Genomic DNA, 111,750 nt, shown 5'->3' with positions numbered 1-111,750 from the left:
ATGGCCGACCGCATCTGGTCGGGCACCCGCAACCTCGCCCAGCAGCACCTGGACGCCGGCCAGCGGGTCTGGCTGGTCACCGCCACCCCGGTCGAGCTCGCCTCGATCATCGCCCACCGCCTCGGCCTGACCGGCGCGCTGGGCACCGTCTCCGAGATCGTCGACGGCCGCTACACCGGCCGACTGGTCGGCGAGATGATGCACGGGGAGTCCAAGGCGCAGGCCGTCCGGGCGATCGCCGAGCGGGAGGGCCTCGACCTGGCCCGCTGCACCGCCTACAGCGACTCGACCAACGACCTGCCCATGCTGACCCTGGTCGGCACCGCGGTCGCGGTGAACCCGGACTCCGAGCTGCGCGCCGTCGCCCGCTCCCGCGGCTGGACCGTCAAGGACTACCGGACCGGCCGCAAGGCCGCCAAGATCGGCGTCCCCACCGTGGGCGCGGCCGCCCTCTCCGGCGGCGTCGTCGGCGGCTTGCTGGCGCTGCGCCGCCGCAGCCTCTGGCCGTTTTGATGGCGATCCTCCGGATCGCATCGCGGCCAACTGCCGTGCCCGGTCTGCGCTGAGCCGTTTGCCGGCTCACCTCGGGGGGCCCTGCGGGCCCCCGCTCGGTGTGCCCGCGACTTCGTCGCGTCTCCTGCTCCGCCAGTCGGGTGCCGTGCCCGACCGGCGCTGAGCCGCTTCCTGCACTTCCTCTGGGGGCCTTCGGCCCCCGTCGTCGCGCCCGGCTGCGCCGGATGTCGAGTCTGGTCGGCTTTCGGCTGGTCAGCTGGTCAGTTGGTGGTCAGCTGAAGACGCTGCGTCTTTGGAGGAGGAGGCGGTAGAGGGAGTGCTGGATGGTCTCGCGGACCTGGTCGGTCAGGTTGAAGACGACCATCGGGTCGTCGGCGGCCGCGGGCCCGTAGGACGCGGTCTCGATCGGCTCGCCGAAGGCGATGAACCACTTCGACGGCAGCGGGACCGCACCCAGCGGGCCCAGCAGCGGGAAGGTCGGGGTGATCGGGAAGTAGGGCAGGCCGAGCAGTCGGGCGGCGGTGCGGGCGTTGCCGATCATCGGGTAGATCTCCTCGGCCCCCACGATCGCGCACGGCACGATCGGGGTGCCGGTGCGCAGCGCGGCGCTGACGAAGCCGCCGCGACCGAACCGCTGCAGGGTGTACCGCTCGTGGAACGGCTTGCCGACGCCCTTGAAGCCCTCGGGGAAGACCCCGACCAGCTCCCCGCCGGACAGCAGCCGCTCGGCGTCCTCGTTGCAGGCCAGGGTGACGCCCAGCTTCCGTGCCAGGGACCCGATGAAGGGGACCTGGAACACCAGGTCGGCACCGAGCAGCCGGAGCCGGCGGGCCGCCGGGTGCTCGTCGTGCAGCGCCACCGTGGCCATCAGCGCGTCGACCGGCACGGTGCCCGAGTGGTTGGCCACCACCAGGGCGCCCCCGACGTCCGGCACGTTCTCCAGCCCCTGGGTCTCCACCCGGAACCAGCGGTGGAACAACGGCCGGAGCCCCGGGAGCAGGAGGTGGTCGGTGAGGTCGGGGTCGAAGCCGAACTCGTCGGTGTCGTACTCGCCGATCAGCCGGCGGCGCAGGAACTCCAGACCCCCGGCCAGCTGCTCGTCCCAGCCCGGCGGGGTCGCCGGGGGCGGCGGGGGCGGGTCGTCGTCGGGGCGCAGGGGGATCACCCGGGCCTCAGGCATCGCGCACCGCCCGCAGGCCCGGCACCGAGGGCGCAGCGCGGCGGCGTCTTACGGTGACGCTGCCGAGAGCGCCCTGCACGGCGTGCACGCCACCGGCGACGGAGCCGAGCACGGTCCGCGCGGAGGCGGCGACGTCATCGACGAGCTCGGCACGGACGACCGGGGGCAGGCTGCGCCCGTAGTCGGCGAGGGCCTCGGCGGTGCTGTACTGCGGCTCGTAGCCGAACTCCTCGCGCAGCACCTGGGTGTCGATGACCCGGCCGAAGTTCAGGAAGCGCATCTGCTCCGGCGACCAGTCGACCAGGCGGGCCCAGCGGGTCGTCCGGCCGAGGGAGCCCATCGCGGCCTCCGGCAGGGGCAACGCGACACGGCCGAGCCGGCGGATCGCCTGGGAGAGCAGGACCGTGCCGTCGGCACCGACGTTCGCGGTGCCGACGAAGTCGCCGGTGGCGGCGCGCGTGAGCACGGCCACGGCGTCGTCCTCGTGGAGGAGCTGCAGCCGGGCGTCGTGCCCCAGGGCGGTGGGGACGACGGGCATCCGGAGGAACCCGGACAGCAGCGAGTCGATCCGCGGGCCGATGAGGTTGGTGAACCGCAGCAACGCGACACCCACGTCGGGGCGGCGACGGGCGAAGGCGCGGACGTACCCCTCGATGTCGAGGCTGTCCTTGGCGAAGCCGCCACCGGGCACCCGCCGGGCCTGCATGGTCTCGGTGAAGACCGCAGGGTCCCGGGAGCTGGCGCCGTAGACCGCGCTGGTGCTCTTCAGGACCAGTCGGCGGACCGCGGCAGACCGTTGACAGGCAGCCAGCAGCTGCATGGTGCCGATGACGTTGAGCTCCTTCATCGACACCCGCCCCCCGGCACCGGCCGGTGTGGCGCTGATGTTCATGTGCACGACGGTGTCCACCGACGCCGACTCGATCACCTTCCCGATCAACGGGCTGCGGATGTCGGCGCGGACGAACTCGGTGCGACCGAGGCGACGCAGCACCTCGGGGGCCGGGGGGACGGTGTCCACCCCGATGACCCGGGTGATCGCCGGGTCAGCAGCGAGCTCGGCCGCCAGCGCGCCGCCCAGCCACCGGCTGACGCCAGTGACGAGGACGACCGCGGGCGGCACGAGCGTCAGCTCACTTCTTGTTGCGCCGCTGGACGCGGGTCTTCTTGAGCAGCTTGCGGTGCTTCTTCTTCGCCATCCGCTTGCGGCGCTTCTTGATGACAGAACCCATGTCCCGCTCCCGACGTCGTCTTCGCTCGGCGGCCGGGGGTGGTGACCGGGGTGGTCACGCGGATCCGTGGTCCGGGCGCCGGGCGAGGTGATCAGCTCGTGCGCGGCCCGCCCCAGGGGGGTGGCACCGCTCAGCACCCGAGACTACCCGGCGGGTGCCCCCGAGCGGGAACGCCCGCCCGGCGAGGTGCCGGAGAGCCGCCTCACGCGCTCCCACCGCGGACGTGCGAGCGGTGGGTGGCGCGAGGGTCAGGCCTTCGTCCCGGGCCCCGCCTGAGCGGGTGACGTGCTGGAACGGCTCCGCTGCAGGGCCCCGCCACGAGGTGCGAGTAGCGGGGGGCAGCAGGGTCCTTCGCTCAGGCGATGTCGGTGTAGGCGTCGCGCAGGTACTCGTGCACGGCGCGCTCGGGCACCCGGAAGGAACGGCCGACGCGGACGGCGGCGAGCTCCCCGCCGTGGACGAGCCGGTAGACGGTCATCTTGGAGACGCGCATCAGGGCGGCGACCTCGGCGACGGTCAGGAACGAGACGGCGGCGCGGGGCGCCGGCACGGCGGCCGGGCGACCGAGCGGCATCGAGGCCGGGTGGGCGGCGGGGACCGGGCGGGCCATCGAGGCGGCCGAGATGGGCCGGCCCATCTGGCGGGGCATCGGGACACCCGGACGGACGGTCTGGACGGCGGCGCGCTGGGGCATGGTCACGTGGATCATCTCCGGTTCTCAGCTCCATGTGCGGCCACCGGCTTCCCCACCGGCGAACAGAACGCTCATGTGCTGGAACAGAGCGTAAGGGGACCGGAGTGACAGAAGCGATGGGTGAAACGAACAGGCGGACCGGTCCGTCCTGGGCACAAGTGGACAGAAACACCGCGTGACACACCCGTCACGGCGTGTTGTCCCCAAGTCGACAAGCTCCACAGGGGCCGTTCTCCACAGATTTCTGTGGAAAACCACATGCGTGTGATTCAGCCCGGCGTCAGCGGGTCAGGAGGTGCGGCCGAGCTCCACCGAACGCTGGTGCGCCGCCTCGATCGCGGCGATCAGCGCAGCCCGCACGCCGTGCCGCTCCAGTTCCCGGATGGCGGCGATCGTCGTCCCGCCGGGGCTGGTGACCGCCTCGCGCAGCTGGACCGGGTGCTCTCCGGAGTCACGCAGCATGACCGCCGCGCCGTAGGCGGTCTGCACGATCAGGTCGGCGGCGACCGTGCGGGGCAGCCCGAGCAGGATGCCGGCGTCGATCATCGCCTCGACCAGGAAGAAGAAGTAGGCCGGTCCGCTGCCCGACAGCGCGGTCACGGCGTCCTGCTGGCTCTCCGGCACCCGGCGCACCTGCCCCACCGGCAGCAGGAGCGCCTCCGCCTCGTCCAGGTGCGCCTCGGTCGCGTGCGCCCCGGCCGAGAGCACGCTCATCCCGGCGTCGACCAGCGCCGGGGTGTTGGGCATGACCCGCACCACCGGGGTGCCGGCCGGCAGCGCCGCCTCGACCCGGCTGGTGGGCACCCCCGCCGCCACCGAGACCACCAGGTGCTCCTGGGTCACGTGCGGGCCCAGCGCCGCCAGCAGCGTGTCGATGTCCTGCGGCTTCACGGCCAGCAGCAGCACCCTCGCCCGGGCGGCCGCCCCGGCGAGGTCGGTGGTGCCGACGCCGTACCGAGCCGCCAGCTCGGCCGCCCGCTCCGGGCTGCGCTCGACGACCAGGAACTCCCGCCCGTCCCCCGCCTGGCGGACCAGGCCGGCGAGCAGCGCCTCACCGATCTTGCCGCCACCGATGACGGCCAGCCGTGCGTCGGGACCCGCGTGCCCTGCATAGATCATGTCCGCGACCGTAGTGCCCGGGCGTGTGCGTCCGGAGGTGCCGGGGTAGCGGTCCGCCATGTCCGGAGAACTGAACGGCAAGCGAGTGGCCGTGCTCGCCACCGACGGCGTCGAGCAGGCAGAGCTGGACCAGCCGTGGCAGGCGCTGGTGGACGCCGGCGCCCGGCCGGAGCTCATCGGGCTCGAGGCCGGCACCCTCACCGCCTACCAGCACATCGACAAGGGCGACACCAAGGACGTCGACGTCGCGGTGTCCGACGCCGACCCCGGCAGCTACGACGCGCTCGTGCTGCCCGGCGGCGTGATCAACGGCGACTTCGTGCGCGCTGACCAGGGGGCCGTCCGGTTCGTGAAGGCCTTCTTCGACGCCGGCAAGCCGGTGGCTGCCATCTGTCACGCCCCGTGGGTGCTCGCCGAGGCCGACGTCGTCCGCGGCCGCCGGATGACCTCGTGGCCCTCCCTGCAGACCGACTTGCGCAACGCGGGCGCCGAGTGGGTCGACGAGGAGGTCGTCGTCGACGGCAACCTGACCACCAGCCGCAACCCCGACGACCTGCCGGCGTTCGGGCGCACCCTCGTCGAGCAGATCGCCGCTGCGGGCTGACCGGGCAGGTCAGCTGCCGGCGAGGAGGCCCGCGGCCGGGGCGATCACCAGCACCGTCCCGGCCAGCAGCAGCACCGCCAGCAACGGGACCGGCAGCGCACCCTGACCACGGCGCTGCCGGTACGCCGCCACTCCGGCGACCAGACCGGTCACCGTCACCGGGGCCGCGACCAGGGCGACGTAGGGCAGCAGCTCCCACAGCACGGTGAAGGCGAAGTAGACGCCGATGCCGGCGGCCAGCGCGACCACCATCTCGCCGGCGAACCGCGCCCAGGCCAGCACGCTCTCCCGGCCGGTCAGCGGCTCCTCGTCGGCCTTGGCGGCCTCACCCCTGGCCGCCTCGGCCTGCGCCGCGGAGACGACCGGGATCGGGCCGGTGACCGGGTGGTCGGCGCCGCGCCGCCCCGCGCCGGTGGCGCCCCGGGCCGTCGCCCCCGTGGAGCCCGTCGGCGCGGACCTGCTGTGCGTGGAGGTCGGGCTCGACGAGGTCGTCGGGGCCGCCGCCGGGATGGCGGCGGTGGAGGGCCCGGTACCGAAGAGCGGTTCTGCACCCGGTCCGGTCGGGGCGGCATCGGACTTCCGCCGACCGGTGCGTACCGCGGGGGGCGCCTCGTCCGCGCGCCCGGCCGCCGGCCGGGCCGACGCCGGGGCGGCCGGCGGTGTATGGGGGCTCAGCAGCCCGGCTGCCGGCCGCGCCTTCGGCTCGGGAGCCGGGGTCCAGACCGGGACCGACGGCGCGCGCTCCGGGGAGCGGGGCGGGGTGGCGGAGCGGCCGTTCGGCGTGGCCGAGGGCGAGCGCACCGGCGCCTCCGCCCGCGATGACCCCGTGCCGGTGTCCACCCGCGCCGAACGGCCGGTGGACTCGACGTCGCCGTTGGGTTGCCGTCGACGGCCGGGGCGGGTGCCGAGCTCGCTCTCCAGACCGTGCTCGCGCAGGATCTCGGCGAGCGAGCGGACGCTGTACTCCCCTGACGGGTTGGGCTGCGTCATCACGCTCCTTCCAGCTGGTCCAGGCGCCGCAGGATGACGCCCTCACGCAGCGCCCACGGGCAGATCCGCACGAACGGTACGTCCACCGACCGCATCGCGGCCTGCGCCACGACGGCACCGGCCGGGACCTGGTGCGCCCGGGCCGCAGACACCCCCTGCAGCTCGGCCAGCGCCGTGCACTCGATCCGGGAGACGAAGCCGAGCACCTGGGCCAGCCCGGTGGCGGTCAGCTCGCGCGGGGCGCGCAGCCCGGCGGCCGACGGAGCCGCGCCGGCCAGCCGGGCCAGCGTCCGGAAGGTCTTGGACGTGGCGGCCACCAGGTCCGGCGGGCCGGCGTCACGCAGCTTCCTGCCGACCGGGGCCAACACGTCGGTGGCGTGGTCGGCGAGCTCTGCCAGCGCGGACAGGTCGGGCCGGCTCCCGGTCTCGGCGTCGGGCAGGAACCGGCGGGTCATCCGGCCGGCGCCCAGCGGGACCGACAGCGCGACGTCGGGGTCCTCGTCGACACCGGTGGCCAGCTCGAGCGAGCCGCCGCCGATGTCGAGCACCAGCAGCCGCCCGGCGCTCCAGCCGAACCACCGCCGCACGGCGAGGAAGGTCAGCCGGGCCTCGTCCTCGCCGGTGAGCACCTGCAGGTCGACGCCGGTCTGCTCGCGGACCCGGCGGAGGACCGCAGCCCCGTTCTCCGCATCGCGGATCGCCGAGGTGACGAAGGCCAGCAGCTCGTCACAGCGCTGCTCGGCCGCCTGCTGCTTCGCCTTCTGCACCGCGTGCAGCAGGCCCTTCTCCCCCGCCTTGGACAGCTTGCCGTCGGCGCCGACGTGCTCGGCGAGCCGGAGCACGGAGCGGTCGTCGTGCATCGGCGTGGGGTGGGCACCGCGGTGCGCGTCCACCACCAGCAGGTGCACGGTGTTCGAGCCGACGTCCAGCACCCCGAGTCGCATGCCCGAGAGTCTGCCTGGCCCCCTCCGGAGGCTCGCGGCGAGCGGGCGAGGCGTGAGGGGGAGGGGGTCCTTTCACTAGGCTGCACCGGTGGACCCGAGCACAGCCGCCGACAGCCCTCCCGAGGTCGGGCTGGACTTCCCCCGCGAGTGGATCGAGTTCCTGGACCCGGCTGATCCGGAGCACCTCGTGCGGGCCGACCTCACCTGGCTGACCAGCGCCTGGACCTGCGTCTTCGGTCGTGGCTGCGCCGGGGTGGTGGCCGGCCGCGCCGAGGACGGCTGCTGCAACCACGGCGCCTTCTTCACCGACACCGACGACCTCACCCGGGTCGAGGAGTCGGTCGGCGAGCTGACGCCCGCGGACTGGCAGCGGCATCCCGGCACGACCCCCGGCCGGGACGACTGGACCGAACCGGACACCCTGACCGAGCCGGCACCGGGCGAGGACGCCGAGCAGGCGCTGCGCACCCGGGTGGTGGACGGCGCCTGCGTCTTCCTCAACCGGCCGGGGCACCCGGCCGGGGCCGGCTGCGCGCTGCACGCCATGGCACTGCGCCAGGGCCGGCACCCCCTGGAGACCAAGCCCGACGTCTGCTGGCAGCTGCCCGTGCGCCGGGAGCAGGAGTGGGTCGACCGCCCCGACGACAGCCGGGTGCTCGTCTCCACGATCGGCGAGTTCGACCGGCGTGGCTGGGGCCCCGGCGGGCACGACCTGCACTGGTGGTGCACGGGCTCACCGACGGCGCACGTCGCGGCCGAGCCGCTGGTGGAGACCTACGGCCCCGAGCTCGTCGCGCTGCTCGGGCCGGCCGCGTACGCCGAGCTACGCCGGCTGACCGAGGCCCGCCTGGACGCCGGCCTCGTCGCTCCCCACCCCGCCAGCCCCCGGCCAGTGCCGGTGGAGCTGCACCGTCGCCGTCCCGACTGAGCCACCCGGGCGGGCGCCGGCCCGGAAGGTCTGCCGGTAGGCCCGCGGGGAGACCCCGCGGCGCCGGGTGAACTGCTCCCGCAGGCCGGCCGCGGTGCCGAAGCCGACCAGCCGGGCGATCTCCTCGACCGGGGCGTCACTGCCCTCCAGCAGGGCCTCCGCCGCGGCCAGCCGCTGACCGAGCAGCCAGGCGTGCGGCGTCGTCCCGGTGGTGGCCTTGAACCGGCGGGCGAAGCTGCGGGGGCTCATCAGTGCCCGGCGGGCGAGCAGCTCGACGCTGATCTCCTCCGCCAGGTGCGCCCGGGCCCACTCCAGGACGACGCCCAGCAGGTCGTCCTCGCAGCGGGCGACCGGGGTGTCGATGTACTGCGCCTGCCCCCCGTCCCGGTGCGGGGGCACGACCATCTCCCGGGCGAGCGCGTTCGCCGCTGCGGGGCCCCACTCCCGGCGCACCAGGTGCAGCAGGGTGTCGACGCCGGCGGCCGTGCCCGCACCGGTGATCAGCCGACCGCAGTCGACGTAGAGGACGGCGGGGTCCACCGTCACGGCGGGGAACCGCGCGGCCAGCTCGCCGGCGTGGCGCCAGTGCGTGGTGGCGCGGCAGCCGTCCAGCAGCCCGGCGGCGGCGACGACGAAGGCGCCGGTGCACTGGCTGACCACGATCGCACCCCGGGCATGGGCGTCGCGGATCCCGGCGATCAGCGCGGCCGAGGGCTCACGCTCGTACAGCTCCCAGGCGGTGATCAGCACGATGTCCGAGACCGCCAGCCGCTCCAGCCCGTCGTCGACCAGCAGCCGGACACCGGTGTCGGTGCGCACCTCACCGGGCACCTCGGTGACCAGCGCGAAGTCGAACAGCGGCAGGCCCATCGCGGTGCGGTCGTAGCCGAAGACCTCCGACGTCACCCCCAGCCCGAAGCTGCCGACGACGCCATCGGCGACGACGACGCTCACCACGACCGGGGCACCAGGAGTGGTCATGCCGACAGGATGGCAGAACAGACGCGGTCGTGGTCAGTCCTGCCACTCGTCCGGTCGTCCACCGAGCGCGACGCTCTCCACATGTTGCTGATCACCTGCCCCGTCACCCGGACCGACGAGCTGGTCGCCGACCGGCGGATCCGATCGGTCGCCAACCACCCCACGCACATCGCCGTCGCGGTCGAGTGCCCGTCCTGCGGCGGCACCCACGTCTTCCGGACCGGACGACGGTGGGAGGAGCGCCGCACCGACCTCGCCACCCGGACCGCCCAGCAGGCCGCCGTCCAGGCGACGACGGCCGCCGCCGCTCGGGCTGCACGGCTCCGACAGCCCGCGTAGCTTCGAACACATGAGCGAAGCGAACAGCACCGGCCCGGACAGCCCGCAGAGCACCGAGAAGGACCCCGACGACTGGGTCACCGGTGACGAGCCGGCCACCGGCGCACAGAAGAGCTACCTGAACACCCTGGCCCGCGAGGCCGAGGAGGACGTCCCCGACGACATCAGCAAGGCCGACGCCTCCAAGAAGATCGACGAACTCCAGGAAGAGACCGGCCGCGGCCAGTAGCACGCAGGCCGCCGACCACTGCCACCAGTGGTCACGCCGGAGGCGGTGACGTCGGACGGCGGGCCCGCAGGGTCCACCTCCGACGTCACGGGAAACGGCTCATCGCAGGGCAAGCCTGCACCTGGCCGCGGGGTCCGAGACGCCGGAGGCGGTCACGCCGGACGGCGGGCCCGCAGGGTCCACCTCCGGCGTGACGGGAAACGGCTCAGCACGAGGTGACCCGGCACCTGGCCGCGGTGCGATCCGGAGGATCGCAATGAGTCAAGCCTCGAACTTGTACCCCAGCCCCCGGACGGTGACCAGGTAGCGCGGATTGGCCGGGTCGGGCTCGAGCTTGGCGCGCAGCCGCTTGACGTGGACGTCGAGGGTCTTGGTGTCCCCGACGTAGTCGGCGCCCCAGACCCGGTCGATCAGCTGGCCGCGGGTGAGCACCCGGCCGGCGTTGCGCAGCAGCAGCTCCAGCAGGTCGAACTCCTTGAGCGGCAGCGACACCGTCTGGCCGTCGACCGCCACGACGTGCCGGTCGACGTCCAGCCGTACCGGTCCGGCGACGAGGGCGCCCTCGGCCGTGGGCTCGGCCTCGGTGCCGCGGCGCAGCACGGCCCGCATCCGGGCGACCAGCTCCCGGGCGGAGTACGGCTTGGTGACGTAGTCGTCGGCCCCCAGCTCGAGCCCGACGACCTTGTCGATCTCGGCGTCCTTGGCGGTGAGCATGATGATCGGCACGGAGCTCTTGGCGCGCAGCGACCGGCAGACCTCGGTGCCCGACAGGCCGGGCAGCATCAGGTCCAGCAGCACGATGTCGGCCCCGGCCCGGTCGAACTCGACGAGCGCGTCCGTCCCGGTGGAGGCGACGACGGTGTCGTAGCCCTCCCGCCGCAACATGTAGGACAGCGCGTCGGAGAAGGACTCCTCGTCCTCCACCACGAGCACTCGGGTCATGACCGTCCCTTCTGCAGGACCCCGGAGGGTCCATCATCGGCCCCTGAGGGGCCTTGATCGGTTGTCTGGCGGCTGCGCAGTGGTGGTACCGGTGGCCGTTCGGGCGCACCGTCGTCGTCCATCGCCCCGTCGGCGTCTGCCGCGAGGGGGATGCGCAGGGTGAAGGTCGAGCCGAGGCCCTCCTCGCTCCAGACCGCCACCGAGCCACCGTGGTTGGTGGCCACGTGCTTGACGATCGCCAGCCCCAGCCCGGTGCCCCCGGTGGCGCTGGCCCGGGACTGGTCGACCCGGTAGAAGCGCTCGAACACCCGCGAGCGGTCGGAGCGGGGGATGCCGATGCCGGAGTCGGTCACCGCGACCTCGGCGAACCCGGACCGGGCGCGCGCGCCGACCGCGATCGTGGTGCCGCCGGGGCTGTAGGCGACGGCGTTGGCGAGCAGGTTGGTCAGTGCGGTGGCCAGCTGGGCCTCGACCCCGCGGACCACGAGGCCGGGTTGGGCGGCGACGGCCAGCTGGATGTCCTTCGCCGCAGCGGCGGCCCGGGTCCGGTCCACGGCCTCGGAGACGACCGTGCCCACCGCGACCGGCACCAGCTCGGGCAGCGGTTCGGCCCCCTGCAGGCGGGAGAGGTCGATCAGCTCGCGGACCAGCCGGGACAGCCGGTCGGCCTCGTGGCTCATCCGCGCGGCGAACCGCTGGACGGTCTCCGGGTCGTCGGCCGCGTCCTGCACCGCCTCGGCCAGCAGCGCGAGCGCGCCGACCGGGGTCTTGAGCTCGTGCCCGACGTTGGCCACGAAGTCCTTGCGGACCGCCTCGACCCGCCGGGCCTCGGTGACGTCCTGCAGCACCAGCGCGACCGGCCCTGGGGAGGTGGCGGGCCCGGTCCCGAGCCGGATGCCGTGCACGGCCACCATCCGCGGCCCTGCTCCCACCAGGTCACTGGGCAGGGCGACGTCGGCTCGCTGGCTCCCGGTGACCTGCACCTCGCGGGCCACCTCGACCAGCCCGGGGACGAGCAGCCGGTTGCCGCGCAGGACGCCCAGCGCCCGGGCGGAGGCGTTGGCCAGCAGCACCGCCTCGTCACGGCCGAGCAGGACGACGGCGGGGTCCATCAGGTCGACCAGCCGGCGGCTCATCGCGGCGTCGGAGTCCGTGCGGCGCTCGGCGCGATCGGCCGCACCGGCCTGCTGGTCGGCCTGGGCCTGCCGCCGGGCGCGCGAGGACCGCACGACCAGTGCCGCCGACGCCGCCAGCAGCAGGCCGAGCACCAGGCCCACCAGCAGGGCGACGACCGGGTCCACAGGTCCGATGCTAGACAGGACCCGGGCGCGGACCAGCATCCTCGGTGGCTGTCACCCGGTCGGGTCGGAGGAGTTCACCGTCGGGCCCCTGGCCGTTCACCTGGCGGCCTCCTCAGGCGTGGAACCGGGTCTCTACCCTCGAACACACACGTGTCGCGACCGACGAATCCGCCGGCGGCGCACACGCGGGGGGGATCGCGTCGTCCCGGGTCGCCGTCCCCCGGGTGCCGCCTGCGCGCGGCGACGGGACGAGGAGGAACCGTGTTGCGAGAGAGCTACCGCGAGGAACTGGACGACATCAACGCCTGTCTGGTGGAGATGTCGAACTCGGTCGGCTCGGCGATGAGCACGGCCACGACCGCCCTGCTGGACGCCGATGTCGCCCTCGCCGACCTGGTGATCGCCGGCGACGAGCGCATCGACGCCGTCCGCGAGAGCATCGAGGAACGCTGCTTCACCCTGCTGGCCCGCCAGCAGCCGGTCGCCACCGACCTGCGCACCATCACCACGGCCATGCGGATCGTCGGCGACCTCGAGCGGATGGGCGACCTCGCCGAGCACATCGCCAAGGTGGCCCGGATGCGCTTCCCGGAGCACGCGGTGCCGCAGGAGGTCCGGCCGGTCTTCCTGGAGGCCGGGCACATCGCGGAGAGCCTGGTGACCAAGGCCGGCACGGTGATCGCCAAGCGGGACGTCGAGGCGGCCGTCGAGCTCGAGGCGGAGGACGACCTGATGGACCAGCTGCACAAGCAGCTGTTCCGTGAGCTCCTCGCCCCGACCTGGGTGCACGGCATGGAGTCGGCCATCGACGTCACCCTGCTGGGCCGCTACTACGAGCGCTTCGCCGACCACGCGGTCAGCGTCGCCCGCCGGGTGGTCTTCCTGGTCACCGGCGAGAAGCCGACCCTGGCGGTCACCGACCCTCGCTGAGCACCACCCAGCGAACGAGGAGGGGCCCGGGCGATGTGCCCGGGCCCCTCCTCGTCTGCTACTTCTTGCCCTGGTTCTTGACCGCCTCGATCGCGGCGGCGGCTGCATCGGGGTCGAGGTACTGGCCGCCGGGCGTGACCGGCCGCAGGTCGGCGTCCAGGTCGTAGCGCAGCGGGACGCCGGTGGGGATGTTCAGCCCGACGACCTCGTCCTCACCCATGTCGTCCAGGTGCTTCACCAGGGCGCGCAGGCTGTTGCCGTGCGCGGCCACCAGGACGGTCTGACCGCTGCGCAGGTCCGGCACGATCGCGTCGTACCAGTACGGCAGCATCCGGACGACGACGTCGGCCAGGCACTCGGTGGCCGGGCGGGCCTCCGAGGGGAGGAACCGGTAGCGGGGGTCGCCGTCCTGGCTGTACTCGCTGCCGGCCTCGATCGGCGGCGGCGGCGTGGCGTAGCTGCGCCGCCAGGTCATGAACTGCTCCTCGCCGTACTCGGCGAGCGTGGCTGCCTTGTCCTTGCCCTGCAGCGCCCCGTAGTGCCGCTCGTTGAGCCGCCAGGAGCGGCGGACCGGGATCCACTGCCGGTCCGCCGCGGCCAGCGCCAGCTCCGCGGTGGTGATGGCCCGCTTGAGCAGCGAGGTGTGCAGGACGTCGGGCAGCAGCCCCTGCTCGGCGAGCAGGTGCCCGCCGCGGGCGGCCTCGGCACGCCCCTTCTCCGACAGCTCGACGTCCACCCAGCCGGTGAACAGGTTGGCCTTGTTCCACTCGCTCTCGCCGTGGCGGAGCAGGATGAGGGTCCCGGTGCTCGTCGTGTCGCTCACGCGGCCATCCTGCCCGACCGCCACCCGGCCCGTGCACGGCAGCCCGGCGGCCTCACGCCATCGCGCCGGCCATCGCGCCGGTCGGCTCCGGGGAGCGCACCCCGCGGACGGCGGCGGCCACCAGCTCCCCGGCCCGGCGCAGCTGCTCCTCGGTGTGTGTGGCCATGACCGCCAGGCGCAGCACGCCCTGTCCGCGCGGGACGGCCGGGTAACTGACCGCGTTGGTGTAGACCCCGGCCTCGTGGGCGGCGGCCCAGGCGCTGCGGGTGGCCTCGTCCTCGCCGGTGCGGACGGCGATGACGGCGCCCTTGCCGGGCAGGGGCGGGGCACCGCACTCGGTGAGCACCCGGCGCAGCAGGTCCCCGTTGTCCCGCAGGCGCTGCATCCGCTCCGGCTCCCGGCGCAGCACGCGGAGCGCGGCGAGCGCGGCGGCGACCGCTGCCGGGGCGTTCGCGGCGCTGAAGATGTAGGGCATCGCCGAGGCGCGGATGCCGTCGGCGACCGCGCGCGAGGTGAGCACCGCGCCGCCGACGCTGGCCAGCGACTTGCTGAACGCCACGGTGACCGCGTCGACCCGGTCCAGGACACCGGCCGCCTCGGCGGCGCCCCGGCCGTTGGCCCCCAGCACCCCGAGCCCGTGCGCCTCGTCGACCACCAGGCGGGCGGAGAACCGCCCGCAGAGGCCGGCGATCGCCGCCAGCGGCGCCGACTCCCCGCTCATCGAGTAGACGCCGTCGACGACCACGACCGCCCCGGCCTCGGGGTCCAGGCGCCCCAGCCGCCGCTCCAGCGAGGCCACCGAGTTGTGGGTGAAGCGGAGCACGGTGCCCCGGCTGGCGGCCGCCGCGGCGTGCAGGCTGGCGTGGGCGTGGGCGTCGACGAGCAGCGCGTCGCCGGGCGCGCCGATGGTGGAGAGGATGGCGGCGTTGGCGTTGACCCCGGCGGAGGTCAGCACCGCGTCCTCGGTGCCGTGGTGCTCGGCGAGCTCCCGCTCCAGGGTCAGGTGCAGGCGGGTGGTGCCGTTGAGGATGCGGCTGCCGGCCGCACTGGTGCCGTACTGCCGCAGGGCGGCGACCGCGGCCTCGACCACCTGGGGGTCACCGGCCAGGCCGAGGTAGTTGTTCGTGCCCAGGTTGATCCGGGTGCGGCCGTCGTCGAACACCGTGAGCGGCTCGGGTGCCCCGGCGGTGGGCACCGAGTGCGTGGCCATCCCCTCCCGCACGTGCCGCCGCATCATCTCCGCGCGGGTGCTCTCCAGCAGCGGGGCGAAGGGGTCGCGGCGGGTGGGGACGGACCGGGCAGCGTCGAACACGGGCAGCTCCTCGCAGTCGGCGCGGGGATCGCAGCCGTTCACCCCTGACCTTGGCGGCCAACACGCTCCGTGGTCAACGGATACCGCTCAGTCCGGTCGAGGGTCACCCGAGCAGGCGTGGGACGGGTCACTCCTCGACGGAGCGTGTCGGGTCGGGGCAGCCGGCAGGGCCCGGGCGGGTGACACCCGGTCACGCGAGGGGGCGGACGGCTCAGCTGGTCCGGCGCCGGCCGGGGAGCCAGACCAGGACGACGATCGCGGCGACCACCGCGGCGCCCGCGGTGCCGACGGCGGTCAGGTGCATGGCACCGACGAACGCCTCCCGGGCCGGGTCGACGACGGCCGCGGCAGCTGCGGCGGCCTCCCCGCCGGTCGCCTCGGCGTCCTCCACCGCGGCGAGCGTCGCCACGATCGACTCCCCCGCCTGGTCCCGCGCCCCGGCAGGCAGCGCCAGGACGTCGTCCCCGAGCCGGTTGGCGTAGGAGGTGGCCAGCACCGAGCCGAGGATCGCCACGCCGAGCGCGCCGCCGACCTGGCGCACCGCGTTGTTCACGGCCGCCCCGGCACCGGCCTTCTCCCGCGGGACGACGGACATGATCGACTCGGTCGCCGGGGCCATCACCGCCCCCATGCCGATGCCCTGCAGCGCGAGGTCGGCGAGCACCAGCCAGACCGGTGCATCGGCGTCCAGCAGTTGGATGCCGGCGAAGGAGAGCGCGATCAGCGTGAAGCCGGTGGCGCAGACCGCCTTGGCCCCGAACCGTTCGGCCAGCCGCGAGGTGCGCGGCGCGGTCAGCGCGATGCCCAGGGCGACCGGCACCAGCGAGGCCCCGCTCTCCAGCGGGGAGTACCCGCGCACGCCCTGCAGGTAGTAGACGAGGTAGAACGTCGCCCCCTGCAGGGCGAAGAAGTTGAGCGCGAGGGCGCCGGCCGCCGCGGAGAAGGCCGGGTTGCGGAACAGCGAGACGTCCAGCGCCGGGTGCGCCGTGCGCCGCTGCCACCAGATGAAGACGACCAGCAGGACGACGCCGGCGGCCAGCGGTCCCCAGGTCTGCGGCTCGCTCCAGCCCTCGCTGCCGCCGCGGATGATCCCGTAGACCACCCCGACCAGTGCGGCGATGGACAGCAGCACGCCGGGGACGTCGAGCCGGCCCGGGTCGGGGTCCTTGGACTCGGGGACGACGGTCAGGACGCCGACCGCACCGACCGCCGCGACCGGGACGCCGAGCAGGAAGACCGCACCCCACCAGAAGTGCTCCAGCACCAGGCCACCGGCCAGCGGCCCACCGGCGACGGCGAGCCCGGAGGCACCGGCCCACAGGCCGATCGCCCGGCCCCGCTCACCGGAGGGGAAGACGTTGGTGATCACGGCCAGGGTGGCCGGCTGGATCGCCGCGCCGCCGACGCCCATCAGCGCCCGCCAGCCGATCAGCTCGAGCGCCGAGTCGCTGAAGGCGGCCAGCACCGACCCGAGCGCGAAGATCGTCAGCCCGGCCAGCAGCACCTTGCGCCGGCCGATCCGGTCGCCGATGACACCCCAGCTGAACAGCAGCCCGGCGAACACCAGGATGTAGGAGTCGATCGCCCACTGCAGCTCGCCCTGGGTGGCGTCCAGCTCCCGCTGCAGGGTGGGCAGCGCGACGTTCAGGATCGTGTTGCCCATGATCACCATGAGCAGGCAGACGATCATCGTGCCGAGCACCCACCAGCGGCGCTCGTAGCCCGGCGGCAGCTGGTCGGTCGCCGGCGCCGGGCGTTCGGTGGTGCTCACCCCTGCGGGTCCTGGGGCCGCCGGGCGGGGTCGGCGAAGGCGGCGAAGGCCTCCAGGTTGCGCAGCGACTCCCCGCGCTTGACCCGCCAGTCCCACTCGCGGCGGATCGAGGTACCGAAGCCGATCTCCAGCAGGGTGTTGAAGTGGTCGTCGGCGTAGGTGAGCACCGAGCCGAGCAGCCGGTCGATCTCCTCGGGGGTGATCACCGCGTGCGGGAGCCGGCCGGTCAGGTAGACGTCACCGACGCTGTCGATCGAGTAGCTGACCCCGTAGCTGCGCGCGTTGTGCTGCAGCAGCCAGGCCCACACCTGCTCCCGGTTCTCGTCGGGCTGCCGGCAGACGAACGCCTCGATGGTGAGGGCGTGTGCGCCGATGGTCAGCCCGACGACCGTCTTGAGCTTCTTCGTGCCGGGCAGGGTGACGACGAAGCGACCCGACCCCGGGTGTTCGTGCTCCAGCTCGGCCGCGCGCAGCGTCTCCTCGACGACCGCGTCGAGTTCGGGGATGCTGCGCTCGCTCATCGCCGGGCCCGACCCCCGAGGCTGTTCCCGCCGGTCAGCACCCGCACGGCCTCGGCGGCCCGGTGTGCCCTGCGCACCCGGCGCCGGCCCATCTCGCTCATCGCCGCGGCGTAGGCGTCGACCAGCGAGTCGGTGGTGCGGTCCCAGCTGAACGCGGCGGCGTGCCGCCGGGCGCCGGCAGCGAGCAGTTCACGGCGGGCCAGCACCCGGCGGATGGCCGCGGCGTAGGCCTCCGGGTCGCGGCCGGCGACCAGCAGCCCGGAGACCCCGTCGTCGACGGCGGTGGGCAGCCCGCCGACCGCCGCGGCGACCACCGGGGTGCCGCAGGCCTGGGCCTCCAGCGCGACCAGGCCGAAGGACTCGTTGTGGCTGGGCACGACGGCGACGTCGGCGGCCCGGTAGTGGTCGGCGAGCTGCGCGGGCGCCTGCGGCGGCAGGAAACGGACCACGTCGGAGACGCCCAGGGAGACCGCCAGCTCCTGCAGCCGCTGCGGCTCGGCCAGCCCCGACCCGCTGGGCGCACCGACGACCAGCACCTCGAGCCGCTCGCGCAGGGTCGGGTCGGCGGCGAGCATCCGGGCCGCGGCATGCAGCAGCATCTCCGGGGCCTTGAGCGGCTGGATCCGGCCGACGAACAGCAGGACGACGGCGTCCGGGGCCACCCCGATCCGCGCCCGGGCGCCGCGGCGGTCACCGGGCCGGAAGACGTCCAGGTCGACGCCGGGCGGGACGACCAGCGTGCGGCGGGGGTCGGCGTCGTAGAAGTCGACCAGCTGCCGGGCCTCCTCGGCGGTGTTGGCCACCAGCCGGTCGGCCTCCGCGACGACCTGCTGCTCCCCGATCACCCGGGTGCGCGGCTCGGGCTCGTCGCCCTCGGCCAGCGCGGCGTTCTTCACCTTCGCCAGCGTGTGCGCCGAGTGCACCAGCGGCACGCCCCAGCGGTCGCGGGCCAGCCAGCCGACCTGGCCGGAGAGCCAGTAGTGGGAGTGGACGACGTCGAAGTGCCCCGGCTCGTGCTGGGCCTCCTCGCGCAGCACCGCGGCGGTGAAGGCGCACATCTGCGCGGGCAGCTCCTGCTTGCCCAGGCCCTCGAAGGGGCCGGCGCTCACGTGCCGAACGGTCACGCCCGGGCTCATCTCGACCACCGGCGGCTGCTCGCTGGAGGTCGCCCGGGTGAACACGTCGACGGCGATCCCGCGGTCGGCCAGCCGGCGGGACACCTCGACCACGTAGACGTTCATGCCCCCGGCGTCACCGGCGCCCGGCTGCTCCAGCGGACTGGTGTGCACCGACAGGGTCGCGACCCGGCGCGGCAGCACCGGCGCGGCGGGCTCGGGCACGGCGCCGGCCCGCCACGGCGTGGGCTGGCGCGGAGAGCGGCGAGCGGGCACGGAACTCCTCCCGCTCGGACGTCGGGCCTGGTGCCGGCCTGAGTGGTCGTACGGCACCCGGGCGGGCACCCCTGTCGTGCTCTCAGTGTGCAACAGCGCCAGGATGGGCACATGTCCAGCCCCGTCGCCCCGTCGTCCTCCAGCGCCCCCTCCGCCGGGTCGGGCCGCGTCGCCGTCGTCACCGGCGCCTCCAGCGGCATCGGCGCCGCGACCGCCGAACGGCTGGCGGCTGACGGCTTCTCCGTCGTGCTGGCGGCCCGCCGCATCGACCGGCTGACCGAGCTGGCGGAGCGGATCGGCGGCCGGGCGGTGCAGCTGGACGTGACCGATCCCACCTCCGTCGCCGCCCTCGCCGACGGGCTCGACCGGGTCGACGTGTTGGTGAACAACGCCGGCGGCGCCTTCGACAGCAACCCGGTCGCCGACGCCGACCTGGACTCCTGGGAGCGCACCTACGACGTCAACGTGCTGGGGACGGTGCGGGTGACCAAGGCACTGCTGCCGGCTCTGCGGGCCTCGGGCGCCGGCGACCTGGTGTTCGTCGGCTCGACCGCCGGGCTGGTCAGCTACGAGGGCGGGGCGAGCTACACCGCGGCCAAGCACGGCGTGCACACGCTGGCCGAGACGCTGCGGCTGGAGCTCGTGGCCGAGCCGGTGCGGGTGGTCGAGATCGCGCCCGGGATGGTCAAGACCGAGGAGTTCTCGCTCAACCGCACGAAGTCGCAGGAGAAGGCCGACACCGTCTACCGCGGGGTGCGCGAGCCGCTGGTCGCCGCCGACGTCGCCGACTGCATCGCCTGGGCGGTCACCCGGCCGCACCACGTGAACGTCGACCTGCTCGTCGTCCGGCCCCGCGCGCAGGCCGCCCAGCACAAGGTGCACCGCGAGTCCGACTGAGAACCGCCCCGGACGACGTCGAGATCCGGCTGAGCGCTGTCTCCGGGCCCACCGACCCAGCACCCAGCCGGATCTCGACGTCGGCAGCCGATCCCCTTCATCGAGACGTCCCCGTCCGACATGATCTGCCCGTGCAGGGTCTCCCACTGACGATCCGCCCGGCCGTCCCCGCCGACCACGACGCGGTGCAGGCGCTGGCCGGCGAGCTCACTGCCGGGATCGCGACGTGGCGACCCGCGGACGGCGCGGCCGCCGCGGCGGCGAGCTGGGTGGTCGACGCCTGCCGGGCCGCCGCCGATGACGACCACGTGCTGCTGGTCGCCACCAGCGCCGAGGAGGGCGTGCTCGGGTTCGCCGGGGCGAGCGCGCGGCGGCACTTCAGCGGCGAGCGCGAGGTCTACCTGGGTGAGCTGGTGGTCGCGCCCGGCGCCCGCCGCCGCGGCGTCGGCACCCTGCTGGTCGCTGCGGTCGAGGCATGGGCGCGCTCCCGCGGGCTGCACCGGGTCACCCTCGACACCGGCAGCGCCAACCACTCGGCGCGGGAGCTGTACGCCCGGCTCGGCTACGCCGAGGAGCAGGTCACGCTCTCCCGGGCACTGTCCTAGTCCGCGTTGCGGTGCAGGAGGTCGTAGGCGCGGGCCACCCGCGCCGGGTCGGCGGCGGTGCCGCTCTTCTCGAACAGCGCCTGCGCGTCGGCGACCTCGGCCGAGGCGGCGCTGCCGGAGTTGAGCACCCGGGAGATCAACCCGGACAGTGCGGCGTCCGCCTCGACCCGGGCCATCCAGCCGCTGAGCTGGGCGGGGTCGGCCGGCATGGGGGCCGGGGTGCGCAGCGCGTCGTAGAGGGCGCCCAGCTGCAGGGACTCGGCCGGGTTCACGGGCGCACCGCGGTCGGCTCGGGCACCAGGGTGACGCCGAACTGCTCCCGCACCGCAGCGACCACCCGGTCGGCGAAGGCCATCAGCTCGGTGGCGGTGGCGCCGGGCTCGGTGGTCAGCGCCAGGCTGTGCCGCGACGACGTCCCGACCTTCCCGGCGCGGGTGCCCCTCCCGTAGCCGGAGTGCTGCACCAGCCAGGCCGCGCTCAGCTTCACCTGCGCGGCCCCGTCGGCACCGATCCCGGCCGGCCAGGACGGGCACTCGGGCACCGCGGTGCCGACCGGCACGACCGGGTTGGTGAAGAACGACCCGGCGCTGCGCGAGTCGGGGTCGGCCGGGTCCCAGACCATCCCCTTGCCGCGGCGCAGGCCCAGCACGGCGTCCCGCACCGCGGCCAGCGGCGCGGTCTCCCCCAGCTCGACGCCCAGCGCCTTGGCCAGCTCCGCGTAGCTGACCGGGCTCGACTGCTCCGAGGCCCGCAGCAGGAAGGTCACCGAGAGGACGACGTACGCGCCGGGCTGGGACTTGAGCCGGCTGTCCCGGTAGGCGAAGCCCAGCTCGGCGGGGAGGAACACCCGCTCGGCCCCGGCGGACCGGTCGTACACCCGCACCGAGGTGATCAGCGCCGCGACCTCCTGGCCGTAGGCGCCGACGTTCTGCACCGGGGTGGCGCCGGTCGAGCCGGGGATGCCGGACAGCGCCTCCATCCCGGCCAGCTGCTGGGCCACGGTGTGCGCGACCAGGTCGTCCCAGGGCTCACCGGCCTCGACCTCGAGCTCGACGCCGTCGGCGGTGTCGGTGCGGGAGATGCCCCGGGTGCGCACCAGCACCACGTCGCCGGGCCAGCCGGTGTCCGGGGCCACGATGTTCGAGCCGCCGCCGAGCACCAGCAGCGGGCGGGCGGCGTCGTCGGCGTCCCGGACGGCGGCGACCAGCTCGTCGCGGCCGGTGACCTCGACCAACCGCTCGATCGGACCGCCGACCCCGAGGGTCGTCAGGTCCGCCAGCTGGGCGTCATGGCGTACCTGCACGCCACCACGGTAATCGGCGCCACGACTAACCTCGTGCACCGTGAGCGACCACACCCAACGTGCGTCGCTGCCGCCCGTCCGCAAGGCCCCCCGGCTGGCGGCGGGCCGCGCCCGCGCCCTCGGGCTGCCGACCCGGGGCACCACGAACGCCAACCGGCTCCGTCGGGTCGACCGCTGGCTGGTGGCCACCCAGGTGGCCCGGCTGCGCGACGCCGCCCGGCCGCTGGTCGTCGACCTCGGCTACGGGGCGTCGGCGGTCACCACGCTGGAGCTGGTCGACCGGCTCGCCCCGGAGGTCGACCGGCTCGAGGTGGTCGGCCTGGAGATCGACCCCGAGCGGGTGGCCGCCGTGGCCGACGACCGCGACCCGCCGCGAGTGGACTTCCGGCTCGGCGGCTTCGAGCTGGCCGGCCTGCGCCCGGTGCTGGTGCGGGCGTTCAACGTGCTGCGCCAGTACGACGAGGAGTCCGCCGGCCGGGCCTGGGACACGATGCGCGCCGCGCTGGCACCCGGGGGGCTGCTGGTCGAGGGCACCTGCGACGAGTGGGGACGACGAGCGACCTGGGTGGCCCTGGACGAGGACGGCCCGCTCACCCTGACCCTGGCCGCCCGGGTGTCGGACCTGGAGCGCCCCTCCGACCTGGCCGAGCGGCTGCCCAAGGCGCTGATCCACCACAACGTGCCGGGGCAGCCGGTGCACGCCTTCCTCACCGCCTTCGACACCGCCTGGGCCTCCGCGGCCGGGCTGTCGACGTTCGGCCCACGGCAGCGCTGGGCCGCCGCGGTCGAGTCCCTCGCCGACGCCGGCTGGCCGCTGGTCGGACCCACCCGGCGGTGGAAGCACGGCGAGGTCAGCGTCCGCTGGTCGGCGGTCGCGCCGACCTGACCCGCGCCGTGCGGCACGATGACGAGGTGCCCGCCCCCCTGCTCAGCCCCGACGAGCTGCACGACCGGTGCATCGCCGCCGTCGTGGGAGACGGCGAGCGGATCGGGGTGCTCGCCCAGGAGCTGGACGCCGGGCGCACCGCGGCCGCCGGTGGGCTGCAGACCGAGGTGCCCTGGGTGGCCGGCTGGACGGCCCGCGACCTGATCGCCCACCTCGGTGCCGTGCACCGCTGGGTCACCGGGATCCTGCGGGCCGGCTCCACCCGTCCGCCGGGCTCCTACAGCGGCATCGCCCCGCCGCACGACGACCTGCACGGCTGGTACGCCCTGGGCCTCACCGAGCTGGTCGCCACGCTGCGCACCACCGACCCCGATGCGCCCGCCTGGCACATGAGCCCGGCCGCCGGCCGCACCGCCCGCGACTGGGCCCGGCGGCAGGCGCACGAGCACACCGTCCACCGGCAGGACCTGGAGGCGGCCGCGTCCCTGGACCACGCTCCCGTCGACCCGGTGCTGGCCGGTGACGGCGTCGACGAGCTGCTGGCCGTCGTGCTCCCCCGCTGGCAGCACACCGCCCCGCTGCTCACCGCCCGGACGTCGGTCGGCGTCACCGCGACCGACCTCGAGCGCGGCTGGACCGTGGAGGTCGCCGACGGCGCCGTCCGGTGCACCGACGGCGCCACCGCGGACGCCGACGCCCAGCTGTCCGGGACGGCGGCCCGGCTGCTCCTGCACCTGTGGGGCCGCCCGGCCGAGGTGACCGTGCACGGTGACCGGGCCGCCGAGGCCCTGCTGCGGGGCCGCTGACCGTGGGCCGACGCGACCGCGGGCACCTCACCGCACTCCCGGGCGCCACCGAGGTGGGCGGCGGGACGGCGGAGCTGCTGGCCGACGCCGACCGGGACGGCTCCTGGCAGCTGCTGGTCAACGGCACCCCGCAGTCGCACGTCGACCTGACCGACCCCACGTACCTGGAGTTCGAGTACGTGCGGCGGATGGGGCACGTGCTCGACCTGGTCGCCGAACCCGGCCGATCGCTGGACGTGGTGCACCTGGGCGGGGGTGCGCTGACGCTGCCCCGCTACGTGGCGGTGACCCGCCCCGGGTCCGCGCAGCGGGTGATGGAGCTCGACGAGGCGCTCACCGAGCTGGTGCGCCGCGAGCTGCCGCTGCCCCGGAACGCCCGCGTCCGGGTCCGGGGGATCGACGCCCGGGCCGGGCTGGCCGCGCTGCCCGACGCCAGCGCCGACGTCGTCCTGGTCGACGTCTTCGCCGGGGCCCGGACCCCCGCCCACCTGACCACGGTGGAGTTCGCCACCGACGTGGCCCGGGTGCTGCGCCCCGGCGGCACCACGGCCTGGAACGTCTCCGACGGCCCGCCGCTGCGCTTCGCCCGCGCCCAGGCGGCGACCCTGCGGGCCGTCTTCGGCCACGTCGCCCTGCTCGCCGAGCCCGGCACGCTGCGCGGGCGCCGGTTCGGCAACACCGTGGCGGTCGCGTCCGCAGCCGAGCTGCCGATCGCCGGGCTCACCCGCCGGTGCGCCGGTGACCCGATGCCCTCCCGGGTGGTCAGCGGCGCGGAGCTGGACCGCTTCGTGGGGCAGGCCGTGCCGGTGAGCGACGCCGTGGCCGAGCCCTCGCCCCCGCCGCCGGCCGGCATCTTCGACTGAGCACCTGGGGGTGTGCACCTGCCCGGCCCCCGGCCTAGGGTCGGCCCATGAATGCTCCCGCATCCCGACGGCTCACCCGCGACACCCGGCACAAGGTCATCGCGGGGGTGTGCTCCGGTCTGGCCCGCCGTTTCGGCCTGTCCCGCACCGGTCTTCGAGTGGCGTTCGTCGTCTCCTGCGTGCTCCCGGGCCCGCAGTTCATCGCCTACCTCGCACTGTGGGTGGTCATGCCCCGCGACGACCGGTACTGACCCCGCCCCGTCCTGGGGCGGTGAGAGCTCACCAGTTCGAGTTGCCCCGGGGCAGCTCGCGCACCGCAGGCCGCACGTCCACCAGGTAGACGACCGCGGCGATCACGGCCGGCAGGCCGAGGAAGCTCAGCGGCCCCTGCCAGAGGAGCACCAGCGTCGCGATGCCGGTGATCGCCATCCAGCCGGGCTTGCTCAGCTTTCCCGCCGCGACGAACGCGGCGGCCGGTCGGATGATCGCGTCGATGAAGGCCCACACCGCGAGGGCGAGGGTCGCGTAGAAGACGACGAGGTTGATGAGCCCGTCGATGCCAGCCATGTCAGAAGGATAGGCGCGCCGAGCCCCGCGGCGGCGCCTCGACCCTCGCGGCACCCGCCGGCCCTGACCCCTCGCCGGTGACAGCACTGCGCCCCGGCACCCGCAGTGCGGGGGCCGGGGCGCTGTGCTCAGCTCTGTGTCAGCTGGTGGCGTCGGTGCTCTTCGCCGGGACGGCCAGCGGGTCGGGCAGCGTGGTGCCCTCGGACATCACCGGGGCGACGGTCGCCGGGGTGGCCTTGGTGGTGCGCTTGGCGGCCGCCTTCTTGGCCGGGGCCTTCTTCGCCGGGGCGGTGGTCTCCCGAGCGCTGCGCTTGGCCGAGTCGGCGACCTCCTGGGTCTCCTGCTGCGCGGCGTCGACGGCCTTGTCGGTGCGCGACTTGGCCTTCTGCGCCACCGAGGTGACCTCGTCGGAGGCCTTGCCGATCGTCTCGCCGGTCTCCTCGAGCACGTCCTCGACGGTGTCCTCGACGGCGTCGACGGCCTTGTCGGTGCGCGACTTGGCCTTCTGCGCGACCGAGGTGACCTCGTCGGAGGCCTTGCCGATCGTCTCGCCGGTCTCCTCGAGCACGTCCTCGACGGTGTCCTCGACAGCGTCGACGGCCCGCTCGGTACGGGCCACGACCTTGCGGAACGCCGGCTGGGTGCGGAGGTCGTCGACGACCTTCTCGCCGCGACCGGCCAGCTCCTCGATCGCGCCGAGCGTCTGGGTGCGGGCGCTCTCCACGAGGCCGGTGACGGTGCCGAGCACGGTCTCCGGGCGGACGGTGGTGGCGACCCCGCGGGCCTGCTCGGCACGGACCCGGGCCTCGGCCGCGGCCTGGGCGGCGCGGGCGCGGGCGGCCTCGACGCGGCTGCGCGCCTCCTTGCTGGCCAGGTCGGCCTGCACCTGGGCCTCGCCGGGCAGTGCCTCGGCGCGGGAGCGGAAGGTGCCCACGACGGTGCGGGCACGGTCGACCGCGACGTCGCCGGCGCCGAGGGCGGCCAGCAGGCCGGTGCGGACGAAGGTCTCGCCGTGGTGCTTCAGGGTGTCGGTGCGGCTCATGCCGTCTCCTCCTGGGGAGTGGGGGTGGGTGCGGTGGTGGTGGGAGCGGCCGCCTGCTCGCGGGCCAGCTGCGCGGCGTGCTCCCGGGTGTAGGTCTCGTACAGCTCCAGGAGCACGGCCTTGTGCCGCTCGGAGAGCGCCTCGTCGGCGCGCAGGGCGGCCACGGTGCTGGCCGTGCCGGACCGCCGGTCGAGGATCCCGGCCTGCTCGTAGAGCGTCTCCGCGGAGATCTTCAGGCCGCGGGCGATCTGCGCCAGGATCTCGGCGGAGGGCTTGCGCAGCCCGCGCTCGACCTGGGACAGGTAGGGGTTGCTGACACCGGCCCGGCGGGACAGCTCGCGCAGCGACACCTCGGCGGCGTTGCGCTGGGTGCGGATGAACTCACCCACCGAGGAGCTGACGGTGGTGTTCACGGTCGAGGCCTCGGCGGCCGCGGTCGCCACGCTCTCGCGGACCGCGGTCACCTGCTCCCGGACGAACTCCGTGGGTCGCTGCACAGCCCCACGCTAACCCAATGCGCTAGCTCCTGCAAGCAGACTGCTAGCGGCTCGCGCCACTGAGGACCGCGGCCGCCCGGACCTCGCCCACCACGCCCTCGCCGCCGGTCACGGGTGTGACCAGCCACCGGGCCAGCGTCTCCGCCGGCACCCCCAGCCGCCGCAGCCCCGCAGCCAGCGCCGGCGCCCGGCCGCGGTCCCCGCCGTCGTCCAGCTTCAACGCGACCGCCCCGGCCCCCGGCAGCGCCGCGACGTGCACGCCGTCGGCCCCGCCCTTCACCAGCAGACCGTCCACCGCCTGCATCAGCTCGGTGTCCTCCCGGCCGGTGCCGGCCACCAGCCAGGGGTGCGCGCGCATCGCGTCGGCGACCCGACGCCCCGGCGTCCCGGGCTCTCCCTGCACCAGCGACAGGACGCCGCGGGCCAGCCCGGTCAGCGAGATCGCGTGCTGCGGCGCGCCGCACCCGTCGACCACGACCGCCGCGACCGGCTCCCCCGCGGCCTCGCCCAGCCGTGCCTCGATCGCCTGCTGGATCGGGTGCTCGCGGTCCAGGTACCCGGCGGTCGGCCAGCCGGCCGCGGCACAGGCGGCCAGCATCGCCGCGTGCTTGCCCGAGCAGTTCATCGCCAGCCGCTCCGGCGCCCGGCCGGCCACCAGCCACTCCGCGCGGGTCCGCTCGTGCTGCGGCAGCGCCGGCGGGCAGCCCAGGTCGTCGGGGCCCAGCCCGGCGGCGGCGAGCAGCTCGCCGGCCAGCGTGCGGTGCTCGTCCTCACCGTTGTGCGAGGCGGCCGCGATGGCCAGTTCCCGGTCGTCCCGCGGCTGCCAGCCCGCCTGCAGGTACGTGGTGGCCTGCACCGGCTTGTTCGACGAGCGCGGCAGCACCGGCCGGGCGACGTCGCCGACCTCCAGCAGCGGTGCGCCGTCGGCACCGAGCACGACCAGCGCGCCACGGTGCACCGACTCGAGCACGTCGACCCCGAGGCCGGCGCGCCACACCTCGACCAGGACGGGCTCGTCGGCCCACTGGCTCAGGCGGTCACCCATCAGGCGCGGTGCCGGGACTCGTCGGCCAGCAGCTGCGCCACGTCGGCCAGGCCCTCGCGGTAGCGGCGGGCCAGCTCACCGGCGACGGTGTCCATCACCTGCTGCACGCCGCGGCGCCGCTCGGACAGCGTCCGCTCCCCCTCGCCCAGCGCCCGGGCGGCCTGCTCCAGCTGGTCGTCGGGCAGGGACGGGACGTCGGACAGGTCGACCCCCGGCGCCAGCCCGTTCACCCAGGTCTCGAACTGCTCCGGGGACGTCGGCTGGACGGTCTGGTGCCGGCCGAGCCCGTGCGCGGGGCCACGGCCCTTCTCCGACAGGATCTCCGGCAGCAGGTCGACCAGGGAGCGACCGTCGTGCTCGGCCCGGCGCTGCAGCTCGCGCCGGACGATGTCCAGCCGGCCCTGGAGCAGCCGCCGGGTGTAGGAGAGGTTGACCTCCTCCTGCTCGGCGCGGTGCCGCAGCGCGCGGACCTCGGTCATCGGCAGCTCGTCGACCCCGTCCAGGAAGGACGGGTCGAGCAGCTCGTCGACGCCGGCGCCGCCGGCGGGAGAGGGGACAGTCATCGGGAGACCTCCGCAGTGGTGGGGACGCGCGTGATGCCCAGCAGCTGCCGGGCCTCGGTCGGGGTGAGCGGCGGGCGCTGGGCGATCCGGGCGAGCCCGGCCGCGCGGGCGACCAGCTGGGCGTTGTCGCGCACCGGCTCGCCGGGGGCATAGGTCAGCGTGTCCTCCATGCCGACCCGCAGGTGGCCGCCGGCCGACAGCGCGGCCAGCATCACCGGCAGCGAGGTGCGGCCCACGCCGGTGGCGGCGAAGGTGGCCCCGGGCGGGAGGAACGGCAGGCAGGCGGCCAGCGCCGCCGTCGTCCCGGGCATGCCGCCGGGCACCCCCATCACCAGGTCGACGTGCACGTGCCCGCCGGCGGGCGGCCCGTGCCGGTCGAGCAACCGGGAGAGGGTCGTCAGCTGGCCCAGGTCGAACACCTCGTACTCGGGCACGATCCCGCGCTGCTGCATCTGGGTGTGCAGCTCGACGATGAGGTCCCAGGGGTTGTAGAAAACGTCCCGGCCGAAGTTGACCGTGCCCAGGGAGAGCGAGGCGGCGTCCGGCTCGGCGTCCAGCACCGCCAGCCGCGCCTCGGCCGGGTCGGTGACCGCGCCGCCGGTGGAGAGCTGCACGACCAGGTCGGTGCTCTCCCGGACGGCGGCGACGACCTCGCGGACCCGGGGCAGGTCCAGCGTCGGCCGGGTGTCGGTGCCGCGCACGTGCAGGTGCAGCACGGCGGCGCCGACGGCCCGGCAGTCGCGGGCGCTGCCGACCACCTCGTCGACGGTGACCGGCAGCGCCGGGACGTCGGCCTTGGCCGACTCGGCGCCGGTCGGTGCCAGGGTCAGCAGGGTGCCCTGGACGCCGACCGGAGTGCTCACCGGCCGATCGTCGCAGACCGGACCGCGCGCACGCGGTCGCGGGCCGCCGCCCGGGTGTCGTCGAGTGCCGCCGGGGCGTCGTCGGGGTCGATGACGGCGACGGCCTCCCCGACCCGCAGGTCGGCGTCGGGTGCCACTGACTGCTTGACCAGCGCCAGCCCGATCACGCCCAGCTCGTGGTGGCGGACCACGCTGCCCACCCGGCCGACCTCACGCGTGCCGGCGGTGACCGGACTGCCCGGCGCGGGGAGCACCTCGCTCATCCCGTCCAGGTGCAGCAGCACCTGGCGGCGCGGCGGGCGGCCGAGGTTGTGCACCCGGGCGACCGTCTCCTGGCCGCGGTAGCAGCCCTTCTCCAGGTGCACGGCGCTGTCCAGCCAGACCAGCTCGTTGGGGATGGTGCGGGAGTCGGAGTCGATCCCGGCGCGCGGACGGCGGGCCTCGACCCGCAGCGCCTCGTAGGCGTCCAGGCCGGCGAGCACCGCACCGGCGGCCAGCAGGGCGTCGGCCCGGGCGGCCACCTCGGCCCGCGGCACCAGCAGGTCGACGACCGCCGCCGTCCCGTCGCCGATCGCCGGCATCCGGCGCACCCAGCCGCCGTCCGCCAACGGCGCCACCTCGTGCACCTCGGACGGCACCGGCCAGTCGGCTGCGGTGAGCACCGCGTCGCCCTGCGGCCCGACCAGGCTGAGCAGGGCCCAGCCCTCGGTGCGCAGCTCCGGCTCGACCCGCAGCATGAACCGCATCTTCTGCAGCCAGGCGGTCAGCGCCGCACCGGTGCCCGGTTCGACGTCGGCCCAGGTGGTGCCGGCCAGCTCGGCCAGCACGGCGTGGTGCTCGACCCGGCCGTTCGGGTCCAGGAACAGCGCCTCGGTGCCGGTGCCGTCGGGCATCGCGCGCAGGTGCTGCGAGGTGAGGTCGTGCAGCCAGCTCAGCCGGTCGGGGCCGGGGACGGCGACGACGTCCCGGTCACTGCGGTCGACCAGACCGGCCCCCTCGGCCAGCCGGCGCTGCTCGGGCAGCGGCTCGCCGTAGTGGGCCGCGACCGAGCCACCCCCCTCGAGGTCGAGGGCGACGGCACCGGGGCGCTGCAACAGGGGGGAGCTCATGCGTTCTCCTTCTCCGCGCAGGCTCGACAGGTGCCGGACAGCGCCACGTGGCCCACGTCCAGGGTGAAACCCAGCTGGGCGCTCAGACGTTCCGCGGCACTGTCGAGCAGCTCCGGGTCGACCGAGTGGATCTCGCCGCACGACTGGCACACGACGTGCAGGTGCGGGTGCTGGGCGGCGTGGTAGATCGGTGCGCCCTTGCCCAGGTGGGTGTGCCAGACGAGGCCGAGCCGCTCGAGCAGCTCCAAGGTGCGGTAGACCGTCGAGGTGTCCGGGGCGGCGCCGTCCGGGCCGGCCTCGGCCCGCAGCCGGGCGCCGATCTCCTCCGGGGTGCCGTGCTCCAGCGCGGCGACGGCCGCGAGCACCCGCTGTCGCTGGCTGGTCAGCCGCAGACCGCGAGCCCGCAGCTCGGCGGCCAACGGCGGCGCGCTCTCCGGTCCGGACACGGTGCCGAGCCTAGTTCGCCGGTACGGCAGGGTGGACGCCGTGACGAACGCGCGGGTCGTGGTCTGGCGGGACGGCGCAGCGACGGTGGTGGCCCCGGACGAACCGGTGGTGACCGGGTTCGACCTGGGGCTGGGGCGGGGCGACGGCGTCTTCGAGTCGGTGCTGGTCACCGGCGGGACGACCCCGCACCTGGACGCCCACCTGACCCGGTTGCGCCGCTCGGCGTCGATCATGGAGCTCGCCCACCCCGGGGACGACGCCGTCCGGGCCGTGGTGGCGGCCGGGGTCGCCGACTGGCCGGCCGACGTCGAGGGGGCCTGCCGGGTCCTGCTCACCCGCGGCCTCGGGGACGGCACCCCACCGACGCTGCTGGCCCTGCTGGCCCCGGTGCCGGCGGAGACGCTGCGACAGCGCGAGGAGGGCATCGCGGTGGTCAGCCTCTCCCTGGGCGTGCCCGCCGACGCCCGCGCCACCGCCCCGTGGCTGCTGGGCGGGGCCAAGACGCTCTCCTACGCGATGAACATGGCCGCCCTGCGGCACGCGCACGCGGTCGGCGCGGACGACGTCGTCCTCACCTCCGTGGAGGGCCGGCTCCTGGAGGGCCCGACCTCGACCGTCGTCTGGGCCGCCGGCGGCCGGCTGCACACCCCGCCGGTGGAGACCGGCATCCTGGCCGGGACCACCCAGGCCCGGCTGTTCGAGCGGGCCGAGGCCGCCGGGTGGCCGACCGCCGTGACCGCCGGTTCGGTCGAGGACCTGCAGGCCGCCGACGCGGTCTGGTTGCTGTCCGGCATCCGGGGCGCCGCCACGGTCACCCGGCTGGACGGGGTGTCCCGGGGAGATGCCGGGTCGTCCCAGCGGGTGCGCGAGCTGCTGGCCCGGTAATCTCTTCCGAGGTGCGCCGGGAAGTCTGGTCGGCAACTCTCTTCCCGACCCTGCACAACGGAGCCGCCACGTGACCACACCCGCCCGCTTGTTCAGCCGGGGGTCCTACCCGGAGGCCACGCGGATCGCCGCGATCCTCCGCAAGGAGACCATCGGCGGGGCGCTCCTGCTGGTGGGCACCGTGATCGCCCTGGTCTGGGCGAACTCGCCCTGGGCGGAGTCCTACGAGGCGCTGCGCGACACCCGGGTGGGCCCCGAGTCGCTGCACCTGGACCTCACCCTCGGCACCTGGGCGGCCGACGGGCTGCTCGCGATCTTCTTCTTCGTGGTCGGGCTCGAGCTCAAGCGGGAGTTCGTCGCCGGCGACCTCCGTGACCCTCGGCGGGCGGCCCTGCCGGTCGCCGCGGCCGTCGGCGGCATGGTGGTCCCCGCCGTCCTGTTCGTGCTGGTGAACCTGGGCACCGGCGACGGCGCACTGCGCGGCTGGGCCATCCCGACGGCCACCGACATCGCCTTCGCCCTCGCCGTCCTCGCGGTGATCAGCACCCACCTGCCCACCGCGCTGCGCACCTTCCTGCTGACCCTGGCCGTGGTCGACGACCTGCTCGCCATCACGGTGATCGCGATCTTCTACACCTCCGACCTGGCGATCACGCCGCTGCTGCTGTCGCTGGTCCCGCTCGCCGTCTTCGGGTTCCTGGTGCAGAAGCGGATCCGCTCCTGGTGGCTGCTCATCCCGCTCGCGGTCATCACCTGGGTGCTGATGCACGAGTCCGGGGTGCACGCCACCGTCGCCGGGGTGCTGCTCGCCTTCACCGTGCCGGTCGTCCGCAGCCAGGCCGCCGGCGGCCCGGACGCGGGCCCCGGCCTGGCCGAGCACCTCGAGCACCGAATCCGCCCGATCTCCGCCGGGTTCGCCGTCCCGGTGTTCGCCTTCTTCGCCGCCGGCGTCACCATCGGCGGCTTCTCCGGTCTGGTCGAGTCGCTGTCGGACCCGGTCGCCATCGGCATCGTCGTGGGCCTGGTGGCCGGCAAGACGCTCGGCATCACCGGCGCCACCTGGCTGGTGTCCCGCTTCACCCGCGCCGAGCTGGACGAGTCGCTGGGCTGGCCCGACGTCATCGGCCTGTCCATGCTCGCCGGGATCGGGTTCACCGTCTCGCTGCTCATCGGCGCACTCGCCTACGGCGAGGGCTCGCTGCGCGACGAGCACGTGAAGGTCGGCGTCCTGGTCGGCACCCTGACGGCGGCCGCGCTGGCCTCGATCCTGCTCAAGTCGCGCGACCGCCGCTACCGCCGGATCGCCCTGGAGGAGACCGAGGACCTCAACGCGGACGGCGTGCCCGACGTCTACCAGACCGAGGACGGCCGGCAGGTCCGCACCGTCGACGACAAGGCGACCCACGACCCGGACTGGAAGGGCACGCCCCCGCCCGGGCGCACCGCCGGCCCGTCGTCCGACACCTGAGAAAAGGTCGTTGCCGAGCCCTCGTCCGCGTCGTACCGTCGTGGCACACGAGAGAGGAGGTGGTCCCGAAGTTGATGACTTACAGGACACGTGAGGTGGCTGTCCGCTAGCCGCCGTCCAGATGGGCCGCCCGTTCAGAACCTGTGGAAGACCCACAGCACCTGAGCGACGGCACTCCCGCCCGTCCGTCGATGGCGGCAGGCGAGAACCGGACAGTCACCCGACCCCCGGGCTGCCGACGTTGTCCAGTCGGCCCGTGAGTCGCTCCCCACCACGGTGGGTACAGCGCCGCGGAGCAGCCCGGGGGTTGTCCGTTGTCTGGGGGGAGGGGTCGGGCGTGCAGTTCACCGGTCGCTCCGTCGCCCTGGACACCTCGGCCGGCATCTGGCTCGCCGAGTCCGCCGCGTCCGCCACGCCGGCAACCGTGGCCGCGCTGGTCCCCTCCTCCTTCGAGGCCATCGCCCGGGTCTTCCACCCCGCCGTGCGGTACGTGGGGGACGACGACGTCGAGGTCCCCTGGGCCTCCGTCGCAGCCGCCAACGGCACCACCGTGCACCCGCTGATGCAGTGGGGCTCGGTCACCGGCGCGATGGAGTACTTCGAGAACGACGACCAGTCGCCGCTGTGGCACGGCGCTCCTGCCCGCGGCCACCTCCCCGCCCCGGTCGCCGAACGCCTGGTCGCGGTGCTGTCCCGCTGGACGACGACCCCCGACGTGTGCTGGTTCGCCGTGGCCCAGGGCGGCGCCGTCATCACCGACCACCCGACGCTGAGCCTCCCCGACCGCGAGTACTGGCTGATCAACGGACCGATCGAGCTGGCCGCACAGAACATGGCCGCCGAGCCGTTCGAGCAGAGCGCCAACCTGTGGTGGCCGGCCGACCGCGCCTGGTGCGTGGTGACCGACATCGACCTGGTCAGCACCTACGTCGGGGGCAGCGCCGCCTGCATCGCCGAGCTGTTCGCCGTCGAGGGCCTGGAGGTCGTCCCCGCGGCTCCCGGCCAGCGCACCACCTGGGACGCCGACCAGGTCAACCCCACCCCACCCGACGCCCCCGACTGCTAGGCGACAGAAATGGCCATTTCTGTCGCCCAGCGGGTCAGAGTTGGGCGAGTTCGGCGGCCAGGTCGTCGAGGCCGAGGCTGCCCTGGGAGAGCGCGGCCATGTGCCAGGCCTTCAGGTCGAAGTCGGCGCCCCGCGCCTGCTGGGCCGCCTCCCGGCCGGCCAGCCAGGCCCGCTCCCCCAGCTTGTAGCTGATCGCCTGCCCGGGCATGCCGAGGTACCGCACGAGCTCGCTGTCCAGGAAGTCGGCGTCCCGGCCGCAGTTCTCCCCGAAGAAGGCGCGCGCCAGCTCCGGCGTCCACGGCTCGCCCCGGTGCGCCGCAACGGCGCCCTCGGCGTCGTCGGGGATCGGCAGCTCCAGGTGCATGCCGATGTCGACCACCACCCGGACGGCGCGCATCTGCTGCGCGTCCAGGTAGCCCAGCCGGGCCCCGGGGTCGGTCAGGAAGCCCAGCTCGTCCATCAACCGCTCGGCGTAGAGCGCCCAGCCCTCGACGTTGGCCCCGACCGACCCCAGCGAGGTCTGGTAGGACGACAGCTCACCGGAGACGTACGCCCACTGCGCCAGCTGCAGGTGATGACCGGGGACGCCCTCGTGGTACCAGGTCGAGACCAGGTCCCACAGCGGGAAGCGCTCCCGGCCCAGCGTCGGCAGCCAGGTGCGGCCGGGACGGGAGAAGTCCTGGGTCGGCCGGGTGTAGTACGGCGCCGCGGCGCTGCCCGGCGGGGCGATCATCGCCTCCACCTGGCGCACCGGGCCGGCGATGTCGAAGTGCACCCCGTCGAGGGCCTCGATCGCGGTGTCCATCATCGCCTGCAGCCGCTGCCGGACCGGCTCCACGCCCTGGACGGCCTCGCCGTGCTCGGTCAGCCAGCGCATCGCCTCCATCGGGGTGGCCCCCGGGAGCACCTTCTCGGCCTCGAGGCGCTGCTCGGCCAGGATCCGCTGGTGCTCGGCCCAGCCCCAGGCGTAGGCCTCCTCCAGCCCGGTGCCGGTGCCGAGGTCCGAGCCGTTCCACGAGCGGGCGAACCGGGCGTACCGCTCGCGGCCGACCGCGTCGGGGGTGCCCTCGGCCTGCGGGGCGTACTCGTCGCGGAGGAAGTCGCGGACGGCGGCGACCGCGGCGTCGGCTCGCAGCAGCGGCGGCGTCGAGCTCGGCGCGCACCTCGTCGGGGCCGGCGGCGACCAGAGCGGCGAAGTAGGGGCCGGCCAGCCACTCGTCGAGCTGCCCGACGACGGTGTGCACCTGGCGGGGCGCGGCGAACAGGCCCTGCGCGGCCCCGGCGGTCAGCGACTCGCGGTAGCCGCGGTAGGCCGCCGGCACCCGGGCGAGCCGGCGGGCCAGCACCGCCCAGTCCTCCGGGGTCCTGGTCGGCATCATCGAGAAGACCTGCCGGATGGCGTGCACCGGGGAGAAGAGGTTGGAGACCGCCCGCAGGTCCTCGCCGGCCTCGTGCAGGTCCAGCGCAGCCGTGAGCCGCTCCCGCAGCAGCCGCGCACAGCGGCGCTCGACCGGGTCGTCGTCCAGGGACGGGTCCGCGGCCAGCACGCGGTCCAGCTCGGCGAGCGTGGCCCGGATCAGCTCGGCCTCGGCGGCCAGCCCGGTCGGGCTGGTGTCCGGCAGCCGGTCGTCACCGGGGCGGGTGCCCAGCTGGGTGGCGACGATGGGGTCCAGGTCGCAGACCGCGTCGACGTAGCGGTCGGCGACCTGGCGGGGGGTGGTGGCTGGCTGCGTCACGGGGTTCAGCGGATCCTCTCCAGGCGGGCGGACATGGTGGGGCGCAGCGGCTGGTCGCCTGCCGCCCGGTCGACGGCGTAGAGCAGGGCGCCGTCGACGATGCCGTAGAGCCGCTTGGCCCGGCTGGTGTCGGGGTGGTCGGGGGTACGGGCCAGCACGTCGCTGTCCAGCTCCCAGCTGGTCGTCGTCCGGGCCGCGCCGACGTAGATCTCCACGAGGCCGGCCGGCGAGCTGACCAGCAGCTCCACCTCCTCCTCGCCGCGGGGCCGCCAGAAGCCGGACTCCCGCTGGTCCGGGCCGTCGACCTGGCCGTCGGCGGTCAGCCGCCAGGTGCGCGACTCGTAGCTGAGGAAGCCGCGCCCGTCGTGGGCGAAGCGGACCCACTGCCCGAAGCGGTGGTCGCCCCCGGTGCCGGCGGCCTGTCCCTCCCCGTGCCACTCGCCCAGCAGCGGCAGCACCGACAGCAGCTCGTGTGCCACCTCGGGCCCCTCGCGGACGTCGACGGTGTCCGGGACCGGCAGCTCGGTCGGACCGGCGACCGGCCCGGTCGGCAGGCCGGGCGGGACGGGGGCGCTCATCGTGCGCGCCCCGGACGCTCGGCGCGGGCGACCCGCCACGCCGAGGCGGCGAAGCCCAGCGCGACCAGTGCGACGAGGGTGATGAGCACCCAGGCGGAGAACAGACCCATGCCCGTCACGGTAATCCGGACACCCTGCGCCCACCGGGAGCGGGGCGGCCTCACCCGGCCGGGCGATCTCCGGCGGCAGCCGCCGACTCCGCTCAAGCGTCGGCGCGCACCGGCCGACGTAGGAAGTGCACGACGGATCTCGAACCCCGTGGATCCGAGCCCCCCGAGGTGGAGAACATGTCGATGGACGCGGCCCTCCGGCCGACCGAGGCCCTGACCGGACCGGTGGCAGAGCGGCTGCACGTGACCAGCACCGGCGACCCGGACGGGCCGGTGCTGCTGCTGGCACACGGCTTCGGCTGCGACCAGGGCATGTGGGACGGCGTCCTGCCGCACGTCAGCGCCGACCACCGCGTGGTCCGCTACGACCTGATGGGCTACGGCCGGTCCGACGTCGCGGCCTACGACCCGGTCCACTACGCGACCCTGGACGCGCACGCCGAGGACATCCTGGCCATCTGCCGGGAACTCGACCTGCACGACGTCACGCTCGTCGCGCACAGCGTGAGCACGATGATGGCCCTGCTCGCCGCGGTCCAGGAGCCCGGACGCTTCCGGCAGCTCGTGCTGGTGGCCGCGTCCCCGTACTTCCTGCAGGACCCGGCCGACGGCTACGACGGCGGCTTCTCCACGGCCGACATGGCCGAGGTCGCCGGCGCGCTGGACAGCAACTACTTCACCTGGGCCGAGGCGATGGCCCCGGTGATCATGGGCACCCCGGACGCCCCGGACAACGGCGCCCGGCTCACCGCCAGCTTCTGCCGGGTCGATCCCGACGTCGCCCGCCAGCTGCTGGTCATCATGTTCACCACCGACTTCCGCCCGCTGCTGCCCCGGGTCACCACCCCCACGGTGGTCGTGCAGAGCCGCGCCGACGCCCTGGTGCCCCCCTCGGTCGGTGACCACCTGCACGCCCGGCTGACCGGCTCGACGCTCGTGCAGCTCGAGGCCATCGGGCACTGCCCGCACATCAGCGCCCCCGAAGAGACGGCCGCGGCCATCCGCGCCCACCTGCTGCCCCGGCGCTGAGGGTCCGACCATGAGGGACTACGCGGAGCTGTGGGAGCACGCCCCGAGCGGACACCTGCTGCTGGACGACGACGGCCTGATCACCGCGGTCAACGCCACCTTCACCGACTGGACCGGACACACCGCCGCGGACCTGCTGGGCACCCCGTTCCCGACGCTCCTGCCGATCGGCGACCGGGTCCTGTACACGACGCACTCCCTCCCCCAGCTGATGGTCAGCGGCCGGATCGCCGAGGCCTCCGTCCAGGTCGTCGGGCCCAACGGGTCGCGCCACCCGGCCCTGCTGAGCGCCACCCGCGTGGAGGGCGCGGACGGCCCGGAGACCCGGGTCGCGCTGGTCGACGCCCAGCAGCGCCGCCGCTACGAGGAGGAGCTGCTGGCCGCGCGGCGGCGGGCCGAGGAGTCCGAGGCGCGGATCACCCAGGCCGAGGCAGAACTCGCCGAACTCGTCCACCACGACGAGCTCACCGGGATGCTCAACCGCCCGGGCCTGCTGCGGGCGCTGCACGGCCGGCTCGGGGCGGCCCGCACCGACCGGGGTGACGACTCGGTGCCGACCGTGCTGTTCGTCGACCTCGACGGCTTCAAGACGGTCAACGACGCCCTCGGGCACGCCAGCGGTGACGAGCTGTTGCAGGTGGTCGGGCGGCGGATCAGCTCCGCCGTCCGCGCCGGCGCGGACGTCGCCCGCTTCGCCGGCGACGAGTTCGTCGTCCTCGACGACGTCACCGCCGCCGGCGCCGCCCGGGTCGCCGAGCGGCTGATCGACCTGCTCGCCGAACCGGTCGTGCTGCACGGCGTGGAGGTCGTCGTCACCGCGAGCGTCGGGATCTGCTCGGCCGAGGTGCCGGTGACCGGGGCGGACACGACCGAGCTCGCCGAGCTCCTGCTCCGCCGGGCCGACCACGCCATGTACCGGGCCAAGGCCCAGGGCAGCGGCCGCTGGACCGCCCACCGCCCCGGGGACAGCGACCCGGGCGCCGACCGGCTCCTGCTGCTGGAGCAGCTCCGCAACGGCATCCGCCAGGGTGAGCTGCGCGTGTACTACCAGCCCCGCCGGCACCTGCCGACCGGGCAGCTGAGCGGCGTCGAGGCACTGGTCCGCTGGCAGCACCCGACCCGGGGGCTGCTCCAGCCGGCCGCGTTCATCGACGCCGCCGAGCAGTCCGGCGTCATCCGCGAACTGGGCGCCTGGGTGCTGACCGAGGCCGTGGAGCAGGCCGTCCGCTGGGACGCGTCGGGCGGGCCGGCGGGGCTGCAGACGGCGGTCAACCTCTCCGCACGCCAGCTCGCCGACCCCGACCTGGTGCCGCTGGTCGCCCGCACCCTGGCCCGCGCCGGGCTGCCGGCCTCCCGGCTGGTCCTGGAGATCACCGAGACGGCGCTGATGAGCGACCCCGACGCCGCCCTCCGCTCGCTCCAGGCGCTCAAGGCGCTCGGCGTCCTGCTGGCCGTCGACGACTTCGGCACCGGCTTCTCCAGCTTCACCTACCTCAAGCGGTTCCCCGTCGACGAGCTGAAGATCGACCGGTCGTTCGTCACCGGGATGACCACCGACGCCGGCGACCACGCGATCGTCGCCAGCTGCGTGCACCTCGCCCACGCGATGGGCCTGGTCGCCGTCGCCGAGGGGGTGGAGACCGCCGCCGAACGCGACGCCCTCCGCGCGCTGGGCGCCGACCAAGCCCAGGGCTACTTCTTCAGTCGACCGGTCCCGCCCTCGGCGCTGCTCGCCGAGCCGGCCGACGTCCCCGCCTGAGCGGTCGCCTGCACCACCTCCGCCCAGGGGGTGGCCTCCAGCCCGAGGACGGCGGTGGTCTCGCTGCTGTCCAGGACGAAGTCGGCGTCCCACTGGTGCCGGATCGCGACGAGCTCGCGCATCTGGGAGTCCGCGGCCCCCAGCGCGCGCAGCACCGGCCACGGGATGCCGCTGACCCGCGCCGGCCGGCTGCCCATCGCGGCGGCCACGTCGGTGAGCACCTCCCGCTGGCTGCGCGGCTCCCCGCTGGGGACCATCCACGCCCGCCCCTCCGCCCGCGCATCGGTGCCGAGGGTGACCAGCGTGGCCGCGACGTCGGGGACGTAGGTCCAGCTGTGCCGGGCGTCGGGGTCGCCGATCACCCAGGCCCGCCGGCCGGCGCGCAGCGTGGCCAGCTGGCGGACGACGTGCGACTGCGGGGGCGGCACCGTCGGTCCGACGAAGTCCGACGCCCGTGCCTCGGTGACCCGCAACCGGCCCGCGGCCCGCGCGGCGAGCGCGTCGGCCCACATCGACGCCTTGAGCCGGCCCTTGACGTCGGTCGCCGCGAGCGGGGTGTCGGCGGTCATCGGCCCGCCGGGGCGGCCGTACCCGTAGAGACTGCCCATGACGACCAGCACGCCGGCGTCCTCGGCCGCGCAGCGCACCGCCGCGGCGATCGGCGGCCAGTCGCGGGTCCACCGGTCGTAGCGCGGCGGGTTGACCGCGTTGTACAGCGCGTCGGCCGCACCGACCGCCGCGGAGAGCGCAGCTCCGTCGGCGGCGTCCACGGCCCGGTGCTGCACGTCGCCGGTGCTCGTACCGCCGCTGCGGGAGAGCACCACCACCTCGTGCCCCCGCTCGGCCAGCAGCTGGGCGGTCGCCGTCCCCACCGGGCCCTTGCCGAGCACCACGTGTCTCCCCATGTCGTCCTCCGGTCGTCGTTCGAGAGCAGTGCTCTCGGCGGTGATGCCGTCGACCGTCCTCCCACCCCTCATTCTTGTCAAGAGCGGTGCTCTTGATTGCGTGCACCGCTCTTGGATGGCAGGCTGCACCGGTGCCGCCCACCACCGCCCGGGCGCGGGCCCGCGCCGAGATCACCGCCGAGATCACCGACCTCGCCAAGCAACAGCTGGCCACCGTGGGTGCCGCGGGCCTCTCGCTCCGGGCCGTCGCCCGGGAGCTGGGCATGGCCTCCTCCGCCGTGTACCGCTACTTCCCCAGCCGCGACGACCTGCTGACCCGGCTGATCATCGACGGGTACGACGCCCTGGGAGAGGCCGCCGAACGGGCCGACGACCCGGCGGCGCGGCCGGTGACCCGGTGGCTCGGGGTCTGCCGGGCCGTGCGTCGCTGGGCCCTGGACCACCCGCACGAGTACGCGCTGCTCTACGGGTCACCGGTGCCCGGCTACCGGGCGCCCCGGGACACCGTGCCGGCGGCCATCCGGGTCGGCGCCGTGCTGGGCCGGGTCCTCGGCGACGCCGCCCACGCCGGGCTGCTCCCGCCCGCGACCGGCCGGGCGACCGGCGTCGTGAGCCCCGACGCCATCCCGGTGCTGGGCGGGGAGCACCCGACGCTGGACGACGCCGTGCGGGCCCGGGCCCTGCTGGCGTGGAGCAGCGTCTTCGGCACGATCAGCTTCGAGCTCTTCGGCCACTTCACCGGCGCATCCGCCGACCCGGACGCGTTCTTCGACGACGCGATGCGCGACCTCGCCGGGCTCGTCGGCCTGCGGGACGCCTGAGCGTGCCCTTCACCGGCAGTCACCCCGCCGCCGTCCTGCCGTTCCTGCGCACGCCACTGCCCGCCTCGGCGCTGGTGGCCGGCAGCCTCGCCCCCGACCTGCCGTACTACCTGCCCGCACACCCCGGGTTCCGCACGCACACCGCGCTCGCCGTGGTGACCGTGGACCTGCTGCTGGGTGTGCTGCTGTGGGCGCTCTGGCACGGGCTGCTGGCGGCGCCGGCGCTGCACGCCACCCCGGCAGGCCTCCGGGGCCGGCTGGACGGTGCGCGGCTGGGTCTGCGCCGGCGACTGCGCACGCCGGGACAGGCGGCGCTGGCGGTGGCGGCGCTCCTCGTCGGGGCCGCGACGCACGTGCTCTGGGACGAGTTCACCCACCCCGGTCGCTGGGGAACCGAGCACGTCACGCTGCTGCGCGAACCGTGGGCGGGCCTGCCCGGGCACCGGTGGGCCCAGGAGGGCAGCGGGCTGCTCGGGCTCCTGGTCCTGCTGGCCTGGCTGGTGTGGTGGTGGCGACGCACTCCCGCCGTCCCGGCGCCGCACCGGCCGGCCTGGTGGGCGCCCTGGCTGGTGGTGGCGGGGGCCGGTGTCGTCGGCGGGCTGACCGCCGTCCCCGGCGCGGCCGATCTGCGCTCGGCCGCGGTCGAGGCCGCCTTCCGCGGCGGCGGGGTGGCCGCCGGGACCGCGCTGGCCCTGGCCGCCGTGTGGTGGGTGCGCCGGCTCGCAGACGACAGCGCCCGCCCCGGCCGGAGCCGGAGCGGGCACTGACCGGCCTGCTTCCAGGGGCCCGCCCTGAGCTTGCGAAGGGTGGGGAGGAAGCAGGTCCTCACGCGATGGCGAGCGTGGTCTCGTTCAGCCCGACCTCGGCGTCGATCGCCCGCTCGGCGCGGCCGACCGGCGCCAGGGTGCGCAGCGTCCAGCGACCCGGTGCGGCGAAGAACCGGAACTCACCCTCCGGGCTGGTCACCACCTCGGCGGTGAACTCGTCGGTGGCGTCCAGCAGCCGCACGTACGCGCCGGCGACCGGGGTGCCGTCGTGCCACACCGATCCCTGGATGACGGTCTGGGTGCTCAGGTCGACACCGGCCAGGCTGCCGCCCTGCTTGGGGGCTCCGCACATGTCAGCTCACTTCTCGATCGGGACGCCGACCAGCGAGCCGTACTCGACCCAGGAGCCGTCGTAGTTCTTGACGTCGGACTTGCCGAGCAGCTCGCGCAGGACGAACCAGGTGTGGCTGGAGCGCTCGCCGATGCGGCAGTACGCGATCGTCGGCTTGGTCTCGTCGTAGCCCTGCTCGGCGTAGAGCTTGGCCAGGTCCTCGTCGCTCTTGAACGTGCCGTCCTCGTTGGCCGCCTTGCTCCACGGGATGTTCATCGCCGTGGGCACGTGCCCGGCCTTCTGCGCCTGCTCCTGCGGCAGGTGCGCCGGGGCGAGGATCTTGCCGGAGAACTCGTCGGGCGAGCGGACGTCGATGATGTTCTTGTTGCCGATCGAGGACACGACCTCGTCGCGGAAGGCGCGGATCGACAGGTCGGGCTCGCTGGCCCGGTAGGTGGTGGCCGGGCGCTCCACGGCGTCCTTGGACAGCGGGCGGCCGTCGAGCTCCCACTTCTTGCGCCCACCGTCGATCAGCTTCACGTCGCGGTGCCCGTAGAGCTTGAAGTACCAGTAGGCGTAGGCGGCGAACCAGTTGTTGTTGCCGCCGTACAGCACCACGGTGTCGTCGTTGCCGATGCCGCGCGAGGAGAGCAGCGCCTCGAACGCCTCGCGGCCGACGAAGTCACGGCGCAGCGGGTCCTGCAGGTCGGTCTTCCAGTCCAGCTTGACAGCGCCTTCGAGGTGGCCGCCGTCGTAGGCGCTGGTGTCCTCGTCGACCTCGACGAAGACGAGGCCGGGGTGGCCCAGGTGCTCCTGGGCCCAGTCGGCGGTGACGAGCACGTCGCTACGGCTCATGAGTGTGGTTCCTCCATCAGGTGGGGCGGATGGTGCGGACGTCGTGCGGTGCGGATCTGGAACGGGTGCCGCTCCCGTGCGGGACCGCGGAGCCGGTGTCCACCGGAGCGCACATCCGGCGGGGTGCGGCCAGGGCGTGCGGAGAGCGGCGCGGGACGGGGTCTCCGGCGCGGGGGTGCGGCCTCAGCAGGCCGGACAGCGGGAGCTGCCGACGCGGCACAGGTCGACTGTGCGGCGCGAGGTCAGCAGGGGGCCCACGGCGCGAGGGTAGCGGATCATCGCCCCGGCCTCACATGAGCGGCCACCAGGGCGGCCAGCTCCGCCGGCCCCGGCGCGCCGGTGTTGCGGGCCACCACCGTCCCGGCGCCGTCCAGCCAGATCAGCGTCGGCGTGACCCGCACGTCGAGCGCCCGGACCTCGTCCAGGTGGCTCTCGGCGTCCACGTGCACGTACGACAGCCCCGGATGCGTCGCCTCCAGGCGCTGCAGCCGGGCACGGGTGGCCCGGCAGGGCCCACAGAAGGCCGTGGAGAACTGGACGACGGTCAGCTCCGCCTCCGCCGGACGCACGCCGAGCCCGGCGAGGGCGGCCGTGGCGCCGGCGGTGCTGGTCGTCGTGGTCACCTGAGGGGCAACGGGCGCCCCGCCGGTCACATTCCGGCGGATCCGCCCGGCAGCGCCGATCAGCCCTGCAGCACCGTGTCGGTCGCCGCCACCACCACGAGGACGCCGTCCTCCCCGGGGTCGACGCTGGTCAGCTCCAGGCCGAAGGGCAGCTCCGGCACCGGGTACCGGAAGTCGAGCACGTCGACGGCCCGGTCCAGCACGAAGCCGGGGACGTCGACGCCCGCTGCCGATGCGTCCTCGACGTCGACCACCAGGTCCTGTCCGTCGAGGGTGACGTTGCCCCGGGCGATGACCGGGACCTCGATCCCGGCCAGGTCGATCGTGCGGTCGATCCGCAGCCGGTCGCCCTCCGGGGCCAGCCGGGTGTCGCCGCCGAGCTCCCGGGCGAGCAGTTCGTAGGAGAGCGTCGCCGTCCCGTCGACCTGCTCGACCGGGATCGCCTGGACCGAACCGGAGATCACGTCGGACAACGGCACCTGCACCCCGTACAGCTGCACGTCGGCGCGGGTGCCGGCCGGCTCGCCGAGCTGCTCGGCGGTCAGGCTGATCCGCACCTCGTCGTAACGACCGGCCAGCGCCTGGGTGAGGAACGGGAACCCGGTGATGTCGACCTCTGGCGTACCGGCCAGCCCACCGCGCTCGGCCACCTGCTCGGCGACCTGCCCCTCGGCGACGGAGACGCCGACCCGGTCGACCAGGAACAGCAGGCCGAGGGCGAGCAGCAGGACGATCAGCAGTGCCTTCACGTGTCGAGTCTCCCCTGCCGCTCAGCCGGCGCCGTACGAGGCGAGGGCGTAGGCCACGGGTGCGACGGCGGCCAGCGGGAGCACCGCCTGCACGACCGGCAGCGCCCAGCTCCACCCGCCGCGCTCGGCCACGACGTAGGAGGCGCCCAGCGCAGTCAGCGCGGCCGCCCCACCCAGTGCCGCGCCGTAGATGGCCGCCGACAGGGCGTCGACCAGTGCGTCGCCCTCGCGGCCCAGCAGGGCCACCCCCGTGGCGGCCAGCACGGCGAGGACGACGCCGAGCAGGCCCCGGGGCACGTCGGGGGTGATCTCCGGGCGGGGCAGCACGAGGTCGACCAGGTGACCGACCAGCAGTGCGGCACCGACCACCAGCACCGCCGTCTCCAGCGCCCGTGCCCCGCCCTCGAGCCGGGCCACCCCCAGCAGCACCGCCAGCGCACAGACCGAGCACAGCAGCAGGACGACGCCGGCCAGGGACGCGACGAGGTACCGGCGGGGTGCCGGGCGGGTCATCTGGTGGACGACGGCGGCCAGGAACCCCAGGCCGAGCACCGCCAGCAGCCAGTCCAGCTGCGGGCGGCCCGGGAGGAGCATCGCCGCGTCGGCCGCGATCGCCGCGGCGCCACCCAGGGCGAGGGACCCCGCGGAGCCACGGATGCCGGTGGCGACCACCCAGCCGGCGACCAGGCCCGCCTGGAGCAGCGCCACCGAGGCGACCCGCCCCGTGTCACCGAGCGCAGCGGGCAACCAGACGGCCACCGCGGTCACCACGACGACCAGGCCGGCGGCCGGGAGGTGGTGGGCGCGCGGGGACAGCTGCGTGTCCGGAGCGGCCTGCGTCACCCCGCGATCCTCGCAGAGGGTGCCCGGACCGCCGGGCACGCCGGCGTCGTCGTGTCGCCGGCGCGCGACCGGACCGTGCGGTGGGTCACGACCTCGCCGGGACGGCGGAGCACGTCCGCTATCCTGCAGCCTCACCTCGACAGCGCAGTCGACGGCCTGGGTCCGCCCAGTGAGGAGACGACATGCGACTCGTGCTCATGACCTCGGCCCGTCAGGCCACCACGGAGGTCCTCCCTGCGCTCGGGCTGTTGGCCCACCAGGTGCGCATCGTGCCCCCCGAGCTGTCCAGCCTGCTCGACGGTGACGCCGGGGACGTCGTCCTCGTCGACGCCCGGCACGACCTCGTCTCCGCCCGGACCCTGTGCTCGCTGCTCGCCTCGACGGGTGTCGCCGCCTCCCTGGTCGCGGTGCTGGCCGAGGGCGGCCTCGTCGCGCTGTCGGCCGACTGGGGCGTCGACGACGTCGTGCTCGACACCGCCGGCCCGGCCGAGGTCGACGCCCGGCTGAAGTGGGCCGCCGCCCGCCGGCTGGCCGCCGCGACCCCCGCCGACGGCGCGGAAGGCGGCGTGACGAAGGCCGGCGAGCTGGTCATCGACGAGCACAGCTACTCGGCGAAGCTCCGCGGCCGCCCCCTGGACCTCACGTACAAGGAGTTCGAGCTCCTCAAGTACCTCGCCCAGCACCCGGGCCGGGTCTTCTCCCGCGCCCAGCTGCTGCAGGAGATCTGGGGCTACGACTACTTCGGCGGCACCCGCACCGTCGACGTGCACGTCCGCCGGCTGCGCGCCAAGCTCGGCGCCGAGCACGAGGCGCTGATCGGCACCGTGCGCAACGTCGGCTACAAGCTCGACCAGCAGGTCGCCGACGCGACCGCGGCGGCCAACGTGGCGGCGATCGAGACCGGTGTCCCGCTCTCCTGAGCCCGCTCCGCTGAGCCCGGTGCAGGTCGAGGTCTCCGAACGGCTCCCCACCGCCGCCGTGGGCGAGGTGCGGGCCCTGCTGGAGGCCGCACTGGCCGCCGACGGTGTCCGGCCGGTCTCCGAGGAGTCCGAGCTGCGACTGCAGCACGGCGGCCCGGTCGGTGGCGCCGACCTCATCGTGCGGGACGACGCCGGCACGCTGCTCGGCTACGCCCGGCTGGAGCTGCCGCCCGGCGACCCGGAGGCCGAGGCCGAGCTCGTCGTGGCCGCGGCCAGTCGCCGTCGCGGCGTGGGCACCGCCCTGGTCGCCCGGCTCGAGGAGCTCGCTGCCGACCGGCCGCTGCGCGTGTGGGCCCACGGTGAGCTGCCCGGCTCGGCCGAGCTCGCCCGCCGCCGCGGCTACGACCGGGCGCGCGTGCTGCTGCAGATGCGCCGACCGCTGGACGGGGTCGACCCCGACCCCCGGCCGGCGCTGCCCGACGGGGTGTCCGTCGCGACGTTCCGGCCGGGCACCGACGAGGACGCCTGGCTGCGGGTGAACGCCCGCGCCTTCGCCTCCCACCCGGAGCAGGGCCGGTGGACCCGCGGCGACCTGGCCCTGCGCGAGGCCGAGGCCTGGTTCGACCCGGCCGGGTTCTTCCTCGCCTGGCGGGAGACGCCGGGCGGGCAGGAGCTGCTGGGCTTCCACTGGACCAAGGTGCACCCGGCCGGCGACGCCGGCGACGAACCGATCGGCGAGGTCTACGTGCTCGGCATCGACCCGGACGCGCAGGGGATGCGGCTGGGCCGGGCCCTGACCGACGTGGGGCTGGCGCACCTGCGCGCCCGTGGGCTGTCCGCCGTGCTCCTCTACGTCGAGGAGGAGAACACCACCGCCGTCGCGCTCTACGAGCGGAGCGGGTTCACCCGGCACGCCGTCGACGTCTCCTGGCGGCGCGCACCCCGGCGCTGAGCGCCTTCGCCGCCGTGCCCGCTGAACGCCTTCGCCGCCGTGCCCGCTGAGCGGCCCGATCCGCCCGTCGGCGCCCCGCCACGCGGCGGTTCACCCGTTGGACGTACAGCGTCTGCCGTTTCGTGGGCCAAGTCTCAGTCCGCGTTCACCCCGCGTTCATCGACGCACCTGGATCCGTCCATCTGGGCTGCTTAGCGTCCTCGGCGTTCGATCTTCCCTGCCCGGCTCCGACGTCCGGGCACACACCAGTCGAAAGGCCACTGAGTTGAAGCTCAGCACCACGACGCGCACCGCGGCAGTGTCCGCAGCGCTCGCCGCCACCCTCGCTCTCGCCGCGTGCGGCGCCTCGAACGAGGAGAGCGGCACGGGCACTTCCGGGGGCGACAGCGGCGGGGAGCTCAGCGGCACCCTCGTCGGCGCCGGCGCCAGCAGCCAGCAGGCGGCCATGCAGGGCTGGACCGCCGGCTACTCCAGCGTCCAGCCCGATGTGACGGTCAACTACGACCCGATCGGCTCCGGCGGTGGCCGTGAGCAGTTCCTCGCCGGCGGCACCGACTTCGCCGGCTCGGACGCCGCGCTCGACGAGGAGGAGCTCGCGCAGGCCGAGGAGCGCTGCGGCGAGTCCGGCATCTTCGAGCTGGCCAACTACATCGCGCCGATCGCCGTGGTCTACAACGTCGAGGGCGTCGACGAGCTGAACCTCTCCCCCGAGGTCCTCGCCGGCATCTTCAACCAGCAGATCACCAACTGGAACGACCCGGCGATCGCGGCGGACAACCCGGACGCCACCCTGCCGGACCTCCCCATCACCCCGGTCAACCGGAGTGACGAGTCCGGCACCACGGAGAACTTCACCGAGTACCTGGTCGCCGCAGCCGGCGACGCCTGGCCGCACGAGGCCAGTGGCGACTGGCCGGTCTCCGGTGGCGAGGCCGCCCAGGGCACCTCCGGCGTGGTCAGCGCGGTCGGGGCCGGCAACGGCAGCATCGGCTACGCCGACCTGAGCCAGGCCGGCGACCTGGGTGTCGCCAACATCGGCGTCGGCGAGGAGTTCGTCGAGCCCACCGCCGAGGCCGCCGCCGCCGTCGTGGAGAACTCGGAGACGCTGGAGGGTCGCGGCGAGTACGACTTCGCCATCGAGCTCGCCCGCGACACCACCGAGTCGGGCAACTACCCGATCGTGCTGATCAGCTACCACGTCGGCTGCGTCGAGTACGAGGACCAGGAGACCGCCGACCTGGTCGCGGACTTCATGAGCTACGTGGTCAGCGAGGAGGGCCAGCAGGCCGCGGCCGAGGCCGCGGGCAGCGCGCCCATCTCGGACAACCTGCGCGAGCAGGCGCAGGGTGCGATCGACGCCATCACGGCTGCCGGCTGATCGAGCCGGTCAGCAGCGCGCTGCGGCGGCCCGGAGTGTCCACCCGGACACCCCGGGCCGCCGTGGTGCATGACCCACTGCACGCCTCCCCAGCATCCAGCGGTACGAGCCCCCGGAGCGATCGGTGACCTCCACCACCAGCGCACCACCCGCCCAGCAGCCCAAGAGCCGGCCCGGTGACCGCATCTTCGCCGGCACCGCCAAGGGCGCGGGCATCCTCATCCTGGTCATCCTCGCCGGAGTGGCCCTCTTTCTGATCAGCGAGTCGGTCCCGGCGCTGACGGCCTCCCCGGACGAGATCGCCGGTGACGGTGGCCTCGCCTCCTACATCGGGCCCCTGATCTTCGGCACCCTGCTCTCCGCGGTGATCGCCCTGCTGGTCGCCACCCCGCTGGCGGTGGCGATCGCGCTGTTCATCACCTTCTACGCGCCGCGCAAGCTGGCCGCCGGGCTGGGCTACGTGGTCGACCTGCTGGCCGCGATCCCGAGCATCGTCTACGGCTTCTGGGGCATCTTCTGGCTCGCCCCGAAGCTGGTGCCCTTCTACCGCTGGCTGGAGGAGAACCTCGGGTTCATCCCGTTCTTCGCCGGGCCGGTCTCCTCGAGCGGCCGGACCATGCTGACCATCGGGCTGGTGCTCGGCGTGATGATCCTGCCGATCGTCAGCGCCATCTCCCGCGAGGTGTTCAGCCAGGTGCCGACGCTGCACACCGAGGCCGCCCTCGCCCTGGGCGCCACCCGCTGGGAGATGATCAAGATGGCCGTCATCCCCTACGGCAAGTCCGGTGTCATCGGCGGCTCGATGCTCGGCCTGGGGCGCGCCCTCGGCGAGACCATGGCCGTGGCGATCATCCTGTCCGGCTCGGCCGCCGGGATCACCTGGGCGCTGATCACCAGCGCCAACCCGCAGACGATCGCAGCGAACATCGCGCTGGAGTTCCCGGAGTCGACCGGACTCGCCGTCAACACCCTGATCGCCAGCGGGCTCGCGCTGTTCGTGATCACCCTCCTGGTCAACATGCTCGCCCGGTGGGTCGTCAACCGCCGGTCCGACTTCTCCGGAGCCAACTGATGAGCACCTCCACCCAGCAGTCCAGCGCCGCGCCGGAGACCTCTGCGCCGCCCCAGGGCGCCCTGGGCGGCCACGAGAAGCAGGCGCCGTGGGTGCCGTGGGCGGTGTTCGGTGCCGCCGCCGTCCTCGCGCTGGCGATCGGCCTGCTGACCAGCTGGAACATCGTGCTGTTCGTCATCTACACGGTGGTGCTGGGCACGCTGGGCACCTACCTGCTGTCCCGGGTGACCGAGGGGCCGCGCAAGGCGGTCGACCGGCTGATCACCTGCCTGGTGGTCAGCGCCTTCGGCATCGCCATGGTGCCGCTGGTCTCGCTGGTCTACGAGGTGGTCCGTCGCGGTGCGGAGCGCTTCGACGCCGAGTTCTTCACCGCCTCGCTGCAGGGCGTCATCGGCTCGGGTGGGGGCGCGTACCACGCGCTCATGGGCACGCTGATCATCACCTTGCTGACCACGCTCATCTCCGTGCCGATCGGCCTGATGACCGCCATCTACCTGGTCGAGTACGGCACCGGCCGGCTCAAGCGGTCGATCACCTTCTTCATCGACGTGATGACCGGCATCCCCTCGATCGTCGCCGGTCTGTTCGCCTACGCACTGTTCGTGCTGATCTTCGGCCCGGGCGTACGGCTGGGGATCATGGGCGCGGTGGCGCTGTCGGTGCTGATGATCCCGGTGGTCGTGCGCTCGGCGGAGGAGGTGCTCAAGCTCGTCCCGAACGAGCTCCGCGAGGCCGCCTACGCCCTGGGCGTGCCCAAGTGGCGCACGATCCTCAAGGTGGTCATCCCGACCGCGATCGCCGGCCTGGCCACCGGTGTCACGCTGGCCATCGCCCGCGTGGTCGGTGAGACCGCACCGCTGCTGATCACCGTCGGCATCACCAACGCCTTGAACTTCAACGCGTTCGACGGGCGGATGGCGACCCTGCCGGTGTACGCGTACTACCAGCTCACCCAGCCGGGCGTGCCACCACAGGACGCGATCGACCGGGCCTGGACAGCGGCCCTGGTCCTCATCATGCTGGTCATGGGCCTCAACGTGGTCGCCCGCCTGATCAGCCGTCTCTTCGCCCCCAAGACCAGTCGCTGACCCGGAACCCGGAGGAACACCACGTGGCCAAGCGCATCGACGTCTCGGACCTGGACATCTACTACGGCAACTTCAAGGCCGTGGAAGGGGTCAACCTCTCCATCGAGCCGCGGAGCATCACGGCGCTGATCGGTCCCTCGGGCTGCGGGAAGTCCACCTTCCTGCGGGCCCTCAACCGGATGCACGAGGTGATCCCCGGCGCCCGCGTCGAGGGCAAGGTCGTCATCGAGGGGCAGGACCTCTACGGCTCCGACGTCGACCCGGTCGACGTCCGCCGGCAGATCGGCATGGTCTTCCAGCGGCCGAACCCGTTCCCGACGATGTCGATCTACGACAACGTCGCGGCGGGCCTGCGGCTGAACGCCAAGAAGACCAGCAAGAGCGACATGGACGGCCTGGTCGAGCGCTCTCTCAAGGGCGCGAACCTCTGGAACGAGGTCAAGGACCGGCTGAACCGCCCGGGCTCGGGGCTCTCCGGCGGTCAGCAGCAGCGGCTGTGCATCGCCCGGGCCATCGCCGTCCAGCCCGAGGTGCTGCTGATGGACGAGCCGTGCTCCGCGCTCGACCCGATCTCCACGCTGGCCGTGGAGGACCTGATGATGGAGCTCAAGGAGCAGTTCACCATCGTCATCGTCACCCACAACATGCAGCAGGCCGCGCGGGTCAGCGAGACCACCGGGTTCTTCAACCTCAACGGGGTCGGCCAGCCCGGCCGGCTGATCGAGTACAACCCCACCGAGAAGATCTTCAGCAACCCCGACGAGAAGGCGACGGAGGACTACATCTCCGGCCGGTTCGGGTGATGCTCCGCTGAGCGGCTCTCCCGCCGCTCAGCTGCAGGACGATGCGGCCTCGGCCTCCGCGACAGCGGGGTCCGGGGCCGCTGTCGTGGGCACCGGGGTGCCGATGTCGACGGGAGCCAGACCGGTGTACTCCGGCCCGACGACCAGCTGCACCGCCGAGCCGACCAGGTCCGTCTCCACCAGCACGGCACCGGGCACGGCCGCCGCCACGGTGCGCGCGGGCTCCAGCGCCGCCGGGCCGTACCGGACCACGGTGCGGTCCACGGTGGCCGGTTCGATGCCCCGGGCACCGACCCGGAACCCCGCGGCGGCCAGACCGTCGGCCACCTCGCCGGTGCGCCCGGCTGCGGAGCCGTCCAGCACGTCCACCGTCACCCCGGCCGGCGCCACGGAGACCGTCGTCCCCTCGGGGACCGGGTCGCCGGCCGCCGGCTCGGTGAGGGCGGGGTCGGTCGGCGCCGCGTCGGCGACGTCCTGCGCGGCCGGGGCGGGCAGCCGGCCCGCGTCGATGACCGAGTCGAACAGCTGCCGGGTCGCGGTCGCGTCGACGACCACCACCGCCTGGTCGCTGCCGTTGGGCACGTGGCCCACCTCGGCGACCGGGAGCCCGGTCCGCTCGATCGCGCTCCCGGACAGCTCGCCCAGGGTAGCCCCGAAGGACCGCAGGTCCCCGAGCGTCGTCCCGGCGTCCACGGTGAACGCATCGCCGGCCCGGGAGAGGAAGCGGGTCAGGGTCAGCGGGTCGACCAGTGTGCTGTCCGCCAGGGCGGAGTCGAGTGCCGAGACCAGCACCCGCTGCTCGCGCTCGGCCACCGCGGCACCGGTGACGTCGGTCCCGGTGGCGGCGGGCTGCAGGTAGCCGGTCACCTCCGCGCCGGCCAGCTGGAGGCCACCCGTCCCCGGGCAGACCGGGACCCCGCCGAGCGCCTCCACCATGCCGGGCAGCCGGGCGAGGTCGACGGACACGTAGTGGTCGACCCGCAGGCCGGTCAGCTGCTGCACCGACCGGACCAGGCACGAGGGCCCGCCGTCGAGCAGTGCGGCGGCGAACGGCTCGGTCACGGGCTGGCGCAGCTCGCCGTCCGCCGTCCGGCAGACGGGGGTGTCGGTCAGCGCCGTGGGAGGCAGGCTGACCAGGACGGCCTGCTCACCGTCGCCGGAGACGTGCACGACCACGGGGCTGACCCCAGGCAGCCCACTGCGCCCGGGCACACCGGTGCCGACCAGCAGGTAGGTCGACGAGGTCTCCTGCAGCTGCGGGGCGAGCACCTCGGGGCCGTCGGTGACCAGTGCGTCGACCCGGTCGATCCCACGGTCGACGTAGAAGTAGAGGCCGACGTAGAAGACGGCCACCAGGCCGAGCAGGGCCACCAGCGCGAAGGCGACCCGGGTCAACCGACGACGGACCGGACCGGCCGGTGGACGCGGCGCCGGCAAGTCGGCGACCGTGGCGCCCCCGGGGACGACGGGCACATCCCGACCGGGGATCGGCGGCACCGGCAGGCTCCGGCGCACGCCGGGCACCGGCACCGAGTACTGCGGTGGCGCGGAGGGGGTGACCGACGGCGGGTGCACCGGCCGCGGGGGCGGCGGGGCCGCCGCCGGGGACTGCGGGGCCGCCGCCGGGGGCTGCGGAGTCGGCGGGGCCGCTGCCGGGGGCGGGGCCGGAGCGGCTCCGTGCGCCGCCCGGGGGACCGGCCGCAGGGGCACCGGCGCGAACGGTGGCGCTGCCGGGGGCGTCGCGGCCTGGCTGCGGCCGGCCGGTGGCGCCGGGTCCGGCGGGACGCCGGGGGGACGTGACGACGACCCGACCGGCGTCGAGGCGGGGAACGGGGGACGACGGTCTGCCGTCGGCGCGGCCCGCGGCACGGCGAGAGGCGCGGGCGCGCGGGATCCGGGTGGGGCGACCGGCGGGCGGGCGGGCCGGACAGCCGGCTCCTCGGCCGGCGTGGCGGGCTCCGGATCCGAGGCCGGTCCGGGCATCGCCGGCTGCCAACCGGTCGGGAGCACCGGCGGCGAGGGCACGGCGGACGGCTGCGGACGGTCCCGCCACGCACCCCCGGGACCGAGCTCGTCGGAGATCGCCGGCCGGCCGGGCCGGGCGGGACCGTCACCCCTGGCGGGGCCCGGCTGCCACAGCGGGGTGCCGGCGTCCTCGACCGGCTGCTGACGGCCGGTGGCCTCACCGGCCTCGCGTCGCTCCGCCCGTCGCCGGCGGACCCCGGTGCCCGAGCGGGCGAGCAGCTCGGCGACGGTCAGCGGCGCGGCCGGGCCGTTCGCACCGGGACCACCTGGCTCGCCTCCCGGGACAGGAGGGACGGCGCCGGTCGGTCGGTCGCCGCGCCGGGGACCGTCGTCGGCCCCGTCCCGCGTCGGCTGATCCGCCACCGGCGTCGACATCCCATCGTCGTTGTCCGCAGTCGCTCGCTGCGCGGTCGTCCTGCGCCCTGGGACGGCCGGAGACCGCCGCCAGCGCGACCGTTCCACGATACGGGCGGTGGGCCACCAGGCCGGCCGGACGCGCGGGCGGCGGACGGATCCCGTCGCGCAGGACGGGGGTCTCGACCGGCAGATCGACCCGCCGGACCGTAGCGTCTGGCCCGTGAAGTTGCCCTTTCCCGGCCCGTCGGACGTGCTGAACGCCGCCGGGGGCCTCCGCGACGGCGTCGCCGAGGCCCTCGCCCTGCTGCCTCGGGTGGTGGGGGCCCTCAACGAGGGTGAACAGCTGCTGAAGCGCGTCGGGGTGCTCGTCGACCGGATGGAACGCATCGCCGACCGGGCCGAGGTGGCGGTCGCCGGCATCGACGTCACCCGCGCCCTCGCCGACGAAGCCGTCGCCCGGATCGGCGTCACGAACGACGCCGCCGACGCCGCCGTCGCCCGGATCGGGGTCACGAACGACGCCGCCGACGCCGCCGTCGCACGGATCGGCGTCACCAACGACGCCGCGGACGCCGCCGTCGCACGGATCGGCATCACGAACGACGCCGCCGACGCCGCCGTCGCACGGATCGGGGTGACCAACGACGCCGCCGACGCTGCGGTGGCCCGGATCGGCGTCACCAACGACGCCGCCGACCGGTCCGTCGCACGGATCGGGGTCACCAACGACGCCGCGGACGAGTCCGTCGCCCGGATCGGGGTGACCAATGACGCCGCGGACGCCGCCGTCGCACGGATCGGGGTCACGAACGACGCCGCGGACGAGTCCGTCGCACGGATCGGCGTGACCAACGACGCCGCCGACCGGTCCGTCGCCCGGATCGGGGTCACCAACGACGCCGCCGACGAGTCCGTCGCCCGGATCGGCCGGTCCACCGATGCCGCCGATGAGCTCCTCACCGCGGTCGCGGGCACGGCCGGCGCCGCCGACGGCACGCTGGCCCGCGCGGAGGCGCTGCTCGCGACGATCTCCCCGCTACTGGAGGACTACCGCCCCGCGTTGCGGACGCTGGCCCCGGTGCTGACCCGGTTCGCCGAGGAGCTGCACACCGACGAGGTCACCGCGATCATCACGCTGGTCGACCGGCTCCCCGACCTGGTGGTGCACCTCGACGAGGACCTGCTCCCCGTGCTGCTGACGCTGAGCGACGTCGCACCGGACGTGCACACCCTGGTGGAGACCGTGCAGGACATGCGCCAGGTGGTGAAGGGGTTCCCGGGGTCGCGGCTGTTCCGTCGCCGTGGCGCGGAGGAGATCGCCGAGGAGGAGGCGGCCGAGGCCGACAGCTCCTCCTGAACGCACCGACCGGCGCCGCCCCCAGGGGACGACGCCGGTCGCTGGTCGGTCAGATCGAGGGCTCAGGTCTCGGTCGGGTAGCCCAGCGCTCGGACGACGTCCCCGATGCGCTCGAAGACCTGGCCCTCGGGCAGCCGGGACAGCTCCTCGGCGACCACGTCCGGGGCCCGGTGGTCACGGGCGGCCTCGACCAGCTCCGAGCCGGTGCTCGGGAAGTCCGCGCGGTCCAGCCAGCGGGACAGCTCCGCCCGGGCCACGACCGCGTTCGCGTCCATGCCCTGCGGGACCCCGCCGACCAACGTGCCGGCCGGGTCGGCGTCGATGTCGGGCTGGTCCTCCCCGACCGGCTCCACCTCGCGCCACTCCTCGGAACGGGTGGCCCGCTCCCCCTTCATCATCCCCTGCACCTCGTGCTCGAGCTCCTCGTCGATGCGCGGGTTGTGCTTGGTGCTCCGGCTCCCGGTGAAGCCGCCGTCTGACTCGCTCACGTTCTCCTCCTCCGTGCGGGCGTCGCCGCGCCGCTCAGTCCTTCTCCAGTGCGCTGGGCTTGTGCACGGCGGTGCCCCCGCTCTTCTCGCTCTCGACCTCGTACTGCGGGTCGTCGGGGCTGGCGCGCACCGTTCGCCCGGCAGCCTCGGTGTCCTCGGTGATCTTGCGCTTCACCGTGCCCTCGGCCGTGCCGCCGTGGCTCTTCCAGCTCACGTGGTCGCCCTTCGAGAACTCCTCCGCCATGTCAGGCCCCCTCTCGCACCGTCGGTCCGGTGTGCCTGCCCGTGGCGGCACGGGCGCACACATCGGGCGCCGGTGCGCGTCGACCGGCTCTCCGCCACCCGACGGCGGTCACCCGTTCGGGGGGTCTCTGCGCGGTCGGTGGTGCCGGCGGCAGGATCGTCACGTAGCGTGCTCACTCGACGGGACGCACACAGCGTCTTCCCTGATCAGTGCGATCAACTGGTCACGCTGGGTGAGGTCCTCGTCCACGATCGCCGGCCCGGCTGGCCCCATTCCCCCGGGGCCGGCCGGGCCGGCCCCGTTAGGGTCGGTCCTCGTGGCGACCGAGGACGAGGCACCGATCGACGAGGCCCCGATCGACGAACCGGCCCGCACGGCAGCCGCGCCCGGCGCCGGGGCGGCCGACCCCGCCGTCCGCCCGGTCGACGTGCTCAGCGTGACCGCCGTGCGGGACGTGACGCCCGCGGTCCGCCGGGTCACCCTCACCGCGCCCGCCGCCGTGGTCGCCGCCTGCGGACCCACGATGTCCCTGCTGGTCCCCCGCGCCGACGACCGCTCCCCCCGCTGGCCGCAGGTGGCCCGCGACGGCCGCATCGTCTGGCCGCAGGGCAGCCACGGCGTCGCCCTGCGCAGCTACACCGCGCGCCGGCAGGACCCGGGCGCCGGGGAGGTCGACGTCGACTTCGTGCTGCACGGCGACGGCCCGGCCGCCTCCTGGGCGGCGGCCGCCACGCCCGGCGCCGTGCTGGGCCTGGCCAGCGCCGCACCCCTGGGCGCCTCCCCCGCCGGCTGGTTGTTGCTGGCCGGCGACGAGACCGCGCTCCCGGCGATCAGCCGGATCCTGGCGGCGGCCGCCCCGGACACCCGCGGCGTCGCCCTGCTCGAGGTGGCCGGCCCGCAGGAGGAGCAGCCGCTGACCGCCCCGGCCGGTGTCGAGCTGCGCTGGCTGCACCGGGCCGGGACGGCGCCGGAGGCGAGCACCCTGCTGGTCGACGCGGTGGCCGCGCTGCACCGCCCGCCGGGTGAGGACCTCTTCGCCTGGGTGGGCGCCGAGTCGGCCGTCGTCCGCGCGGTGCGCGCCGACCTGCGGGGCCGCTGGGGGCTGCGCCGAAGCCAGCACCACGCCATCGGCTACTGGCGCGCCGGCCGGGCGATGTCCCCGGCCGGGTGACCGCCTCGCAGCCCGGACACCCAGGCTCCTCACAGGTGGCGTCCAGGACAGCCGCAGTCGCCAGCGGCATGCTGGAGCGATGACGACGCTGCCGCAGGGTCCATCGGGGGGAGATGTGTCCACCACCAGCTCCCGCTCACCGGCTCCCGGCGCCCAGCGGCCCGAGGCCCGGCTCCTGGTCGTCGACGACGAGCCGAACATCCGTGAACTACTGTCGGCCAGCCTCCGGTACGCCGGCTTCGAGGTGGCGACCGCGCCGGACGGGCAGCAGGCCCTGTCCGTCGCGGAGCAGTTCCGCCCCGACCTGCTCGTGCTCGACGTGATGATGCCCGGGCTGGACGGCTTCGGCGTCGTCCGCCGGCTGCGCCAGAACGGGTCGCACACCCCCGTGCTGTTCCTGACCGCCCGGGACGCCGCCGACGACAAGGTCACCGGACTGACCCTGGGCGGGGACGACTACGTCACCAAGCCGTTCAGCCTCGACGAGGTGCTGGCCCGCATCCGGGCGGTGCTGCGCCGCACCCAGAGCGTGCAGCCGGCCACCGAGGCACCGCGGCTGACCTTCGCCGACATCGAGCTCGACGAGGAGTCGCACGAGGTCCTCAAGGCCGGCAAGCTGGTCAGCCTGTCGCCGACGGAGTTCAAGCTGCTCCGCTACCTGATGACCAACGCCGGCCGGGTGCTGTCGAAGGCGCAGATCCTCGACCACGTGTGGAACTACGACTTCAACGGCGAGGCCAACGTGGTCGAGTCCTACATCTCCTACCTGCGTCGCAAGATCGACACCACCGAACCGCGGCTGCTGCACACGTTGCGCGGCGTGGGCTACTCGCTGCGCCTGCCCCGCGGCTCGTGACCGCCACCGCCCCCAGGACGCCGGTGGAGCCGACCACGACCCCTCCGTCCGCAGGTGCGCCGGCGGAGCACCCGGCCCGGGGCTCCGCGCCCCGGATCCCGCTGCGGGTCACCCTCGTCGCGCTGATGGTGGCCCTGGTCGCGGCGGCGCTGGCCGCCACCGGCTTCGCCGCGACCTCTCTGCTGCGCGACTACCTGGTCGAGCAGCAGGACACCGAGCTGGCCCGATCACTGGACCAGCTGGCGGCGCAGCCGTACGTGGTCCCCCGGGTCTGTTCCCCCGGTGAGATGCGGTTCCCGAACAACCAGTACCTCGCCTGCGTCGACGTCGGCGCCGAGGACAGCACCCTGGCGGTGGCGACGGGCCCCCGGGACGACGGCGACCTGCCCGACGTCAGCGGCCTGGACCCGGCGTCCGTCGACGGGCCGCAGGTCTTCACCGCCCGCTCGGCGGACGGGCAGACCAGTTGGCGCGTGGGCGCGATCCGGGTGCCCGGCACCCCGTTCAGCGACGAGGTCGTCCTCTTGGTGGGGCTCGACCTCGCCGAGGACGAGGAGACCCTCGGCTGGCTGGTGCGGATCGAGCTGGTGGTCGGCCTGCTGGTCCTCGCGGTACTGGGTGTCGCTGGGTACCTGGTGGTGCGCAACAGCCTGCGACCCCTCGTCGAGGTCGAGCACACGGCCCAGGCGATCGCCGCCGGTGACCTGTCCCGGCGCGTGCCCGACGGCGACGACCGGACCGAGGTCGGCCGGCTGTCGCAGGCGCTGAACGGCATGCTCGGCCGGATCGAGAGCTCCTTCCGCGCCCAGCAGGCCTCCGAGGAGCACGCCGTCGCCTCCGAGGCCCGGATGCGCCGGTTCGTCGCGGACGCCAGCCACGAGCTGCGCACCCCGCTCACCTCCATCCGCGGCTTCGCCGAGCTGCACCGGCAGGGCGCGGTCCACGGCCCGGAGGACACCGGCCGGCTCATGCAGCGGATCGAGTCCGAGGCGACCCGGATGGGGCTGCTCGTCGAGGACCTGCTGCAGCTGGCCCGGCTGGACCAGCAGCGGCCCCTGGCACTGGGCCCCGTCGACCTGGCCGAGCTGGCCGGCGACGCCGTGCACGACGCCCGCGCCGTCGCCCCCGACCGCTCGCTCAGCCTGCAGCTGGACCCCTCGCTCACCGACGTCCCCGTCGTGCGCGGCGACGAGGCGCGGTTGCGCCAGGTGATCGGGAACCTGGTCACCAACGCGCTGACCCACACCCCCGCCGACACCCGGGTGACCATCCGGGTGGCCGAGGACCAGGCCGAGCCCGGCTGGCTCGTCCTCGCGGTCACCGACGAGGGCCCCGGCCTGGCCCGGGCCGACGCCGACCGGGTGTTCGAGCGGTTCTACCGCGCCGACGCCTCGCGGACCCGGGCCGCGGGGGGCACCGGCCTCGGGCTGTCCATCGTCGCCGCGCTGGTCGAGGCGCACGGCGGCCGGGTCGAGCTGCGCACCGCCCCCGGCGAGGGCGCCACCTTCGCCGTCCACCTGCCCCGGTCCGGTCCGCCCGCCCCGCCTGCGGACCAGGCGCCCGGCCCCTCCTGACCCGGCCGTCGGGCCGCCTGGTCTGATCCACGGGTGACGATCGAGGGGACTGCGACCGAGGCCGAGCTGCTGGCGGCCGTCACCGACCTGGGCAGCGCCCTGCGCGAGCTGGTCGGCACCGCGGTGACGACGACGGTGCCGGCTGCCGAGCTGCGGTCGGCGGCCGTCGCCGTCCGGCAGGTCACCGCCCGGCTGTCGGCCGCCCGACGCAGCCGGGACCAGCTGCCGGCGCTCGACGACCCGGGGCAGGCGCGCCGGGTCTTCAACCCGGTCAGCGGCGTCGGGAACCCGCTGGCCCCGCCCCTGGTCATCCGGCGCGAGGACGACGGCGTCGTCACCGAGGTGGCACTGGGGCTGGCCTACGAGGGCCCGCCGAGCTACGTGCACGGCGGGATCAGCGCGCTGATGATGGACCAGCTGCTCGGCTCCGCGGCGATCGCGGCCGGGCTCTGGGGCATGACGGCGCGGCTGGAGCTGGACTACCGCCGTCCGGTGCCCCTGGAGACGGCGCTGGTGCTGCGGGCGGCGGTCCGGGAGAGCGCCGGCCGCCGGACCACGGTCTCCGGGACGATCGCGCTGGCCGCGGCCCCGGACCAGCCGCTGGTGGAGGCGCGCGGGGTGTTCGTGACGCCCCGGCCGGAGCAGGCCGCTGCCTACTTCTCCGCCATCACCGATGCCTCCGGCCGGTCGACCCCACCCGGCCGCCCCGGGGACGCGACCGCGGTCGTCGAGCAGCCCGGCACCACCGGCTGAGCCGACCGGCCGCCGGGCCCGGGTGCGCCATGCCGGACACTGGTGCCGGGAATCCCCACCACGTCGATGGGGTTGCCCCACTGATCGCGTCGCCGGCCGGCGACGTCTGCCGTCGTCCCCGGGAGCTCGACAGCGTGTCCATCGCCGACCACCGGCTCACCCAGCTGCAGACGCTGGAGGCCGAGTCCGTCCACGTGATCCGCGAGGTGGCAGCCGAGTCCGAGCGACCGGTCCTGCTGTTCTCCGGCGGCAAGGACTCGATCGTCATGCTCGAGCTCGCCCGCAAGGCGTTCGCTCCGGCGCGCATCCCCTTCCCGGTGATGCACATCGACACCGGGCTGAACTTCCCCGAGGTCCTGGAGTTCCGGGACAAGCGGGTCGCCGAGCTGGGCGTGGAGCTGGTGGTCGCCTCGGTGCCCGACGCCATCGCCGCCGGCACGGTGCGCCAGGAGCCCAACGGGTCGCGCAACCGGATCCAGACCCCGGTGCTGCTGGACGCCGTGGAGCAGCACGGCTTCACCGCCCTCTTCGGCGGCGCACGGCGCGACGAGGACAAGGCCCGGGCCAAGGAGCGGATGTTCTCCTTCCGCGACGAGTTCGGCCAGTGGGACCCGAAGAACCAGCGCCCCGAGCTCTGGGACCTCTACAACGGCCGCACCCACCTCGGTGAGTCGATCCGGGTGTTCCCGCTGTCGAACTGGACCGAGCTGGACATCTGGGGTTACGTCCTCCAGGAGGAGATCGCGATCCCGCCGCTGTACCTGGCGCGGGAACGGGACGTCGTCGACCGCCAGGGGATGCTCTACGCGGTCAACGAGTTCATCACGCCCCGGGACGGCGAGCAGGTGCTGCGCGAGAGCGTCCGGTACCGCACCGTCGGCGATGCGAACCTGACCGCGGCCGTCCGCTCGACGGCCACCAGCATCGAGGAGGTCATCGCCGAGATCGCGGTGACCCGGCTGACCGAGCGCGGCGCCACCCGCGGTGACGACAAGGTCAGCGACGCCGCCATGGAGGACCGCAAGAAGGAGGGCTACTTCTGATGGCGGTCCTGATGGCGGCGAGCACGCGCGGCCAGCGCGGCCTCCAGCCGCTCGACCTCGGCCTGCTGCCCCTGGACGCGGGCCCGGCGCAGCGAGCGCCGCATGCGCCGGCGGCGGTCGACCAGCACCCGGACGACGACGCCCAGCAGCACCAGCCCGGTCAGCCAGCCCACCACCTCGGGCACGCCCGGGCCCAGTGGCGCCCCGAACGCCGCGCCGATCAGACCGCTGGCCCACTCGGTGACGACGTAGCCGACGACGTAACCCAGCAGCACGACCATCAGCGCGGGCACTGCGGCAGCGAAGACGAACACCGTCACCTCTCCGTGGACGTGGGGCCCAGCGTCCGCCTCCGCGGAGCCGCCCGCCAGCGAGACCTCCGACGAGACAGGGAAGAGGCCGCCCGATGACCTCCGCCGAGGCACCCATCGACGTCCACTCCGCCGCCGCCGAGGCGGCCGCGGAGATCGCGCACGCCCGCAAGGACATCCTGCGCATCGCCACCGCCGGCTCCGTCGACGACGGCAAGAGCACGCTGATCGGCCGGTTGCTGTACGACAGCAAGGCCGTGTTCGAGGACCAGTACGCCGCGATCGAGCGGGCCAGCCGGGGCGACTACGTCGACCTGGCGCTGCTCACCGACGGGCTGCGCGCCGAGCGCGAGCAGGGCATCACGATCGACGTCGCCTACCGCTACTTCAGCACCCCGCGGCGCACGTTCATCCTCGCCGACACCCCCGGGCACGTGCAGTACACCCGCAACATGGTCACCGGCGCCTCGACCGCGGACCTGGCGATCGTGCTGGTCGACGCCCGCAAGGGCATGGTCGAGCAGAGCCGCCGGCACGCCTTCCTGGCCTCCCTGCTGCGGGTGCCGCACCTGGTGGTCGCGGTGAACAAGATGGACCTGGTCGACTGGTCGGAGGACGTCTTCGAGGGCATCCGCGACGAGTTCACCGCCTTCGCCACCAAGCTCGAGGTCCCCGACCTGACGGTCGTCCCGATCTCCGCGCTGCAGGGCGACAACGTGGTGACCCGGTCCACGCACATGCCCTGGTACGAGGGCACCTCGCTGCTGCACCACCTGGAGCACGTGCACGTGGCCAGCGACCGGAACCTCGTCGACACCCGGTTCCCGGTCCAGTACGTGGTCCGGCCGCAGTCCGACGCCTTCCACGACTACCGCGGCTACGCCGGCCGGGTCGGGGCCGGCGTGCTGCGCCCCGGCGACGAGGTGCAGGTGCTGCCCAGCGGGCTGACCACCACGATCACCGCGATCGACGGGCCGAACGGCCCGGTGGAGGCGGCCTTCCCGCCCATGTCGGTGACCGTGCGGCTGGCCGACGACCTCGACGTCTCCCGCGGCGACATGATCTGCCGCCCGCACAACGCCCCGCAGGTCACCCAGGACCTCGACGCGCTGGTCTGCTGGATGGCCGATGCCCCGTTGACACCGCGGATGCGGCTGGCCGTCAAGCACACCACCCGCACGGTGCGCGCGATGGTCAAGGAGCTGCAGTACCGGCTGGACGTCAACACGCTGCACCGGGAGACCGACGCGACCGGGCTGGGCCTCAACGACATCGGCCGGGTGCGGCTGCGCACCACCCAGCCGCTGTTCGTCGACGACTACCACCGCAACCGCGTGACCGGCCGCTTCATCCTGATCGACGAGGCGACCAACGCCACCGTCGGCGCCGGGATGCTCACCCCCGCAGGCTGATGGCCGCAGGACCCCGTCCTCCCCGGGGCGGGGTCGTGCGGCGGTGACCGACGTCGCCGCACCGCGGGTCCGCTCGCGGGGCGCGGTGCTGCTGCTGGTCGCGGCGATCGTCGCCGTGGCGCTGAACCAGCGGCCGGCCGTCGTCGCGGTGGCGCCGCTGCTGGGCGCCCTGCGTTCGGACACCGGCCTGAGCAGCGCGCTGGCCGGCCTGCTGACCGCGCTCCCGGTGCTCTGCTTCGGTGCCTTCGCCCCGCTCGCCCCACAACTGGCCCGCCGGATCGGGCTGGAGACGGCGGTGGCAGCCTCGCTGGTGCTGCTGGCCGGTGGCATCGCCCTGCGGGTGCTGCCCCCGGTCGCGCTCCTGTACGCCGGCACCCTGGTGGCCGGCGCGGCGATCGCCATCGCGAACGTGCTGATGCCGGCCTACGTCAAACGGGAGTTCACCCGGCCCGGCGCGGTGATGGGCGCCTACTCCGCGTCGCTGAACGTCGGCGCGGCCGCCGCCGCGGGGCTCACCGTGCCGATCGGTGCGGCGCTCGGGGTGGAGTGGCGGGTGGCGCTCGCCTCCTGGCTGGTGCTGGCCCTCGCGGCCCTGGCTCTCTGGCTGCCGGTGGCGGGGGTGCGCGGCACCCGGACGGCGCCGCCGGAGGCCGGCTCGTGGTCGCTGCTGCGGCAGCCGCTGGCCCGGCAGGTGACCGCCTACCTGGGCCTGCAGAGCGTGCAGTTCTACTCCTTCGCCGCCTGGCTGCCCACCCTGCTGGCCGACGCCGGGGTGCCGGTGCGGGAAGCCGGGCTGCTGCTGGCGGCGACCAACGTCACCGGCGCCCTCGGGGCACTGCTGGTGCCGGCCGCAGCCGGTCGGATGCCGACCCAGCGGCCGCTGGTGGCCGGCGTGCTGGCCGCGTACGCCGTCGGGCTGGGCGGGCTGCTGCTCGCCCCGGCCAGCGGCACGTTGGTCTGGGTGGCCGTGTTCGGCGTGGCCCAGGGCGGCGGGTTCGCCCTGGCGCTGACGCTCATCGTGCTGCGCAGCCCGAGCCCGCTGGTGGCCGCCCAACTGGGTGGCGTGGCCCAGTGCCTGGGGTACCTGGTCGCCTCGACCGGGCCGGTGGCGCTGGGGGCGCTGCACGACGCCACGGCCGGGTGGACCTGGCCCCTGGTGCTGCTGATCGCGCTGCTGACCCCGATGGTCTGGGCCGGCTGGGGTGCCGCGCGCGACGCCGTCCTGGACCCCGGAGAGCCGAGGACGGCGTCGCGGCCGGACTAGGCCGTCGGGTCGGTCGCGGCGTCCGGCTGCGGGGCGTTCGCGGCCTCGCCGTTCCAGTCCCTGCCGGCCTCGTCGGCGTTCTCGGAGGCGCTGTCGGTCTGCCCGGCGACGGTCTCCACCATCTCCTCGTCGGACAGGCCCTGTCCGGCGGGCTCGGTGTGGCTGGTCGGCTCACTCATGCGACGACTCCTTCGTCTGACGGTCGCGGTCCCCCGGACCGTCCCCGTCCGGCCGGAACGGCAAACCAGCGCCGGTCAGGGCCCGGTGGGCTCGCCCACGGCGGCGGGCGACAGCTCGAACCACACCCGCTTGCCGCCGCGGTGCTCCTCGCACCCCCAGCGGTCCGCGATGGCATCGACCAACTGCATCCCCCGGCCCCGCTCCTCGGTGAGCGACAGCTCCCGGACCACCGGCGGCACCGCGGAGCCGTCCAGCACCCCGACCCGCAGCCAGGCACCGGCCAGGCTCAGCTCCAGCGTCAGCACGTCGCCGCCGGCATGGTCCACGACGTTGGCCACCAGCTCGGTGACCAGCAGCTCCGCGTCCTCCGGGTCCTGCTGTGCGCGCCAGCTGCGCATCACGTCACGGACGAGACGCCGGGCCAGCGGGACGCTGCTCGCCCGGAGCGGCAGGTCGACGCTCGCGGTGAAGGAGGACACGGGTCTCATCTCGGCAGCCTGAGTTCCGGTTGTCCGCAACCGGCATGGGCACCACCATCCCATCGAGTGCGCCGATGCGCAATGCCCGTTGCATGTCATGGTCATTGCATGCAAGATCTGTTCAGTTCAGTTCAGTAGTGTGCAACTGGACTTTCGAGCCGAACGGCTCGTACCGATGCCCGAGGGGGGTGAGGGTGTGACCGAGACCGATGGACCGTTCGAGGACGACGCCACCCGCGCCCTGCGCACCCTGCTCACCGAGCTGGACGCCTGCACGGCCCAGCTGGAGCAGGCGAGGGCGCGGGCAGAGGCGCTGCTCGCGGCCCGGGCGTCCGGCCTGCCCTGGCAGGACGTCGTCGGCTCGGAGGCGCGCCCGCTGATCGTGGAGCGGATCAGCACCGTGCTCGGCGCCCTCTCCACCGCCGGGCATGCCTGGCGGCGGGAGCAGGCGGCCGCTCTGCAGGCCGAGGACGTGAGCATCAACCGGATCGCCGCGATGTTCGGCGTGACCCGCCAACGGATCTCCGCCCTGCTCCGCGAGGCGAACGACCCCGCCTGACCCGCGCGGCCCTGGCTGGGCCGTCAGGCGCTGATCGCGTCGATCGCCTTGTAGACCCGCTGTTCGGAGATCGGCCGAGGGGTGCCGACAGTCTGCGCGAACAGCCCCACCCGGAGCTCCTCGATCATCCAGCGCACCCGGGTGACCGGGTCGTCCGGCGCCCCGGTCGGCGGTGCGGCCGCACGCAGCTGCGCGTACTCGGCCGTCACCGCGGCGACCTGCGCGGTCCACAGTTCGTCGCGGGCGGCATTGGCCGGCAGCTTCTCCAGCCGGTGGGCCATCGCCGTCAGGTACCGCACGAGGTCCGGCAGCCGGCGCCGGCCGGCGGTGGCGACGAACCCGCGGTGCAGCAGCCCGCCCATCTGGGCGCGCAGGTCGGCGATCGCCGCCTCCGGCACCCGGCGTCCGGGCGCGGCACCGATGGCGATGGCCACCTCGCGGGCCTGGGTCAGCACCGCCTCCACCCGGCGGACGGCGTCGGAGGTCAGCGGCAGCAGCTGCTCCCGCGCCGAGGCGACCAGCGCGGTGAACGCCGCCTCGGTGCGCGGTGGACCGCCGCCCGCGGCGATGAGCTCGTCGGCCGCCGCGTCCACGCAGTCGGCCACCAGGTCGGGGATCTCGCCGTCCGGGTTGAACTGCAGTGCCAGCCGGCTGCGTGGGCCCAGCCCCTTGACCACCTGCCTGACCGGTGCCCCGGCGACCAGCACCAGCAGCCGGCGCGCCCCGCGCCAGCCCAGCCGGGTCGCCTCCGCCTGGGTGGCCACCACCCGGACGCCGACCGTCGCACCCTCGTCGACCAGCGCGGGGTACGCGGTGACCACGTGACCGCCGCGCTGCACCTCCACGGTCGCCGGCAGGTCCCCGAAGGTCCAGCTGGTCTGGCCGGTGCGCTCGTAGGTGGAGGCTGCCCGCGCCAGGCTGGCGCGGGCGTGCGGTGCCACCTCGGCGCGCAGCGCGGTCAGGTCCTTGCCCTGGGCCAGCGGACGCTGCTGGTCGTCGAGCACCCGGAAGGTCGCCCGCAGGTGGGCGGGCACCTCGGCCGGCTGCCAGGCGTCGGGCGGGATGACGACCGAGGTGGCCCGGCGCAGCTCGCGCTCCAGCGCCGGCAACAGCGGCTCGGTGGGGTCGATGTGCGGCAGCACCTCGCGCACCCGGTCGGGGATCGGCACCAGCCCGCGGCGCAGCTGCTTGGGCAGGGAGCGCAGCAGCTCGGTGACCAGCTCCGCCCGCTGCCCGGGCACGGTGAACGCCAGAGACTCCCCGGAGGTCGCGGCCAGGGTGTCCAGCACGCCCAGCGGGACGTCGACGGTGACGCCGTCCTCGGCCGCTCCCGGGGCGAACGCGTAGGACAGCGGCAGGGTCAGCCCCTGGGTCAGCCGCACCTCGTCCGGGTAGTCCTCGGCCTGCACCTGCCCGGCGGCCGCGGCGTTGGTGAGCATCTCCGGGGTGAAGGTCAGCAGGTCCGGCTGGGTCCGCCGGGCCTCCTTCCACCAGCGGTCGAAGTGCCGGGTGGAGACGACGTCGGCCGGCACCCGGGCGTCGTAGAGCTCGAACACCGTCTCGTCGTCCACCCGGATGTCCCGGCGGCGGGCCCGCTCCTCCAGCTCGGCGACCCGCTCGATCGCTGCCTGGTTCTCCGCCCAGAACCGGTGGTGCGTCGTCCACTCGCCCTGCACCAGGGCGTGCCCGATGAACAGCTCGCGGGAGACGACCGGGTCGATCGAGCCGTACTGCACCCGCCGGCCCACCACCAGCGGCAGGCCGTAGAGGGTGACCCGCTCGGTGGCGACGACCGAGCCGCGCTTGGCGTCCCACCGCGGCTCGCTGTACTGCCGGTTCACCAGGTGGTCGGCCAGCCGCTCGACCACCTCCGGCTCCACCCGGGCGACGGTGCGGGCGAAGAGCCGGCTGGTCTCGACCAGCTCTGCGGCGACCACCCAGCGCGGCGGCTTCTTGGCCAGCGGGGTGCCCGGGGCGATCACGAACCGGGTGTTGCGGGTGCCCAGGTACTCCCGGCCGGGCCGGCCGGGCTTGCCGCTGCGGTCCTTGACCGGCTCGGCCTGCATGCCGACCTGGGAGAGCAGCCCGGCCAGCAACGAGGCGGTGACGCCCCGCTCGTCGGGGGCCGGAGCCAACGAGCCGGTGGTCATGCCCAGCCGGCGGGCGGTGCTGCGCAGCTGGCCGTGCAGGTCCTGCCACTCCCGGATCCGCAGGTAGTGCAGGAACTCCTTCTTCACGGTGCGCCGGAACTGGTTGCCCGACAGCTCCTCGGCCCGCTCCGCCAGGTAGCTCCACAGGTTCAGCAGGGCGAGGAAGTCGGAGTTCTCGTCGGCGAACCGCTTGTGCAGCTCGTCGGCGGCCTGCTGGTGCTCGGCCGGGCGCTCCCGCACGTCCTGCACGGTGAGACCGGCGGCGATGACCAGCACTTCCTCCAGCACGCCGCGCCGGTCGGCCTCCACGACCATCCGGGCGATCCGGGGGTCCAGCGGCAGGGCGGCCAGCGCCCGCCCGGTCTCGGTGAGCTTCCCGTCGCCGTCCAGCGCGGCGAGCTCCTGCAGCAGGGCGAGACCGTCGGCGACCGCCCGGCGGTCCGGCGGGTCGATGAACGGGAAGTCGGCGACGTCGCCCAGGTCGAGCGAGGCCATCTGCAGCAGCACCGAGGCCAGGTTGGTGCGCAGGATCTCCGGGTCGGTGTACTCCGGCCGGGCGTCGTAGTCGTCTTGCGTGTACAGCCGGATCGCGATGCCCTCGCTGGTGCGCCCGCACCGGCCGGAGCGCTGCCGGGCCGAGGCCTGGCTGACCGGCTCGATCGGCAGCCGCTGCACCTTCGTGCGATGGCTGTACCGGGAGATCCGCGCGGTGCCCGGGTCGACGACGTACTTGATACCGGGCACCGTCAGTGACGTCTCGGCGACGTTGGTGGCCAGCACGATCCGGCGGCCGGTGTGCGCCTGGAAGACCTTGTGCTGGTCGGCGGCCGACAGCCGGGAGTAGAGCGGCAGGACGTCGATGGGGGTGCCGTTGCGCTCCGTCGTCCCACCCAGGGCCTCGGCGGTGTCCCGGATCTCGCGCTCACCGGCGAGGAAGACCAGCACGTCGCCCGGTCCCTCGGCGACCAGCTCGGCGCAGGCGTCGACGATCGCGGAGGTCTGGTCCCGGTCGGGGTCGGCCTCGGGCTCGTCGGGGTCGATCACCGGCCGGTAGCGGACCTCGACCGGGTAGGTGCGCCCGCTGACCTCGACGACCGGCACCCGCGCGCCGTCGGTCGAGAAGTGCTTGGCGATCCGGTCGACGTCGATGGTCGCCGAGGTGATGACCAGCTTCAGGTCCGGACGGCGGGGCAGCAGCCGGGCCAGGTAGCCCAGCAGGAAGTCGATGTTGAGGCTCCGCTCGTGGGCCTCGTCGATGATGATCGTGTCGTACTGGCGCAGCATCCGGTCGCGCTGCACCTCGGCCAGCAGGACGCCGTCGGTCATCAGCTTGACCAGCGTCTTGTCGCCGACCTCGTCGGTGAACCGGACCTTCCAGCCGACGGTCTCGCCCAGCGGGGAGCCGATCTCCTCGGCGATCCGCTCGGCCACCGTGCGGGCGGCCAGCCGCCGCGGCTGGGTGTGCCCGATCCGGCCGCGCACCCCACGGCCCAGCTCGAGCAGGATCTTCGGCAGCTGGGTGGTCTTGCCCGAGCCGGTCTCGCCGGCCACCACGACCACCTGGGAGTCGCGCAGCGCGGCGGCGATGTCCTCGCGGCGCTGGCTGACCGGCAGCTCCTCCGGGTAGCTGACCACCGGGACGGCGGCGCGACGGCGGGCGATGCGCTCCTCGGCGGCGACGACGTCCGCGGCGATCTGCTCGTGCTGGCGGGCGCGGGCGGCCGGGTCCTTGGTGCGCCGGGTGCCGTCGAGCCGTCGGCGGAGCCGGTGCTCGTCGGCGAGGGTGAGTGCGGACAGCCGGGACCGGAGGTCGTCGTGCGGGGTGGTCACGGGGTGCTCGCAGTTCCTTGGAGAGGGGGGACGACCACCCAGGGTCTCACCTCCCCGGCCACGGTCGCAGGCGTCACACTCCGTGCAGCATGCAACTGGTTGCGTGCACCGCGCAACGGATTGTATGGTGCAACGGTTCCTCCGGCGCACCGTCGCGCTGCGCAGACCCGCCGCGAACCCCCGGAGCAGTGATGACCGACCTCGCCCGCCACCCGGACCAGAGGGTGGCCCTCGGCGACGAACTCGGCCGCCTGATGCGGGTGATGCACGCGCTCAAGGCCCTGGCCACCGACGAGTCCGGCCCCGACGCCCGGGAGCGGGCGGCGCACGTGCTGCTGTTCCCCCTGACCCGGCTGGGCCCGCTCCGGCAGGGCGCGCTCGCCGAGATGGTGCACGCCGACCCCTCGACGGTCAGCCGGCACGTCACCCTGCTCGTCGACCAGGGGCTGGTGCGCCGGGTCGCCGACGAGCGGGACGGCCGGGCCAGCCGGCTCATCGTGACCCCCGCCGGCGAGGCCGCCCTGGAGCGGCTGCGCGAGGAGCGCAACGCCCACCTGGCGCAGGCCACCGCCGGCTGGACCCCGGCCGAGCTCGACTCCTTCACCACCGCGCTGCAGCGGTTCGTCCAGGACCTCACCGACCACCTCCCGACCCCCGGTGCCCCAGCTGGCAGCGCCGGGGACGACCGCGAGGAGAAGAAGGACCGATGACCCAGACCAGCGACCGCGCGACCGGGGCCACCCGCCGGGACGCCCGCGCCGCCGCGGCGGCGCCCGACGCCTCCGGGGTGTTCACCCACCGCCAGATCATGACGATCCTGGGCGGCCTCCTGCTCGGCATGTTCCTCGCCGCGCTGGACCAGACCGTGGTGTCCACGGCGATCCGCACGATCGCCGACGACCTGAACGGCTACGACCTGCAGGCGTGGGCGACCACGGCGTTCCTGATCACCTCGACGATCACCACGCCGCTCTACGGCAAGTTGAGCGACATGTACGGCCGCCGGCCGTTCTACCTCTTCGCGATCGCCGTCTTCGTGATCGGCTCGATGCTGTGCGGCCTGGCCGACACGATGTACCAGCTGGCCGTCTACCGGGCGATCCAGGGCATCGGTGCCGGTGGGCTGATGTCGCTGGCGCTGGCGATCATCGCCGACATCGTGCCGCCGCGGGAGCGCTCGAAGTACCAGGGGTACTTCATGGCCGTCTTCGGCACCTCCAGCGTGCTCGGCCCGGTCATCGGCGGCTTCTTCGCCGGCCAGTCCGCGATCCTGGGCATCACCGGCTGGCGGTGGATCTTCTACGTCAACGTGCCGCTGGGCATCCTCGCGTTCGCCGTCGTGTTCAAGGTGCTGCACCTGCCGCACACCAAGCGTGAGCACCGCATCGACTTCCCCGGCGCCCTGGCCCTGATCACCTTCCTGGTGCCGCTGCTGATCGTCGCCGAGCAGGGCCGCACCTGGGGCTGGGACAGCACCGGCGCGCTGGTCTGCTACGCCCTCTCCGCCGTCGGCTTCGTGCTCTTCGTGCTGGCCGAGCGGGTCTACAAGGACGATGCGCTGCTGCCGTTGCGGATGTTCGCCAACCGGACGTTCGCGGTGACCAGCCTCAGCAGCATCGTGCTGGGCGCCGGCATGTTCGGCGGCATCCTGCTGCTGCCCCAGTACCTGCAGATCGTGCTCGGCTCCAGCCCCACCCAGGCCGGGCTGCAGATGATCCCGCTGGTCATGGGGATCATGGCCGGCTCGATCATCGCCGGTCAGGTCATCGCCCGGACCAGCGTGTACAAGCCGTTCCCGCTGGTCGGCGTGGTCTTCATCGTCACCGCGCTGGTGTCGCTGTCCGTCATCGTCGGCGCGGACACCTCGGTGTGGGCGCTGTTCCCCTTCATGACCCTGATGGGGCTGGGCCTGGGCTTCAACTTCCAGCCGGTCATCCTGGCGGTGCAGAACGCGGTCAGCCCGCGGGAGATCGGCGTCGCCACCTCGTCGGTGACGTTCTTCCGGCAGATGGGCGGCACCCTGGGGACGGCGGTCTTCCTCTCCGTGCTGTTCACCCGGCTGCCCACCGACATCGGCAGGGAGGTCTCCGCCGCCGCTGCCGCCGACCCGGCACTGGCCCCGCAGCTGCAGGCGGCAGCCGGCAACGCGGCCGACCTGTCGGACACCTCCTTCATCCAGGAGCTGCCCCGCGCCGTCGCCCTGCCGTTCAAGGCCGGTTTCGCCGACTCGATCGACATGGTCTTCCTGATCGCCGCCGGCGTGGTCGCGCTGGGCTTCTTCGTGCTGCTCTTCCTGCCCCAGCTGGAGCTGCGGACCCAGTCCGGCATCCAGGCCCAGCAGGCCGGCGCCCGCGAGGTCACCGACGACCCGACCACCGCAGCGGCGCACGCGGCCGGTGCCGCGGCGCCGACGTCGGTCGAGCCGCCGGTCGACGACGCCGACCGCTCCGACCGGCGCCTGGACGACGACCGGGTGGGCGCACCGACGTCCGGCGGGGGCCGGCACGAGGCGGCGCCGGACCAGCCGACCGGGCTGGACAGCGTCCCGGCCGACCACCTGCCCGACGGGGCGCGCAACCAGCGCTGACCGCTCCTCGCACGCGCTCCGGGCGCTGTGCACGTGCTGCGCCACGTGCACAGCGCCCGGAGTGCGTACAGGGCGGTCAGTGGGTGAGCTTGAGCCCGACGACGCAGCCGACGATCCCGGCCAGCAACAGCACGCGGACGACGGAGACCGGTTCCTCCCCCGACCACATCGCCCAGCCGGCGGTCAGCGTCGCGCCGATGCCCACCCAGACGGCGTACGCAGTGCCGATCGGCAGGCCGCGCATCGCGTAGGCCAGCCCGGCCATGCTCCCGGCGAGGCCGACCGCGAAGACCACGGTCGGCGCCAGCCGGGTGAACCCCTCCGACCGGCCGAGGGCGGTGGCCCAGACGGCCTCGAGCACGCCGGAGAGGACGAGGACGAACCAGTACACCGGGGCCTCCAGGTGCACCGTCTTGTCGCTGTCCGGGTACGGCGCGCTCGTCCGGGAGCCCGGTGCCGGGCTCGTCCCCAGCCTGACACGGCCGGGGACGGCCTCGTCAGCTGCCGGGGGTGAAGACGGCGCGCACGCAGCCGTCCTCCTTTTCCTTGAACATCTGGTAGCCGCGCGGCGCCTCGCTCAGCGGCAGCACGTGGGTGGCCAGGTGCTCGGTGGTCAGCTCCCCCCGCTCCATCCGCTCGAGCAGCTCGGGGATGTAGCGCTGAGCGTGCACCTGCGCCCCGCGGAGGGTGATGCCCTTGTTCATCAGCGCACCCAGCGGGAACTTGTCCACCATCGCGGCGAAGACCCCGAGGGTGAAGATGCTTCCGCCCTTGCGGCAGGCCATGATCGCCTCACGGAGGGCGGTGGGCCGGTCGGTCTGCAGCCGCATCTGCTGCTTGACCTGGTCGTAGACCCCCGCGGCGCCGGAACTGTGCGCCTCCATGCCGACCGCCTCGATGCAGACGTCGGGCCCGCGGCCACCGGTCCGCTCGCGCAGCTCGGCGAGGACGTCGGTGCTGGAGTAGTCGATGGCCTCGGCACCCACGTGCTCCCGCACCTGCTGGAGCCGCTCGGGGACGCGGTCGACGACGAAGACCTGCTCGGCCCCCAGCAGCATCGCCGCCCGCGCCGCCATCTGGCCCACCCCGCCGGCGCCCCAGACGGCCACGACGTCGCCGGGCTTCGTGCCGGCCAGGTCCGCGCCCATCCAGCCGGTCGAGGCCGCGTCGGAGGCGAACAGCGCCCGGGTGTCGGAGATGCCCTCGGGGACGACGAAGGTGCCGACGTCGGCGTAGGGCACGCGGATGTACTCCGCGTGACTGCCGGCGTAGCCGCCCATCGCGTGCGAGTAGCCGAGGCAGCCGCCGGGGCTCTGCCCCCACAGACCCTCGGTGATCCCGGGGTTCGCGTTGCCGTTGTCGCAGAGCGAGTACTGCTCCTGCTTGCAGTACCAGCAGTTCCCGCAGGCGGCGAACGGGGCGCCGACGACGCGGTCGCCGACCTTGCGGTGCCGCACGGCGGGCCCGGCCTCGACGATCTCGCCGATGAACTCGTGGCCCAGCACGTCGCCGGCCCGCATGAAGGGGATGTACCCGCCCAGCAGGTGCAGGTCCGACCCGCAGGTGACCGACTGCTTCACCTTCAGGATCACGTCGTGGTCGTTGAGCAGCTGCGGCTCGGGCACCTCCTCGACGGAGACCTCGTTCACGCCGGTCCAGGTCGCGGCCTTCACAGCACGCCCTCCTTCGGTGCTCGCTCGACCATCCCGTCGAGGGCCTTGCCCTGCGGGGTCTGCTTGCGGAGACCGTGCGGCTGCGGCTCGTTCCGGAGCACCTCGCCGGTCTCGATCCGCTGCTTGGCCTCCCGCAGCGCCGAGCGCAGCTCTCCCAGTTCGTCCTCACCGACCCGCTCGCGGAAACGGGCGGCCAGCTCGGCCCCGCGCTCGCCCGGGGCCGGGGTCACCCGGATCTCCACCCGGTCGCCGAACCGCACCAGCGGCGCCGGCGTCGTCGTCCGCAGCTCGTCGGGGTCGGTGAGCACGGTGACGGCCCGCCAGCGCCGGGCGGCCGTGTCCGGGTCGTCGGTCACCGACGCCTGACCGACGCCGGGGAGCCGCAGGTGCTGGAGCTGCTGGAGTGCACCGCTGCCGGCCTCGGTGGCCAGCCCGGCCGCACGAGCCAGGATCTTCGGTAGGGGCATGCCGCGCTACCTACCCGGGCCGGCCGGGCGACCAACCCCGGACAGTGCGACACGCTGCACGCCTGCCGTCTGACGCTGGTCGCCGAGCACCGCCGGTGACCACCACCGTGCGCTTAACCTGGCAGGGGGCCGGCCACCCGCCCCGCCGACACCGCCGTCGTCAAGGAGCCCCCGTGCGCTCGTCGCTCGTCCTGTCCCCCCGTGACCTCGAGTTCCTGCTGCACGAGTGGCTGCAGGTCGAGACCCTGACCAAGCGGGAGCGGTACGCCGAGCACTCACGGGAGACGTTCGACGCCGTCCTGGAGCTGGCTGAGCAGATCGCCACCGAGCAGTTCGCCCCGCACAACCGCAAGGCCGACGAGAACGAGCCGCACGTCGTCGACGGCAAGGTGGTGCTGATCCCGGAGGTGGCGGCCGCGCTGCGGGTCTTCGCCGAGGCCGGGATGAACGCCGCCGCACTGCCCGAGGAGCTCGGCGGGCTGCAGCTGCCGGCGGTGGTGAACCAGGCCGTGCACGTGTGGTTCCAGGCGGCCAACATCGGCACCTCGGCCTATCCGTTCCTGACGATGGCCAACGCGAACCTGCTGGTCGCCCACGCCACCCCGGAGCAGGTACAGACCTACGTGCCGCCGATGGCCGAGGGGCGCTGGTTCGGCACGATGGCGCTGTCGGAGCCGCAGGCCGGGTCGTCGCTGGCCGACATCACCACCCGCGCCGTCCCGCAGGACGACGGCAGCTACCGGCTGACCGGCAACAAGATGTGGATCTCGGCCGGTGACCACGAGCTGACCGAGAACATCGTCCACCTGGTGCTGGCCAAGGTGCCCGGGGGCCCGGCGGGGGTGAAGGGCATCTCGCTGTTCATCGTGCCGAAGTTCCTGGTCAACGAGGACGGGGCGCTCGGCGAGCGGAACGACGTCGTGCTGGCCGGCCTGAACCACAAGATGGGCTACCGCGGGACGACGAACACCCTGCTGAACTTCGGCGAGGGCGTGCACACCCCCGGCGGGCAGCCCGGCGCCGTCGGCTTCCTGGTCGGCGAGCAGCACCGTGGGCTGACCTACATGTTCCACATGATGAACGAGGCGCGGATCGGCGTCGGGATGGGCGCCACCGGGCTGGGCTACACCGGGTACCTGCACGCCGTCGACTACGCCCGGGACCGCACCCAGGGCCGGCCGCTGTCCGGCAAGGACCCCGCCGCGCCGCCGGTACCGATCGTCGAGCACCCGGACGTGCGGCGGATGCTGCTGGCCGGCAAGTCCTACGTCGAGGGCGGGCTGGCGCTGGGCCTGTACTGCGCGCGGCTGGTCGACGAGGAGCGCACCGCCGAGGACGAGGCCGACCGGCAGCGGGCGCACCTGCTGCTGGAGATGCTGACCCCGATCGCGAAGAGCTGGCCCTCGCAGTGGTGCCTGGCGGCCGACGACCTGGCCATCCAGGTGCACGGCGGCTACGGGTACACCCGCGACTACCCGGTCGAGCAGTTCTACCGGGACAACCGGCTGAACCCGATCCACGAGGGCACCCACGGCGTCCAGGCGCTGGACCTGCTGGGCCGCAAGGTCGTCATGTCCGGCGGGGCGGGCCTGAGCCTGCTCGGGGAGACGATCGCGGCGACCACCGCCCGGGCGGCCGGCACGCAGTGGGCCGACCTCGGCGAGCAGCTCGACGGCCTGGTGCAGCAGCTCGGGGCAGTGACCGCGACGCTGTGGGGGCAGGGCGATCCGCAGGTGGCGCTGGCCAACGCCAGCGTCTACCTGGAGGCGGCCGGTCACGTCGTCGTCGGCTGGCTGTGGCTGGAGCAGGCCCTGGCCACCGAGGGCCGGGACGGCGACTTCTACACCGGCAAGCGCCAGGCCGCGCGCTACTTCCAGCGCTGGGAGCTGCCCAAGGTCGGCCCGCAGCTGGCCCTGCTGGCCTCACTGGACACCACGGTCTTGGAGATGCGCGGCGACTGGTTCTGAACGCGACGACGGCGGCCCTCCGGGAGGAGGACCGCCGTGGTGGGGCAGTGCAGCGGCGCCGGGTGGGCGCCGAGGAGGTCAGGCGGCGTTCGCGGCGACCGGTGAGCGGTTGTCCGCCGCCGTGTGCCGTGCGCGCGGGCCCGATGCCGCGCGCTTCTCCGCCTCGTACCGCGCGGTGGACTGTGTCCCCATCGCGATGACCAGGGCCGTCAGGACCAGGAACCCGATCAGGGTCAACGCCGGCCAGAACACCATCTGTCGCTCTCCATGCTTCTCTTCGAGACTCGCCGGGACGCGCCCGCCGACTTCCGTCCGGCATCCACTGCCCGGCGCGGGGCGCGGTGAACCGCTGGTCACCCGGAATTCACCCAAACGAGTTGTGACGCTCCTCGCACCCGCCGTGGGGCGGCCGACCAGGCACGTCGGGGCGACGCGGCCCTCCTGCCACCCGGGACCGCCCGGTATCGGATTCTCCGCCGATGGAGGAGTGCCAGGGGCCGGGCCGGGGCACCCACCGCTCGACAATGACGGCGCAACACCCTCGGAGGCCACGAATGGCCGGAGCCAGTGCGCGCGACCCCCGCGAGGGGGCGCGCAGTGACACTGCGCAGGACAACCGGGAGCGAGACATCGCTCCCGAGGACGACAACATCACGCACGAGCGGGCCGACTTCGCGCCCACCGGCGCAGACACCGCCACGGGTACCGGCGCGACGCTGAAGCGCACGGCCAAGGAGTTCAGCGAGGACGGGCTGACCGACTGGGCGGCCACGCTGACCTACTACGGCGTGCTGGCGCTGTTCCCGGCCCTCGCTGCACTGGCGTCGATCGTCGGCCTGCTCACCGACCCGGAGCAGCTCACCACCGCGCTCACCGAGGTCGTGCCGGCGCAGGCGGCCGACACGCTGAACCCGGTGATCGAGCAGGTCGCCGGCAGCCCGAGCGCCGCCGGCTTCGGTCTGGTCCTGGGTCTGTTCGGGGCCATCTGGTCGGCCTCCGGCTACGTCGGCGCCTTCACCCGGGCGGCCAACGTGGTCTACGAGACCCGCGAGGGCCGCAAGATCTGGAAGCTCAAGCCGCTGCAGCTGCTGGTCACCCTGATCGGCATCCTGTTCGCCGCGCTGATCCTGGCCATGCTGGTGCTCAGCGGCCCGGTCGTCGACGCCGTCGGCCAGGCGATCGGCCTGGGCGACACCGTGCTCACCATCTGGACCTGGATCAAGTGGCCGGTGATCCTGGTGCTGCTGGCGCTGATGATCGCGGTGCTCTACTACGCCACTCCGAACGCCAAGCTGCGCGGCTTCAAGTGGGTCAGCCCCGGTGCTGGCGTAGCCATCCTGGTGGCGGTCCTCGCCTCCGCGCTGTTCGCCTTCTACGTGGCGAACTTCAGCAGCTACAACGCCACCTACGGGGCGCTGGCCGGCGTGGTGATCTTCCTGATCTGGTTCTGGCTGATCAACCTCGCCCTGCTGTTCGGCATCGAGTTCGACGCCGAGATGGAGCGGAGCGTGGAGCTGAAGGCCGGCGTGCCGCGCGCCGAGAAGGAGATCCAGCTCGACGCCCGGGACGACCCGAAGCGTCAGCAGACCACCTGATCGACCCCTGCACACCCACGACGGCCCCCGGTCCAGCTGGACCGGGGGCCGTCGTGGGTCAGGTCGCGTGTCCTCAGTCGGTCGGCCGGCGCATCGACCACATCTGGGCGGGCCGCTCGAACTGGGTGGCGATCTCCCAGCTGACCCCGGGCGGGCCGGTCTCCTTGCGGAAGTTGCCGACCGCCAGCCGGGCCAGGTCCGGGTCCTTGGCCACCCGGGCGGCCAACTCACGGGCGCGGCCCTCGACGGCGTCGTCGTCGTGGGTCTCCCAGGCCAGCCCGAGCCGCACCGCGGCCTCGCCGTCCAGCTCCTCGCCGAACAGCGCCATCGCCGCAGCTGCCTCGCGCCCGATCAGCCGGGACAGCAGCACGAAGTGCCCGCCGCCGGGGTGGATGCCGCGCTTGAGGAAGCCGCAGATCAGCCGGGCGTCCCGGGCGACGATCCGCAGGTCGGCGGCGAGCAGCATGTTCATCCCGGCGCCCACCGCCGAGCCGCGGACGGCGGCGATCGTCGGCACCCGCACCTGGCCGAGCCGGAAGAAGGAGTCGTAGATGGCCCCCATCCCGGCGTAGGCCTCGGGCGCCGCCGGGTCGCGGCCGGCGTCGGTCAGGGTCTGCACGTCCCCGCCGGCGCAGAACGACTTGCCGACCGCTTGCACCACGAGGGCGCCGACGTCGTCCCGGCCGTCGACCTCGTCGAAGGTCGCGATCAGCTCGGCCGCCATCGCGGGGGTGAGCGCGTTGCGGCGTTCCGGGGCGTTGAGCGTGACGACGGCGACGCCGTCGGTGACCTCGAGCTGGACCTCACCTGAACTGCCGGACATGCGACTCCCTCGCGTCGTCGGCCGGCGGCGGTGCCGACCGTGTCCCTGCGATCAGACCACGAGGCAGGCGAGGTCTCTCATCGGCCGGTCGACTGCCCGTCGTCGCCGCGGCGGGCCAGCGGCACCCGCTCCACCCAGCCGGCGACCGTGGCCAGCCCGCGGCTGACCGCCTGACCGGCCGGGGCGATCCGCGCGGGGGCGTGCTGCACGCCCGCGTCGACCAGGTCACGGGTGCGGTCGAGCACGGTCAGCGGCAGCCCGGACAGGGCGTTGCCCGGCGGACGGCGGGACACCGTCGGGTGCGGCCGGGTCGGTGAGACCAGCCGGGCCAGCTGCCACTGCCGGCCCAGCCGGCGCAGCGCGTCGGCGTCCAGGGCATCCTGCAGGCGGGGGAACAGCACGTCCTCCTCGTCCCGGACGTCCTCGCGCAGCACCTCCACCAGGCGGGACAGCGCGGCAGCCCGGCGCGGGTCGTCGTGCGGGAGGGTCTCCAGTTCGCTGACCAGCTCGTTGACCTCCTGGTGCTCCTCCTCGACCTGGAGGGTCAGCGCGTCACCATCGGGCAGCACCCGCCGGATCGCCGGCCAGAGCACGGTCTCCTCGGCGAAGGCGTGGCTGAAGACGAGCCGGTCGATCCGGCGCAGCACCCGCTCCTGGTCGGTGCCGGTGGTGCCGTCCAGCTCGTGCAGCAGCCGGTCCAGCTGCTCGTGGTCGTCTCGCTGACGGACGAGGACGCTGCCCGGCCCGCCGAGCTCCTCGACGGTCTGGTCGGCGATCGATCGGGGCATCAGGAACTCCTGGCGTGCGGCGGTGCGGCGTCCGGGGCTGGGACGTCTGATCCTCTGCCCCGCTCCGGTCGTCGGCATGCGCGCGCCTCGCTCGAGACCCGTTACGCCACCGTCCACGGTGGCGGCAGGTTCCGGAACTTGTCGGCCGACACCGAGAGGCGGACCGCGCCGTGACCGATCGCCGACACGCGCAGGCGACCTGGGCGGACTCGGTGACATGGAGCGGAGATCGCCTGCACGATCCGCCAGAGGACGCCAGACTGCTGTGAATCGGGTCACCCGAAAGGGTTGTCCAGGTGCGGACTCGTCCCTACGGTTGTCGCCGAAAGTCATTCGAAACTTTCGGAGCGTGATCGGGGTGGTGCTCCCGCCGCCCCGCCCCACCCGTCCCTCATCGTGGAGCCGGACATGCGCCCAGAACGACCAGCCCTGCACCTCTCGACGCCCCCGAGCAGCAGCCGCGCCCCCTCCCGGTTGCGCCGCACCTCCCGACGGACCGTCCTCACAGTGCTGACCGTCGCCCTCACCGTCCCCACCGGCGCCACCTCTGCCTCGGCCGCGCCGGTCGCCCCCGTCGGCATCCCGTCCTCGACCGGGCCCGGCACCCTCCAGCCGACCGACCCCGGGGCGTACGTCGCCCCCTCCGGTGGCCCGGGCCGGTTCCCGCTGGCCGTTCCCGGCCACGCCGCCACCCTGGTCGTCGACACCGACGACCACGAGGGCGTCCAGCGGGTCGTCGGGGACCTCCGCGACGACATCGCGCAGGTCACCGGGCAGACCCCACAGGTCGTCACGGACACGGTGCCCACCGAGCGGGAGGTCGTCATCATCGGCACGCTCGGCCACAGCGACCTGGTCGACGACCTGGTCGCCGCAGGCAAGGTCGACGTGACCGGGATCGCCGGGGAGTGGGAGACCTCGCTCCAGCAGGTCGTCGAGGACCCGATGCCCGGCGTCGATCAAGCACTCGTGATCGCCGGCAGCGACCAGCGCGGCACCATCTACGGCGCCTACGACGTCTCCCGGGGCATCGGCATCTCGCCGTGGCAGTTCTGGAACGACGTCGTGCCCGAGCACCGGGAGACGTTGTACGTCCTCCCTGGCCGACACACCCAGGGCACGCCGGACGTGAAGTACCGCGGCTTCTTCATCAACGACGAGAACCCGCAGCTGGGTCGCTGGGCCCCGCACTTCTTCGGCCCCGGCAAGGCGGAGGGGTTTCCGAACGGGTTCAACGCCGACTTCTACGGCCAGGTCTTCGAGACCATGCTGCGGCTGAAGGCCAACTATCTGTGGCCGGCGGTGTGGGGTCGCGCGTTCGCCGAGGACGACCCGGCCAACCACGAGACCGCCAGCCGCTACGGCGTGGTCATGGGCACCTCGCACGAGGCGCCGATGATGCGCGGCATCGAGGAGTGGAACCGGCACGCCGTCCCGGCGGAGCGGGACGACGCGGGGAACGTCGTGGAGCCTGGCTCGGACCCCTACGGCGGCACCGGCGAGTGGAGCTTCCGGCGCAACCGGACGGCGATCGAGGCCTACTGGCGGGAGGGCATCCAGCGGATGGTCGACCAGGGCTTCGAGGGCGTGGTCACCATCGGGATGCGCGGCAACGGCGACGTCGCACTCGAGGACGGCGCCGGCATCGCGCTGATGGAGGACATCATCGCCACCCAGCGGCGGATCATCGAGGAGGTCACCGGCAAGCCCGCGGCCGAGACCCCCCAGGTGTGGACCCTCTACAAGGAGGTCCAGCGGTACTGGGACGAGGGGCTGCGCGCCCCCGAGGACGTCACGGTGATCATGACCGACGACAACTGGGGCAACATGCGCAAGCTCCCCCAGCCCTCCGACGCCCGCCCCGGCGGTTTCGGCCTCTACTACCACTTCGACTACGTCGGCGGTGGCCGCAACTACAAGTGGGTCGACACCACGTCGCTGCCGAACCTGTGGGAGCAGCTGGAGCAGTCGGCCGCCGCCGGCATCCACGACCTGTGGGTCACCAACGTCGGTGATCTGAAGGGCAACGAGGTGCCCACGCAGTTCTTCCTCGACCACGCCTGGGACACCGAGCGCTGGGGCCTGGACGACCTGCACGAGTGGGAACGGCGCTTCGCCGTGGAGAACTTCGGGCCGACGTTCGCCGCGGACATCGCGGAGGTGCTCTACCAGTACGGCGTCCTGCAGTCGCGGCGGAAGCCGGAGCTGCTCAACCGGGCGATCAGCCTGGACGAGACCAAGGACCTGCGCACCGACCCCTCAGCCGTGCTCTACGACGACGAGGGCAACCCCTTCAGCCTCACCGCCTACCGGGAGATGGACCGGGTGACCGCCGACTGGCAGGCGCTGGCCGCGCAGGCCGACCGGCTGTCCAAGCGGGTGCTCCCCGCCCAGCGGGACACGTTCTTCCAGCTGGTCGGCTACCCGGTGCAGGCGACGGCCAACGTCTACGAGCTGCGCAACGCGCAGTTCACCAACCTGCTCTACGCCGAGCAGGGCCGGGCGGCCACCAACCGGCTGGCCGACGAGGCCGAGGCCCACTTCGCCGAGGACCTGGCGCTGGCCGAGCGCTACAACACCGAGATCGCCGGCGGGAAGTGGCAGGGCTTCCAGACCCAGCCGCACATCGGTTACGGCGACGTCGAGCGGTACGGGCCCAACGCTCCCTGGCAGCAGCCGGAGGAGGACCACGAGGCGCTGCCGGATGAGATCTACCCGGCGCTGCAGCGCATCGAGGTGCCTGCCGTCGCGGAGATGGGCGTGGCGATCGACGGGTCGGAGGCGTCCTGGCCGGCGTCGTCGGAGCCGGCGGTGCTGCCGGTGTTCAGCCGGTACGCGAGCACCCCGGTGCCCTACGTCGAGGTGTTCAACCAGGGGTCCCAGCCCTTCGGCTACACGATCGAGCCGGGTACGCCGTGGGTGCACGTGGACAGGCCGCGCGGCCGGGTCACCGACCAGGTCCGGGCGGAGCTGATCGTGGAGTGGGGCCGCGCCCCGCAGGGCCGCACCGAGGTGCCGATCACGATCACCGGTCCGGACGGCGTGCAGGTGGTCGTCACCGCGGTCATCGAGAAGCCGGACGTGCGGGGCGCGCAGGGCTTCGTCGAGGCCGGCGGGTACGTCGCCATGAACGCGGAGCACTACAGCCGGGCCGTGGAGACCAAGGGCGTCACCTGGACGACGATCCCGGACATCGGCCGGGACAGCGACGGCGTGAAGCCCTTCCCGCTGAGCACGCCTCGGCAGACCCCGGGTGGCGACAGCCCGCACCTGGAGTACGAGATGCACCTGACCACCACCGGCCCGGTGGACGTCACGGCGTACCTCTCGCCGCGCAACGACGTGCTGCCGCCCGAGGGCCTGCAGTACGCGGTGTCGATCGACGACGCGGAGCCGCAGATCGTCGACGTCATCGCGGCGACCGGCGCCGACGACACCACGATGAACAAGCAGTGGGAGCGCAACACCTCCGACAACGTCAACCGGACGACGACGCAGCACGTGATCGAGACCCCCGGTCACCACGTGCTCAAGTTCTGGATGGTCGACCCGACGGTGGTGCTCCAGGAGCTGGTGGTGGACACCGGCGGCGTGCAGCCGAGCTACCTCGGCCCGCCGGAGAGCCTGTTCGCCAGCAAGGGGCGCATCGCGGCGCGCTGACGCCACGATGACCCCTGGGACAGCCCGGGCCGGCTCCCACCGGCCCGGGCTGTCCCGTGTCCGGGGGACACGGGGCCCTCCGGGCAGAGGTGAGGGAGAGTGGGGGCATGGCGAACGTGATCGGGCGGGCCCGGCGGACGGCGGAGGAACCGGTGGGCGAGAAGCTGGCCGGGCCGCTGCACGCGGTCGACGCGGCAGTCGGACGTCGGGCGCTGGAGTCGCACGAGGACGTACCGGCCCTGTGCGGCGCGTACGTCCAGGTGGTGCCGGTGGAGGACGTGCCGGACGACACCGGACTCTGCCCGGTCTGCCAGCACGGCAGCTGAGCGATCGCGTCGTACCCGTCCAGCACACTGCCGCGGTGACCTCGGGCAGTCCGGCGCAGGACGGCGGCGTCCCGGAGCGGGTGCTGCTGGTCCGCCCGGCGCCCGGTCAGGTGGAGGCGCACGCCCTCGCCGGCGCCGGTGCGCCGGTACGGCTCCCGGAGGAGGAGCTGCCCGGGTTCGTCCGGCAGCGCGCACGCACCCGCTGGGTCTGGGACGACACCACCCGCTGGTACCCGGGGCTGCTGGCGGCCGGGGTGCGGGTCGAGCGCTGCTCCGACCTGCGGCTGAGCCGGGCGCTGCTGTGCCACTCCCCCTTCGTCGACCAGGCGTTCCTCGCCGGGGACGACGCCGCGGCCTGGGACGCGCTCGCGCCGGTCGCCGCCGAGGACCACGCCCTCTTCGCCCTCGACGACCTGGCCGACCGGCTCGACCCGGGCGCCGAGCACGGCCGGCAGCAGGCGGCCCTGGCCGCTTCGCCGCACCGCGGCCGGCTGGCGCTGCTGCTCGCCGCGGAGTCCTCCGGTGCGCTGGTGGCCGCGGAGCTGACGTACGCCGGGCTGCCCTGGCGCGCCGACGTCCACGACCGGCTGCTGACCGAGCTGATGGGCCCACGGCCACTGCGCGGGCAGCGGCCGGCGGAGCTGGAACGACTGGTGCCGGAGATCCGCACGGCCCTGGGGGCGCCGCAGCTGAACCCGGACTCCCCCGGCGAGCTGCTGCGGGCGCTGCAGACCGCCGGGCTGCCGGTGGCCGACACCCGGTCCTGGACGCTGGAGCAGCTGGACCACTCCGGCATCCCGCCGCTGCTGGAGTACAAGAAGCTCGCCCGGCTGCTCGCGGCGTACGGCTGGGCGTGGCTGGACAGCTGGGTGCGCGACGGCCGGTTCCGCCCCACCTACCTGCCCGGTGGGGTCGTGACCGGCCGGTGGGCGTCGTCCGGCGGAGGCGCGCTGTCGGTGCCGGTGCAGATCCGGCCGGCGGCCGTCGCCGACGCGGGCTGGCGGTTCGTCGTCGCCGACGTCTCCCAGCTGGAACCACGGGTGCTCGCCGGGATGAGCGGCGACACGGCGATGGCCGAGGCCGCCCGTGCGGCGGACCTGTACCAGGCGATGGTCGACAGCGGTGCGGTGCCGAGCCGCAGCGACGCGAAGCTGGGCATGCTCGGCGCGATGTACGGCGGCACCCGGGGCGAGAGCGGGCGGATGCTCCCCCGGCTGGCGCGCCGTTACCCGCGGGCCATCGGCCTGGTCGAGGAGGCCGCCCGGGCCGGCGAGCGCGGCGAGGTCGTGCACACCCTGCTCGGACGCGGCTCTCCCCCGCCGACCGGCGCGTGGGCCGAGCCCTCCCTGGAACCGTCAGATGACGATGTGCCGCCGGAGGACCGGGCCCGCGACCGCCGCGCGTGGGGGCGGTTCACCCGCAACTTCGTCGTCCAGGGCACAGGTGCGGAGTGGGCGCTGTGCTGGCTGGCCGACCTGCGCAACCGGCTCTGGCAGCTCGGGGACGCCGGCGCGCTCACCGACCGTCCGCACCTGGTGTTCTTCCTGCACGACGAGGTCGTCGTGCACACCCCCGCCGACCTCGCCGACGAGGTGACCGCGGCGGTGCACCAGGCCGCGGCGGAGGCGGGCCGGCTGCTGTTCGGCTCGTTCCCGGTCGACTTCCCGCTCGACGTCTCGGTCGTCGAGTCCTGGGCCGACGCGGACTGACGCCGGGTCAGACCTGCAGCAGCGACAGGACACGCTGCGCCGACTGGTTCGCCTGGGCGAGCATCGCGGTGCCGGCCTGGGTCAGCACCTGACCGCGGGTGAAGAGGGTCATCTCCTGGGCCATGTCGGTGTCCCGGATCCGCGACTCGGCCGCCGTGGCGTTCTCCAGGGCCACCCCCAGGCTGCTGATCGTGTGCTCGAGCCGGTTCTGTACGGCCCCCAGCTCCGCCCGCTGCGCGGACACCAGCCCGATCGCCTGGTCGACGGCGCGGATCGCGGCCGGGGCGCCGACGGCGGGGCGGTACACCGGGCTGGCCGCCAGCACCTCGTCCGCGGTCGCGTCGTCGGCGGGCACGGGGCCGCGGAAGACGACGTCGTCGCCGACGGCGGTGAAGGCGTCGTCCCCGCTGGTGAGGCCGGCTGCCTGGGCCGCGGCGCCCAGCTGCCCCAGCGCCTCCGCGAGCGAGACGACCTGGTCGCCGGTGGTGTCGACGAGGGACACCCGGCCCAGGTCGAGGGTCCGGCCGGCGACGGAGACCGTGCCGGTGAGCCGCGGTACGTGGCCGCCCGCGGCGGCATCGAGGAAGACGAGCGAACCGGCCGCCGGGCTGTCCGCGGGCAGGGCGGGGACCGTCCACACGGTGACCGGCGGCGCGCCGGTCAGCGGGGTGTACGCCGGGGTGGCCGCGGCCAGGTCCGCCGCCGTCGCGTCGTCGGCGGGCAGTGGGCCGCGGAAGAGCAGGTCGTCGCCGTCGTCCAGGAACGGGTCGTGCGGCCAGCTGAAGCCGGCGGCCCGCGCGGCCGCGTTGAGATTCGCCACGGCCTCGGCGTTGGTCACGCCGTCGCCCTCGGGATCGGGATGGCTCACCGCTCCCAGGTCGAGGGTCAGGCCATCGACCGAGATGGTGCCGGCGAGCGCGGCGACGCCGCCGGCCACCAGGGTCACGCCCTCGAACACGAGCGCGGCGCCGCTGGGGCTGTCGGTACCGTCCGGGCCCACCGCCGCGGTCGTCCGCACCGCCGGCTCGCCCTGGGTGACGTCGACGTCCGCGAGCCCGAGCGCGACGGCGTTCGTGCCGGTGCCCAGGCGCAGCCCGATCATCTCGCCCACCTGGGCACCCACCTGGAAGACCCGGTCCCAGGTGCCGTCCAGCAGGGCGTTGCCGTGCGAGGTGGTGGTGGCGGCGATCCGGTCCAGCTCGTCCCGGAGCTGGCTCAGCTCGGCCTGGACAGCCGACCTGCCGGCGGCGTCCACCGCCCCGTCGTTGGCCGCCCGGACGGCGAGGTCGCGCATGCGCTGCAGGATCGCGGCGCTCTCGTGCAGCGCACCCTCCGCCGTCTGCAGGACGCTGATGCCGTCCCGGGCGTTGCGGAGCGCCTGGGTCGTCCCCCCGATCCGGGAACGCAGGCCCTCGGAGAGGGTCAGCCCGGCGGCGTCGTCGGCGGCCCGGTTGACCCGGAAGCCCGAGGAGAGCCGTTCCAGCGACGTGCGCAGCGCCTGGTCGTTCGTCGCCAGCACGCGGGAGGCGTTCATCGCCGCGATGCCGGTGGTGACGGTGAGACCCACGCTGTTCCTTCATGGCCGGATGGACCGCCGCAGCCGTGCGGCGGGAGGGTGACAGTGGCCCGGGGCGTGTCCGCCCCGGGCCACCGTCCGCTCAGTGCGGGTCGACCGCCACGAGGAAGCACCCGGCTGCGCCGAACGGCTGGACGTCGAAGCCCAGTTGCAGCAGGCACTCGGCGATCGCGGCGTTCATCGTGTGCTGCACCGCCTCCTGCGCCGCGACGCCGCGGACGTGGTGACGGCTCATCCGGTCGTGCTGGTGCCAGCTGACCAGCACACCCGGGTGCCCGGGCTCGGGCGTGAGGCACACGCCGCCGGCCGGACCCTCCCCCGCGCAGTCGTGCAGCTGCAGCCCCGCCTCGACCAGCGCCGCAGTCACCTCGACCCCCAGCGAGACGAGCTCGTCCTCGTCCGCCAGCGGCCCGTCCCACTCCTCGGGCAGCCGGTCGAGCTGGTCCCCGAGGTCGCTGAGCCACTCCCGCTCGGCCGGCAGCTGCCGGCGGATCAGCCGGCCGTCGGAGCGCAGCACCCCGTAGACCGCCCGGCCAACACCCGCCGGTGCCGACATCGCCAGCCAGTCGGCCTCGATCGGGTCGGCGAACGGGCCCGCCAGCACCTGTTCGCGGGCGCCGTCCTCCTGCTCCTCGACCAGCCACCAGGCCGGCGGGGTGCCCTGCGCGCCGCCCTGCCGGCCCGCCGGGTGTGCCGCCATGCCGGTGGCCGGGACCGGCTGCAGCGCCACCGCGTTGGCCGGCTCAGCGACCTGGGGCTGGGCTGCCGCACCGCCGGCGACCGCCGCTGCGCCCACCGCCACCGGGACCGCCGCCTCTGCCGGCGCCTGCTGGCGCTGGCCCTGCACCTGGTTCCGCTCGAACTCGTACTGCGCGGTCGAGCTCTGCGCGAGGGCCACGACGAGCGCGGCCAGCACCACGAAACCGACCACTGCGACCACCGGCCAGATCAGCATCACTGCCACCCACCGGAGACGGCGCCCCAGCTCGCGGCCCGACGCGCGGAGCCCTGGGCCCACCGGAGGAGTGAGACAGCGGACGACCACAGGGAGGTGTGCACCGGCGTCGTCCCGTCCTCGCCGTCCACGCCGGCCTCGCCGTCCACGCCGGCCTCGCCGTCCGAGCCGTCCGAGCCGTCATCGAAGAGCTGGAGCAGGGCGGCCAGGTCCAGCTCCTCCTCCGCCGGGATCACGGAACGGGACGACGGGCGGGGTGCCAGGTCGAGCAAGGTGGTCACAAGGGCTCCTCGGTGCAGTCCGTCGCGGCTGGGGAAGCGCCGCTGACATGCCAAAAGCTAGGGCTCCCGACACCCCGGACGACGCGCTTTCACGCCGTCATCACGGTCCCGTCACCGAATCGTTGTGCGGAGCACCCGAACGGTCGATGACCGGCCTCTCAGCAGCCGCCTTGTCGACATGTGCGCGGCGCTGAGCTGGGCTTTTCCCGTTCTCGGGCACGGTCATCCTGATCGCGCGAGGAATCGGGCATGTTGCGCCCGCCATTTCGCAGCCCGTCCCGTGTCGTTTCTCGCGCACGACCCGCGGAACGGTCGATGACGCTTCTGCACGGCACCTGCAGTCGCATTCGCCGTCCTGGAGCGGGATCAGCGGCGACGCGCCCTCCGCGCCAACGTGGACGCCAGCAGACCCGCGGCTGCGGCAGCGAGGAGCGCCATGGTCACCCGCAGCGCCACCGGCCACCGTCCCCGGTCGGGCTCCCCTGCGGCCCGCACGTCCAGCTCGGGCACGAGCCCTGCGGCCAGCTGGAAGCGCCCGACCCCGTAGTTGCCGCCGCCGGTGGGGACGGCGCTGAGCCGCTCGGTGGCGCCGTCGTCGAGGGACACCCGGGTCACCCAGTACTCGTCCGGGTCACTGCCCTCCACCCGGTCGCGCCCGGCGAGGACGACCACCTCCCGCGCCGAGGCCCAGCCCAGCACCCTGCCCGCCTCCGCGACCACCCCGTCCACCGGGCGAGGGACCTCCGTGGGTTCGCCGGTCGCGGCGACGAAGTCGATGACGTCGGGGATCGAGCCCCACTGCTCCTGGCACGCCGTCCACTCGGCCTCGTCGATCACGTCCAGGCACGGGAACGGCGCGCGGGAGGTGGCCAGCAGTGCGCCGTCCGGGGACCACGCCTCCGCGCCGCCGAGCTGGTGCCCGGCGGGCAGGGCGAGGTCGCGCCGCCCTCCGTCCGCGAGGTCGACGATCGCCAGGGTCCCGCCGACGGCGGCGGAGTGCTGCACCGCGAGCTCGCTGCCGTCCGGCGAGAACGCCGCCGTCGACGCCTGCGTGGCCCCCGCCAGCGCACGGACCTCACCGCTCGACACGTCGAGCACGCTGACGTCCCCCTCGACCGGCGTCCCGCTGTAGGGGTTCGTGGCCGCGTCGCCGGCCAGGTAGGCGACCCGTCGTCCGTCCGGCGACCAGGCCACGGGGACGGCGCTGCGCCCCTCCGGCAGGGGGTACGAGGTGACCTCGCCGGTCGCCAGGTCCTGCACCGCCAGGTCGAGTCGGTCGCTGTCGTGGTCGCCCACGACGACTCGGGTGCCCTCGGGGGACAGCAGCATCGGCGCCGGGTCGCCCTGGCTCTCCGGGCCGGCCCGGTCCTCGGCGAGGTCGACCCGCCGGTAGACGTCGTCGTCGGCACTGACCGCGACCGCCTGCGGGAAGTCCATGAACTCCACTCCCCACCCGTGCTGGAAGAGGGCCACTGCACGCCCGGGAGGAGCGGAGGACACGTCTCCGGTCAGGTAGGAGTAACCCGCCATTCGATCCGGGATCCCGGCCGCGGCGCCCTGCTCCGCAGCATCCGCACCGCCGCCGGACAGCAGGGCCACGACCAGGGCGGGCAGCAGGACCAGCCCGCCGACGACCAGCGGAAGACGCTTCCGGGTGTCCACGGCGCCAGCATGGCCGCTGCCCGTTCGCTGGGACCACCCGCTGAGGTGGCCGGCACCTGAATCGAACGAGCACGGACGGAGACCATCGCGCAGGGCGCGAACGCGCAGGCCAGCACGAGTGGGCCCCGTGGGGATCGAACCCACAACCCGCGGATTAAAAGTCCGCTGCTCTGCCAGTTGAGCTAGAGGCCCGGCCGAGCGAGTCTCCCAGAACGCTGGGCGGGAGTGCTCAGAGCGCGGTGAAGATCAGGATGAGCAGGGCGGTGAGCACGAGGCTGATCAGCAGGGAACCCATGCAACCGAGCCGGTTGGTGAAGAAGAGGAACACCAGCCTCCGATGCCCGCCATCCCGGCCGGTCAACCGCGGTCAGCCGACGGCGACCCGGCCGGGGCACCGTCCGCACGCCGGAGCGTAGGGCGGCTCAGCCGCCGGCGGTCACTTCGAGACGTGCCGGTTGGGCAGCTTGCCGAGCACGCGGCCGGCCTCGTACTTGACCTCGAGCCGCTCCTGCGCCGACGCCGTCGGACCCCGGCGCGGCTCGCCGCTCTCCAGGTCGAAGGCCGAGCCGTGCCACGGGCACACGATGCAGTCCGCCCCGCGCACCTGCTCCACGGTGCCCTCGGCCAGCGGCCCGCCCACGTGCGCGCAGGAGTTGATGAAGGCGTCGACCCGGGCGCCCCGGCGCACCACGGCCAGCGCCACGGGCGTGCCCCGGCCCTCGCCCGTGCGCAGCGCGGGCCGCCCCTCCGGCAGGTCGTCGAGCGGGCCGAGGTCGATCCAGTCGGTGGTCAGCTGCCGGGCGTCGGTGACGGCGTGGTTCGCACCCGAGGACTGCGCGTAGGACATGTGGCCGCCGATGGCCGCCGAGCCACTGGCCAGCCCGAGGCCGCTGTAGGCGAGCACTCGCCCGAGCGTGCCGTTGCCCTTGCCGCGGGCGACCAGCGAGCCGACGTACAGCCCCAGCGCGACGACGTTGGTGGCGGCGTGGATGGCACCCAGCCGCCGGACGGCGTCGTCCTGCTCCGACCAGTCGGCCGCGCCGGCCATCGCCGCGGGCAGGCTGGCCGCCACGCCGGTGCCGATCAGCGCGGTGGCGGCCGGGCGGGCCGGCGGCATGAGATCCAGGATCCCGGCCGACAGCCAGGTGCCCACCGGGACCATCGCCAGAATCGGGTGCAGCGGATGGCCCAGCCAGGTGCCGTGCAGCAGGTCGCGGAACGCCTGCGGCTGCAGCACCTTGTTCACCACCGTCCGGGCGGACTCCAGCTTCGCGTCGAACGACGACACCTCGGACAGGCGGTCCAGCACACCGAACAGGCTCATGCAGCGGCCCATACCCGGCGCAGCCGACCGGAACCCGCCGTTGCCGGGCTCGCTGCCGTGAGCAGGACGCCGACGCGCGTACCGACACTCTGCGTGAGCGACATCACGGAGTGTTGCGGGAACGCAGCGGGAATGCACATGCGGCCCACTGGTTGCTGCCGCAGGATGACCCTGCTGCCCGAGCACGGCCCCGTGCTCACGTCCTGAGGAGGACCCGTGACCTGCCCGTCCCTGCTCCGCCGCACTGCCGTCGGCGGCGTGCGCGCGGGTGGGTTCGACGACGTGGTCGCGCCGACGTGGGTGCGGGAGCGGTCCAGCGCGGTGCGCGAGCGGCTGCATCAGGACGACGCCGGGGCACAGTTCGCCCGCTTCGTCGTCGTCGGCGGGGTCTCCAGTGCGCTCTACGCCCTGGTCTTCATCGGCCTGCAGGGCCTGGGCGCCCAGCCCGCCAACCTGGCCGGCGCGATCGCCTCCACCCTGCTGGCCAACGAGATGCACCGCCGGCTCACCTTCCACGCCGGCGGCCGGGTCTCCTGGTTCACCGCACAGTGGGAGGGCGGCGGCCTGGCCGGCATCGGGCTGGTCGCCACCTCGCTCGCGCTGGCGGGCCTGCACACCCTGACCGGTGACGTGGGCGCCGTCGTCCAGCTCGGCCTGATCGCCGCGGTCACCGGCGCGATCGGCCTGGTCCGGTTCGTCGCCCTGCGCAGCTGGGTGTTCTCCCCCGCTCCCCGCGACTGAGCTCCCCGCGACCGGGCTCCTCGCGACCCTGCACGGCGGCTCGCCGCTGCGGCTGACCGGGGCCTCGGCGTCCCGCCCCTAGGCTGCCGACATGTCGATCATGGTCCGATCCGCCCGCCTGGCGGCCGCCGGGGCGCTGCTGCTCGCCCCGCTCACGGCCTGCAGCTCGTACAGCGCCTCGTGCTCGGGCAACGAGTGCACCGCGACGCTCACCGGCGACGGCGCCGAGGTCACGATCCTGGGCACCGAGCTCTCCTACGGCGGCACCGAGGACGGCCGGGCGACCGTCACGGTCGGCAGCACCAGCGTCACCTGCGCCGAGGGGGAGAGCGTCTCCGCCGGGCCGCTGTCGCTGACCTGCACGACGGTGGACTCCGGCTCGGTGGAGCTCAGCGCCTCCCTGGGCTGAGCCGCCTCCCTGGACTCAGCCGGCGTCGGCGACCTCGACCACCAGCCGGGTGGGGTCCGACAGCGCGGACACCCGGAACGGGACCTCGGCACTGGTGCCGATCCAGGCGACCGAGGTGCCCTCGAAGGTGGCGTCGTAGACGACGCCCTGCACGGTGTCGGTGCCGGAGACCGACACCGGTCCCCGGGCGACCTCCTCGGCGCCGGTCTCGTACGGGTAGCTCGTGCCCTGCAGCGTCACCTGGAGGAACGCCGACCCGGGGACGTCGACGGCGTCCCCGGAGCCCTGGGACGACGGCGCGTCGACGTACTCGACCTGCCACCCGGGGGTGCCGCTGCCGGCGAGCTCGAACACCACCCGCTCGAACCCCTCGTGCGGGGCGGCGCGGACCTCCGTCACCGTGAGCCCATCCGGGTCGACCGGCTCAGCGGTGTCGGCAGAGGTGTCTGCGGGGAACTCCGGCGCCGGGCTCTCCGCCCCTGCCGTGGTCGCGGTCGCGGTCGGCGCGGTGGTCTCCTCGGCCTCCGGTGCAACGCTGGACGTCGCCTCGTCGGTCGAGGCCGTGTTGTCGGTGCCGGGCTGAGCGGCACAGCCGGCCACCAGCAGGAGAGCGACGGCGAGCCCGGCGGAGCGGGTCACCCGAGCGGAACGGCGGATCGGCACGAGGTGGATGCTGACACGGCGGGCCCTGCCGGTACGGACGCCACGCGCACCGGTGGCCCCCCGGTGCGAGGACCCGCCCGAGGCCATGTATGGTTCTCCCTGCCTCCAGCGACCACGAGCCCCCATCGTCTAGCGGTCCAGGACGCCGCCCTTTCAAGGCGGTAGCACGGGTTCGAACCCCGTTGGGGGCACGCACCATGCAGCACAGCAGTTCATGCACCACAGCAAGGCCCTGTAGCGCAGTTGGTTAGCGCGCCGCCCTGTCACGGCGGAGGTCGCGGGTTCGAGTCCCGTCAGGGTCGCCACCCGGTGTCCAGTACACCGGGAGGGGCAGGTAGCTCAGTTGGTACGAGCGCTCGCCTGAAAAGTGAGAGGTCGGCGGTTCGACCCCGCCCCTGCCCACCTCACCTCATCCCCGTCTGCCCGGCCGCGCTCCTGGCCGCTGGGCAGACGTCCAGCGAGTTCCTGCCCAGCGCACAGGGAGCTCTCAGGTCCAGGATGCACAGTCACCCCATGACGACCACCTCCCCCGCGTCCAGCTCCCGCGCCCAGCTCACCCGGCCGGACGGCAGCGCCCTGCGGGTGCTGGTCGTCGACGACGAGCCCTCGATCTGTGAACTGCTGTCCCTGGCGCTGCGCTACGAGGGCTGGGACGTCCACACCGCCCCCGACGGCACCGCCGCGGTCCGCGACGCCCGCGAGTTCCGCCCGGACGCCGTCGTCCTGGACGTCATGCTCCCGGACATGGACGGCCTGGAGGTGCTGCGCCGGCTGCGCGCGGACACCCCGCTGGTCCCGGTGGTATTCCTGACCGCCAAGGACGCGCTGGAGGACCGGATCGCCGGGCTCACCGCCGGCGGCGACGACTACGTCACCAAGCCCTTCAGCCTGGAGGAGGTCGCCGCCCGGCTGCGCGGCCTGCTGCGCCGCACCAGCCGGGTCGTGGCCGACGACGGCCTGCTGGTCGTCGGCGACCTGACCCTGGACGAGGAGAGCCACGAGGTGACCCGGGCCGGGGAGGACGTCCGGCTGACCGCCACCGAGTTCGAGCTGCTGCGCTACCTGATGCGCAACCCCAAGCGGGTGCTGTCCAAGGCGCAGATCCTCGACCGGGTCTGGCAGTACGACTTCGGCGGCCAGGGCAACATCGTCGAGCTCTACATCTCCTACCTGCGGCGCAAGATCGACGCGGGCCGCCCGCCGATGATCCACACCCTCCGGGGCGCCGGGTACGTGATCAAGCCCGCCGCATGACGTCTGTCCCCTCCCGGTGACCGGCGGTCCTCCCCGGTCCCGCCGCTCGCTGCGCACCCAGCTGCTGATCGCCTTCGTCGTCCCGCTCGTACTGGTGCTGACCCTGGTCGGCGTCGTCTCGGTGACCGCGCTGCGCTCGGAGCTGGTCGGTCAGGTGGACAGCCAGCTCGCCACGGCCATCGACCGGTCGCTGGCCTCCGACCGAGGCCCCAGAGACGGCGACGGGCGCGGCGGGCCGGAGGGTCTCGACGCCCGCGGCCAGAGCGAGGACACCCTGGTCGCCAACGTGACCGATGGGGTCGTCACCCGGTCCGGGGTGCTGGGCGAGCGTGGCGAGACGCTGCAGCTGACCGACGCCCAGGAGGCCGTGCTAGCCGACCTGCCCGTCGACGGCGGGCCGGTCACCCGGGACCTCGGCGGCGAGCTCGACGAGTACCGACTGGCGGCCGTCATCGCCGGGAACGGCGAGGTGCTGGTCAACGGCCTGCCGCTGGGCGGCGCGTCCGACGCCGTCCGCAACCTGGTCACCGTCGAGCTGCTGGCCGGGCTGGCCGCGCTGCTCGCCGCCGCCGGCACCGCCGTGCTGGTCATCCGCCGCACCCTGGCACCGCTGGACCGGGTGGCGGCCACCGCGACCCGGGTCTCGGAGCTGCCGCTGGCCAGCGGCGAGGTGCAGTTGGCCGAGCGGGTGGCCCCGCAGGACACCGACCCGGGCACCGAGGTCGGCCAGGTCGGGACGGCGCTGAACCGGATGCTCGACCACGTCGAGGGCTCGCTGGCCGCCCGCCAGGAGTCCGAGACCCGGGTGCGCCAGTTCGTCGCCGACGCCAGTCACGAGCTGCGCACCCCGCTGGCCTCCATCCGCGGCTACGCCGAGCTGGTCCGGCGGCAGCACACCGAGGTCGCCGGGGACGTCGGCCACGCGATGCGGCGGGTGGAGTCCGAGGCGCTGCGCATGTCGGCCCTGGTCGAGGAGCTGCTGCTGCTGGCCCGGCTCGACGCCGGCCGGGAGCTCGCCACCGAGGAGGTCGACCTCACCGCCCTGGTCGTGGACGCGGTCAGCGACGCCCACGTCGCCGGCCGCGACCACCGCTGGCAGCTCGACCTGCCCGACACCCCGGTGCTGGTGCGCGGCGACGCCGCCCGGCTGCACCAGGTGCTGGTCAACCTGCTGGGCAACGCCCGCACGCACACCCCCGAGGGCACGACCGTCACCACCCTGCTGCGGACGGAGGGGGACGCGGCGGTGCTGCAGGTCGTCGACGACGGCCCCGGCGTGCCCGCCGCGTTGCAGGACCACGTCTTCGAGCGGTTCGCCCGCGGCGACGCCTCCCGGTCCCGCTCGGCCGGGAGCACCGGGCTGGGGCTGGCGATCGTGCACGCCGTCGCCGCCGCGCACGGCGGCAGCGTGGAGCTGGCCAGCACCCCGGGACGCACCGCGTTCACCGTGCGGTTGCCACACGCCACCCAGGCCGGCTGACCCGCCGCCTCAGCGCACCGCGACGTCGGCGGCGACCTGCTCGTACACCTGGGCGTGCACCCGCTGCACGGCGACGCGCTGCTCGGCCCGCCACGCACGGTCCACCCGGGCCGGCGCCGGCCGGGTGAGCGCCGCCACCACGGCCGAGTTGAGCGACGCGGCGTCCAGGCCCTGGCGGGGGTCGTTGCCGTACACGACGACGTCGGACCACTGCTGGGCGTGCTGGCCACCGCCGGGCACGACGACCCGGGTGCCGGCGTCGCGGCACAACTCCACCCAGCCCGAGTGGGTGCCCGTACGGCGGGGCAGCACCGACACGTGCAGCTCCTGCAGGTGGCGGACCCAGGCGGCCGGGTCGTCCGGCCAGCTGCGGGCCAGTTCCAGCTCTCCGGCGTCGGCGAGCGCCAGCAGCCCCGGCAGCCGCGCGGCGAGGTCGACGTCGGGGTGCACGTCGACCCGCAGCCGGCCGCCGCCGGAGACCGCACCGGACAGCGCGGCCCGGACCAGCTCCTCGGCCTCGGGCACGTCGGCGCCCAGCCGGCCCAGGTGCAACCCGACCAGCCGCGTCTCCCGCCCGACGTCCGGGGTGGGGCCGGCCAGGGAGGGGTGGGCGACGACGATCGCCGTCCGGCCGTAGCGGTCGGCGATCTCGTCGGCGGCGCCGCGGGTCAGGGTGAGCACGACCTCGGCGGTGCCGAGCAGCGCCCGCAGGTGCGCGCGGTGCCGGACGCGGGCGGCCTCGGGGTGGGTGCCGGTGTCGGCTCCCTCGAGGGCGTCCAGGTGGTGCACCGTGACGACCAGCGGCACGCCGGTGCGCCGGACCGCCGCCGTCCAGGCCTCCATCTCGGCCACGGTCAGGTGGTCGTACCCGCCGTGCAGGTGCAGGACGTCGACCTCGCGGGCGTGCGCGGTGAGGTGACGGACGTCCAACCACGGACTGGGTGAGCCGGCCGGTCCCACGCGCAGGGTGGTCTCGGGCAGGACGGCGTCCAGGTACGCACCGGCGTACGGCACGGTCGCCACCCGCAGCGAGCGGGCCGTCTCCTCGGGCACTGCGGTCACGCGGTCGTACGCCTCCTGCGGTCGGGCACTCCGACGCGGCAGGTGCGGTGCTCCTCGACGGGTGGGGGTCTGTCAGCGGATCGTCCCTACCCGGTGTAGCTGCTGCCGAACCGAGAGGCAAGGCGTCGCTCCTCCGTCCGGGTGACCGGAGGCCCCCCGACCCGTTCCCCCTTCCGGTGGCGGTGCGTGCGGCCGCCCCGCCCGGTCGGTTAGCGTTCCCGGTCGGCCGCTCCCCGGGCCGCCGTGGGACACCGAGAGCCGGAGGACGAGTGGGCGGAGACGGCGAGGAGCGCCCCGGCGCCCCCGAACCCGACCCGGCCGTCGCCGAGCCGCCGGAGACCGGACGCCGCCGTCCCCGGCCGGTCGGGTCGATCCTCAGCGCTGCCCTCCTCGTCGTGCTGCTGGTCGGCGCCGGCCTGTTCGCGCTGCTGCGCGAGGACCCGCTGACCTACGGCGGCCGCTACGTCACCGACCCCGGCGCGGTCCTCGCCGAGGCCGACCGCGTCTTCACCGACCACGTGGCGGAGCGGCAGGGGGTCAGCAGCGCGGACAGCCGCTGCTGGTTCCAGCTGGCCGACGCCGCCGGCTCCGAGGTCCGCCCGGACCTGCTCTGCGGCCCGGCGCTCTTCGTCGACGGTCAGGACGACGCCAGCTGGCTCCGCTTCCCGCTGACCGGCACCCCGGCCGGGGGCGACGTGCGGCTGTCGGTGGCCGCGCTGCCCGCCGACCCCGCCCCGGAGCCGCTGACCGACCGCGAGCTGCTCCGCCGGCCCGACGGCGGCGAACCCCCGCGGGGCACCGGCGGTCTGACCGCGCCGGCCGTGCCCCAGGCGGCGGCCGGCCACACCGCGGTGGGGCCGTTCCCCGACGTCACCTACCGCGAGCCGGCGGGCCCGGCCCGGCTCTCCGGCCCGGCCGCGGCGGTCACCGTCACCGGCCTGGCGCAGCCGGACCGGGTCGGCACCGGGGACGCCGCCCTGCGGCCGGCCGACGGTGAGCAGTTCCTCGCCGTGCGGTACGTGGTCGAGCAGGGCGAGGGTCGCTCCCCCACCCCGCCCACGATCACCTACCAGGTCGGCGACCGGCAGCCGGTCCCCGTCCCGCCGGCGCTGACCGCCCCCGGCACCACGGTCGAGGCGCTGCTGTCGGTGCCCACCGACCCCGCCGTCGCCGACCTGGTGGTCACCGACGCCGGGGTCGAGCAACGACTGTCCCTGCTCACCGGCGCACCCGGCCCGGACAACCTGCAGGTGCTGGCCCGCACCTCCCGGGAGGCCGACGTGGACGCCTCCCGGCAGCTGTCGGCGACCCTGAGCGCACCCGGCCGGGTCTCGGCGTCCCTGCCGGCCACGATCGCGGTGCGCGGCGGCCGGCTCGAGTGGTTCGTCCGGGACGAGCGACCGGCCGACCCGAGCCGCGCGCTGCTGCTGCTCGACGTCACCATGGCCCTGCCGGACTCCGCGCCCGGTGCGGTGCCACCCGGGCTGCTGTCGCTGCGACTGCCGGACGGGACGACGCTCCGGGCGCAGGACCTGGACGACTCCCCGACGCGGGTGATCACCGCCTTCGACGTGCCCGCCGACTTCACCGAGGGGACCGTCGTCGTCGCGGGCTCCGCGACCTTCCCCGACGGCGCCACCGTCGACCTCGGCGACGGCCGCGTGACCGTGCCGGTCACCGTCCCCGCGGGCTGACGGCGGCCCGGGCCACTCCCGAGGTGCCTCAGCCCTGGGCGCGGAGCTCGGCCAGGATCGGCTTGGCGACGGCCAGGGCGTGGTTGGCCGCCGGCACCCCGGCGTAGACCGCGGTGTGCAGGCACACCTCGGCGATCTCCTCGTCGGTCAGCCCGTTGTGCACCGCGGCCTTGACGTGCAGCGCGAACTCGTCCCAGTGCCGCAGCGCCGCGGTGATCGCCAGGGTCAGCATGCTGCGCTCCCGGCGCTCCAGACCCGGCCGCTGCCACAGGTCGCCCCAGGCGACGCGGGTGATGAAGTCCTGGAAGTCGGCGGTGAACGGGGTCACCGCGGCGACCGCCCGGTCGACGTGGGCGTCGCCGAGCACCTCCCGGCGCACCCGCATGCCGGCGGCCCGCCGCTGCTCGTCGGTCTCCAGCGGTCCGGTCTCCTGCTGTTCGGTCACGGCGTGCCTCCGGTGGCGTGTGCGATCAGGGCCCGGCTGACCTGCTCGGGCTGTTCCAGGTTGGCCAGGTGCGCGGCCGGGCTGAGGCTGAGCAACCGGGCGCCGGGGACGCCGTCGGCGATCAGCTGCTGGTGCTCCGGCGGCACCGCCTGGTCGTCGGCGCCGGAGACCACCAGCGTCGGTGCGGTGATCCGGTGCAGGTCGGGACGCTGGTCCATCGCCGCGATCGCGGCGCAGCAGCCGGCGTAGCCCTCGTCGTCGGCGGCCGTGACCATCGCCTGCAGCCGGGCGACCAGCTCGGGGTGGGCGGCGGCGTACGGCGGGGTGAGCCACCGGCTGACCACCGGCTCGGCGATCGCCCCGGTGCCCTCGGCGCGCACGGTGCGCGCCCGGTCCGCCCAGCTGTCCGGGTTGCCGGTGTGCGCCGAGCTGCACAGCACCGCCAGGGTCAGCACCCGCTGCGGGTCGCGCACCGCCAGCCGCAGGCCGGTCATCCCGCCGATCGAGACGCCGGCGACGTGCGCCCGGTCCACCCCGAGCCGGTCCAGCAGCGCGACGACGTCGTCGGCGAGGTCGTCGATCGTGGCCTCGCCGGGCACCGACGGCGAGCGGCCGTGCCCGCGGGTGTCGTACCGGACCACCCGGAAGTGCTCGGTCAGCGCCGGCACCTGCAGGTCCCACATGGACAGGTCCGAGCCCAGGGAGTTGGACAGGAGCAGCACCGGCGCATCGGCCGGGCCCTCGACGACGGCGTGCACCTCGACGGCGGTCATGCCGGGCCTCCTTCTCCTGCGGTGACGTCGGATGTGGTGGGGTCGGACTGGAGCGCGATGGTGTGGGCGGCGAGGACGGCGTCCACCTGTGCCCCGGCCTCACCGACGTCCGGGCTGCCGTCGGCGACCAGCGCGGCGCCGTCGACGTCGGTGCGCTCGGCCACGAGGTCGGCCAGCGGGCGACCGGACGCGGCCGCCTCCCGGACCGCGGCGGCCGCGGCGTCGTGCGCGGGGCCCGCGCCCAGAGTTGGGGTGAGCGCCTCGGCCAGCGCACCGGCCAGCTGGGAGTCGCCGGCCGCAGCCACCGTCCGGGCCATCCGCTCCGGGTCCAGCCGCAGCGAGGCCAGGCACTCGGCCAGCCAGGACGCCGCCGAGCCGACCGTGCCCAGCAGGTCGGTGAGCGTCGGCCACTCCGCGTGCCAGGTGCCCGCGCCGCGCTCGTGCTCCTGCTCCATCGCGGCGAAGAGGGTGGCGACCAGCCCGGGGGCGCGGCGGGCGGAGGCCCGGGCGGAGACCGCGGCCACCGGGTTGTTCTTGTGCGGCATCGCCGAGGAGCCGCCGCGCCCCTCGGCCACCTCGGCCACCTCGGCCACCTCGGTCTGGGCCAGCAGGACGACGTCCAGGGCGATCGTGGCCACCACACCGGCCGCCGCACCCAGCACGCCGGCGACGTCGGCGATCGGCAGCCGCACGGTGAACCAGGGCACCTCGGTGGCGACCAGCCCGAGCTCGGCGGCCAGCTCGCGGCGCAGGTCCACCCCGGAGCCGGAGCTGGCGGCCAGCGTGCCGACCGCCCCGCCGTACTGGACCGGCAGCGCCGCGGCGACCGCGGCGACCCGGGCCCGGGCACCGTCCAGCCCGGCGAGCCAGGTGGCGGCCTTGAGGCCGGCGGTGATCGGCAGCGCCTGCTGCAGCAGGGTGCGGCCCATCAGCACGTCGTCCCGGTGCGCCCCGGCCAGCCGGGCGCAGGCCTCGGCGGCTGCGGCGAGGTCGGCGTCGATCAGGTGCAGGCCGCGGCGGGCCAGCAGCACCGCCGCGGTGTCCACGACGTCCTGGCTGGTGGCGCCGACGTGCACGGCGCGGGCGGCGTGCGGGCCGACGGCGTCCTGCAGCGCCCGGACCAGCGGGGGCACCGGGTTGCCGGCGTCCCCGGCCCGGGCGTACACCGTCGCGAGGTCCAGGGCGGCCGGGTCGGCGCACACCCGGCTCACCTCGTCCGCGGCCGTGCCGGCCACCAGGCCGACCCGGGCGGCGGCACGGGCCAGCGCGCCCTCCACCTCGAGCAGGGCCACCAGCCAGGCGTCCCCGGAGGTGCCGGCGGAGACCGGGCCACGGGCAAAGGTCGCGTCGAGGATCACGCGCCCATCCTGGCGGGTGCCCCCGCGTGGCCGGTGCTCACACCGCGAAGAAGACGGTCTCGTCCATGCCCTTGGCCGTGCAGCCCTGCAGGTGGATGTCCAGCACGTAGCCGTCCGCGCTGGGCTGGGCGATCAGCGTGGCGCGGGAGGCGTCGTCCGGCAGGCTGCGCAGCACGGCGTCCTCGGCGTTGGCGGCGGCCTCGTCGGCGAAGTAGATCCGGGTGACGAGCCGGTCGAGCAGGCCACGGGCGAAGACCGAGACGTCGACGTGCGGCGCCTGCAGCCCGCCCTCGCCGTCGGGCACCCGGCCGGGCTTGAGCGTGCGGACGGCGTACTCACCGCCCGGGACCGTGTGCGACCGCCCGATCCCCCGGAAGCCGGAGGTGGTCGCGGCGCCGCGCGGGTCGTCCGGGTGGGCGAAGCGGCCGTCCGGGTCGGCCTGCCAGGTCTCGATCATGCCGTCGGGCACCAGGTCGCCGTTGCCGTCGAAGACCCGACCGCGCAGCCAGATGGCGCCCGGGGTGCCCTCGGCGACGACGTCCGGGCCGTCGGGCCAGGTCAGCCCGATGGCCAAGTACGGGCCGACGGTGGAGCTCGGGGTGGTGCCCAGCCGGAAGGGCTCGGTCAGGAAGCCGGTGCCGCGCCGCGGCGTGCCCTGGCGGCGGTCGTTGCTCTCGTCGGCGGCCAGCACCAGCGGGGACAGTCGGTCGTCGCTCACGCCACGTCTCCGTCGTCGTCGGTCTCGAAGGGCGTCTGGTCCTGCCCGCGCAGCACGATGTCCCACTGGAACGCCAGCGCCCAGTTGGGCTGGCTGCGCTCCAGGTCGAAGCGGCTGACCGCCCGGTGTCGCGCCGTCGTCGGCATGGAGTTGAAGATCGGGTCCTGCCCGAACAGCGGGTCGTCCGGGAAGTACATCTGGGTCACCAGCCGCTGGGTGAACGCCTGACCGAAGAGGCTGAAGTGGATGTGCGCCGGCCGCCAGGCGTTGTGGTGGTTGCCCCACGGGTAGGCGCCGGGCTTGATGGTGGTGAACTCGTAGCGCCCCAGGTCGTCGGTCACCACCCGGCCCAGCCCGTCGAAGTGCGGGTCCAGCGGGGCGGGCCAGTTGTCGACCACGTGCCGGTAGCGGCCCGCGGCGTTGGCCTGCCAGATCTCGACCAGTGCGTGCGGCACCGGGCGGCCGTCGCTGTCGAGCACCCGGCCGTAGACGATGATCCGCTGGCCCTGGGCCTCGCCGCCCAGGCGCAGCGTCAGGTCGGCGTCGGCAGCGGTGACCATGTCCTCGCCCAGCACCGGGCCGGTGACCTCGGTCAGCCGGTGCGGCAGGTCGACCGGCGTGCGCAGCGGCGCACGGAGCCCCGTGCTCTTGTAACCGGCGTAGGCCACCGGGGTGCGCCGGTCGGCGGGCTCCCGGAGGTAGCGGGGCAGCACGAGGGCGCTGTCCGACGCCGGTCGCGGCTCGCGAGATGTGGTCCCGGTCATGCCGGGACCGTACGACCCGGCACTACGCTGCCCAAGCAACGTCTTCCGCTGAGCAGAAAGAAGGACGCCATGGCCGGTGGTGCTGCCGCGTCCGGCCGGTCGGTGACCTCCCGTGCGCTCGGCGTCCTGGACGCCTTCGACGCCACCCACCCCCGGCTCAGCCTCTCCGAGGTCGCCGAGCGGTCGGGCACCCCGCTGACCACGACCCACCGACTGCTCGCCGAACTGGCCGCCTGGGGCGCCCTGGTCCGCCGCAGCGACGGCCGGTACGAGATCGGCCGCAAGCTCTGGGACCTCGGGCTGCTCGCCCCGGTCGACCTGGAGCTGCGGCAGGTCGCCTCGCCGTTCCTCCTCGACGTGCACACCGCCACCCGCGACACGGTGCACCTGGCGGTGCGCGAGGGCACCAAGGCGCTCTACGTCGAGCGGATCTCCGGCCGCGAGTCGGTGCCCGTGGTCAGCCAGGTCGGGAGCCGGCTGCCGCTGCACGCCACCGGGGTGGGGAAGGTGCTGCTGGCCTCCGCCCCGGACGACGTCCTGGAGCAGGTGCTCCGGCAGCCGACCCGGGAGACCCGGCACACCGTCGTCGACGCCGGGCTGCTGAGCCGGGAGCTGGCCGAGGTGCGCCGCCGCGGCTGGGCCCGGACCGCGGAGGAGATGAGCCTGGGCGCGGCGTCGGTCGCCGTCCCGGTGACCGTGGAGCGGCTGGCCGGGCCGATGGTGGTCGCCGCGCTGGGCATCGTCGTCCCGGCCCACCGGCGCGACGTCGCCCGGCTGGCCCCGGTGCTGCAGGTGGCCGCCCGCGGCATCGGCCGGGCCCTGGCGCGCACCGAGCAGTTCCGCTGATCCTTCCGCCCAGCGGGAGGGGGAGGTCGCCCGAGGTCGGCGGCCGGGGTCACACTCGGGCGATGCGCACCCAGGTGGGGATCATCGGAGCCGGCCCGGCGGGGCTGCTGCTGTCCCGGCTCCTGCAGCTCCAGGGCATCGACACCGTCGTCCTGGAGAACCGGTCCCGCGACTACGTGGAGGCCCGGATCCGGGCCGGCATCCTCGAGCAGCACACCGTCTCCACGCTGATCGACGCCGGCATGGGCGACCGGCTGCAGCGCGAGGGCATGCCGCACGACGGCATCTTCCTGCAGTACCCCGGCACCCGGCACCACCTGGACTTCCCCGAGCTGTGCGGCCGCAAGGTGTGGGTCTACGGGCAGACCGAGGTGACCAAGGACCTCATCGCCGCCCAGCTCGACGACGGCCCGCCGCTGCTGTTCGAGGTCTCCGACGTCACCCCCGAGGACGTCGACAGCGACAGCCCCCGCATCCGGTTCACCGACGCCGACGGCGTGCCCCAGGTGCTCGAGTGCGACGTGATCGCCGGCACCGACGGCTTCCACGGCGTCTCCCGCCCGGTGGTCACCGGCGGCACCTCCGGCCGGCTGTGGGAGCGCACCTACCCCTACGCCTGGCTGGGCGTCCTGGCCGACGTCGCCCCGTCGGAAAACGAGCTCGTCTACGCCTGGCACCCCGACGGCTTCGCACTGCTGTCGATGCGCTCACCGTCGGTGTCGCGGCTCTACCTGCAGGTCGACCCGGACGAGAAGATCGAGGACTGGTCCGACGACCGGATCTGGGACGGTCTGTCCACCCGGTTCGCCCTCGACGGCTGGGAGCTGGAGACCGGGCCGGTCACCGAGAAGTCCATCCTGCCCATGCGCTCGTTCGTCAGCGCGCCGATGCGCCGCGGCCGGCTGTTCCTCGCCGGCGACGCCGCGCACATCGTCCCGCCGACCGGCGCCAAGGGGCTCAACCTCGCCGTCGCCGACGTCACGCTGCTCGCCACGGCGCTGGTCCGCCTGCTGGCCGAGAAGCAGACCGACCTGGTCGACAGCTACAGCGACCGGGCGCTGGCCCGGGTCTGGCGCTGCACCCACTTCTCCTGGTGGATGACGTCGATGCTGCACCGCTCCGGCGACGACTTCGACGCCGAGCTGCAGCTCTCCCAGCTCCGCCGGGTCTGCTCGTCCGAGGCCGCCGCCCGCGAGCTCGCCGAGAACTACACCGGCCTCCCCCTCGACGCCTGAGGCCGCCCCCGCCCCGCCCCCTCTCCACCACCACAATGGCCATTTCGGTGGTCGGGGGGGGTCGGGACGGCGCTGGGCCGGGCTGTCGCGGAGCCGTGTGCAGCTGGCAGACTCTGCCGGGGCGGATCGTCCAGCTGGGGTCGACATGTCGATGTCCACGGTCAGATGTCCTGCATCTGGTGATCGACTTCGGCTACTTGTGCCCAGTCCAGCGCCGGACACGGACCAGTTCGCACCACTAGTTTCAGCAGCATGCTCTCGACGCTCTTGACCATCACCGGCGTGCTCGTGGGGCTGTTCGTCCTGCTCTCCCTCATCGTGCACCTGTCCGCCCGCCCGGCCACCCGGGTCAACACGACGGGCACCCGCGCGCCGGGCTGGGTGGGCGACGCCGGGCAGCCACACCCCGACGCATGGGCCCCGCTGTCGACCACCAGCACCCAGATCCGCGCCGTCCGCTGAGCTGACCTGGGCGGCGGCCTCCCCGGGCCCCCGGGACCGGCCGACACCGGCCCGGCGGCCCGGCGTCGGAGATCCGACCCCGGTTAGGCTCGCCCGCGATGACCAGCGACTCGACCGCGTTGCAGGTCTACCCGATCGGTCAGCTGATCGGCGTCCGCGCGGTCGTGGACCAATTCGACGTCCGGGTCGGCGCCGCCCTGCACAGCCTCACCTCGGCCGAGTTCGGGGTCTGGGCCATGGCGCACGGGCCCGCCGACCACGTACCACGCCCGTGGACCCCTGACGCGCTGGCCGCGCAGGCCGAGTCGGTCGGCGTTCCCGACTGCGCGCAGCGGCTGGACCGGCTGCAGGAGCAGGGGCTCGTCGCCCTGGCCGCGCCCGGCACCGAGTCGGCCCGCGACCTGGCCCGGCGGGTCCGGATGGTGCCCCTGGTGCTGGGCCTGGGGAACAGTGCCGCCGCGCCGGACGCCTACGCGGTCGGGCTGCCCGGCCGCCCGCTCGCCGTGCTGTCGGCCGCCGCCTACGACCTGTTCGAGTGGGCGCACATGGAGACCAGCCTCTGGCGGGCCTGCGAGGGCGCCGCGACCACCGCCGCACGGGTGGGCATCGCCGACACCCTCGCCACCGATCCCGACGCGCTGCTGACCTCGTTGCTGGAGGACCTGCACCGGCTCCTCACCCCCAACGCCGTCCACCTGGACACCTGGGCGGTGAGCTGATGCCCCCCTCCGGCATGCCTTCCCCCGACCAGGCGCTCGTCTTCCCCCTCGGCCATCCCATGGGGGCCTTCCACCAGCACCGCGGGGAACCGCCGAGCTACTGGGTGGTCCGGCTGGGCTGGGACAGCCCGCTGCTGGGCGACCAGACCACCGCCGACGTGTGGACGCTGACGCACGGGGTGCCCAGCCGGGTGCGGGACGGCGTCCCGTGGACCCGCACCGCGGTCCGCGAGGCAGCCGAGGAGGCCGGCGTCCCCGACTGCGACCTCGTGCTCGACACGCTGATCGAACGGGGGCTGGTGGCCGAGCTCGTCCCCGGCAGCGAGCCGGCCGCCGAGTTCGCCCGCACCCACCGGGTGCAGTCTCTGCTGCTGGGGCTGGGCGAGCCGCCCGACCGACCGGGCGTCGACGGCATCGGCCTGCTCGGCACGCCCGCGTCCGCCCTGGTGGGGCCGGCCACCTACGAGTTCTGGCAGTGGGCCCACCTGTGGCCGACGCTCGCCGACGCGGTGGTCGGGCTGGCCGAGATGGCCGCCCAGGCACCGGACCCCGACCCGGCCGACACCGACCCCGCCGCGGTGCTGGACCGGTCGTTCCGGGAGCTGCACCGGCTGCTGTCCGGCAACGCGGTCTACCTGGACCGGTCCCTCGCCGTGGCCGACGCCCAGCGCTGAGCCCGCCGCCGGACAGGGTGGTCCCTCAGCGGGCACCGGTCATCAGCTCGGCGGCCCGCTCGCCGATCGCCACGGCCGTCGCCGCGGGCCCGCGGGAGGGCACCGTCGGCATCACCGAGGTGTCGACCACCCGCAGGCCCGTCACGCCGCGCACCCGCAGGTGCTGGTCGACGACCGCCCCGGGGTCGGTGGCCGGCCCCATCCGGGCGCTGCCGGCCAGGTGCACCGCGGTCGCCAGGTGGGCCCGGGTCCACCGGTCCAGCTCCCGGTCGTCGGCCAGGACGGCGTCGGGCAGGCCGGTGCGCTCGGCGACCAGCGGGGCGAAGGCGGGGGTGCGCAGCAGGTCGGCGGCCAGCCGGACGCCGGCCCGCAGCTGTCGCCGGTCGGCGTCCGCGGTCAGGTAGCGGTACCGGATCCGTGGCTGCACCAGCGGGTCGGCGGTGGTCAGGCTGATCCGGCCGCGGCTCTCCTCCTGCTGCAGGGCCACGGCGAGGTAGAGGTCGTCCCGCCGGCGGGCGGAGTCCAGCAGCCGGGGCACCGAGGCGCCCCGCAGCGCCCGCAGCGTCGCCGCGGGCCGGCGCAGCACCTCCGTGACGCCGGACAGCGCCGACCCCGACGTCCGCGAGAGCATCACCTGCCGGAAGGGCTTGAGCCAGGGCATGACCTCGAGGTGGTCGGCGGTGTTCAGCGCGGTGGCCAGCGGCAGCAGCCCCCGGGGCATCGGGGTGCGCCGGGCCGGCCGGTAGGTCACGTAGACGTCGGGGTGGTCACTGAACCCCTGACCCACCCCGGGCACGTCGGCGACGACGTCGATGCCGGTGGCCCGCAGGTGGTCGGCCGGGCCGATGCCGGAGAGCAGCAACAGGTGCGGGGAGCCCACCGCGCCGGCCGACAACACGACCTCCGCGGCACGCACCGGGCCACGGTCGGTCTGCACGCCCACCGCCCGGCCGTGCTCCACCAGCACCCGGGTGACCCGCACCCCGCCCACGACGGTGAGGTCGGGGGACGCCCGGCGCGGGGACAGGTAGGCCATCGCGGTGTTGACCCGCACGCCGTCGGCGACGGTGAACGGCACCGGCCCGTGTCCGGGCGGGCCGTCGGCGTTCTTGTCCGGCTCGGCCGGGAAGCCCAGCGCGTCGCAGGCGCCGGCGAAGGCATCGGTGAGCGGGTGCGGCTCGTGCACCCGGGTGACCGGCAGCGGGCCGGTCGAGCCGTGGCCGGGGCGGTCGCCGTAGTCGGCGTCGCTCTCGCAGCGGACGAAGGCCGGGCGCAGCGCGTCGGCCGACCACAGGTCGTTGCCCGCGGCGGCCCAGCCGTCCAGGTCGGCGCGGGTGGCCCGGATGAAGTAGGTGCCGTTGAGCGCGCTGGACCCGCCCAGCACCTTCCCCCGCGGCACCGGCCAGCGCAGGTCGTCGGTGAGCTCTCCGGTGAGCTCCCAGTTCGCGGGATGGCCGGGGGTCGCGGCACCCATCGTCGCGGCGTCCCGGATCGTCGCCGGGAAGTCCTCGGGGCGCGGGTGGTCGGCACCGGCCTCCAGGACCAGCACCCGCCGGCCGGCGTCGACCAGCCGGGCGGCCAGCGCACAGCCCGACGACCCGGCACCGACGACCACGACGTCCCACTCCCCCGTCAGCTCCACCCCCGGCACCCTAGGACGGCGGCGGGCTCAGGCCAGTCGCACCCGGTCCCCGGCGGGCTCGACCCGGCCCTCGGTGACCAGTTTGGCCAGCGTGGCCCGGGTCGACTGGGCGGCGGCCGGCCAGACCGCCCGCGGCACGGCCGCGTAGACGACGGCGACCAGCTCCTCGACCGTCCGGGGCCCCTCGGTGAGGGCATCGAGCAGCTGCTGCTCCCGGTACGCCCGGTGCGCCAGGTAGAACCGCAGCACCGCCCCGGGGTCGGTGGTCAGCTCGGGCCCGTGGCCGCAGTACAGCGCCGAGGGCCCCAGGTCGTGCACCCGGCGCAGCGACTCGAGGTAGGCGAGCACGTCGCCCTCGGGGTGCGTCACCACCGACGTGCCCCGGCCGAGCACGTGGTCGCCGACCAGCACGGCACCCGACGCCAGCCGGAAGGCCAGGTGGTCGGCGGTGTGCCCGGGCGTCGGGACGACGTCCAGGGTGGTGCCCGCCAACTGCAGCCGCTCCCCCGCCCGGAGCAACCGGCCGCCCGGGCCGGCGACCTCACCGGTGGCCGCAGCGACCGGCGCACCGAAGTGCCGCCCCCACGGCAGCGCCGCCTCGGCGTGGTCGGCGTGGTGGTGGGTGACCAGCACGGCCACCACCCGGGCGTCCCGGGCGGCCAGCGCCGCCTCGACGGCGGCCAGGTGCCGGGGGTCGTCCGGCCCGGGGTCCACGACGACGGCCTGGCCCGAGCCCGGCTCGCCCACCAGGTGGGTGTTCGTGCCGTCCAGCGTCATCGGCGAGGGGTTGGGGGCCAGCACCCGGGTGACCAGCGGCTCGGGGTCGGCGACCGGCGCCATCGTGCCGGGTGCGGGCAGCGCCCAGCTGGTCCGCGGGTCGACGGGGGCGGTCACGGGCAGCACGGTAGCGGGCCCGGCGGGCCCCGATGCCCGTCGCCGGGAGCGGCTACCGTCGAGAGCATGCGCGCTCTCACCACCCCCTTCCGCGCCGGACTCTCCGCCGCAGCCGCCGTCGTCCTGCTGGCCGGCTGCGGCAGCGACGACGAGCAGCCCGATGCCGCGTCGACCGCCACCAGCTCCAGCAGCGCCAGCAGTTCCGCCACCACCTCCGACGAGGAGGTCCAGGCGTTCTGCACCGAGGCCGAGACCGTGCTCACCACACCGCCTGAGGCCGGCCTGACCCAGCAGGAGCAGCTCGACCGGACCATCACCGACCTGGAGCAGCTGGACCCGCCGGCCGAGATCAGTGCCGACTGGGACGTCCTGATCCAGACGTTCGTCGGCGTGCGGGAGGCCGTGGCCGACGTCGACCTGACCACCCCCGAGGGGCAGGCCAGCGTGGAGGAGGAGCTCGCCGGCCTCGAGGCCGAGGCGACCGACGCCCAGACCCGGCTGGACGCCTGGCTCACGGAGAACTGCGACAACGCCTGAGCCGACGACGCACCGCGGCCCGGCCCCCTCCCCAGGGTGCCGGGCCGCAGTGCGTCGGTGCCGGGCCGTCGTCGCCCGGGTCAGCCGCAGCCGCGGATCGTGATGCCCCGGGCGCGCAGCCACGGCACCGGGTCGACCTGGCCGCTGTGCATCTGCCCGTCGGGGTGCACCTCGAAGTGCAGGTGCGGCCCGGTCGACTGACCGCGGTTGCCCACCTCGGCGATCTGGTCACCGGCCGCGACCCGCTCCCCGGCGCGGACGAAGTGCCGGTTGACGTGGCCGTACACGGTGATCGCACCGTCGTCCCCGCGCAGGTAGACCGCCAGCCCGAAGCCGGTCGCCGGCCCCGCCCGCTGGACCACCCCGGCGGTGGCCGCGCGCACCGGCGTGCCGATGGGGGCGCCGATGTCGACGCCGAAGTGCGTGACACCCCAGCGTGCGCCGAAGCAGCTGCTCGTGATGCCGACGGCCGGCCGGGCGTAGCCGGAGCCGGTGGCGGAGTCGGAGCCCGTGGCGGCGGCGTCCGCCTGGAGCGCCTGCTGGTCGTCGGCGAGCGCCTGGGCCCGGGCCTGCTCCTCGGCCAGCCGGGCCGCGGCCTCCTCGGCCGCCCTCTGCTGCTGCCACACCTGGTAGGCGTTGCGCGCGCCCTGGAGCGTGAGCAGCTGCACCTGGGCGTCCTGCAGCTGCTGGTCCAGCGCCGCCTTCTCCGCGGTCACCTGGGTGTACACCGCCTGCTGGTTGGCCAGCTGCCGTTCGGCCTCGACGCGGGCCCCCTCGGCCGCCGCCTCGGCGGCCACCTTCTCGTCGCGGGCGGCCCGGGCCGCCGCATCGGCCTGGGCCTGCTGCACCCGCGCCTGTTCCATCACGCCCAGGACGTCGACCTGGTGGTCGCCGACGTAGGACAGCATCGCGGCCTTCTGCACCAGCTCGGCCGGCCCGCCGACGTCCAGCAGGGCCATCTCGCTGGTGAGCTCGCCGCCGTTCTTGTAGGTGTCCCGCGAGAACTCGGCGATCCGCAGCTGGGCGGCGGCGACGGCGTCGGCCGCGGCCTGCAGGTCCTGCGCCGTCCGTGCCGCGGCGGCCTCGGCCAGCACCCGGGCCTCCTCCGCCGCCAGGTAGGCGGTGCCGGCGGCCTCGGCCAGCACCTGGACCTGCTCCAGCTGCGCCTCGGCGGCCGCGACCTGCCCGGCGATCCGGCCGACCTCGGCTGCGGCCGCGTCCTGCGCCGTCAGGGCGCCGGTGAGCTGCTCGTCGCTGGGGTTCACCGGCTCGGCGTGCGCGATGCCGCCGCCGGCCCCGACCAGCACGGTCGCGACGGCTGCGGTCAGCGCACCGGCCAGCAGTCGGGACGGCCGGCGGCGTCCGGCGCGGACCCGGCGGACGGCCGCCGTGGCCGGGCGCCGCAGGTGCTGCGTCATGGTCGCTCCCTGGGGAAGAGGGATGGACGGGTGGGCTCAGCGAGCGTCCCAGGCGCACCACGAGTCACACGGTCAACACGCGCAGCAACCACGAGCCGTCATGAAGTCGTTCGGTCGTCCCCCGGTCCGGTCATCATGTCGACCCGACTGCTCAGACGCCGCCCGGCCGCCCCAGCTCCTCGGCGAGCCGGGTGAGCTCGTCCCCGCCGGCCATCATGTCGGTCAGCTGCTCCCGTGTCACCTCGCCCTTGGCGAAGTCCCCCATGCTCCGGCCACGGTTGAGCAGCAGGAAGCGGTCGCCCACCGGGTGCGCGTGGTGCGGGTTGTGGGTGATGAAGACGACGCCGAGCCCCTGGTCCCGCGCCTGGGCGATGTAGCGCAGCACCACGGCGGCCTGCTTGACCCCCAGCGCCGACGTCGGCTCGTCCAGGATCAGCACCCGTGCCCCGAAGTGCACCGCCCGGGCGATCGCCACCGACTGCCGCTCCCCGCCGGACAGCGTGCCCACCGGCTGGTCGGGGTCGCGGATGTCGATGCCCATGGCGGCCAGCTCACGCCGGGTGACGTCCTTGGCCGTCGCCCGGTCGAACCGCCGGAACGGGCCCCACCCGGTCGTCGGCTCCGAGCCGAGGAAGAAGTTCCGCCAGATCGACATCAGCGGGATCATCGCCAGGTCCTGGTAGACGGTGGCGATGCCAACGTCCAGCGCGTCGCGCGGCGCACCGAAGTCGACCGGCTCGCCGTCCAGCAGCAGCTCGCCCCGGGTCGGCCGGTGCACCCCGGCGAGCACCTTGATCAACGTGGACTTGCCGGCGCCGTTGTCGCCGAGCACGCAGGTGACCTGCCCGGCGCGCACGCTGGTGGAGATGCCCTCGAGGGCGATCACCGAGCCGAAGTCCTTGCCGATGCCGCGCAGCTCCAGCAGCGGGGCGCCACCTGGCGCGTCGGTCGCGGTGCTCATCGCCGGGCCGCCTCGGCGTAGCGCCGGACCAGCCGGTTGGTGAGCACCGCGAGCAGCAGCATGGCCCCGAGGAAGAAGTAGAACCAGTCGGCGTCCCAGTTCAGGTAGACGATCCCCTGCTGGGTCATGCCGAAGATCAGTGCGCCCAGTGCCGCGCCGATGGCCGAGCCGAACCCGCCGGTGAGCAGGCAGCCGCCGATCACCGCCGCGACGATGTAGATCAGCTCCTGCCCGGTGCCGGTGTTGGCCTGCACCGAGGTAAGCCGGACGGCGGTGATCGAACCGACCAGCCACGCGGCGGTGGCGGTGGTCATGAACAGCACGATCGTCGTCCGCTGCGCCGGCACCCCGACGTTGCGGCTGGCGACCTCGTCACCGCCGGTGGCGAAGACCCAGTTGCCGAACCGGGTGCGCAGCAGCACCCAGCTGGCCACCGCCGTGACCAGCAGCCACCAGAGGACGGCGACGCGGAACGGCTGCCCGAAGACGTCGATCGTGGAGGCGAGCACCAGCTCGGCCGAGTGGTAGCCGGGGGCGTCGGCGATCCCGCGCACGATCACCGTCCCGGTGAACAGCTTGG

Annotated in this window: 115 protein-coding genes, 4 tRNA genes, 1 pseudogene and 1 riboswitch (2 of these 121 running past the window's edge); of the genes and pseudogenes, 55 read left to right on the top strand and 65 right to left on the bottom strand. The window is 74.4% G+C overall.

Annotation, left to right across the window (positions count from 1 at the left end; translation table 11 throughout):
- On the top strand, positions 1-513 hold the 3' portion of the coding sequence (locus O2W53_RS09830) for an HAD family hydrolase (RefSeq protein WP_269162869.1). It extends 399 nt beyond the left edge of the window; 513 of the gene's 912 nt are visible here — the last part of the coding sequence; its start codon lies beyond the left edge, outside the window; the stop codon is at positions 511-513.
- Positions 514-784: 271 nt separating this feature from the next.
- Here the strand turns inward: O2W53_RS09830 and O2W53_RS09825 are convergent, their stop codons facing one another.
- The 5 genes from O2W53_RS09825 to proC all read right to left on the bottom strand — a co-directional run bounded on the left by O2W53_RS09825 (position 785) and on the right by proC (position 4,738).
- Positions 785-1,693 carry a lysophospholipid acyltransferase family protein gene (locus O2W53_RS09825; RefSeq protein ID WP_269162868.1) on the bottom strand — a complete coding sequence of 303 codons (909 nt, stop codon included), beginning with the start codon at positions 1,691-1,693 and terminating at the stop codon, positions 785-787.
- A complete protein-coding gene (locus tag O2W53_RS09820; protein WP_269162867.1) occupies positions 1,686-2,816 on the bottom strand; it encodes an NAD-dependent epimerase/dehydratase family protein in 1,131 nt (376 codons plus the stop codon). Before O2W53_RS09820 ends, O2W53_RS09825 begins: the two co-directional genes overlap by 8 nt.
- A 10-nt stretch (positions 2,817-2,826) precedes the next feature.
- On the bottom strand, positions 2,827-2,925 hold the full coding sequence (locus tag O2W53_RS09815) for a 30S ribosomal protein bS22 (RefSeq protein WP_012854759.1): 99 nt from the start codon (positions 2,923-2,925) through the stop codon (positions 2,827-2,829).
- A 355-nt stretch (positions 2,926-3,280) separates the two neighbouring features.
- Entirely contained in the window at positions 3,281-3,619 is a 339-nt protein-coding gene (locus tag O2W53_RS09810) for a helix-turn-helix domain-containing protein (RefSeq protein WP_269163062.1), read from the bottom strand.
- A gap of 288 nt (positions 3,620-3,907) precedes the next feature.
- Positions 3,908-4,738: a pyrroline-5-carboxylate reductase gene (proC, locus tag O2W53_RS09805; protein ID WP_269162866.1), complete on the bottom strand. Its 831-nt coding sequence runs from the start codon at positions 4,736-4,738 to the stop codon at positions 3,908-3,910.
- A 58-nt stretch (positions 4,739-4,796) separates the two neighbouring features.
- On the opposite strand from proC, the gene O2W53_RS09800 reads away from it, so the two are divergent.
- The gene (locus tag O2W53_RS09800) at positions 4,797-5,342 is read left to right on the top strand and encodes a type 1 glutamine amidotransferase domain-containing protein (RefSeq protein WP_269162865.1); all 546 of its coding nucleotides are present in this window, start codon (positions 4,797-4,799) and stop codon (positions 5,340-5,342) included.
- A gap of 9 nt (positions 5,343-5,351) precedes the next feature.
- Here O2W53_RS09800 and O2W53_RS09795 read toward each other — a convergent pair whose 3' ends face one another.
- Together O2W53_RS09795 and O2W53_RS09790 are read right to left on the bottom strand one after the other, a co-directional pair.
- Positions 5,352-6,332 carry a hypothetical protein gene (locus O2W53_RS09795; RefSeq protein WP_269162864.1) on the bottom strand — a complete coding sequence of 327 codons (981 nt, stop codon included), beginning with the start codon at positions 6,330-6,332 and terminating at the stop codon, positions 5,352-5,354.
- A complete protein-coding gene (locus O2W53_RS09790) occupies positions 6,332-7,276 on the bottom strand; it encodes a Ppx/GppA phosphatase family protein (protein WP_269162863.1) in 945 nt (314 codons plus the stop codon). The genes O2W53_RS09795 and O2W53_RS09790 overlap by 1 nt, the downstream gene beginning before the upstream one ends.
- Positions 7,277-7,364: 88 nt before the next feature.
- Between O2W53_RS09790 and O2W53_RS09785 the strand changes: the two genes are divergently transcribed.
- On the top strand, positions 7,365-8,204 hold the full coding sequence (locus tag O2W53_RS09785) for a hypothetical protein (protein WP_036333128.1): 840 nt from the start codon (positions 7,365-7,367) through the stop codon (positions 8,202-8,204).
- On the opposite strand, the gene O2W53_RS09780 is transcribed toward O2W53_RS09785, so the two are convergent.
- The gene (locus tag O2W53_RS09780; protein ID WP_269162862.1) at positions 8,100-9,185 is read right to left on the bottom strand and encodes a helix-turn-helix domain-containing protein; all 1,086 of its coding nucleotides are present in this window, start codon (positions 9,183-9,185) and stop codon (positions 8,100-8,102) included. The two genes, O2W53_RS09785 and O2W53_RS09780, sit on opposite strands and share 105 nt — an antisense overlap.
- Positions 9,186-9,266: 81 nt before the next feature.
- On the opposite strand from O2W53_RS09780, the gene O2W53_RS09775 reads away from it, so the two are divergent.
- Positions 9,267-9,524 (top strand): hypothetical protein, encoded by a 258-nt coding sequence (locus tag O2W53_RS09775; protein ID WP_269162861.1) that lies wholly within the window; start codon positions 9,267-9,269, stop codon positions 9,522-9,524.
- Between the two features lie 10 nt (positions 9,525-9,534).
- A complete protein-coding gene (locus O2W53_RS09770; RefSeq protein ID WP_269162860.1) occupies positions 9,535-9,753 on the top strand; it encodes a DUF3072 domain-containing protein in 219 nt (72 codons plus the stop codon).
- Between the two features lie 261 nt (positions 9,754-10,014).
- On the opposite strand, the gene O2W53_RS09765 is transcribed toward O2W53_RS09770, so the two are convergent.
- Both O2W53_RS09765 and O2W53_RS09760 read right to left on the bottom strand, forming a co-directional pair.
- Positions 10,015-10,695 (bottom strand): response regulator transcription factor, encoded by a 681-nt coding sequence (locus tag O2W53_RS09765; RefSeq protein WP_036333121.1) that lies wholly within the window; start codon positions 10,693-10,695, stop codon positions 10,015-10,017.
- On the bottom strand, positions 10,692-11,996 hold the full coding sequence (locus tag O2W53_RS09760; protein ID WP_269162859.1) for a sensor histidine kinase: 1,305 nt from the start codon (positions 11,994-11,996) through the stop codon (positions 10,692-10,694). The genes O2W53_RS09765 and O2W53_RS09760 overlap by 4 nt, the downstream gene beginning before the upstream one ends.
- Before the next feature lie 261 nt (positions 11,997-12,257).
- Here O2W53_RS09760 and phoU point away from each other — a divergent pair, with 261 nt between their 5' ends.
- Positions 12,258-12,926 carry a phosphate signaling complex protein PhoU gene (phoU, locus tag O2W53_RS09755; RefSeq protein ID WP_269162858.1) on the top strand — a complete coding sequence of 223 codons (669 nt, stop codon included), beginning with the start codon at positions 12,258-12,260 and terminating at the stop codon, positions 12,924-12,926.
- Between the two features lie 58 nt (positions 12,927-12,984).
- Here the strand turns inward: phoU and O2W53_RS09750 are convergent, their stop codons facing one another.
- The 5 genes from O2W53_RS09750 to mshA form a co-directional block, all read right to left on the bottom strand.
- Positions 12,985-13,749, bottom strand: a complete 765-nt coding sequence (locus O2W53_RS09750) for a phosphoglyceromutase (protein WP_269162857.1) — start codon at positions 13,747-13,749, stop codon at positions 12,985-12,987.
- A 52-nt stretch (positions 13,750-13,801) separates the two neighbouring features.
- Positions 13,802-15,061, bottom strand: coding sequence for an aminotransferase class I/II-fold pyridoxal phosphate-dependent enzyme (locus O2W53_RS09745; RefSeq protein ID WP_269162856.1), 1,260 nt, complete (start codon positions 15,059-15,061; stop codon positions 13,802-13,804).
- Positions 15,062-15,272: 211 nt separating this feature from the next.
- Positions 15,273-16,832 carry an MFS transporter gene (locus O2W53_RS09740; protein ID WP_269162855.1) on the bottom strand — a complete coding sequence of 520 codons (1,560 nt, stop codon included), beginning with the start codon at positions 16,830-16,832 and terminating at the stop codon, positions 15,273-15,275.
- The gene (locus tag O2W53_RS09735) at positions 16,829-17,353 is read right to left on the bottom strand and encodes a YbjN domain-containing protein (RefSeq protein WP_269162854.1); all 525 of its coding nucleotides are present in this window, start codon (positions 17,351-17,353) and stop codon (positions 16,829-16,831) included. The genes O2W53_RS09740 and O2W53_RS09735 overlap by 4 nt, the downstream gene beginning before the upstream one ends.
- Positions 17,350-18,744, bottom strand: coding sequence for a D-inositol-3-phosphate glycosyltransferase (gene mshA, locus O2W53_RS09730; RefSeq protein ID WP_269162853.1), 1,395 nt, complete (start codon positions 18,742-18,744; stop codon positions 17,350-17,352). Before mshA ends, O2W53_RS09735 begins: the two co-directional genes overlap by 4 nt.
- A gap of 111 nt (positions 18,745-18,855) precedes the next feature.
- Between mshA and O2W53_RS09725 the strand changes: the two genes are divergently transcribed.
- Both O2W53_RS09725 and O2W53_RS09720 read left to right on the top strand, forming a co-directional pair.
- Positions 18,856-19,641 (top strand): SDR family oxidoreductase, encoded by a 786-nt coding sequence (locus O2W53_RS09725; protein WP_269162852.1) that lies wholly within the window; start codon positions 18,856-18,858, stop codon positions 19,639-19,641.
- 131 nt (positions 19,642-19,772) lie between these two features.
- Positions 19,773-20,246, top strand: a complete 474-nt coding sequence (locus O2W53_RS09720) for a GNAT family N-acetyltransferase (protein WP_269162851.1) — start codon at positions 19,773-19,775, stop codon at positions 20,244-20,246.
- Here the strand turns inward: O2W53_RS09720 and O2W53_RS09715 are convergent.
- On the bottom strand, positions 20,243-20,518 hold the full coding sequence (locus tag O2W53_RS09715) for a hypothetical protein (RefSeq protein ID WP_269162850.1): 276 nt from the start codon (positions 20,516-20,518) through the stop codon (positions 20,243-20,245). The two genes, O2W53_RS09720 and O2W53_RS09715, sit on opposite strands and share 4 nt — an antisense overlap.
- Complete coding sequence (locus O2W53_RS09710; protein WP_269162849.1) at positions 20,515-21,549, bottom strand: UDP-N-acetylmuramate dehydrogenase; 1,035 nt, start codon at positions 21,547-21,549, stop codon at positions 20,515-20,517. Before O2W53_RS09710 ends, O2W53_RS09715 begins: the two co-directional genes overlap by 4 nt.
- Before the next feature lie 40 nt (positions 21,550-21,589).
- On the opposite strand from O2W53_RS09710, the gene O2W53_RS09705 reads away from it, so the two are divergent.
- From O2W53_RS09705 to O2W53_RS09690, 4 genes are read left to right on the top strand one after another with little or no spacing between them, the layout of a single operon-like run.
- Positions 21,590-22,435, top strand: a complete 846-nt coding sequence (locus O2W53_RS09705; protein ID WP_269162848.1) for a class I SAM-dependent methyltransferase — start codon at positions 21,590-21,592, stop codon at positions 22,433-22,435.
- A 26-nt stretch (positions 22,436-22,461) separates the two neighbouring features.
- Positions 22,462-23,241, top strand: coding sequence for a maleylpyruvate isomerase N-terminal domain-containing protein (locus O2W53_RS09700; RefSeq protein ID WP_269162847.1), 780 nt, complete (start codon positions 22,462-22,464; stop codon positions 23,239-23,241).
- A 2-nt stretch (positions 23,242-23,243) separates the two neighbouring features.
- Positions 23,244-24,104 carry a spermidine synthase gene (locus O2W53_RS09695; RefSeq protein WP_269162846.1) on the top strand — a complete coding sequence of 287 codons (861 nt, stop codon included), beginning with the start codon at positions 23,244-23,246 and terminating at the stop codon, positions 24,102-24,104.
- Positions 24,105-24,151: 47 nt separating this feature from the next.
- Positions 24,152-24,355: a PspC domain-containing protein gene (locus O2W53_RS09690; RefSeq protein ID WP_269162845.1), complete on the top strand. Its 204-nt coding sequence runs from the start codon at positions 24,152-24,154 to the stop codon at positions 24,353-24,355.
- A gap of 28 nt (positions 24,356-24,383) precedes the next feature.
- Here O2W53_RS09690 and O2W53_RS09685 read toward each other — a convergent pair whose 3' ends face one another.
- The 8 genes from O2W53_RS09685 to O2W53_RS09650 all read right to left on the bottom strand — a co-directional run bounded on the left by O2W53_RS09685 (position 24,384) and on the right by O2W53_RS09650 (position 30,236).
- Positions 24,384-24,671: a DUF2516 family protein gene (locus O2W53_RS09685; protein WP_269162844.1), complete on the bottom strand. Its 288-nt coding sequence runs from the start codon at positions 24,669-24,671 to the stop codon at positions 24,384-24,386.
- Positions 24,672-24,810: 139 nt separating this feature from the next.
- Complete coding sequence (locus O2W53_RS09680) at positions 24,811-25,713, bottom strand: hypothetical protein (protein ID WP_269162843.1); 903 nt, start codon at positions 25,711-25,713, stop codon at positions 24,811-24,813.
- Entirely contained in the window at positions 25,710-26,210 is a 501-nt protein-coding gene (locus O2W53_RS09675) for a helix-turn-helix domain-containing protein (RefSeq protein ID WP_269162842.1), read from the bottom strand. Before O2W53_RS09675 ends, O2W53_RS09680 begins: the two co-directional genes overlap by 4 nt.
- Before the next feature lie 43 nt (positions 26,211-26,253).
- Positions 26,254-27,255, bottom strand: coding sequence for an asparaginase (locus tag O2W53_RS09670; RefSeq protein ID WP_269162841.1), 1,002 nt, complete (start codon positions 27,253-27,255; stop codon positions 26,254-26,256).
- Positions 27,255-27,818 carry an RsiG family protein gene (locus O2W53_RS09665; RefSeq protein WP_269162840.1) on the bottom strand — a complete coding sequence of 188 codons (564 nt, stop codon included), beginning with the start codon at positions 27,816-27,818 and terminating at the stop codon, positions 27,255-27,257. The genes O2W53_RS09670 and O2W53_RS09665 overlap by 1 nt, the downstream gene beginning before the upstream one ends.
- A complete protein-coding gene (locus O2W53_RS09660; RefSeq protein ID WP_269162839.1) occupies positions 27,815-28,681 on the bottom strand; it encodes a 3-keto-5-aminohexanoate cleavage protein in 867 nt (288 codons plus the stop codon). Before O2W53_RS09660 ends, O2W53_RS09665 begins: the two co-directional genes overlap by 4 nt.
- Entirely contained in the window at positions 28,678-29,790 is a 1,113-nt protein-coding gene (ygfZ, locus tag O2W53_RS09655; RefSeq protein WP_269162838.1) for a CAF17-like 4Fe-4S cluster assembly/insertion protein YgfZ, read from the bottom strand. Before ygfZ ends, O2W53_RS09660 begins: the two co-directional genes overlap by 4 nt.
- Complete coding sequence (locus tag O2W53_RS09650; protein ID WP_036336768.1) at positions 29,787-30,236, bottom strand: Fur family transcriptional regulator; 450 nt, start codon at positions 30,234-30,236, stop codon at positions 29,787-29,789. Before O2W53_RS09650 ends, ygfZ begins: the two co-directional genes overlap by 4 nt.
- Positions 30,237-30,276: 40 nt before the next feature.
- Between O2W53_RS09650 and O2W53_RS09645 the strand changes: the two genes are divergently transcribed.
- From O2W53_RS09645 to O2W53_RS09635, 3 genes are all read left to right on the top strand, one after another.
- On the top strand, positions 30,277-31,122 hold the full coding sequence (locus O2W53_RS09645; protein WP_269162837.1) for an aminotransferase class IV: 846 nt from the start codon (positions 30,277-30,279) through the stop codon (positions 31,120-31,122).
- A gap of 70 nt (positions 31,123-31,192) precedes the next feature.
- Complete coding sequence (gene nhaA, locus O2W53_RS09640) at positions 31,193-32,590, top strand: Na+/H+ antiporter NhaA (RefSeq protein ID WP_269162836.1); 1,398 nt, start codon at positions 31,193-31,195, stop codon at positions 32,588-32,590.
- A 337-nt stretch (positions 32,591-32,927) separates the two neighbouring features.
- Entirely contained in the window at positions 32,928-33,656 is a 729-nt protein-coding gene (locus tag O2W53_RS09635) for a hypothetical protein (RefSeq protein ID WP_269162835.1), read from the top strand.
- 34 nt (positions 33,657-33,690) lie between these two features.
- On the opposite strand, the gene O2W53_RS09630 is transcribed toward O2W53_RS09635, so the two are convergent.
- The 3 genes and pseudogenes from O2W53_RS09630 to O2W53_RS09620 all read right to left on the bottom strand — a co-directional run bounded on the left by O2W53_RS09630 (position 33,691) and on the right by O2W53_RS09620 (position 35,970).
- The gene (locus O2W53_RS09630) at positions 33,691-34,791 is read right to left on the bottom strand and encodes a DUF885 domain-containing protein (RefSeq protein WP_269163061.1); all 1,101 of its coding nucleotides are present in this window, start codon (positions 34,789-34,791) and stop codon (positions 33,691-33,693) included.
- 58 nt (positions 34,792-34,849) lie between these two features.
- Positions 34,850-35,392, bottom strand: a pseudogene (locus tag O2W53_RS09625) (DUF885 family protein); the annotation flags it as partial.
- Between the two features lie 5 nt (positions 35,393-35,397).
- Positions 35,398-35,970, bottom strand: coding sequence for an FABP family protein (locus O2W53_RS09620; protein WP_269162834.1), 573 nt, complete (start codon positions 35,968-35,970; stop codon positions 35,398-35,400).
- A 287-nt stretch (positions 35,971-36,257) separates the two neighbouring features.
- On the opposite strand from O2W53_RS09620, the gene O2W53_RS09615 reads away from it, so the two are divergent.
- Together O2W53_RS09615 and O2W53_RS09610 are read left to right on the top strand one after the other, a co-directional pair.
- Positions 36,258-37,109 carry an alpha/beta fold hydrolase gene (locus tag O2W53_RS09615; protein WP_269162833.1) on the top strand — a complete coding sequence of 284 codons (852 nt, stop codon included), beginning with the start codon at positions 36,258-36,260 and terminating at the stop codon, positions 37,107-37,109.
- A gap of 10 nt (positions 37,110-37,119) precedes the next feature.
- Positions 37,120-38,868, top strand: a complete 1,749-nt coding sequence (locus O2W53_RS09610) for a putative bifunctional diguanylate cyclase/phosphodiesterase (RefSeq protein ID WP_269162832.1) — start codon at positions 37,120-37,122, stop codon at positions 38,866-38,868.
- On the opposite strand, the gene O2W53_RS09605 is transcribed toward O2W53_RS09610, so the two are convergent.
- The gene (locus O2W53_RS09605) at positions 38,802-39,773 is read right to left on the bottom strand and encodes an NAD-dependent epimerase/dehydratase family protein (RefSeq protein WP_269162831.1); all 972 of its coding nucleotides are present in this window, start codon (positions 39,771-39,773) and stop codon (positions 38,802-38,804) included. The genes O2W53_RS09610 and O2W53_RS09605 overlap by 67 nt on opposite strands.
- A 131-nt stretch (positions 39,774-39,904) precedes the next feature.
- On the opposite strand from O2W53_RS09605, the gene O2W53_RS09600 reads away from it, so the two are divergent.
- Positions 39,905-40,594, top strand: a complete 690-nt coding sequence (locus tag O2W53_RS09600; protein WP_269162830.1) for a TetR/AcrR family transcriptional regulator — start codon at positions 39,905-39,907, stop codon at positions 40,592-40,594.
- Between the two features lie 2 nt (positions 40,595-40,596).
- Complete coding sequence (locus tag O2W53_RS09595) at positions 40,597-41,361, top strand: DUF4184 family protein (protein WP_269162829.1); 765 nt, start codon at positions 40,597-40,599, stop codon at positions 41,359-41,361.
- A gap of 58 nt (positions 41,362-41,419) precedes the next feature.
- Here O2W53_RS09595 and O2W53_RS09590 read toward each other — a convergent pair whose 3' ends face one another.
- The 5 genes from O2W53_RS09590 to O2W53_RS09570 form a co-directional block, all read right to left on the bottom strand.
- Positions 41,420-41,713: a DUF1416 domain-containing protein gene (locus O2W53_RS09590; RefSeq protein ID WP_269162828.1), complete on the bottom strand. Its 294-nt coding sequence runs from the start codon at positions 41,711-41,713 to the stop codon at positions 41,420-41,422.
- Between the two features lie 6 nt (positions 41,714-41,719).
- On the bottom strand, positions 41,720-42,547 hold the full coding sequence (locus O2W53_RS09585; RefSeq protein WP_269162827.1) for a sulfurtransferase: 828 nt from the start codon (positions 42,545-42,547) through the stop codon (positions 41,720-41,722).
- 275 nt (positions 42,548-42,822) lie between these two features.
- Positions 42,823-43,170 (bottom strand): TlpA family protein disulfide reductase, encoded by a 348-nt coding sequence (locus O2W53_RS09580; RefSeq protein WP_269162826.1) that lies wholly within the window; start codon positions 43,168-43,170, stop codon positions 42,823-42,825.
- A 59-nt stretch (positions 43,171-43,229) separates the two neighbouring features.
- On the bottom strand, positions 43,230-43,919 hold the full coding sequence (locus O2W53_RS09575; RefSeq protein ID WP_269162825.1) for an LmeA family phospholipid-binding protein: 690 nt from the start codon (positions 43,917-43,919) through the stop codon (positions 43,230-43,232).
- 21 nt (positions 43,920-43,940) lie between these two features.
- Positions 43,941-44,762, bottom strand: a complete 822-nt coding sequence (locus O2W53_RS09570) for a hypothetical protein (protein ID WP_269162824.1) — start codon at positions 44,760-44,762, stop codon at positions 43,941-43,943.
- A gap of 182 nt (positions 44,763-44,944) precedes the next feature.
- Here O2W53_RS09570 and O2W53_RS09565 point away from each other — a divergent pair, with 182 nt between their 5' ends.
- The 6 genes from O2W53_RS09565 (at position 44,945) to pstB (ending at position 50,975) form a co-directional block, all read left to right on the top strand.
- A complete protein-coding gene (locus O2W53_RS09565; protein ID WP_269162823.1) occupies positions 44,945-45,682 on the top strand; it encodes a winged helix-turn-helix transcriptional regulator in 738 nt (245 codons plus the stop codon).
- Complete coding sequence (mshD, locus tag O2W53_RS09560) at positions 45,666-46,634, top strand: mycothiol synthase (protein WP_269162822.1); 969 nt, start codon at positions 45,666-45,668, stop codon at positions 46,632-46,634. Before O2W53_RS09565 ends, mshD begins: the two co-directional genes overlap by 17 nt.
- 265 nt (positions 46,635-46,899) lie before the next feature.
- Complete coding sequence (pstS, locus tag O2W53_RS09555; RefSeq protein WP_269162821.1) at positions 46,900-48,012, top strand: phosphate ABC transporter substrate-binding protein PstS; 1,113 nt, start codon at positions 46,900-46,902, stop codon at positions 48,010-48,012.
- A 124-nt stretch (positions 48,013-48,136) separates the two neighbouring features.
- Positions 48,137-49,084, top strand: a complete 948-nt coding sequence (gene pstC / locus O2W53_RS09550; protein WP_269162820.1) for a phosphate ABC transporter permease subunit PstC — start codon at positions 48,137-48,139, stop codon at positions 49,082-49,084.
- Positions 49,084-50,172 carry a phosphate ABC transporter permease PstA gene (pstA, locus tag O2W53_RS09545; protein ID WP_269162819.1) on the top strand — a complete coding sequence of 363 codons (1,089 nt, stop codon included), beginning with the start codon at positions 49,084-49,086 and terminating at the stop codon, positions 50,170-50,172. Before pstC ends, pstA begins: the two co-directional genes overlap by 1 nt.
- A 23-nt stretch (positions 50,173-50,195) precedes the next feature.
- A complete protein-coding gene (pstB, locus tag O2W53_RS09540) occupies positions 50,196-50,975 on the top strand; it encodes a phosphate ABC transporter ATP-binding protein PstB (protein ID WP_269162818.1) in 780 nt (259 codons plus the stop codon).
- Between the two features lie 27 nt (positions 50,976-51,002).
- On the opposite strand, the gene O2W53_RS09535 is transcribed toward pstB, so the two are convergent.
- Positions 51,003-52,370, bottom strand: coding sequence for an LCP family protein (locus O2W53_RS09535; protein ID WP_269162817.1), 1,368 nt, complete (start codon positions 52,368-52,370; stop codon positions 51,003-51,005).
- Between the two features lie 1,207 nt (positions 52,371-53,577).
- Here O2W53_RS09535 and O2W53_RS09530 point away from each other — a divergent pair.
- Complete coding sequence (locus O2W53_RS09530) at positions 53,578-54,714, top strand: hypothetical protein (protein WP_269162816.1); 1,137 nt, start codon at positions 53,578-53,580, stop codon at positions 54,712-54,714.
- 62 nt (positions 54,715-54,776) lie between these two features.
- On the opposite strand, the gene O2W53_RS09525 is transcribed toward O2W53_RS09530, so the two are convergent.
- Both O2W53_RS09525 and O2W53_RS09520 read right to left on the bottom strand, forming a co-directional pair.
- The gene (locus O2W53_RS09525) at positions 54,777-55,202 is read right to left on the bottom strand and encodes a DUF2795 domain-containing protein (protein ID WP_269162815.1); all 426 of its coding nucleotides are present in this window, start codon (positions 55,200-55,202) and stop codon (positions 54,777-54,779) included.
- A gap of 34 nt (positions 55,203-55,236) precedes the next feature.
- Positions 55,237-55,446 carry a DUF2945 domain-containing protein gene (locus O2W53_RS09520; RefSeq protein WP_269162814.1) on the bottom strand — a complete coding sequence of 70 codons (210 nt, stop codon included), beginning with the start codon at positions 55,444-55,446 and terminating at the stop codon, positions 55,237-55,239.
- Between the two features lie 316 nt (positions 55,447-55,762).
- Between O2W53_RS09520 and O2W53_RS09515 the strand changes: the two genes are divergently transcribed.
- The 5 genes from O2W53_RS09515 to cysD all read left to right on the top strand — a co-directional run bounded on the left by O2W53_RS09515 (position 55,763) and on the right by cysD (position 60,843).
- Positions 55,763-56,617: a siderophore-interacting protein gene (locus O2W53_RS09515; protein ID WP_269162813.1), complete on the top strand. Its 855-nt coding sequence runs from the start codon at positions 55,763-55,765 to the stop codon at positions 56,615-56,617.
- 115 nt (positions 56,618-56,732) lie between these two features.
- Positions 56,733-57,473, top strand: coding sequence for a response regulator transcription factor (locus tag O2W53_RS09510; protein WP_269162812.1), 741 nt, complete (start codon positions 56,733-56,735; stop codon positions 57,471-57,473).
- A 23-nt stretch (positions 57,474-57,496) separates the two neighbouring features.
- On the top strand, positions 57,497-59,047 hold the full coding sequence (locus O2W53_RS09505; RefSeq protein ID WP_269162811.1) for a sensor histidine kinase: 1,551 nt from the start codon (positions 57,497-57,499) through the stop codon (positions 59,045-59,047).
- Positions 59,048-59,080: 33 nt separating this feature from the next.
- The gene (locus O2W53_RS09500; RefSeq protein WP_269162810.1) at positions 59,081-59,800 is read left to right on the top strand and encodes a PaaI family thioesterase; all 720 of its coding nucleotides are present in this window, start codon (positions 59,081-59,083) and stop codon (positions 59,798-59,800) included.
- Between the two features lie 134 nt (positions 59,801-59,934).
- A complete protein-coding gene (cysD, locus tag O2W53_RS09495; protein WP_036333858.1) occupies positions 59,935-60,843 on the top strand; it encodes a sulfate adenylyltransferase subunit CysD in 909 nt (302 codons plus the stop codon).
- Here cysD and O2W53_RS09490 read toward each other — a convergent pair.
- A complete protein-coding gene (locus O2W53_RS09490) occupies positions 60,834-61,163 on the bottom strand; it encodes a hypothetical protein (RefSeq protein WP_269162809.1) in 330 nt (109 codons plus the stop codon). The genes cysD and O2W53_RS09490 overlap by 10 nt on opposite strands.
- Before the next feature lie 86 nt (positions 61,164-61,249).
- Here O2W53_RS09490 and O2W53_RS09485 point away from each other — a divergent pair, with 86 nt between their 5' ends.
- A complete protein-coding gene (locus O2W53_RS09485; protein ID WP_269162808.1) occupies positions 61,250-62,566 on the top strand; it encodes a sulfate adenylyltransferase subunit 1 in 1,317 nt (438 codons plus the stop codon).
- Positions 62,567-62,609: 43 nt separating this feature from the next.
- Positions 62,610-63,830, top strand: coding sequence for a CynX/NimT family MFS transporter (locus tag O2W53_RS09480; protein ID WP_269162807.1), 1,221 nt, complete (start codon positions 62,610-62,612; stop codon positions 63,828-63,830).
- Here O2W53_RS09480 and O2W53_RS09475 read toward each other — a convergent pair.
- On the bottom strand, positions 63,827-64,009 hold the full coding sequence (locus O2W53_RS09475; RefSeq protein ID WP_269162806.1) for a hypothetical protein: 183 nt from the start codon (positions 64,007-64,009) through the stop codon (positions 63,827-63,829). The genes O2W53_RS09480 and O2W53_RS09475 overlap by 4 nt on opposite strands.
- Positions 64,010-64,084: 75 nt before the next feature.
- Positions 64,085-64,498: an ATP-binding protein gene (locus O2W53_RS09470; protein WP_269162805.1), complete on the bottom strand. Its 414-nt coding sequence runs from the start codon at positions 64,496-64,498 to the stop codon at positions 64,085-64,087.
- A 187-nt stretch (positions 64,499-64,685) separates the two neighbouring features.
- On the opposite strand from O2W53_RS09470, the gene O2W53_RS09465 reads away from it, so the two are divergent.
- Positions 64,686-65,048, top strand: a complete 363-nt coding sequence (locus O2W53_RS09465; RefSeq protein ID WP_269162804.1) for a hypothetical protein — start codon at positions 64,686-64,688, stop codon at positions 65,046-65,048.
- Positions 65,049-65,071: 23 nt separating this feature from the next.
- Here O2W53_RS09465 and hrpA read toward each other — a convergent pair whose 3' ends face one another.
- Complete coding sequence (hrpA, locus tag O2W53_RS09460) at positions 65,072-69,028, bottom strand: ATP-dependent RNA helicase HrpA (protein WP_269162803.1); 3,957 nt, start codon at positions 69,026-69,028, stop codon at positions 65,072-65,074.
- 191 nt (positions 69,029-69,219) lie between these two features.
- Between hrpA and O2W53_RS09455 the strand changes: the two genes are divergently transcribed.
- Positions 69,220-69,738, top strand: a complete 519-nt coding sequence (locus O2W53_RS09455) for a MarR family winged helix-turn-helix transcriptional regulator (protein WP_269162802.1) — start codon at positions 69,220-69,222, stop codon at positions 69,736-69,738.
- The gene (locus O2W53_RS09450) at positions 69,735-71,615 is read left to right on the top strand and encodes an MDR family MFS transporter (protein ID WP_269162801.1); all 1,881 of its coding nucleotides are present in this window, start codon (positions 69,735-69,737) and stop codon (positions 71,613-71,615) included. The genes O2W53_RS09455 and O2W53_RS09450 overlap by 4 nt, the downstream gene beginning before the upstream one ends.
- Before the next feature lie 76 nt (positions 71,616-71,691).
- Here the strand turns inward: O2W53_RS09450 and O2W53_RS09445 are convergent, their stop codons facing one another.
- From O2W53_RS09445 to O2W53_RS09435, 3 genes are all read right to left on the bottom strand, one after another.
- Positions 71,692-72,024 (bottom strand): DMT family transporter, encoded by a 333-nt coding sequence (locus O2W53_RS09445; protein ID WP_269162800.1) that lies wholly within the window; start codon positions 72,022-72,024, stop codon positions 71,692-71,694.
- Positions 72,018-72,082, bottom strand: a riboswitch (guanidine-III (ykkC-III) riboswitch). Its footprint overlaps the gene before it by 7 nt.
- A 30-nt stretch (positions 72,083-72,112) precedes the next feature.
- Positions 72,113-73,288: a zinc-dependent alcohol dehydrogenase gene (locus O2W53_RS09440; RefSeq protein WP_269162799.1), complete on the bottom strand. Its 1,176-nt coding sequence runs from the start codon at positions 73,286-73,288 to the stop codon at positions 72,113-72,115.
- Entirely contained in the window at positions 73,285-73,755 is a 471-nt protein-coding gene (locus tag O2W53_RS09435) for a hypothetical protein (RefSeq protein WP_269162798.1), read from the bottom strand. Before O2W53_RS09435 ends, O2W53_RS09440 begins: the two co-directional genes overlap by 4 nt.
- Before the next feature lie 173 nt (positions 73,756-73,928).
- Between O2W53_RS09435 and O2W53_RS09430 the strand changes: the two genes are divergently transcribed.
- Positions 73,929-75,722 (top strand): acyl-CoA dehydrogenase, encoded by a 1,794-nt coding sequence (locus O2W53_RS09430; RefSeq protein WP_269162797.1) that lies wholly within the window; start codon positions 73,929-73,931, stop codon positions 75,720-75,722.
- A 78-nt stretch (positions 75,723-75,800) separates the two neighbouring features.
- Here O2W53_RS09430 and O2W53_RS09425 read toward each other — a convergent pair whose 3' ends face one another.
- A complete protein-coding gene (locus tag O2W53_RS09425) occupies positions 75,801-75,977 on the bottom strand; it encodes a hypothetical protein (RefSeq protein WP_269162796.1) in 177 nt (58 codons plus the stop codon).
- A gap of 299 nt (positions 75,978-76,276) precedes the next feature.
- On the opposite strand from O2W53_RS09425, the gene O2W53_RS09420 reads away from it, so the two are divergent.
- On the top strand, positions 76,277-77,317 hold the full coding sequence (locus O2W53_RS09420; protein WP_269162795.1) for a YihY/virulence factor BrkB family protein: 1,041 nt from the start codon (positions 76,277-76,279) through the stop codon (positions 77,315-77,317).
- A 73-nt stretch (positions 77,318-77,390) separates the two neighbouring features.
- Here the strand turns inward: O2W53_RS09420 and O2W53_RS09415 are convergent, their stop codons facing one another.
- Together O2W53_RS09415 and O2W53_RS09410 are read right to left on the bottom strand one after the other, a co-directional pair.
- Positions 77,391-78,140, bottom strand: coding sequence for an enoyl-CoA hydratase/isomerase family protein (locus tag O2W53_RS09415; protein ID WP_269162794.1), 750 nt, complete (start codon positions 78,138-78,140; stop codon positions 77,391-77,393).
- A gap of 77 nt (positions 78,141-78,217) precedes the next feature.
- Positions 78,218-78,928: a hemerythrin domain-containing protein gene (locus O2W53_RS09410; protein WP_269162793.1), complete on the bottom strand. Its 711-nt coding sequence runs from the start codon at positions 78,926-78,928 to the stop codon at positions 78,218-78,220.
- A gap of 507 nt (positions 78,929-79,435) precedes the next feature.
- Here O2W53_RS09410 and O2W53_RS09405 point away from each other — a divergent pair.
- The 3 genes from O2W53_RS09405 to O2W53_RS09395 all read left to right on the top strand — a co-directional run bounded on the left by O2W53_RS09405 (position 79,436) and on the right by O2W53_RS09395 (position 84,623).
- Entirely contained in the window at positions 79,436-82,588 is a 3,153-nt protein-coding gene (locus tag O2W53_RS09405; RefSeq protein ID WP_269162792.1) for a glycosyl hydrolase 115 family protein, read from the top strand.
- 107 nt (positions 82,589-82,695) lie between these two features.
- Positions 82,696-82,914, top strand: a complete 219-nt coding sequence (locus tag O2W53_RS09400) for a hypothetical protein (protein WP_269162791.1) — start codon at positions 82,696-82,698, stop codon at positions 82,912-82,914.
- Positions 82,915-82,949: 35 nt separating this feature from the next.
- Entirely contained in the window at positions 82,950-84,623 is a 1,674-nt protein-coding gene (locus O2W53_RS09395) for a bifunctional 3'-5' exonuclease/DNA polymerase (protein ID WP_269162790.1), read from the top strand.
- 7 nt (positions 84,624-84,630) lie between these two features.
- Here the strand turns inward: O2W53_RS09395 and O2W53_RS09390 are convergent, their stop codons facing one another.
- From O2W53_RS09390 to O2W53_RS09365, 6 genes are all read right to left on the bottom strand, one after another.
- Positions 84,631-86,190 (bottom strand): flagellin N-terminal helical domain-containing protein, encoded by a 1,560-nt coding sequence (locus O2W53_RS09390; RefSeq protein ID WP_269162789.1) that lies wholly within the window; start codon positions 86,188-86,190, stop codon positions 84,631-84,633.
- A gap of 91 nt (positions 86,191-86,281) precedes the next feature.
- Positions 86,282-87,154 carry a hypothetical protein gene (locus tag O2W53_RS09385; RefSeq protein WP_269162788.1) on the bottom strand — a complete coding sequence of 291 codons (873 nt, stop codon included), beginning with the start codon at positions 87,152-87,154 and terminating at the stop codon, positions 86,282-86,284.
- A complete protein-coding gene (locus tag O2W53_RS09380; RefSeq protein WP_269162787.1) occupies positions 87,154-87,435 on the bottom strand; it encodes a hypothetical protein in 282 nt (93 codons plus the stop codon). Before O2W53_RS09380 ends, O2W53_RS09385 begins: the two co-directional genes overlap by 1 nt.
- A gap of 366 nt (positions 87,436-87,801) precedes the next feature.
- Entirely contained in the window at positions 87,802-89,097 is a 1,296-nt protein-coding gene (locus tag O2W53_RS09375; protein WP_269162786.1) for a hypothetical protein, read from the bottom strand.
- A 119-nt stretch (positions 89,098-89,216) separates the two neighbouring features.
- A tRNA-Lys gene (locus tag O2W53_RS09370) sits at positions 89,217-89,289 on the bottom strand.
- Positions 89,290-89,533: 244 nt separating this feature from the next.
- Positions 89,534-90,421 carry a Rieske (2Fe-2S) protein gene (locus O2W53_RS09365; protein ID WP_269162785.1) on the bottom strand — a complete coding sequence of 296 codons (888 nt, stop codon included), beginning with the start codon at positions 90,419-90,421 and terminating at the stop codon, positions 89,534-89,536.
- A gap of 216 nt (positions 90,422-90,637) precedes the next feature.
- Between O2W53_RS09365 and O2W53_RS09360 the strand changes: the two genes are divergently transcribed.
- Both O2W53_RS09360 and O2W53_RS09355 read left to right on the top strand, forming a co-directional pair.
- Positions 90,638-91,162, top strand: a complete 525-nt coding sequence (locus tag O2W53_RS09360) for a GtrA family protein (RefSeq protein WP_269162784.1) — start codon at positions 90,638-90,640, stop codon at positions 91,160-91,162.
- A gap of 91 nt (positions 91,163-91,253) precedes the next feature.
- Positions 91,254-91,571 (top strand): hypothetical protein, encoded by a 318-nt coding sequence (locus O2W53_RS09355; protein WP_269162783.1) that lies wholly within the window; start codon positions 91,254-91,256, stop codon positions 91,569-91,571.
- Positions 91,572-91,586: 15 nt separating this feature from the next.
- On the opposite strand, the gene O2W53_RS09350 is transcribed toward O2W53_RS09355, so the two are convergent.
- The gene (locus tag O2W53_RS09350) at positions 91,587-92,234 is read right to left on the bottom strand and encodes an AMIN-like domain-containing (lipo)protein (protein ID WP_269162782.1); all 648 of its coding nucleotides are present in this window, start codon (positions 92,232-92,234) and stop codon (positions 91,587-91,589) included.
- Between the two features lie 118 nt (positions 92,235-92,352).
- On the opposite strand from O2W53_RS09350, the gene O2W53_RS09345 reads away from it, so the two are divergent.
- The 5 genes from O2W53_RS09345 (at position 92,353) to O2W53_RS09325 (ending at position 94,968) form a co-directional block, all read left to right on the top strand.
- A tRNA-Glu gene (locus tag O2W53_RS09345) sits at positions 92,353-92,425 on the top strand.
- A 37-nt stretch (positions 92,426-92,462) separates the two neighbouring features.
- A tRNA-Asp gene (locus tag O2W53_RS09340) sits at positions 92,463-92,539 on the top strand.
- A 23-nt stretch (positions 92,540-92,562) separates the two neighbouring features.
- Positions 92,563-92,636: transfer RNA gene (locus O2W53_RS09335), tRNA-Phe, on the top strand.
- A 111-nt stretch (positions 92,637-92,747) separates the two neighbouring features.
- Positions 92,748-93,488, top strand: a complete 741-nt coding sequence (locus tag O2W53_RS09330) for a response regulator transcription factor (protein ID WP_269162781.1) — start codon at positions 92,748-92,750, stop codon at positions 93,486-93,488.
- Positions 93,489-93,504: 16 nt separating this feature from the next.
- The gene (locus O2W53_RS09325) at positions 93,505-94,968 is read left to right on the top strand and encodes a sensor histidine kinase (protein ID WP_269162780.1); all 1,464 of its coding nucleotides are present in this window, start codon (positions 93,505-93,507) and stop codon (positions 94,966-94,968) included.
- 9 nt (positions 94,969-94,977) lie between these two features.
- Here O2W53_RS09325 and O2W53_RS09320 read toward each other — a convergent pair whose 3' ends face one another.
- Positions 94,978-96,030, bottom strand: coding sequence for a glycosyltransferase family 4 protein (locus O2W53_RS09320; protein ID WP_269162779.1), 1,053 nt, complete (start codon positions 96,028-96,030; stop codon positions 94,978-94,980).
- A gap of 269 nt (positions 96,031-96,299) precedes the next feature.
- On the opposite strand from O2W53_RS09320, the gene O2W53_RS09315 reads away from it, so the two are divergent.
- Positions 96,300-97,724, top strand: a complete 1,425-nt coding sequence (locus O2W53_RS09315) for a hypothetical protein (RefSeq protein WP_269162778.1) — start codon at positions 96,300-96,302, stop codon at positions 97,722-97,724.
- A 28-nt stretch (positions 97,725-97,752) separates the two neighbouring features.
- Here the strand turns inward: O2W53_RS09315 and pcaC are convergent, their stop codons facing one another.
- From pcaC to pcaH, 5 genes are read right to left on the bottom strand one after another with little or no spacing between them, the layout of a single operon-like run.
- Positions 97,753-98,169, bottom strand: coding sequence for a 4-carboxymuconolactone decarboxylase (gene pcaC / locus O2W53_RS09310; RefSeq protein ID WP_269162777.1), 417 nt, complete (start codon positions 98,167-98,169; stop codon positions 97,753-97,755).
- Positions 98,166-98,942 carry a 3-oxoadipate enol-lactonase gene (gene pcaD, locus O2W53_RS09305; RefSeq protein WP_269162776.1) on the bottom strand — a complete coding sequence of 259 codons (777 nt, stop codon included), beginning with the start codon at positions 98,940-98,942 and terminating at the stop codon, positions 98,166-98,168. Before pcaD ends, pcaC begins: the two co-directional genes overlap by 4 nt.
- The gene (locus O2W53_RS09300; protein WP_269162775.1) at positions 98,939-100,300 is read right to left on the bottom strand and encodes a lyase family protein; all 1,362 of its coding nucleotides are present in this window, start codon (positions 100,298-100,300) and stop codon (positions 98,939-98,941) included. The genes pcaD and O2W53_RS09300 overlap by 4 nt, the downstream gene beginning before the upstream one ends.
- Positions 100,301-100,337: 37 nt before the next feature.
- Positions 100,338-101,018: a protocatechuate 3,4-dioxygenase subunit alpha gene (gene pcaG / locus O2W53_RS09295; RefSeq protein ID WP_269162774.1), complete on the bottom strand. Its 681-nt coding sequence runs from the start codon at positions 101,016-101,018 to the stop codon at positions 100,338-100,340.
- Positions 101,015-101,782 carry a protocatechuate 3,4-dioxygenase subunit beta gene (gene pcaH / locus O2W53_RS09290; RefSeq protein WP_269162773.1) on the bottom strand — a complete coding sequence of 256 codons (768 nt, stop codon included), beginning with the start codon at positions 101,780-101,782 and terminating at the stop codon, positions 101,015-101,017. The genes pcaG and pcaH overlap by 4 nt, the downstream gene beginning before the upstream one ends.
- Positions 101,783-101,851: 69 nt before the next feature.
- Between pcaH and O2W53_RS09285 the strand changes: the two genes are divergently transcribed.
- The 5 genes from O2W53_RS09285 to O2W53_RS09265 all read left to right on the top strand — a co-directional run bounded on the left by O2W53_RS09285 (position 101,852) and on the right by O2W53_RS09265 (position 105,718).
- Positions 101,852-102,628, top strand: coding sequence for an IclR family transcriptional regulator (locus tag O2W53_RS09285; RefSeq protein ID WP_269162772.1), 777 nt, complete (start codon positions 101,852-101,854; stop codon positions 102,626-102,628).
- 62 nt (positions 102,629-102,690) lie between these two features.
- Positions 102,691-103,863, top strand: coding sequence for a 4-hydroxybenzoate 3-monooxygenase (locus tag O2W53_RS09280; protein ID WP_269162771.1), 1,173 nt, complete (start codon positions 102,691-102,693; stop codon positions 103,861-103,863).
- A gap of 252 nt (positions 103,864-104,115) precedes the next feature.
- Positions 104,116-104,325, top strand: coding sequence for a hypothetical protein (locus tag O2W53_RS09275; protein ID WP_269162770.1), 210 nt, complete (start codon positions 104,116-104,118; stop codon positions 104,323-104,325).
- A 98-nt stretch (positions 104,326-104,423) separates the two neighbouring features.
- Entirely contained in the window at positions 104,424-105,044 is a 621-nt protein-coding gene (locus O2W53_RS09270) for a hypothetical protein (RefSeq protein WP_269162769.1), read from the top strand.
- A complete protein-coding gene (locus O2W53_RS09265; protein WP_269162768.1) occupies positions 105,044-105,718 on the top strand; it encodes a hypothetical protein in 675 nt (224 codons plus the stop codon). Before O2W53_RS09270 ends, O2W53_RS09265 begins: the two co-directional genes overlap by 1 nt.
- 25 nt (positions 105,719-105,743) lie before the next feature.
- Here O2W53_RS09265 and O2W53_RS09260 read toward each other — a convergent pair whose 3' ends face one another.
- Positions 105,744-107,360, bottom strand: coding sequence for a GMC family oxidoreductase (locus O2W53_RS09260; RefSeq protein ID WP_269162767.1), 1,617 nt, complete (start codon positions 107,358-107,360; stop codon positions 105,744-105,746).
- A gap of 27 nt (positions 107,361-107,387) precedes the next feature.
- Positions 107,388-108,254: an MBL fold metallo-hydrolase gene (locus O2W53_RS09255; RefSeq protein WP_269162766.1), complete on the bottom strand. Its 867-nt coding sequence runs from the start codon at positions 108,252-108,254 to the stop codon at positions 107,388-107,390.
- A 66-nt stretch (positions 108,255-108,320) separates the two neighbouring features.
- On the opposite strand from O2W53_RS09255, the gene O2W53_RS09250 reads away from it, so the two are divergent.
- Positions 108,321-108,791: a hypothetical protein gene (locus tag O2W53_RS09250; RefSeq protein WP_269162765.1), complete on the top strand. Its 471-nt coding sequence runs from the start codon at positions 108,321-108,323 to the stop codon at positions 108,789-108,791.
- Positions 108,792-108,871: 80 nt separating this feature from the next.
- Here the strand turns inward: O2W53_RS09250 and O2W53_RS09245 are convergent, their stop codons facing one another.
- From O2W53_RS09245 to O2W53_RS09235, 3 genes are all read right to left on the bottom strand, one after another.
- A complete protein-coding gene (locus tag O2W53_RS09245) occupies positions 108,872-110,209 on the bottom strand; it encodes a peptidoglycan DD-metalloendopeptidase family protein (protein WP_269162764.1) in 1,338 nt (445 codons plus the stop codon).
- Between the two features lie 151 nt (positions 110,210-110,360).
- Positions 110,361-111,170 carry an ATP-binding cassette domain-containing protein gene (locus O2W53_RS09240; protein ID WP_269162763.1) on the bottom strand — a complete coding sequence of 270 codons (810 nt, stop codon included), beginning with the start codon at positions 111,168-111,170 and terminating at the stop codon, positions 110,361-110,363.
- A protein-coding gene (locus O2W53_RS09235) for an ABC transporter permease (RefSeq protein ID WP_269162762.1) crosses the window boundary here: on the bottom strand, positions 111,167-111,750 show its 3' portion. Its footprint extends 301 nt past the window's final position; the window shows 584 of its 885 coding nt (coding positions 302-885); its start codon lies off the right edge, out of view — the gene reads right to left on this strand; its stop codon occupies positions 111,167-111,169. The genes O2W53_RS09240 and O2W53_RS09235 overlap by 4 nt, the downstream gene beginning before the upstream one ends.

It is taken from the genome of Modestobacter sp. VKM Ac-2978 (genome assembly GCF_026968025.1).
Taxonomy (GTDB): Bacteria; Actinomycetota; Actinomycetes; order Mycobacteriales; family Geodermatophilaceae; genus Modestobacter.
This window is presented reverse-complemented; position numbering and strand designations above follow the sequence as displayed.

Bases quoted from the DNA above. Each gene is read 5' to 3' on its own strand.
- O2W53_RS09825 (WP_269162868.1), bottom strand. From the start codon at position 1,693: ATGCCTGAGGCCCGGGTGATCCCCCTGCGCCCCGACGACGACCCGCCC.
- O2W53_RS09610 (WP_269162832.1), top strand. From the start codon at position 37,120: ATGAGGGACTACGCGGAGCTGTGGGAGCACGCCCCGAGCGGACACCTG.
- O2W53_RS09285 (WP_269162772.1), top strand. From the start codon at position 101,852: ATGGCCGGTGGTGCTGCCGCGTCCGGCCGGTCGGTGACCTCCCGTGCG.
- O2W53_RS09475 (WP_269162806.1), bottom strand. From the start codon at position 64,009: ATGAGTGAGCCGACCAGCCACACCGAGCCCGCCGGACAGGGCCTGTCC.
- O2W53_RS09725 (WP_269162852.1), top strand. From the start codon at position 18,856: ATGTCCAGCCCCGTCGCCCCGTCGTCCTCCAGCGCCCCCTCCGCCGGG.
- O2W53_RS09270 (WP_269162769.1), top strand. From the start codon at position 104,424: ATGACCAGCGACTCGACCGCGTTGCAGGTCTACCCGATCGGTCAGCTG.
- O2W53_RS09385 (WP_269162788.1), bottom strand. From the start codon at position 87,154: ATGCTGATCTGGCCGGTGGTCGCAGTGGTCGGTTTCGTGGTGCTGGCC.
- pcaD (WP_269162776.1), bottom strand. From the start codon at position 98,942: ATGACCGCCGTCGAGGTGCACGCCGTCGTCGAGGGCCCGGCCGATGCG.
- O2W53_RS09620 (WP_269162834.1), bottom strand. From the start codon at position 35,970: ATGAGCGCCCCCGTCCCGCCCGGCCTGCCGACCGGGCCGGTCGCCGGT.
- O2W53_RS09245 (WP_269162764.1), bottom strand. From the start codon at position 110,209: ATGACGCAGCACCTGCGGCGCCCGGCCACGGCGGCCGTCCGCCGGGTC.
- O2W53_RS09265 (WP_269162768.1), top strand. From the start codon at position 105,044: ATGCCCCCCTCCGGCATGCCTTCCCCCGACCAGGCGCTCGTCTTCCCC.
- O2W53_RS09780 (WP_269162862.1), bottom strand. From the start codon at position 9,185: ATGACCACTCCTGGTGCCCCGGTCGTGGTGAGCGTCGTCGTCGCCGAT.
- O2W53_RS09665 (WP_269162840.1), bottom strand. From the start codon at position 27,818: ATGACTGTCCCCTCTCCCGCCGGCGGCGCCGGCGTCGACGAGCTGCTC.
- proC (WP_269162866.1), bottom strand. From the start codon at position 4,738: ATGATCTATGCAGGGCACGCGGGTCCCGACGCACGGCTGGCCGTCATC.
- O2W53_RS09585 (WP_269162827.1), bottom strand. From the start codon at position 42,547: ATGAGCCGTAGCGACGTGCTCGTCACCGCCGACTGGGCCCAGGAGCAC.
- O2W53_RS09365 (WP_269162785.1), bottom strand. From the start codon at position 90,421: ATGAGCCTGTTCGGTGTGCTGGACCGCCTGTCCGAGGTGTCGTCGTTC.
- O2W53_RS09670 (WP_269162841.1), bottom strand. From the start codon at position 27,255: ATGGGTGACCGCCTGAGCCAGTGGGCCGACGAGCCCGTCCTGGTCGAG.
- O2W53_RS09280 (WP_269162771.1), top strand. From the start codon at position 102,691: ATGCGCACCCAGGTGGGGATCATCGGAGCCGGCCCGGCGGGGCTGCTG.
- O2W53_RS09250 (WP_269162765.1), top strand. From the start codon at position 108,321: ATGCGCGCTCTCACCACCCCCTTCCGCGCCGGACTCTCCGCCGCAGCC.
- O2W53_RS09455 (WP_269162802.1), top strand. From the start codon at position 69,220: ATGACCGACCTCGCCCGCCACCCGGACCAGAGGGTGGCCCTCGGCGAC.
- O2W53_RS09800 (WP_269162865.1), top strand. From the start codon at position 4,797: ATGTCCGGAGAACTGAACGGCAAGCGAGTGGCCGTGCTCGCCACCGAC.
- O2W53_RS09425 (WP_269162796.1), bottom strand. From the start codon at position 75,977: ATGGTGTTCTGGCCGGCGTTGACCCTGATCGGGTTCCTGGTCCTGACG.
- O2W53_RS09775 (WP_269162861.1), top strand. From the start codon at position 9,267: ATGTTGCTGATCACCTGCCCCGTCACCCGGACCGACGAGCTGGTCGCC.
- O2W53_RS09590 (WP_269162828.1), bottom strand. From the start codon at position 41,713: ATGTGCGGAGCCCCCAAGCAGGGCGGCAGCCTGGCCGGTGTCGACCTG.
- O2W53_RS09410 (WP_269162793.1), bottom strand. From the start codon at position 78,928: ATGCCCCGATCGATCGCCGACCAGACCGTCGAGGAGCTCGGCGGGCCG.
- ygfZ (WP_269162838.1), bottom strand. From the start codon at position 29,790: ATGAGCTCCCCCCTGTTGCAGCGCCCCGGTGCCGTCGCCCTCGACCTC.
- O2W53_RS09615 (WP_269162833.1), top strand. From the start codon at position 36,258: ATGTCGATGGACGCGGCCCTCCGGCCGACCGAGGCCCTGACCGGACCG.
- O2W53_RS09485 (WP_269162808.1), top strand. From the start codon at position 61,250: ATGACCTCCGCCGAGGCACCCATCGACGTCCACTCCGCCGCCGCCGAG.
- O2W53_RS09680 (WP_269162843.1), bottom strand. From the start codon at position 25,713: ATGAGCCGCACCGACACCCTGAAGCACCACGGCGAGACCTTCGTCCGC.
- O2W53_RS09685 (WP_269162844.1), bottom strand. From the start codon at position 24,671: ATGGCTGGCATCGACGGGCTCATCAACCTCGTCGTCTTCTACGCGACC.
- pcaH (WP_269162773.1), bottom strand. From the start codon at position 101,782: ATGACCGGGACCACATCTCGCGAGCCGCGACCGGCGTCGGACAGCGCC.
- O2W53_RS09450 (WP_269162801.1), top strand. From the start codon at position 69,735: ATGACCCAGACCAGCGACCGCGCGACCGGGGCCACCCGCCGGGACGCC.
- O2W53_RS09240 (WP_269162763.1), bottom strand. From the start codon at position 111,170: ATGAGCACCGCGACCGACGCGCCAGGTGGCGCCCCGCTGCTGGAGCTG.
- O2W53_RS09795 (WP_269162864.1), bottom strand. From the start codon at position 6,332: ATGACGCAGCCCAACCCGTCAGGGGAGTACAGCGTCCGCTCGCTCGCC.
- O2W53_RS09415 (WP_269162794.1), bottom strand. From the start codon at position 78,140: ATGTCCGGCAGTTCAGGTGAGGTCCAGCTCGAGGTCACCGACGGCGTC.
- O2W53_RS09690 (WP_269162845.1), top strand. From the start codon at position 24,152: ATGAATGCTCCCGCATCCCGACGGCTCACCCGCGACACCCGGCACAAG.
- O2W53_RS09765 (WP_036333121.1), bottom strand. From the start codon at position 10,695: ATGACCCGAGTGCTCGTGGTGGAGGACGAGGAGTCCTTCTCCGACGCG.
- O2W53_RS09420 (WP_269162795.1), top strand. From the start codon at position 76,277: ATGGCCGGAGCCAGTGCGCGCGACCCCCGCGAGGGGGCGCGCAGTGAC.
- O2W53_RS09400 (WP_269162791.1), top strand. From the start codon at position 82,696: ATGGCGAACGTGATCGGGCGGGCCCGGCGGACGGCGGAGGAACCGGTG.
- O2W53_RS09770 (WP_269162860.1), top strand. From the start codon at position 9,535: ATGAGCGAAGCGAACAGCACCGGCCCGGACAGCCCGCAGAGCACCGAG.
- O2W53_RS09330 (WP_269162781.1), top strand. From the start codon at position 92,748: ATGACGACCACCTCCCCCGCGTCCAGCTCCCGCGCCCAGCTCACCCGG.
- O2W53_RS09815 (WP_012854759.1), bottom strand. From the start codon at position 2,925: ATGGGTTCTGTCATCAAGAAGCGCCGCAAGCGGATGGCGAAGAAGAAG.
- O2W53_RS09470 (WP_269162805.1), bottom strand. From the start codon at position 64,498: ATGAGACCCGTGTCCTCCTTCACCGCGAGCGTCGACCTGCCGCTCCGG.
- pstA (WP_269162819.1), top strand. From the start codon at position 49,084: ATGAGCACCTCCACCCAGCAGTCCAGCGCCGCGCCGGAGACCTCTGCG.
- O2W53_RS09565 (WP_269162823.1), top strand. From the start codon at position 44,945: ATGCGACTCGTGCTCATGACCTCGGCCCGTCAGGCCACCACGGAGGTC.
- O2W53_RS09355 (WP_269162783.1), top strand. From the start codon at position 91,254: ATGTCGATCATGGTCCGATCCGCCCGCCTGGCGGCCGCCGGGGCGCTG.
- O2W53_RS09520 (WP_269162814.1), bottom strand. From the start codon at position 55,446: ATGGCGGAGGAGTTCTCGAAGGGCGACCACGTGAGCTGGAAGAGCCAC.
- O2W53_RS09605 (WP_269162831.1), bottom strand. From the start codon at position 39,773: ATGGGGAGACACGTGGTGCTCGGCAAGGGCCCGGTGGGGACGGCGACC.
- O2W53_RS09435 (WP_269162798.1), bottom strand. From the start codon at position 73,755: ATGCCCCTACCGAAGATCCTGGCTCGTGCGGCCGGGCTGGCCACCGAG.
- O2W53_RS09735 (WP_269162854.1), bottom strand. From the start codon at position 17,353: ATGAGCGAGCGCAGCATCCCCGAACTCGACGCGGTCGTCGAGGAGACG.
- O2W53_RS09790 (WP_269162863.1), bottom strand. From the start codon at position 7,276: ATGCGACTCGGGGTGCTGGACGTCGGCTCGAACACCGTGCACCTGCTG.
- O2W53_RS09275 (WP_269162770.1), top strand. From the start codon at position 104,116: ATGCTCTCGACGCTCTTGACCATCACCGGCGTGCTCGTGGGGCTGTTC.
- O2W53_RS09810 (WP_269163062.1), bottom strand. From the start codon at position 3,619: ATGCCCCAGCGCGCCGCCGTCCAGACCGTCCGTCCGGGTGTCCCGATG.